This is a genomic window from Chryseobacterium gambrini (assembly GCF_027920505.1).
Classification (GTDB): Bacteria; Bacteroidota; Bacteroidia; order Flavobacteriales; family Weeksellaceae; genus Chryseobacterium; species Chryseobacterium gambrini.
Map to the genome: position 1 here is coordinate 1,557,128 of NZ_CP115857.1, position 115,343 is coordinate 1,672,470.

The window sequence follows — 115,343 nt, forward strand, 5'->3', positions numbered from 1 at the left end:
AACTTTCAGATTTAATGCCCATCCCGTTGTCTATGACCTCAATTAAGACTTTATTTTTAAGAACGCTGGTTTTTACGACAACTTTTGCTTCCTGTCTGTTGGCATAATGAATCGCGTTTGAAATTAAATTAATAAAGACCTGTGAAATCTTCTGTTTGTCTGCCTCCACAAAAATCTGTGGCTGCAAAGTCTGGATCTGCAGACTTGCGTTATGTTTTTCTGCTTCGAGATCAAGAAGATCAAAAATTTCTTTAATTAATAGATTGACATCAAATTTGGAAACGGTAAGGTTAATTTCGCCGGCTTCAAGCCTGTTGATCATATCGAGATCCGTTACAATGGCAATTAAACGCTCTACGGATTTATCTATTCTTTCCAGATATTTATCACGAATCGTAAGATTATCCACTCCGCCGTCGCGCAGCGTTTCTACGTATCCCTGAATGGAAAAAAGAGGTGTTTTCAGTTCGTGGGAAACGTTTCCGATGTATTCTTTCCGGTAGCTTTCCATTTCTTTCATCATATCCAGCTCTGTGATTTTTCTCTGATTGAGATCTGAGAATCTTTCTCCGAGTTCTTTAATGGTGATATTTTCATCATCATCATGAACAATTTCCTGCGGCAAAAGCTGTGAAAGACCACGAACCTGCTTTTTACCATAATAATTGAACAATAGTTCCAATACGATATAATTGATGATAAAAATCAGGACAAGACAAATAATCAGTCCGATTTTAAAAAATGGTGTACTGTAATAGATATCCTTTAGTGAATCGAAAATGATTACTAAAAGAAACATCACCAATGTCAGAAGACAAGAGGCGACGAGGGTAAGTCTGTAAAATTTCAATTTTACAAAATTTTATTGGTTGATGTAAAGGTAAGAAATTGAAATTGAGTATTAAACAATAAGTTTATACCCAATTCCTTTTAATGTCTGAATCGTATTGATTCCTAATTTTTCTCTTAGTCTTCTGATGTGAACGTCGATGGTTCTTTCTCCCACGATTACGTCATTTCCCCAGACTTTTTCCAGAATTTCTTCTCTTTTGAAAACTTTTTCCGTGTTGGAAGCCAATAAATACAAAAGATCGAATTCTTTTTTAGGAAGCAGAAACTGCTGTCCGTTTTTAGAAACCCTGAAGTTGTCTTTATCAATAATTAAATCTCCGATTTCGATTAATTTAGAATTATCAGATACCTGAGAAGTTAACTGCAATAAAGCGTTTACTTTAGAGATCAGAATTTTCGGTTTGATTAATTTAACAATATAGTCGTTTGCACCTGCCTGAAAACCGGCTAATTGTGAAAACTCTTCGCTTCTTGCGGAAAGAAAAACAATTAAAGTTTTTTGCAGTTCTTTAATTTTTCTAAGTTCCTGGCAAGTTTCGATACCGTCTTTTTCGGGCATCATGACATCCAATAAAATCAGATCCGGAACAATTTCCTTTGCTTTGTCGATACCTTCATTTCCATTAGTGGCTGTATAAATGTCGTAGCCTTCCTTTTCCAAGTTGTAAGACAGAATCTCTAAAATATCCAGTTCGTCGTCGATTAAGAGGATTTTCTTTTGGTTCATTTTTAATTTTTACGAGTCAAAGTTAATAATATTTTAATCACTGTTTAACAAAACGGGTATCGTTCACATAAAGTTAACAATTATATTCTTTTCTTAATGTTTAGTTAAGAAAAAATTAAATTTCCCTAAACCATTTCCTCCGTTAATTCTTTATTCCTTTGCACCGAAAGAATATAGTAAAAAAGAAATGAATTTTAGAAAACTGAGTATCGCAGTTTTGTTTTTAACAACATCGGGAACTGTACTTTACGCTCAAGAGACCAAAAACGACACCGTAAAGAAAGAAAAGAAAATCGAAGGTGTAGTCATTAAAGGATCTACTAAAAAAGGAACTGAAGCGAACCTTATCAACTTACAGAAAAAGTCTGTAGAAGTTATAGAACGCGTAGGTTCTGTACAGCTTGCCAAGCAAGGTGTAGGAGATGCTGCAACAGCTGTAACAAAGGCTACCGGAACGACAAAGCAGGAAGGAAGCGGACAGATTTTCGTAAGAGGTCTTGGTGACAGATACAACAGCACTACGTTAAACGGACTGCCGATTCCATCGGACGATCCGGAATATAAAAACATCAATCTTGAGATTTTCAAAACCTCAATGATCGAATATATTTCTTTAGATAAAGTCTATAATCCTAAAATGCTTGGAGATTTCGGCGGAGCGAATGTAAACATTGTTTCTAAGGAGCATACCGGAAAGCCTTATTTTAAGATAGGATTAGGAAGCAGCATTAATCTTCAGACATTCGATAAAAAAGACTTCAAAGTTCAGGACGGAGCACCCGGATTCTTCGGATATAAAGAAACTACTTTCACCAAAGGAAATCCTTATCAGAAATATCCTTTCCAGACGAGCTGGAATTTTAAAAATGCCAGAAATCCTTTTAATACAGATATGAATATTGAAGGTGGGGCGACTTTCGGTAAGCTTTCATTATTTGCTTACGCAGGATTTGAAAATTCTTATGAATACAGCCAAGGACAGGAAGGTTATTATTTCTTCGATAACACGCCAAGTAAAAATTATACAAGCGTAGAGCGTTTTAATTACAAAACAAACACTACTGCATTGGTTAATCTGGGGTATAAAATCAACTCTAATCACAGAATCAGCTTTACCTCCAACTACATTCATTCTTCCGATCAGTCGGCAAAAATTTATCAGGGATATTCTTATGATGTAGACAGAAATGTGATCATTAACAGAGGTGATAATAAAATTACCACAACCTGGGTAAATCAGTTACTGGGTACTCACAAACTGGGTGAAACATGGTCTGCAGACTGGGCTTTAGGATACAATATGCTCAACAGTAAAAGACCAGACCGTCTTCAGAATACTATTGATGCAACAAACTCTCAGCTAATTGCAGGAAGTGCGATCAACAACCACAGATATTTTGATGAACTTAAGGATAATACGGTTTTAGGTCATGCTTATCTTACCAAAACTTTTGAAAAATTCAAAGTAACATTAGGATACGACGGACAGTACAAAGACAGAAGGTTTGAAAATACCACCATCGGTATGAACTTCAGCAATGTGGTACCTGTAGATCCTAACAATATCGACGGATACATTAATGCAGGAAACAATTCTTTATTCTCTTACATTACATTCCAGCCGATTAATAAATTGTTTAATCCTTTTTATTATACTGCAAAGCAGAATATTCAGTCTGGGTTAGCGAATGTTGACATCACACTTTCTGATAAATTCATCATCCAGGTTGGAGGCCGTTTCGATTATATCGATATGCAGATGAAATGGTTGGATCCAATTGCACAGGACGGTAAAAAGAATAAGCAATACAATAAATTCTTACCTGCTTTAAATGCTAAATACAGCGTTAATGACAAGCAGAATTTAAGATTGGCTTTCTCAAAATCATACACATTACCACAGGCAAAAGAAATTATTCCGATTGCTTATTATGATGTAACGACAAATACTTACGGAAACCAGTTCCTGAATCCTTCGGACAATTACAATTTAGATCTTAAATGGGAAATGTTTCCGAAATCGGGAGAGCTTATCTCTGTAACAGCTTTCGGAAAATATATCCAGAACGCGATTGCAAGAACAAGCTATGCGAGTTCTGCACCAAGTGACATGACGTATTTCAACATTTCAGATTGGGGTTATATTGTAGGAGCAGAAGCTGAATTCAGAAAAGACCTGTATTCGTGGAATAATTCTAAAGTGTACACTTTCCTAAATGCTACTTATATGCACTCTGAACAGGAATTTAAATCTGAAAACGAAATTGCTAAAAATAACGGAGGTAAAACAATCGTATTCAACACTCCGAAAGATAAAATTCAGGGAGTTGCAGATTTTATTGCCAACGTAAACGTAGGATATAACTATAAATGGAATAATGTAAACAGCTTAGACTTCGTAGTATCCTATTCTCATATCGGTAAAAGTCTTTATTCTGTAGGAACAGGATTCATCGGAAACTTTTACGAAGTACCGAGAGAAATTCTGGATATGAACTTAAGCTTTACCTTAAATAAAATCGGAATCGGAATTTCTGCAAAGAACTTACTGAATCCTCACTTTAAAATCGAACAGGAAAACACCACTAAAACATTTATCCACAAAGACTACACGAAAGGTCGTCAGTTAGGATTAAATCTATCATATAAATTTTAATAAAAATAAAAATCTATAAAAAGTTATGAAAAAAACAATCTTAAAAGCTGCTCTTTTCTTCTCGTTAACTGCGGCATTCTCATCCGTTGCCGTTTCGTGCAGCAACTCTGATGATGATACTACAGATACAATCTCAACAATCGACCCAAGCAATTTCAAAGGAAATATTGCTGCCGGAACCACTATAACATTAGACCCGTCAAAAGTATATACAATCACCGGTAAGGTAATGGTAGAAAGCGGCGCAAGCCTTATCATTCCTGCAGGAACAAGAATTACGGTAGCGGAAGGTGCAAATTACCTTATCGTAGACAGAGGGGGTAAAATTTTCGTAAACGGAACTTCTTCTAATCCGGTAATTTTTGAAGGTACTACGCACAAACAAGGACATTGGGGAGGAATCGTGATCTTAGGTAACGCTCCTACCAACAGAACTTCTTCAGGTACTTCTACTTCAGAATTGGGAGATTTAACATACGGTGGAACGAATACCGGTGATAATTCAGGTATCATTAAATATCTGGTAATTAAAGACAGTGGTTTCAAATACAATCCTGAAAAAGAATTCAACGGACTTTCTCTTTTCGGAGTAGGTAGCGGAACTACAATTTCTTACGTATACGTTACTACTGGTGCAGATGATGGTGTAGAGTGCTTCGGAGGAAACGTAAATCTGGATCACGTTGTGGTAACCGGTGTTGGAGATGATTCTTTCGACTGGACGGAAGGATACAGAGGAACGGTAAATTATCTGTATGCTGCAAGAATGAAGGCTTACCAGACTGCTGCCGAGCCAGGAAACAGAGGAATTGAAGCCGATACTCAGGATACAAACCCTAACACAACTTTCGGAAACGGAGCTTCTAATCCGGTGATCAACAATGCTACTTTCTTAGGAAACACTGCAGGATCAGAATCGCAAGGGATGAAAGTAAGAGCTGGTTCTAACGGTCAGTTTGACAACATCGTTTTAGCCAACTTTACAACAGGTCTTGATTTTGAAACAGACAGAACTTTAACATGGTTTCAGGGTGGTTCTTACATCAAAAACTTAAGATTTGTAAATGTTACCACAAAATCTAAAGCTAAAAATACAGCGGGAACTGCGGTAGACATCACTTCGATCTTTACAGAAAATAATTCTGCAGTAGGCGCAGGTAACGGTACAGCATTACCAGACTGGGCTAAAGGATGGACAGGGCTTTCTAGCTTTGATACTACAGACGCTATGAATTAATAATTAGTAATTAGTTTCTTCATATTTAATTCAAAAAACGGCATCGGAAAGATTTTTCCGATGCCGTTTTCATGAATAGATACAATTTTATATTCATTAAAATACAATTGGGAAAATAAGAAGAAAAATGGTAATTTGGTCTTTTCAAATAAACAGATCTTTAACAGTCTGTTTAAGAAGTAAAATCTAAAAACATTATGAAAAACCGCTTTCAGCATATTTTAGCAGCTTTTATTATCAGTACATCGCTTGTTGTTCATTCTTGTAATAAAGAAGATGAGGACGTTGCGACTATTCCGGTTGTAGGAATTGCAAAAGATCCAAGTAATTTCAAAGGGGAAGTTACAAGTGGACAGGTTGTAACTCTGGATGCCACAAAAGTATATGTACTTAATGGTGCTGTTACTGTAAAAAACGGAGGAAAACTTGTTATTCCGGCAGGAACGAGAATTGTTGCCACAGCAGGAGCATCTTCTTACCTTTTAGTGGAACAGGGAGGACAGTTGTACGCGAACGGAACCTTTAATTCGCCGGTTTCCTTCAGATCTTCCACAGAAGCTTCGGGAAGTTGGGGCGGTGTTGTTATCTGCGGAAAAGCTCCTGTAAACACTGGTACAACTAACGCTTCGGAAATTTTAAATTCCGCTTACGGGGGAACTTCAGCAACAGATAATTCAGGTTCTCTGACTTATGTGAAAATTGAAAACGCGGGAGTGAGTTTTTCAACCAATGTAAAATTCAACGGACTTTCTCTTTTTGGGGTAGGAAGTGATACGAAAGTTGAGAATATTGCTTTGATTAATGGTGCAGAAGACGGAATCCAGATGTATGGAGGAACGGTAAATCTTTCCAACATCGTCTCCATAGGAAACGAAGATGATGCTTTTGTATGGACAGACGGATGGATCGGAACCGCTACCAATATTTTTACTAAAAGAAAAACAAACGGCTCTGGAAATGCCGCAATAAAAGGACTTAACAATACTTCGAATCCTGCTGCAACTCCAGTTTCCAGCCCTACTGTTAAAAATGTGACGCTCTTAGGCGGAACTTCGGGAGAATCCAAAGCCATCAGATTATATTCCGGAACGTATGCTAGTTTTGAAAATGTAGTGGTTTCTAACTGGACCAACGGATTTTCTATTGAAAGTGATCCGACTGTGACCTATATTAACGGACAAAGTAAAATTAAAGATGCTTTTTTCGATACGAATGTTACGAATAAAGTAACTGCTACCTCAACTTCAGGTTCCAGTGTAACACTCTTAAGCAATACCTACAACGAAAAAACAGATGCAATTGGGGCAGGAAATAAGCTTGGAAATCCGGCTTGGGCAATCGGTTGGTCTTCTTTACAATAAAAATTAATTGTATAAAATAAACAATCGGCTTCAGATAAATCTGAAGCCGATTCTGTTTCAACAAAGGATTGAAAATCATCTATCCTTTAATATTTTTTCAACTAAGAATATTCGAATTTTCTTACTGCTTCCAGCGTCATATCTATTTCTCTGTCTTTAATCGCATCACTGATGAAATAAGTCTCATAACCACTCGGTGGAAGATAAACTCCGTTTTGCAGCATCTGATGGAAGAAATTATTAAACAATGCATGATTGGCTTCCTGAGCTTCATCAAAATTAGAAACCCTGTTAATATGGAAGAATACAGACATCATAGATCCTTTTCTGTTGATTTTGTGGGCAATTCCTTTTTCATTTAAAATTTTGCCAATTTCAAAATCCAAAGTTTCCGTAGTTTTTGCCAGTCTGTTGAAGAATTCCGGATCATTTTTTATCAACTGTAAAGTTTTCAGTCCGGCTCTCATGGCTAAAGGATTTCCGCTTAATGTTCCTGCCTGATAAACGCCTCCTTTTGGAGCCAGATAATCCATAATTTCGTTTCTTCCTGCAAAAGCACCTACCGGAAGTCCGCCTCCGATCACTTTTCCGTATGTTACCAAATCCGCTTTTACGTTGTACAGTTCCTGAGCTCCTCCAAAAGCTAATCTGAAACCTGTCATCACCTCATCAAAGATTAATAAAGCTCCGTTTTCATCGCAGATTGTTCTTAATTTCTGAAGGAATTCATTTTCCGGCAAAACACAGCCCATATTTCCGGCAACCGGCTCAATAATTACCGCTGCAATTTCGCCTTGATTATGTCTGAAAAGATCTTCAACCTGCTCAAAATCATTGTATCTTGCCAGTAAAGTATCTTTTGCCGTTCCAGCCGTTACGCCCGGAGAATTCGGATTTCCGAAAGTCGCTGCACCACTACCCGCTTTTATCAGAAATGAATCTGAATGACCGTGATAGCAGCCTTCAAATTTTATAAACTTATCTCTTCCTGTAAAGCCTCTCGCCAATCTGATCGCGCTCATACAGGCTTCCGTACCCGAAGAAACCATTCTGATCTGATCTACATTCGGAACGTTTTCTGTAATGAATTTTGCGATTTCCGTTTCCAGTTCTGTGGGTGCTCCGAAAGAGAATCCTTTTTCAGCCTGAATTTTCAGTTCTTTCAAAACTTCGGGATGCGTATGTCCTAAAATAGCAGGTCCCCACGAATTGATGTAATCGATGTAGGTATTATCATCCGCATCCGTAAGATAGGCTCCTTTTGCAGATTTCATAAAAACAGGCACTCCTCCTACAGATTTGAATGCTCTCACCGGAGAATTTACGCCTCCCGGAATGTATTTGTAAGCTTCTTCGAATAAAGCTGAACTTCTTTGGTATTTCATATGTCACTGTTGGTTAACAGTTTATAGCTGTTAGTTTTAACCAACAACTATAAACCATCAACGAAAATTAATTTCTGGGTTTTTTATCAATCAAATAAATTACTTGTCCGGCGGAAGGTTTCTGTCCTTCATCCATTCTGTTTTTAGCGTATAATTTATTTAATTTAATTCCGAATTTCTGGGCGATATCATGCATATCTTCGCCTGCTTCGGCTTTGTAAGTTGCAGTAACTCCGTCAGAATTTTTAGATTCGAGGAAAACAATTTCATTTTTCTTCAGAACATCACTTTCGAGTTCATTCCATTTCATGAGTTTGCTTTCACTGATTTTGAATTTTTTGGCAATGAATTCCACGTTGGTATCTTCAGGAATGATGATGTATTTTAATCCGTCATTCGGATGACTTTTAATTAAAATGGTATTAAGAATTTCCGCTTTTGTTTTAATTCTTTCCACTCTTTTCTGTTGCTGAGCGTAAGAAGTCTGTTTGTAAGGAACCTCAACGGTTACAGGTTCTTTTACTTTTTTGGTATATTTTTCCGGTTCCAGCTGAGCCATGAAAGCTCTGTCGTCTTTCAGATCCGGATACAGTTTCAGAACGGCGTATAAAGCTTCTTTTGAGTTGGTATTGTCGAATTCGTACAATTTATACCTTTCAATTTTCCCGATTAATATGGAAGCGTATCGGGGATTTGTTGCATAACCTGCTTTTTTAAGACCTGTTGCCCACGCTTTGTAATCTTTCATATCTAAATTGAAAAGATTGGCGTAATACTTCCTTGTTGATAAAAAGATGGAATGATCTTCATACGACTGTCGCGGATCGTCGTAAACACGGAAACATTCATTCGGAGCGTCATCGGTGTGCTTCATGGTTTTTCCTGTCCAGTCTTCTTTACATTTAATCCCGAAATGGTTTTTCCCTTCCAGAGCTAATCGGCTTTGTCCGCCTCCCGTTTCCAAAAGTCCCTGTGCAAGCGTGATGGAAGCGGGAATTTTATATTTTTCCATTTCCTCCACTGCATATTTTGCAAATTTCTGGATATACTGATCTTCGGTTGCCCAGGTCTGAGCTGAGAATTTTGATAAAACTAAAAGGCTTACGATGGTGAAAAGTCTTTTCATGTTTTTCAATTTAAATTATATAATTAAATTTCTGTTCTGTTTTTCTAAAAGCAAATTGGCTCCTTCAATCCCCTGCAAACCGCCGGTGTGGAAGCACAAAATTTTGCTGTTCTCAGGAAAATAATCTTCATCTATCAATTCGAAAATTTTCTGCATCATCTTTCCTGTATAGACCGGCTCCAGCGGAATTCCGTATTTCTCTTTAAAATCATTAATAAAACGAACATTTTCGTCCTTTATTTTGCCATAACCTCCAAAACCTGAATCTATTAGATCAAAATTTTTCTTAGAAGTTAGTTCAGCGATTTTATTTTCCAGCGAATCATCGTCAACCGCTTTAAATCCTATAACTTTCTGATTTTCTTCACTGAATTTTAAAATTCCGGCAACCGTTCCTCCTGTTCCGACTGCGGTGCAAAGATAATCAAAATCTTTTGTATCGTCATTCAGCATCATTTTTACGCCTTCTACAGCGGCTTCATTGGTTCCTCCTTCCGGTACGATGAGCGCTTCCGGGAATTCTTTTTGTAAAAATTCAGTCAGTTTTTCTTTGTGGCGATATTCTTCCCTCGTTACAAACTTCAGATTCATTCCGTTTCTTCTGGCAAAAAGTAAAGTCGGATTGTCGCGCCATTTGTCTTTCAGCTCCTCTCCTCTTATAATCCCTAAAGTCGGAATATCTGCTAAATTTCCGACTGCAGAAACGGCAGAAATATGGTTTGAAAATGCACCTCCAAAAGTAATGATGTAGGGTTTTTCCGAATTTCCGGACAGATAATTATTAATATTGAAAAAAAGCTTCCAGTATTTATTTCCTGAAATCTGAGGATGAATTAAATCTTCCCTTTTCATGAAAAGTCTCACTTTTTTACCAAGAGGAATTTCCTGAATCGGGATTTTTTCGGATGGAATATTTAATACCATTTAGGCTGAATCTATTTTACAAAAATAGTGTTTTTTAGATGTTTAATTTTGGTTTGAAAATGTGAGGTTTATCATTGAAGGTAAGGATGGGTTAATTTTATTTTTACATATTTGACCACCTCGTCAAAAATTCTTTCGAATTTTTGCCACCCCTCCAGAGGAGGGGAATTTTGTGAGGTGTTATTGGAAATCTAATCCCTGATAACTATTTTCTAATTTTAAAGGTATTTTCTGAAACTCCAGAATTTTCTTTTCCTGAGATAGTTCAAATTATGTTCGTTGGAATAAGCTTCTCTTTCAAAAGAAATTCTTTTATAAGCCTGATAACTGTTCTTCAGTTTAAAAAACCAATAGTAATATTCGATTACATAAAAAATATAGAAGAAAATAATGAGCATTTCCAACTGTTGTCTTAAATGTATTTTTTCATGATTAATCAATATTTTATTTTTCTTATCTTCGGGATTCCTAATGAAGATAAAAGGGAACAGAGCGATGCCGTTGATTTTTAATTTTTTTAAAGGCTTTTGGCATATAATTATCATACTAACAAATATAAAGTTTTTTGACTTAGAGATTTAACCTATGGCACTTTTTGACATCAAAGAAGGTGAAGACTTTTACTACAACGAGCAGGGGTATAAAGTTTTTACGGAAAAGTTTCATCTGAAGAGAGGACATTGCTGTAAAAGTGGCTGTAGACATTGTCCTTACGGATACGATAAAAAGACCGATACATTTATTAAAAACGATAAAAAAAATAAATAAAATGAAGCGATATATCTTCTTACTGTTAGCTTCGGCTACTTTGGGTTTAACGTCTTGCAGTCCTTTCAACGTACGTTCTGACTATGCGGACACGGCAAATTTTAATTCATACAAAACTTATAAATTAAGAATTGATGATTTAAAACTGAATGATATTGATAAAGACAGAGTTTTGAATGAACTGTCGAGACAGCTTCAAAGCAAAGGTCTTCAATCCGGAGAAAATCCTGATCTGATTGTAAATATAAAAGCCAACCATAAAAAAGTAACGGACGTTACCACGACTTCACCTTACGGAGCATGGGGTTGGGGCGGACCTTTCGGATGGGGAATAGGCATGAACAGAACATGGACGAGCAACTATAATGAAGGGGCAATTATTGTGGATCTGGTAGATGCTAAAACCAATAAACTGGTTTGGCAGGGAATCGGAAGCGGAATTTCTGTTGACAGACCTAAAGCGAAACAAAAGCAAATTCCTGAAATTATGGCGGAAATTATGAAGAATTATCCTCCGATGAAATAAGATATAAATCAATCAAATATATAAGAAAGTCAATGCAGTAATTGCATTGACTTTTTTATTGAATTAATGATGTCTCGTTCCTTTATGATGATAGCCGACATTTTGGGGATGAGCTTCATAATTTTTCTGAATTCTATCATTCTGGAAATTCCGGTTTACAGATTTTTCTGATGTTTCAGGGGTTTTGAAATGTACTTCTTTTCCGTTTTTGTACATTTTACCATCTGTGGTTAAATAAGTTTCATCCTTCTTATAGACTTTGCCGTCTTCTCCTGTGAAAATTTCAGGTTCATTCTTTGAGTTTTTCATCTTTCGGCTAAGATAAACCAAAGTCCCGCCGGTAATTAATGCCAGTGCAATTTTTATTTTGTGATTCATAATGGTGATTTTCCAGAATAAGACAAAATATCTGCCAAATGTAATTTTAATACATTCTAAATTTTTATTTTCAATATTACTTAAAACCATTCAAAATCATCTCATTTTCAATAAAAAAACAAAGTTTAATCTTGCATACCATTCTACGCATAATTAAATTTAACAATTCCGTAATTTTTTATTGATAAATTTATAGTAATCTTAAAGTCTAAAATCTTGACATGAAAAAACGATTACTAATGATTGTATTTGCTTCTGTTTTAGCAAATGCTCAGGCTCCTTCGGGATACTACAACTCTGCTAACGGACTTTCCGGCGCTTCCCTGAAAACGGCTTTAAGCACCATTATTACGAATGGACATCTTGACAAAGGCTACAACGGACTTTGGACGGCGTACAAAACAACTGACATCGACAAGAACTATGAGAATGATGGTTCTATTCTGGACATCTACTCAGAAAAACCTGTAGGTACAGATCCTTACAAATTTACACCGGTTACCAACCAATGCGGAACTTATTCGGTGGAAGGAAATTGTTATAACCGTGAACATATTATTCCTCAGAGCTTTTTTAACGAAGCCTCTCCTATGGTTTCAGATATTCATTTTATCAGAGCTACAGACGGAAAAGTAAACGGAATGCGCTCTAATTATCCTTTCGGAAAGGTGGGAACTGCAACGTTTACTTCAAAAAACGGTTCTAAGCTTGGAAATTCTGTTTCTTCAGGTTTCTCGGGAACAGTGTTCGAGCCTATTGATGAATTTAAAGGTGATGTAGCAAGAATGGTATTTTATTTTGTTACGAGATACCAAAGCAAACTCTCCACGTTTACATCCGGAAATATGTTGGGCAGTTCTGCTTTTCCGGGTTTGCAGACTTGGGAACTGAATGTTTTATTGGCTTGGCATAATCAGGATCCCGTTTCTCAGGCGGAAATTAACAGAAACAATGCTTCTTATACTTATCAGGGAAACAGAAATCCTTTTATCGATAATCCTAACTACGTGACCCAAATCTGGGGCTCCGCTTCTGGTTCCGGAGGTACATCTACTCCACCAAGCTCGTCAAGCTGCGGTAACGAAACATTTGAGACCATTCCTTCTGAAAGTTCGGCTTCTTATTTAACAAGAACATGGACAAATAATGGGATTACATGGACAGCAACAGATTCCAGAACAGATCAGACGATCTCCACCAAAGCAATCACCATTAGAGACGGCGCATTAACATCGAGCAGTTCAGCGAATGGAATTGGCTCATTAACGGTAACTACCCAACTGAAATTTACAGGTTCCAATGACACCTTCACCGTTAAAGTAAACGGAACAGCGGTAGGAACCGTACCTTACAATACCTCTGCAACAACAACCACTATAAGCAATATTAATATTTCGGGGAATGTCGTTATAACTTTAGAAAACAATTCTACCACCAACAGAGTTGCTATTGATAATCTGAGCTGGACCTGTTATTCCGGAACGGCAAGACAGGTTCAAAGTATTTCTTCCGAATTAATTTCAGATCAGAATACATTACAGATTTCGCCTAATCCTGTTTCCAATAATGAAATTTTTGTGAAAGGAGAAACGCAGAATATTAAGAAAGCGGAGATCTACAATCTTCATGGAAAAGCAATGCAGACCATTGATCAGCCTTTTAAAAACAGTAAAAATTCTATTAAAATTAAAAATCTGGAGCAGGGAATTTATATTCTAAAATTAGACGCTTCTTCATTGAAGTTTATTGTGAAATAAATTTTCCTTTAAGAAATAATAAAGCCTTCTCTCAATTGAAAGAAGGCTTTTATTTTATATGAATTTCATTAAAAATTAACGATTCTGTAATTTTATATTTATAAATTTTATGGTAATATTACGATCTTAAAAATTTACCATGAAAAAACAACTATTAATGTGGGGATTTGCTTCAGTTTTGGCAAATGCTCAGGCTCCTGCGGGTTATTATAATTCTGCCAACGGACTTTCCGGAGCTTCTCTGAAAACAGCATTGAGTTCAATTATTACGAACGGTCATCAGGACAAAGGCTACAACGCACTATGGACGGGTTTTAAAATAACCGACATCGACAAAAATTATGAAAACGACGGTTCTATTTTAGACATTTATTCTGAAAATCCTACCGGCGCAGATCCTTACAATTTTATTCCTGTAACCAACCAATGCGGAACGTATACAGAAGAAGGAAATTGCTATAACAGAGAACATATTATTCCTCAGAGTTTGTTTAATTCTGCTTCGCCGATGTATTCCGACATCAATTTCATCAGAGCAACAGACGGAAAAGTAAATGCCATGAGGGCAGATTATCCTTTTGGAATCGTAGGAACTGCGACTTCGCTATCGTCTAACGGTTCTAAACTTGGAAGTTCTGCTTCACCCGGATATTCTGGGATTGTTTTTGAACCTGTTAATGAATTTAAAGGGGATGTTGCGCGTATGATTTTTTATTTTGTAACCCGCTATCAGAGTAAGCTTGCTACATTTTCTTCGGGAGATATTTTAGGTAATTCTGCTTTTCCGGGATTGCAGACCTGGGAACTTAATGTTCTGCTGGCTTGGCACAATCAGGATCCTGTATCTCAGGCGGAAATCAACCGGAATAATGCTACCTATGCTTATCAGGGAAACAGAAATCCTTTTATCGATAATCCGAATTATGTAAACCAGATCTGGGCTCCCGCAGATACACAGGCTCCGACAACCGTGACAGGGCTTAGTGTTTCCGGAACTACTTCAAGCAGCATTTCGCTTTCATGGAATGCTTCAACCGATAATGTCGGGGTTACGTCGTATAATGTATATATGAACGGAAATTTACAGGCAACAGTAAGCTCCACTTCTACAACCATTTCCGGATTAAGTCCTTCCACTACTTATCCTTTTTATATTGTAGCAAAAGATGCTGCTGGAAATTCATCTCCGAACAGCTCTATCGTTTCAGGTACAACCAATGCTCCGATCGATACACAGGCTCCTTCCACTGTTACCGGTCTTGCGGTTACGGGAACTTCGCCAAGCAGCATTTCGCTGTCGTGGAATGCTTCGTCAGATAATGTTGGCGTTACTTCGTATGATGTCTACATGAACGGAAGTTTAAAAACATCGGTAAGTGCAACTTCTGCGACTATTTCAGGCTTAAATGCTTCCACAACTTATACCTTTAATGTGATTGCTAAAGATGCTGCAGGAAATTCTTCAGCCAACAGCTCTACAGTTTCGGGAACTACGGATGCGGTTCCTCCTCCGACAAATTGCGTCTATGAAAATTTTGAAAATATTCCTGCAGGTACAACAGGATATTTAACGAGAACATGGACAAACAACGGCATTACGTGGACAGCAACGGATGCAAGAACGGATCAGACGATTTCCAACAAAGCGATTACAATAAGAGACGGCGCGTTAACTTCAAGCAGTTCAGCGAATGGAATTGGATCACTGACTGTAACTACTCAACTGAAATTTACAGGTTCTAACGGAACTTTCACCGTTAAAGTAAACGGAACGGCTGTTGGAACAATTCCTTACAACATCAGTGCGGCAACTACCACAATAAGCAATATTAATATTCCGGGGAATGTGGTGGTAACTTTAGAAAATAATTCTACCACCAACAGAGTTGCTCTTGATGATCTGAGCTGGACCTGTTATTCGGGAATGGCAAAGCAGATTCAAAGTATTTCTTCCGAATTAATTTCAGATCAGAATACATTACAGATTTCGCCTAATCCTGTTTCCAACAATGAAATTTTTGTAAAAGGAGAAACGCAGAATATTAAGAAAGCGGAGATCTATAATCTTCACGGAAAAGTAATGCAGACAATAGATCAGCCTTTTAAAAACAGTAAAAATTCTATTAAAATTAAAAATCTCGAGCAGGGAATTTATATTTTAAAGTTAGATGCTTCTTCATTGAAGTTTATTGTGAAATAAATTTTCCTTTAAGAAATAATAAAGCCTTCTCTCGATTGAAAGAAGGCTTTTATTTTTAAATTAATAAGAAATTACTGTCCCATCAGTTCTCTCATTCTTTCCTGCATCAGTTGCGGGTCTTTCATAGCGTCCCAGCCAAGAGTAGAAATCATGACAACAACGTAAACTACGTATAAAATACTTAATACAATTCCGATGATTGCCATTATTTTTCCGGCATTCAATTGTCCGTAATTTGAATAAGCTGTCGGATTTTTTCTGTAAAGTTCTCCGTCTTTTTTGGCCAGAACCAATGCAATGATCCCTGCAATAAGTCCCGGAAGTCCGTAACAGCAACATCCGATAATTGATACAATTCCTAAGATTAGTACCGCCGTTGCATTAGGTAATTTTTGTTGTTCCATAGTTATAATTTAATTGATTAATGTATAGGTAAGTATAAATGTTTATAAAAATAAGAAGTAACCATAATGACGGCATTGATAATCGCAAGAAAAACTAAAATATTACTGTAATTCCGTTTTCTGTCTACAAAATTGAGGAAAACCGTTCCGAAAAAAAGCAATAAAGTGTAGACTGCAGGAAACATATGAAATGCTTCGCCAAATCTGCCTTCAAAAACCATGACGATAGCTCTCTGCGTTCCGCACCCAAAACAATCGATTCCAAAGAATTTCTTGATGGGACAAGGCAGCATAAAGTCTTCTATTTTCATTGTAATATATGGTTATGATTCTCAAATATATAAAAAAATTATTTAGAAATTTTTGCTCTTAAATACTGATGCGGAAAGAAGCATTCTTCATCCATTTCAAAAGAACCCTGAACTGCGATGTAAGGATTTCTTAAGCTTTCTCTTGCGATAAATATTAAATCTGCCTCTCCTTTCTGCAGAATTTCCTCTGCCTGATTGACTCTCGTAATTAATCCTACAGCTCCTGTTTTTGTTGCTGAATCATTTTTCACCTGTGACGCAAGCGGAACCTGATAGCATTCGTGAACCGGAATTTTTACTCCGTGAATATTTCCTCCACTGGAAACATCAACAAGATCTACCGAATGGTTTTTAAGGATTTTAGCAAGCTCGGCACTGTCTTCTATTTCCCAGCCGTTTTCTGCGTATTCTGTTCCGGAAATTCTTACAAATAAAGCGACATTTTCATTTAATTCTTCATTCACGGCGTCTACAATTTCAATTAAAAACCGTATTCTGTTCTCGAAACTTCCGCCATATTCATCGGTTCTAATGTTGGAAAGCGGTGATAAAAACTGATGGATAAGATAACCGTGTGCCGCGTGAATCTCTATGACATCGAAACCTGCATCTACAGATCTTCTTGCTGCCTGTCTGAAGTTTTCAACCTGTTCTTTAATTTCCTCAATGGTTAAAACATGTGGAATTCTTTCGGTCGGATGATACGGAATCGGACTTGGTGCGATGGTTTCCCAGCCTTCTTCAATAGGGATCTGTACATTGTTCCATGCAGATCCTTTTCTTCCGGCATGCGCAAGCTGAATTCCTATTTTGGTTTCTGAGTTCTGGTGTACAAATTTTACAATTTTCTGGAGTTTTTCTGCCTGTTCGTCGTTCCAGATTCCCATACAGTGATTGGTAATTCTTCCGCGGGGTTCTACTCCCGTTGCTTCAACGATGATTAATCCTGTTCCGCCCTGCGCTCTGCTTCCGTAATGCACAAAATGAAAGTCGTTGGCTAATCCGTTTTCGGAAGAATACATACACATTGGAGACATTACCCAACGGTTTTTCAACTCAACATTTCTGAATCTGATTGGAGTGTATAACATTTTTTGATCTGATTTTTAAAATTTTTAAAGAATGTGATGGTGTTGCCCACCTCATGAAAAAAAAGTAAATTTATCCCCCTTTTTTTAAACCCACAATATATGAAAAAAGAAACTCATATCAGTTACGAATATTTTAACAATAACGCTGAACTGAACGATATAGAAAAAAAATTATTTGCAAAAGCGAAAGAAGCGCGCGAGAATGCTTATGCTCCCTACTCTCATTTTCTGGTTGGCTGTTCTGTGCTTCTGGAAAACGGAGAGATCTACACCGGGAACAATCAGGAGAATGCGGCGTATCCTTCGGGGCTTTGCGCGGAAAGGACTGCTCTTTTCTGGATCGGGGCAAATTTTCCGTCTGAAAAAATAAAGAAAATCTTTATTGTAGGCGGACCGAAGGAGTTTTCTGAGAAAAATCCGCCGATTCCACCATGCGGATCGTGCAGACAGAGCATTATTGAATATGAAACGAAGCAGAATGAAAATATTGAGCTTTATTTTTCTAATCTGAATGATGAGGTGGTGAAGGTACATTCTATTAAGGATCTTCTGCCGTTTTATTTTGACGGTACTTTTTTATAGTTAAAATGTTTAAATAATAGTAAATAAGAATTCAGGTTGGATTTTCGCAAGGGCGCAAAGTTGTTTAAGATAGTATGCTTTAAGGCGCAAGGATTTTATCTGCGATAAAATTTCATCAGCATTATAAAAGAAAATTTTTAATTTTCTCCTTGTGTCTTAAAAGAATAGAAATTTTATCAAACCTTTCACCTTAGCGTTTTTATTTTTATTTTAAAAAGTTTAAACTCCTGGCTGGATTTTTATTTAAGGGAAAGTTTTTTAAGAAGGGACTTTCTTTCATCACATAAGTCACATGAGATTTTGAATGATGCGTATTTAAAATAGAAGAACCCATTAGTTTTTGAAAATCTTTGATTTTCTTCCTTAGTGATGCTTATTTTAAAGTAATTAAAAAACTTGCTTAAACTTTTTTCCACAAAAAATGCAAAAGATTTAAACACTTTAGTTTTTTAAGTTTAATCCTTGAAATGGAAAAAAAAGAGCACATAAGTTAAAAAAAATCAGAGATTTTTTCTCTTTGCAGACTTTTGAAATACTTAAATAAATCCAATAAAGTTTTTTGTCTTTTTTGCGGCTAAATTTAAAATGAATTTAAAGAAACTTAAAGTAAGTTTTTAATACATTTTAAATAATTCTGGCTGAAAATTATTATTTATTTTTCAATAGAATCTGAGTTTTATAAAACTGTTTATTTTCTGCGGTTTTATTTTCCTAGCCCAGATTGAGCGGCATGTCTGAGCTCTTTTTTGGATTCGGCGGCGGCTTTTGCCGCCGCCGAATCCAAAAAAAGCGAGTAGCGAAAGCTGGAAAAAGCTCCTGATCTTGTTTTTTTTTGCAACACAACAAATCATTGTTTTATTAAAAAGATACTTAACGGCTATTTTTTTTGTCAATAAATTAAAAAAGTTATCTTTGCAAAAATTTTGGTTTCCATTAATTTGGAATGAAAAGGGAATTGGGCGAAAATCCCAAACTGTCCCCGCAACTGTAAATCGCATATAAGATTTCTACGATAAACCACTGTGAAAACGGGAAGGTGTAGAAAGCGAAAGTCAGGAGACCTGCCAAAATGTAATCTTAAAAACATTGCTTTCGGAGGAAAAGTAAAATAGGAATGGCATTAAAAAGATCTTTAGTACTGCTTTTTGCATCATACGGTTGTTTTCTTTACGCGCAGGAGAAAGCTATTGACACCGTTTATGTTTTTGACAATCAGATGAATAAGGTGAAACTTTTTCATCCGGTTACTACAATTACTCCCAAAGACATCGAAAAAAATTCCGCCAATCTATCTGAAACGTTACGTTTTCAGTCGGCTGTTTATATTAAGGAAAATGGCCGCGGTGCGGTTTCTTCACCTTCTTTCAGGGGAACAACGGCGCAGCAGACTGCTTTTGTGTGGAATGGAATTAACATCAATTCTGTTCTTTTAGGACAGGGAGATGTTAATAATATCGCGATTTTCGGTTATGATGCGATAGAAGTGAAAGCTGGCGGCGGAAGTGTGGTTTACGGAAGCGGAGCAATAGGAGGAAGTATTCACCTTAACAATGAACTGAAATTTAATGAGGGTTTTCATGCAACTTTACATAGTGAAGTGGCTTCTTATGAGACGTTCCAGAATCATTTTAAAACTTCTTTCAGCAATTCAGATTTCAGTTTTAAGGCATCCGGAAATTATTTCATCAGTCAAAATAATTATGAGGTTCCTGAGAAGCAGTATATCAACCGAAACGGTAAATATTTTAACGGTACAGCGAATATAGGTTTTAGCTATAAAATTGCCCGAAATCAGAAAATCTCGTGGCAAAGTCAGTTGTACGACGCGGAACAGAATTATCCTATTTTCACGGAAAACGGCAATCGTACGAAATATGCAGCGCAGACTTTCCGAAGCCTTCTTACCCACGATGTGAATTCGAAATCGATTTCAAACAGCCTGAAAGCGGCTTACACGGAAGAAAATTTCCAGTATTTCGGAGTTTTTGAGGCTCCTAAAACCAGTGGCGGAACGGGAAAAATCCTGATTTTTAAAGATGATTTCAATTATTTCATCACGCCTAAACTGAATGTTAATCTTATCGGAGAGTTTCAGATCAATAAAGGGGAAGGCTATCAATTCAGAATTGAGGATGTAAAGAGAAATATTTATTCTGTTGCAGGATTGTTGAGATATTTCCCTACCCAAAAGCTGAGACTGGAAGCCGGAATCAAGAAGGATTTTATTGAAAATATAGAATCGCCTTTACTCTATTCTTTTTCTGGTAAATGGAAGGTTTCTGACTGGTACAGTTTAGGGGCAAGTTTTTCAAAGAATTTCAGATTTCCTTCTTTTAATGATCTTTACTGGAATCCGGGCGGAAACTTGGATCTGAAGGCTGAAACGTCTTTGCAGACTGAAATGAGCCACGAATTGACGTTTGGAAAATTCATGTTGAGTATCACGCCTTATTACATGAAAATAGAGGATATGATCCAATGGATTCCTACTTCTATGGGATATTGGTCACCAAGAAACGTAAGAAATGTTGAGTCTTATGGTCTTGAGTCTAAAATTGGGTTTCAGCACAAGTTTTCTAAAGAACATTCTTTAAAAATAAATACGGGATACAGCTATACGAGATCTGTAGATCTTGAGACGAAAAATCAGCTGATGTATGTTCCTCTTCATAAGGTTTTCGGGAATGCAGATTATCAGTACCGATTTATGAATCTGTATGTTCAGGGAATGTTTACGGGTAAGACTTTTACCACTTCTGATGAGAATAACGATTATCTTATAAAACCATATTTCGTCCTGAATGCAGGATTGTCTGCAACTGTTGCCAAAAAGTATACTTTAGGATTGAGGGTAAATAATATTACCGACGAGATTTATGAAACGATGGCTTATTATCCATTACCTAAAAGAAACTACAGTTTTTACATCAACTTAAATTTTTAAAATCAATTATTATATTATGAAATTCAACAGACTTTTTCAGCTTTTACTGGCTTTGATCCTTGTGATTAATGTTTCATGTAGTGATGATGAATATGTAATGCCGTCGCGAGGTGATTATGAAAACGGATATTTTATTGCGAATGAAGGAAACTTCGGAACACCTACAGCGAGTGTTTCTTTTATTTCTAAAGATCTTTCTGTATTGGAAAACGATATTTATAAGAAAAATAACAACGAAAATCTGGGTGATGTTTTACAGACGATCACATTCAGTGATGACAGAGCTTTTTTGCTTCTGAACAATTCTAATAAAGTACAGGTTGTTAACCGTTATAATTTCAAAAAAACCGGAGAAATTACAGCTCAGTTGGATAATCCTAGATATATGACGATCAGCAACGGAAATCTTTATGTTTCTAACGATAAGTATAACGGAGGAAAATATGTGAATGTTTACAAGCTTTCTGATCTTTCTTTTGTGAAGAAAATTCCTTTCGCTTCCACTTCTACAGCGGAAAGAGTGGTAGAAGCAGGAGGAACGGTATTTGTGCAGAATGCTACTTACAGCTACGGAAGTACGCTTACGAGAATCAATACTTCAACCAATGAGATCATCAACACGGTTGCTGTTCCTAACGGTGAGATCGAAAAAACCATCAGTTACAATAACAATGTGTATGTAATTGCTTCAGGAGCATCTAATTCTTACATTTATGAAATTTCTCCTGCAGGAACGATTACAAAAACTACAACTTTAATCGGTATCGCCAATGCAAGAAATCTTGAAATTGATGGTGGAAAATATTACTTCACCTCTGCCAACAAGATTTACACAATGGATATGAATGCAACAACAGCTCCTTCTGCCCCTCTTATCAATTTTGTAGACGGAGGGCAATATTTTACGCTGTACGGCTTTTCTGTAAAAGACGGAAAAATCTTTGCATCTGATGTAAAAGGTTTTACAGCTCCATCAGAAGTTACAGTATATAACACTTCAGGAACAGTTCTGAAAAAATTTGTAACAGGCATCGGATCTAATGCCGCTTATATGAATTAATCTTTTTAAGGTCTTTGCTATAGTAAGAATTGAATGTTTATCATTTCTTTTATACAATACAAAGAAATAAAATTATGATTAAAATACTCAGTTAATAAATTTCCTTAAAATAAGAAGCTGAAGAATACCCACAAACCACCAAACAGGAAACCTGAAATAGGTATAAAGCAATGTAAAATTATCAACAATTGGCTGATCTTTTGTCGCTTTTTCAATTTCAAAATCAACAGATAAAAGCGGAATAACAAATCCAAAAAATAAAAACGCAACCAGATATAAAATCCAGTTGCGTTTTTTAATTATTTTAAATTTCCAGACAACAATGTTAATAAGGAAAATTAATACTAAAATAATATAATCAAATGTCCCGAAAAGCATTTAGGCGAGTGTCAATCCCAGTTTTTCCGCTTCAGCAATCACGAAAGTTCTCGCTTCCTCGCTGTCATTTCCAATTTCGCCTTCCAGAATGGCTTCTTTTACTTTTTCCTTTAAAATTCCGATCTCGCGACCTGGTTTCAGGTTAAACATTGCCATAATTTCTTCTCCTGAAATCGGCGGCTGGAAATTCCTTACCTGATCTTTTTCTTCAACTTCTTTAATCTTAACAGCAACATATTCAAAATTTTTCTTGAATTTCTCCTGCTTTTTAGAATTTTTGGTCGTAATATCGGCTTTACAAAGGGTAAACAGATCTTCCATATTTTCTCCTGCATCAAACAATAATCTTCGCAAAGCAGAATCTGAAGCATCATCGGTAATCAGAGCAATCGGTCGAGACGAAAGTTTTACCATCTTCTGAACATATTTCATGTCCGGACCTAAAGGCAGTTTCAGTCTCTGGAATAATGTTTTTACCATTTTTGAGCCTAAAAACTCGTGCCCGTGGAATGTCCATCCTGTTCCTTCAACGAATTTTTTGGTCGGTGCTTTTCCGATGTCGTGAAGCAATGCAGACCAACGAAGCCACAGATTATCGGTGTTTTCAGAAATATTGTCTACCACTTCCAAAGTATGGTAAAAATTGTCTTTATGGGTTTGTCCTTCCACTTCTTCTACTCCTTTCAGATCAATCAGTTCAGGAATAATTAATTTCATCAGACCCGTCTGTTCCATTAATTTCAGACCAATAGATGGCTTTTTGGAAAGCATGATTTTATTAAATTCCACCATGATTCTTTCCATCGAAACAATTTTTATTCTTTCGGCTTCCTGCTTAATGGCTTCCAAAGAATTTTCTTCGATCTGAAACTGAAGCGTAGAAGCAAAACGGATGGCTCTCATCATCCTCAAAGGATCATCAGAATAGGTTTGTGCAGGTTCCAGAGGCGTTCTTAAAATTCCTTTTTCCAGATCATCTACTCCATTGAAGGGATCGATTAGTTCACCAAAATTATCCTGATTTAACGAAATTGCCATTGCATTCACCGTAAAATCCCTTCTTTTCTGGTCGTCTTCAATGGTTCCGCCTTCCACTTCCGGTTTCCGGCTGTTTTCGGTATAACTTTCTTTTCTTGCGCCTACGAATTCAAGCTCAAGATCTTTGTATTTGATCATCGCTGTACCGTAGGTTTTGAAAACCGAAACTTTCATTTTCGGATCAATTTCTTTTCCTACGTTTTGGGCAAGCTCGATACCGCTTTGTTCGGTCACAAAATCAATATCCGTTGATGCTTTTCTTTTCATCAAAAGATCGCGTACGTAGCCTCCGACGACATACACAGACTGGTTGTTTCGGGCTGCAACCTCCGAAATAATTTTGAAAAGTTTTAAATTTTTATTTTGAGTAAGATTAATTTTCATTTTCTAATACACTAATGCCGTTCATTAATTGTAATGAGCATACATTTTATTAATTTTTCCGTCTTCATTAAAAAACATCACTTCGACCGCATGTTTATCCATAATGGATTTGTAAAATAAGGCCACAGAATCTACTCCTTCCGTAGATTTTATAAGTTCGAAGTGAAAATCAGGATATTTTTCCAATGCTGTCTTCCAATATTCGCGAACAGCAGATTTTCCTTTTAAAGAACTTTCTTTTCCTCCTGTTGCTAATTTTATCATCGGCGTCACGATCTCTATTTCATCCGAATAATGAGATAAAATAATATCCAGATCATGCGAATTCCATGCTTTGATTCATTCTTCAGCAAACTTTTGATGATCCATCGCAATTGTTTTAAAATTGAAGTTCTGCAAAGATAAAACTAAAAAAAGAAATCCTGCCGATGCGGATGAATAAGACTTTAAAATATATGATAAACGCCGATTATTCTCTCAGAACTTTTATTCTGTTGTCACTCCAGACTTTTATTACCGACGAACCCGAATATTTTGAAACTTTTTCGCGGTCTTCTTCTACTGCATAGTCTACAAGATCAATCATTTCAGGAGAAATATCCGAGAATTTTAACGGACTTTTTTCACCGCTGAAATTTGCAGAAGTAGAAACCAAAGGTTTGTTGAGTTTTGTAATCAGTTTTTTGCAGAAGTCGTTTTTTACCAGACGGATTCCGATGCTTCCGTCTTCAGCTAATAATTCTTTTGGCAATCCTCTCGGGTTTTCATAAACAATTGTTACAGGCTTTTCGCTCAGATCAATAATTTCCCAAGCCATTTCCGGAACATCAACCAAATCCTGTAGTCTTTTTTCAGATTCCACCAAGATGATCATGGATTTGTTTTTTTCCCGTTTTTTGATGTCAAAAATTTTATTGACAGCTTCTATATTGGTAGCGTCACAGCCAATTCCCCAAATGGTGTCTGTTGGGTATAAGATTGTTCCGCCGGATTTTAAAATTTCTATTATTTTTTCCATTGTTTTCTGTCATTGCGAGGAGCGAAGCGACGAAGCAATCTCAAAAAGGATTGAGAATATCTTTAATATCTTCTGTCAAATCTCTCCACTCGTGATTAATTGAATTTATTAAATCAATTTTTTTCTGTCTCGAACCTGCTTTAATTTGTTTTTCTCTAAAAATAGCATCTCCTATTTCCTGAAATGATTCCCAATAGACAAGTTTGTCAATATTATATTTAGATGTAAAGCTTAGTTCAAAAATCTTTTCTTTATGCTGATAAATTCTTTTTGGTAAATTTGATGTTACCCCAGTGTAAAGAACCGTATTGTTTTTATTGGTCATAATATAAACAAAGCCTGGTTTCATTTGTGTTCATCTTTAAAATTATGAGATTGCTTCGTCGCTTCGCTCCTCGCAATGACATAAAATTAAAAAACTTTACAACTTTGGCAAATACCTTTCCTCAATAATATTCAGATGATGAATATTATGACCAACAATCAATTTCCCGATGGTTTCGGCAGAAATCTGGTTTCCGTTGGCGGATCCTACATTTTTTAAGGCTTCGGAATTTGAAGTTTCCAAAAGAATCTGAGACGATTTTCTGATCAGTTGATATTCTTCCAATAATGAACTTAGTGTTCTTTCATTCGCGAAAGACTGTTTAGCGTACAATTCCTCATCAAAACCCGGTAATTCATTTTGGTCGCCTCTCGCAAAAGCCAATATTCTGTACTGAAAGATTCTTTCGGTATCGGATAAATGCAGAAGGAGTTCTTTCAGCGTCCATTTTCCTTCGGCGTAGGCAAAAAGAGATTGTTCTTCTGAAAGCTTTGAGTAAATTTCAGCCGTTTTTTCTCCGTATCTTTTCAGTTCTTCCAGCCAGTTTTCTGAGGGAATTAAATCTAAATATCTTTGAACGTATTTTTGAAAATCAGTCATATATAATGAATAATAAGTAATTGGTAATGAGTAATATTTTAGTAACAATTAAGATTTCGTAAACTGTTACACTGGTAAATTGTTACATTATGAAATCTTCCATTCGTAAAAATTCACTTCATCGTAGATTTCGAATCCGCATCTTGGGTAAAGCTTGTTTCCGATATCATTGGATTTTCCGGTTTCCAGAAGAATTCCGGCGGCATCGGTTGATTTTGCAAGTTCTTTGGATGCTTCAATCATTTGTTTTGAAAACCCTTTTCCACGATAATTTTCATTCACGTACAAATCATTCAAAAGCCAGTATCTTTTCATTCTTGTGGAGGAAAATAGCGGATACAACTGAACAAAACCGACTAATTTCCCTTCATTTTCGGCAACAAAAATTTCGGAATCGTTATTTTCAATTCTTTCTGTTAAAAATTTTTCCGCAGCAGGAATATCGGAATCTTTATGATAAAAGATCCTGTACTGATCGAACAGCTCAGCTAAATGCTGTACATCTGCAAGTTGGGCTTTTCTTGTCATAATGGGAGTTTAAAACTTTGTCAAAGCACAAAAAAACTTCATAAAGCTTTGACAAAGTAGATTATAAGTGATGGTCGTAGCTGAGAACGCGCTTCATTTTCCAGTCTTTTCCATCCAGAATCCAGAGAATGGTAAATTTTGCACGGCTTCCCTTGTTCCATTTTCCGTTGTAAAATTCAGCAAAATCATGTTCTCCTTCCTGAATAAAAGCATACAGAACATTATTGTTGTACAAAGGATATACTTTCATGGAATTTGGAATCAATTCGCGTTTCACTTTGTTGGGTCCGCCACAAATATTGTTTTTAATGGAAGCTTTGAAGGCTTCTTTTCCGGAAGTAATTCCGCCTTTGTCGTGGTAGAATTCCAAGTCTTCGCTTACGATAGAATCATAATGAGAAAGATCACATTTATTGAATCCGACATCGAAAATCAGACTGTCTAATTTTTTCGCCGTTTTGTACAGTTCGTCGGTATTTTTAACCTGAGAAAAAGCAATCTGGCTTACCATTAACAGGAATAAAATCTGGATCTTTCTCATTATGTTTTTATTTTAAAATGTTGTTCAACACTCTGTCATTCTGACGTTAGGAAGAATCTTTTTTAATAAATTTTTGAATTTCTATTCCAACGTTTGTCATTCCGCAGGAATCCCGGCTCTAATTTTTTCAAGCAACTTTCTAATACTATCTAAAGATCCTTTCAGGATGACAAACTTTAATTGTATTTTTCAAATACTGAAAGAATTGACTACAACCTTAGCCACGATTGCAACGGCATCCTTTTGTGAAGCAAAGCGTAGCAAAAGATATAGTGGAAAGCGGGAAATAGCTCCAAAAGTTTAAATAAATTCTATTTAGATTCTTTACTCCAATTCGTTCTATACAGAATGACAAAGTGTTATAAATTGTTTTTAAACTAAGAAAAGGCTCTTTCCAGATCTGCGATAAGATCTTCTGCATCTTCGATTCCTACGCTTAAACGAACCAAATCGTCTGTAATTCCCAATTCTGCACGTTTTTCTGCCGGAATGGAAGCATGAGTCATCAAAGCAGGATGATTGGCAAGAGATTCTACTCCACCCAAAGATTCGGCTAAAGTGAATACTTTTACTCTTTCTAAAAATTTGATGGCATATTCTTTTTTACCCGATTTAAAAGTGAAGGAAACCATTCCTCCGAAATCTTTCATCTGAGATTTTGCCAGTTCGTGTTGCGGATGAGATTCTAATCCCGGATAAATTACCTGATCTACAGCAGGATGAGATTCAAGATATTTTGCAACAGCCATTCCGTTTTCAGAATGTCTCTGAACTCTTAAAGCCAGTGTTTTAATTCCTCTCAACACAAGGTAAGAATCGTGAGGTCCCAAAATTCCTCCGCTTGCAAACTGAATGAAGTGAAGTTTTTCTCCCAGTTCTGCATCTTTAGCCACCAAAGCTCCCGCAATAACATCGGAGTGACCTCCTAAGTATTTTGTTGCAGAGTGCATAACGATATCGGCTCCCAAATCAATCGGTCTCTGAAGATAAGGTGTTGCAAAAGTATTATCCACTGCAACCAGAATATCTTTTCCTTTTACCACTTCAACAACTGCTTTAATATCAACCAGTTTCATCAAAGGATTGGTTGGCGTTTCAATCCAGATTAGTTTTGTTTTATCTGTAATAACGTCATTGATTTTAGAAACATCATCAAAATTCACGAAGGTAAATTTCAACTGATATTTTTCGAAAAGTCTGGTGAACATTCTGTACGTTCCTCCGTACAAATCGTCTACTGCAACCACTTCATCTCCCGGATTTAATAATTTTAAAACACAGTCGATTGCAGCCAAACCGGAACCGAAAGCCAGACCTCTCGCTCCGTTTTCGATGCTTGCCAAAGAGTCTTCCAAAGCCTGTCTCGTAGGGTTTGCCGCTCTGGAATATTCGTAACCGGAATGTACTCCCGGACTTTTTTGTGCGAAGGTAGACGTTAAAAATACAGGTACATTCACAGAACCCGTTGCAGATTCGTGATGCTGTCCTCCGTGTATTACTTTTGTATTGAAATTCATTGTTTTATATTTTTGATTTGAAGCGGGATGATGGAAGCTGGATGCCTTTATATACTTCCAACATCAGACTTCCCTCATCCCGCTTTTTTTTACATTTTTATCGCCGATTTTACTGCGAACTCTTCTGCCATCTGCTCCAACCATTGTGCCACATCTTCTTCACCTGTTGCTCTTTGGTAGGTATTTCCCATAGAAACAAGCACCTGATGAATGAACATTTTCATCTGATCCATAAGCATTTCTTTTGTCCAGAGATCAATTCTCAAAGCTTCCATATTTTTTTCGTCCCAAACGGAGATCATGGTTGCCTTTGTTTCTTCTTTTTCAATTCCGCCGTCCTGTGCGTTCCAGGTGATGTTTTCCGGAATGTGGTTTTCATCCAGTTCTACATCTATCGTAATCTGAGTTTTTCTCATAACGTTCTTTTTATTCTACTATATATTGTTTGCCAAATGTTTTACATTCAGCGTATTATTTTACTTTCGGTTTATAGCCCGACTGGTTAAAGATCACCGTTGCATCCAATCCTAAGAAATCCTGAAGTTTGGTTTCTGGTTTCTGTTTCAGATATTCTTTACAGATCTGCCATCCTGTGAATATGGCAATCTGCGGAGAAGATTCGTTATCAATTTCTGTATAAAATTTCGAAAATGGTCCCGGAGCGATAAAACGGTCTTCCAATCTATGATCATCCCCAAATATGATATTATTTTCCACGAAATAGTTCCAGATATTGGCTTCGTTGGAAACTGCCCATTCATACTGCTTCTGGGTGTAGTTCATTTTCAGATATTCCGGATATGTTGGTAAAAAAGCGTCTTTAAGAATCATGATTTTACCGTTGAGAATCATCATATCGATAAATTTCTGATGATCCGGGGATTCTTTCACAAAACCTTCCGCGAAAATCTGTGCGACTTTCGGAACAATATTATTCGGGTTCATGGATTTCTGGAAGTACATTTCCAAACCTTTATAATTGGGATTTCCGTCTCCCATAAAGCCTGTAATATCAATAAAAAGCTGATTTCCCTTCGCATCATAAAAAATAGGATCCTGAATCATCTGCAAAGCCGATGAAAATAAAAATACTTTCGGACTTTTAAAGGAAGGAAAATAAAATTTGATGTGCGAAAACAAATCCTGAAGATCGGTCTGCAGTTTTTTCTGATCTATTTTTGCGGCTGCTTCCTTGTAAATTTTAATTTCTTCAGGATCTGCTCTTCTTTTGGCAAAATCTGCATCGCTTACCGTTCCCTGAAACCAAGGAAATTTAGCTTTAAAGCTTTCCGATGAAACATTCGGATCGTAAAGTTCTTTGGAAATATCTGTAATTTCTACTTTTTCCGCCGGACTTGTAATCTCTACGTTCCATTGATTCCCGGATTCTTTTTTGCAGGAATTCAATCCTAAAATTAATACTAAAGAAAGTGCAGTAATTCTGAAAATCTTCATACTTTTACATGAAATTTAAGTGTACAAAAATACGGATTTAAACATAATGTAATGATGAAAAATAAAATAATTCCGATCCTCATTCTTATTTTCTCTGTATCCTGTTTTTACAGTCAAAGCCTCATTTTTAAAGATAAAAATCTTGAAAAAGCGGTGATTGAAAATTTTGATCTGAACAAAGACGGAAAAATGAATCAGTTTGAAGCCGACAGAATTGAAAATTTATTTTTAGTGAATAAAGGCATTACAAATGCAGAAGATCTTCCCTATTTTAAAAATGCAAAAATGATCGTACTGGATGATAACAGCATTGTAAATCTTTCTCTGAAAAATTTGGATCATCTGCAGCTTTTTTCGTGTACAGGATGTAAAATTTCAAATTTTAAAGCAGAAAATCTAAAAATTCTGGCTTCACTGTATCTCGACAACAACCAGATTGAAAATATTTCGCTGAAAACGACGCCCAGAATTGATCAATTAACCGTATCTTTAAATAAAATAAAGACCATTGATCTAAGCTCGCTTAAATATCTTAAAAAGCTAAATCTTGAGCATAATCAGATTCAAAAACTGGATATTTCCGCAAATATCAATCTGGAAACCTTAAACGTGATGAAAAATCCGATCAAGGAAACAGACATTAAAAAAGGAGCAGCCAATGTAACGGTTTTTGGATTTCAGCAACAGTAATTTTTTATGTATTTAGAAACACAAAGACTTATTCTGAGAAAATTTGAAGAAACAGATGCAGAACGTCTGTTTCTCCTCGACTCCGATCCTGAAGTGATGAAATACATCGGAATGCCTCCTCTTTCCGACATCACCGAATCTGAAAATGTAATTAAAATGATTCAGCAGCAATATCGTGATAACGGTGTCGGAAGACTTGCTGTAATTGAAAAAGAAAGCGGACTGCTGATCGGCTGGAGCGGACTAAAATTAATTACTCAGGAAATAAACGGCTACAACAATATTTACGATCTCGGATATCGTTTCATTCCTGAATACTGGGGAAAATGCTATGCGCTGGAATCGGCAAAAGCTTCGCTTGATTTTGGATTTAACGATCTGAAAGCTGAAACCATTTATGCTCATGCCCATTCTGAAAACGAAGGTTCCAATCATATTTTAAGAAAATTAGGCTTTGAAAAAACCAGCGAATTTACCGAACCGGACGGAATTTGCTTCTGGTATGAACTTCAACATCAAAATTATGATGACTAAAATTATATTATCTATTCTGTTCATAATCAGTTGTGTTAGTTGTAGCAAAACTAATCATCATACATCACAAATTAATGAAAGTATTGTTCCTGCCTTGAATGTTCCATTCGGAACAATTGTTCCTATGGAAGTAAAAATAATTGATGGAGATTCCTATCATATCAAAGCAACTGAAGGAAGTTATTTATTAGAAATAAGCTCAATTAATAACAAGACTTTGAATGAAAAAATAACATTGAACTTTCAAGATGAAAGTGGTAAACTTGCAAGTGATAATTTTGAATTTTATGAGATTCTTTACAATAAAAAAGCAGAAATTATTACTGAAGATACAATAAAAATAATTAAAAACAATTTTGTAGGGAAAACATATAAAATAAATGCATATGAATCAGGCAGTTTCGTTGGAATACCTGATGATTATAATAAATATAGTATTTCACAAGGAACCAAATTCCATTTTCAAAGTTATCTTATCATCTTAAAAGCAGAAGAAAAATAAATATAAACTTATAGAAAAATATAAACAATGCAGACACAAAAAGTTATAGATCATATTGTAAACTGGCTGAAAGATTATGCCGTAAAAGCAAAAGTAAACGGATATGTAATCGGAGTTTCGGGAGGTGTGGATTCGGGTGTCGTTTCTACTCTTTGTGCGATGACAGGGCTTGAAGTTCTTGCGCTGGAAATGCCGATCCGTCAAAAAGCCGATCAGGTAAACAGAGCGCAGGATCATATTGAGGATCTGAAAAAGAAATTTCCAAACGTAAAATCAGAAACCGTTAACTTAACTCCTGTTTTCGAAAGTTTTGAAAATATTGTCAGCGCACATTCAGAAGGAAATCCTAATAACAATCTGGCTCTTGCGAATACAAGATCACGTTTCAGAATGCTTAATTTATATTATTTCGGGCAGCTTCACGGACTTTTGGTGTGCGGAACAGGAAATAAAGTGGAAGATTTCGGAATTGGTTTCTACACTAAATATGGCGACGGCGGTGTGGATGTTTCTCCAATCGCAGATCTTTATAAAACGGAAGTTTACGAATTAGCTAGAGCTTTAAATTTAATTGAAAGCATTCAGAATGCAATTCCTACGGACGGACTTTGGGATGCAGAAAGAACGGACGAAGACCAAATCGGGGCAACTTATCCTGAACTGGAAAAAATTCAGAAAGAATACGGAACAAAAACAGCAGAAGATTACGAAGGCAGAGATAAAGAGGTTTTCCAGATTTTCGACAGAATGCATAAAGCGGCAAAACATAAAATGGTTCCGATTCCGATCTGCGATATTCCGGAAGACTGGAGAGCATAAATTAATGTAACAATTTAAAAGTCTAATAATATAACAATTGATTGCTAAACTGATAGATTGCTACATTAAAGTTGTTTAAACTATTTCAGAATTAACCGCAAAAGTGACAAAAGATGAACTAAACTTTTATTTAAAGTTGATCATTATAAATGAAAAAGTTCACAATAGTTTTTAAAAATCTTTGATTTTTATTCTTTTGAGTGCTTTGATTATTATAGAAATTCACTTTAAGATTGTCTTTTGTGTGACTTTTGCGGTTAAATAAAAGTTCAAACAAACTTATTGTTACATTTTTTAATTTAATACTATGAATGGTAAAATAAGATCTGTCTTTTTCATTTGTTTAGGGCTTCTTTTCGGGATGTCTGTAATGTACGTTTATAATAACTTCATTGCGGATAAAAAGGAAAATTCTTCGAAAGATCCAAGAATTGAATACGGCAGTTCTGAGATTTCGGGTTCAGCATATTCGAATCAGGAATCTATCGATCAGTTGACAGAAGAAAATAAGGTTATTGCTTACGTTAAACAAAATCATCAGCTTCCTGAGTATTACATCACCAAAAATGAAGCAAGAAAGATGGGTTGGAGTCCTTCCAAAGGAAATCTGTGTGAGGTTTTGCCCGGAAAAGCGATTGGCGGAGATAAGTTCAACAACAGGGAAAAAACGTTACCTGAAGGAGAAAAGTATTTTGAAGCCGATGTGAACTATCATTGCGGAAACAGAAATGCAGACCGGATTGTTTTCACGAAAGACGGTGATGTTTATCTCACGAAAAACCATTATAAAAGTTTTGAAAAGCAGTAGTTGTAGGTCATTGCGATGAGCAAAACTAGCCTGTGCTTAGCTTCTCGCAATGACTTACGCTCACTGATTTAAAATTAAAAATAAAGTTATGAGTACAATATATATAGATTTTACGGACATCGGAGATTATGAAGATTTCTATGCCCAACTGAAAGAAAAGATCAAACTTCCTGAACATTTCGGAGATAATCTGGATGCGCTTTCTGATGTGATTACAGGAGAACTGGAAATGCCTCTTCATATTGAATTTGTAAATATGACGGTCGATCAGCTAGAAACTTTTGAAGATCTTCTTCTCACGCTTGAAGACGCCGAAGAAGAAACGGAAGACTTCACGTTCACTTATTTTCTCGAACAGTATGAAGATGATGAAGACGATCTGAACGAAGAGGAAGAATAATATAAACGATAATCTACAACCCGCGGAATAATCTGCGGGTTTTTCATTTATAAAGTTTTTAATATCTAATGAAAATGCTTAAAATACTGCTGATTCATCTCTTAAAATAAGGCATCTGTAAGGCATCTATGTGGTATTAATAAATTTTTAATCCCCCTTTCAAATTGTTAATTTTAAATCAAATTAATAATTAAGGCTTATGATCATTTGTGAAAACCTCCTGTTTTCTCATGGTGCTGAACTGCAACACTATAATTCCGGCGATTATATTTTTAAAGAAGAAAGCACTCCCAAATATTATCTGCAGATAAAAACCGGAACGGTAAAGCTGAGCAGCTTTCTGGAAGACGGCAAAGAATTCATTCACGGGATTCCTTTCGATGGTCATTGTCTTGCCGAAACGTATATTTTCCACAATAAAAAGTATGCTGTAAGCGGAGTTGCGATTACAGATTGTGAAATCATCAGACTTGAAAAAAGCAAATTCTTAAAACTTTTATTAGAAAAACCTGAACTTCTGCTTTCTGTGTATTCTTACACCGCAGACCGTATGCGGTACAGGCACATCACTGCTGCACCATTTTCTTTCAGAGATCCGATTACAAAGCTTACTCTTATTATGTCTCATGTAAAAGCGCATTTTGGTTTTGAAGAACAATTCTCCTTTGTAGTTCCTTATACAAGACAGCAGTTAGCATCGCTCACAGGAATGCGGATAGAAACCGTAATCCGCGCAATTAAAAAAATGGAACAGCAGAATATGGTAAAGATCGACAACAGTAAAATTTATGTTTAAAAACAAAAAAAATCCTTAACTTTTTGGTTAAGGATTTTATCATTTATCTTTAAAGGAAAGTACTATTTTCCAATCACTTCCGTAATCGGATTTCCTACATTTCCGCTTGGAAACTGAATTTTAAGCAATGAAGAAACGGTAGGTGCAATATCTGTCATGAAGTACGCTTTATTGCTTTCACCATGCTGAATTCCCCATCCCATAAATATTAAAGGAATATGCGAGTCGTAAGAATTCCATACACTGTGCGTTGTCCCTGTTTTTGAATACGGAGGAAGCATGGAATCATGTGAAATCAACTGAATATCACCACTTCTCTGTCTGTTGATTCCGTTGATGATTCTTTGTTTAATCGGCTCCGGAATAGAAGATTCTGAAACTTTATTTACCGGAACAGCGTATAAATCTGAAGGATCACTTTCAATTTCTTTTACGGTGAAATCTACAACGTCTTCTAGTTTGATATTATTTTCTTTGAGTAATTTCCTGTCGAAATAAATCTGGTAATTATCCACCGCATTGATCAGTTTATCAACCCCGAATTTTTCTTTTAATTTAAGATTGACGTTTTTATCCATTCCGTCTCCGAAGAAACCTGTCGTGATCTTATGTTCCTGTAAAAAGCCTACAGAATGCGCACCGCCGTGGTCTGCCGAAAGGAAAACCGTGTACTGTCCCTTTCCTACTTTGGAATCCAGATAACTGAAAAACTGGGTTAAATCTTTATCAAGTCGTAAATAAACATCTTCAACTTCTATAGAATTCGGTCCGAATTTATGTCCTGCATAATCCGTTGATGCCAAATTAATCGCTAACATATCCACCACATCGTCTCCTCCTAACTTTTCACCTTCTATTGCGGCTTCCGCTAATTTCAGCGTTAATGTGTTTCCGAATGGCGTGTAACGGATATTGTCTTTTTTAGCCTGATAATCTGCTGCTAAATTACTGTAAGGAAACGTAGGGGTTTTGGCACTTCCCAACAATCCTTCCCATGAAGAATTATCCGGAGAACTTTCTGTATACTGATCGATCGGAAGTAAGGTATTCCAGCCGTTGGCAACCAATTTATCTGGTAAATCCTGAGAATTGAAGGCTTTTACCCACTGCGGAAGATCATTCATGTACCAGGTACTTGTAATAAAGTCTCCGGTAGAATCATCAAACCAGAACGCTCCGTTCGGCGTGTGTCCTGCCGGTAAAATGGAAGCTCTGTCTTTTAAAGAAACGCCGATTACTTTTCCCTGAAAGTTGGTGGCAAGCCTCAGCTCATCCGTAACTGTGGTAGACCAGAGATTTTTCGGAGAATGACTCCCTACTTTAGCATTGGCTGTTCCTACAGGTTTTACACTTTCATCTGTGGTACAGTAGACATTTTGCCCTGTTTCCTTATCCGTCCAGTCGTTTCCTGCGATCCCGTGAATTGCCGGAACAGAACCTGTGTAGATACAAGTGTGTCCTAAAGCTGTAACGGTAGGAACATAGGGAATATGAACATTATTTAAAGAATATCCTGTATTTAAAAGTCTTTTGAAGCCGTCGTTGCCGTATTTGTTATAAAAACGGTATAAATAATCCCACCTCATCTGATCCACAACCAAACCTACTACAAGTTTTGGTCTCTCCAACTGAGAATTTTTGTTCTTCTGCGCATTGATTGTAAGTACGGACAAAAAAGCAGCCGCCGCAACCGAAATTTTCCTAAGCATCCAGTAAAATTTTTATTGACAACAAATTTAAGGGTTTTGAAAGTTTTGATGTGTGAAATTTTATTTAAATTTGATTTCTATTGAGTTCATCTGCATTAAAATTTCAATTAATATCCTTTTTAATGATGATCAAACTTTTCTTTTATCTGGTTTAGCATTATGATTTTTTTTCCGCCATCCTTATTATGCTCGGAAGTGAAAAATATTTTTCTCAGCATTTAAAGGGAATACAAGAAGAAAAATACCTTCTTATTTTGAAAATGAAAGACAAGTAAATCAGATGAAAAGATCATTGGCTTTATGGGAAGGTCGGAAATCCCGGTTCTTTAGCTGTAAAAATAGAACAATACATCGCTTACAGCTTTATCAGTACAGTTCCTAAAGATCTTGACTTTTAAGAATTGAAGTGGATAAAAGCACTTTCCGTTTTTGAATCGATAAACTTAGTCTTACTTTTGGGTGAAAATTTGGTTATAGCTTTTCAAAATTTTTTTTTGAATTTACCGTTATATCAGAAATAAAATTTACCATTATGAAAACCAAATTATTCTTATTTCTGATTTTAAGCGTTTTAAGTTGTAACCTGTTCGCTTATCCGATTTCTCCAATGCCATTAAGAAAATTAATCATTGAATCTGAAAACATTGTATATGGTGAAGTTTTAGATATAAAAAGTAACAAAAAAGTAAAAGAACATGACTGGCTTAAATCTGAAATTGTTGTTTTAAAAATATACGATGTTTTACACGGAAATATTAAGTCCGGTCAAATTATCGAAGTATACACAAGTTCGGAAATATCCTGCCCTGCTCCTGCATACTACGAAAAGGGAAAATTAACATTAGCCTTTTTGTATAAGGAGAAAAAAGAAGACAGATATTCTACCCATTCTTTATCGTATGGCTCAAAAACATTAGAAAAAGAAGAATATTCTGTTTATAAAAAGAGAATTCTTGAGATGCAGAATATTTTGAAAATTAAAAATGAAGAAGAAAAACATGCTAAAACAGTAGATTGGCTTGTAGAATGTGCATTGCAAAAACCCACAAAATGGGAAGGAACTTATGAACTTTCTCCTGAAAGTGATTTTATGTCTTTTTATGATCGCGATAAAGATACTTTTGTAAGAAAATTTGAACTAAACGACAATCAAAAAGAAAAATTAAGACTTTATTTTCTTTCACAAAAAAAATTAGAGTATAGTGATTTAGGATTGCTGGATCTTGTTGCAATGCCAAATGACAAAGAACTATTAAGTTTTCTGATCGGCCGCTTTAAAGAATCTTATAATGACTTTATTTTTGAGGGAAATTTTTTCATGTCAAGAATAGCGGATTTATCCGGCAGAAATGATCTTAAGGAAATATCAGAAAAAAATGAAAAACTTGACATGTTTAGTGAAAATTATGATCAAAAAAACAAAGAAATCCTGACTGAATTTGCAAGCAAGTTATAAATTTAATGAAATATTTTTGATGTAAAAGCTCTGAAATCTAAGGTCAAATACAATTCATTAAAAGGTAAACTTTCTGCCGAAATATGGTCTAAGTACGCGAAAAAATACCATTAATGTCATAATATTACAATCGAATAAGAAACTGAAGAGCTGATTCTGGAAAATATATTGAATGATAAAGCTTTCATACACATTTTGTGAATTTAATGCGATTCTCCGGTTGATTTTTTTTACATTTGGTATTAACACAAAATGTATACATGTTCCAGCAAAAACCCTCATTATTCATGAAAATTATCAGACCTTTTCTTCTTTCGGTATCTCTGTTGTTATTCGGATGGCTGTTTATTAGCAATATCAACCTTATCAACGTTGCAGCAACGCTGAATGAAGCTGAAATCAATTCAGAAGTCGGAAAGGTAAATGCTTTTACCAATATCGATCAGCTTAAGGAATTTACCGTTGAAAAGATCAATTACATGGAAGTGATCCGCGAAAGATTTTCGGAAAATGCCATGATAAGAATTGTTGTGATTTCCGTTCTTGTAATGATACAGATCTTGTTGTACGCCACAAAAAGCCGTTTTCATGCTCAGAATTCTAAATTCTAACTGATGGAAATCCGAAGATTATCTCCATTTACAGAAAATCTCTTTTTAAATCAGGATTTCAAGGGTTATGAAACCGAAAAAATTTTCGTGGTTTCAACCATCGAAACCGGAAATTCTTTTGAATTTACCCTGAGAGAAAAAAATCAATATTATAAAAAGATCTGGGAACGAGACTTTTATGATATTGAGCGTTTAAATTCCATTATTCAGCAAGGTCATTCTTTCGGCGTTTATGTAAAAGAGGAACTGACGGGCTGGATCATCTGCGATTACAGACTGAAAAACAACAGTCTTTTTATTGAAAATATATGGATCAATGAAAAATTCCGGAGGCAGAATCTTGGAAGGTTACTGATCAAAAATATCAACCGAGAAGCCAGAGAACTGCAGTGCAGAATTGTGGAAACTGAAATTTGCAATACCAATTATCCTGCAGTAAAATTTTTCCGGAAGGCAGGATTTCAATTTACGGGAATTAATACAAAACTCTACAATGATTCCACTGAAACGGCTTTGTTTATGAGTTTTGATGTTTTGACGTAGAAAAACAAAACATTATCGACATAAACTATTAAAGATATTTGAAAATTTATTTTGTACCAAATAGTACAATTATATACCTTTGTCTCATCAAAATAAAGAAATGGCAGGAAGACCAAAAATATTCAATGAAGAGGAAGCAATCCTGAAAGCAACCGAAGTCTTTAGAAGTAAAGGTTACGATACAGCTTCTGCAGAAGAATTGCTGGCTGCCATGGGAATAGGAAAAGGCAGTTTTTATCTGGCTTTTAAAGGTGGAAAACAGGAATTATATCTCCGTTCAATTAAACAGTTTGCTGAAAATTTTAATCTGAAAATGACGCAGGCTATTGAAAATTCTGATGACGAGATTGAATTTATAAGACTGTTTTTCTTAAACCTTGCGTATGTGAAAGACTGCGATGCAGAAAGGGGATGTTATTTGGGGAATGCTTTGGTTCAACTGTCGGAAAAAGATCAGGACATTAAGAAATTAACTGCAGAATTACTGAAAGGTTTACAGAAAATCTTTTTCGAAGCAATTAAAAAAGCTCAGGGAAAAGGAAGATTAAAAACTCAGGAAAGTCCGGAAATTCTGGCTTGTCATCTAATTAATCTGTGGAATGGAATTCACGTAACAAGAAGAATGGAACATTCTCCTGAAACTCTTCATTCCCTTATTGAAATGAATCTTAAAATACTACAATAAAAAATTTTATTCTATTTTGTACCAAATAGTACAATAAACAATTTATTATAACTTAAACAACAAATTATTATGAACACAACAGACAACACAATTTTAATTACTGGCGGAGGTTCAGGAATCGGTTTAGAAATCGCAAAAGCATTAAGCCCGGCCAACAGAATCATCATCGTAGGAAGAAACAAAGAAAAATTAGATGCTGCAGCGAAAGATCTGGAGAATGTTTTCACAATTCAGGCGGATATTACAGATGAAAATGATGTCAACAGGTTGTATGAAGAAGTAAAAACCAGTTTCGGAGGATTGAATATTTTAATCAACAATGCAGGAAATGCTTATGTTTACAATATTGCAAATGACGGAGATGCTTACAGTAAAGCTGTAGCAGAATTCACAACCAATTACTTTGCACCGATCAGACTTTCAGAAAAATTCCTTCCTCTGTTGAAACAACAGAATGAAGCAGCTATCGTGAATGTTTCGTCAATTGTAGGATTTGTTCCGGGGGCAAATCTTCCTACATATTCAGATTCAAAAGCTGCCCTTCACTCTCACACAAAATCGTTGAGATACGAACTGGCAAAAGATACTAATGTAAAAGTTTTTGAATTAATGCCACCATTGGTTGCCACAGATTTCTCTGCAGAAATTGGCGGTTTGGAAAATGGAATTCCGGCGTCCGATGTTGCAAATGATTTGGTAAAGGCTCTTAAGGAAGATATTTATGAAATTCGTGTCGGAAATACAGGTTTACTATACGACAATTTCTTTGCCGCTACGGAAGGTGCCTTTGCAGCTTTCAATAATTAAAAATTTCATCGTTCCTGATTGGAATTGATTCCATATATTTTATCTCTCGCGGGTTTTCTTGTGGGAGATTTTTTTTGTTTTAACAATTATGCTTTCACATAAATATTTGAACAGTAATTTCTTAAATTTGATTATTAAAAAATAAAAATGCCCAAAATACTAATAACAGGTAATGGTTTTGATTTACATCATGGATTACCAACTACATATTCAGATTTTATAAAAATTACTGAACATATAACTACAAATATCTACGATTATCAATTTGATTCTATTTACAAAAAAGCTTCTAATTATAAAGCTATAGCTGAAAATTTTAATAAATTTGAATTTGATATTAATATGTTATCAGACATAAGAATCTTAGCCGAAAAAAACTTATTGTTCAATTTTTTTAATAGTGAATATAAATTAGAGACTTGGATAGATTTTGAGATTAAAATCGAATTGATTATAAATTCTTTACTAGAAGGTGCAAATTTAATTAGGGAAAAACTTTTTAATAAAAATTATGGAGTTCAAACAGAACTTCGCACTGCTGACTATAGAACTTTTGACAATAATATCTTCATTATTGACATCTTAACTTTTTTCAACATTATAATTGAATATCCAAGTGATAGAGAATTATTCATAATTAATGAAGATTTTTTAATAAAAAGAAAAGATTATCTAGTTGATATAGATGAAGATAAAATTTCTTCACAAATATATTCGCAGTTAATTGAATTCAAAAAAATTTTTAATCTCTACATATTAACATTCGTTAATCCGTTATTAGATAACATTAAAAAAAATCCAGATACATCTTCTTTATTTCAAGGAATTAATTTCCATTTTACATTTAATTATACCCCAACATTTGAAAAATTGCTTTACAAAAGTGGATCATCAACAAATTTTTTACACGGTAAATGCGATAAAGATAAAGAAAACATTATTTTTGGTATTAATGACATTTCTTCTATTCAAAATAATGGAATAAACTATCTTAAGTTCACAAAATATTATCAAAAATTAAATGGAAATACTGACTATAGTTTCTTGAGTAATATAGATATGAAATCCTATGATAAATATATTTTCTATCTCTGGGGGCATTCTTTAGACAAATCGGATGCTAGTTATATAAATGAAATTTTTGAAGTAATTACAGTTTCAAAAAGTGATTTAAAAAAAATAATTGTAATATATCATAATGAGCATTCAAGATCAAAAATGTTATTAAACTTATTAGCTATAAGAGGAAGGGAAGATATTGAATCAAAAATGCGCGCAAAGGAATTAATATTTGCCAAGCTAGATTCACCAGAACTAAAAAATACTTTCACAATAAGCACTAATCCTATTTCTGTTACAAATTTACTTTAAAAAAAACGACCTCCACAACAAACAAAAATTGAACCCCACAACAAAATCTCTGCTCCAAATAATCCCCAACTTTGTACTATAAAATTTAAATAAAAATGAACGTACAGACAAAAGAAACAGTTTTGGTAACGGGAGGAACGGGATTTTTGGGAATTCATACTGTTCTGCAATTATTACAGCAAGGATATGAAGTGAAAACAACACTTCGTTCATTGTCTAAAAAAGATACCATCATCAAAGCATTGGAAGAATGCGGAATCACAGATTTTTCGCAACTCTCATTTGTAGAGGCAGATCTTACGAGCGATCATAATTGGGATGAAGCCGTGAAAGACTGTGATTATGTTCTTCATGTGGCATCCCCTTTCCCTGCGCAAGATCCGAGAGATGAAAATGAACTTATTATTCCAGCGAGAGACGGAGCTTTACGCGTTTTGAAAGCGTCGCGTGATGCAGGTGTGAAAAGAGTGGTTTTGACTTCTTCTTTTGCGGCAGTCGGTTACAGCAAAGATATTAAAGATCATATTTTCACGGAGGAAGACTGGACGGATGTGAATGCAGAACTTCCGGCTTACATCAAATCGAAAACTGTCGCTGAGAAATCCGCATGGGAATTCATCGAAAAAGAAGGCAATGGTTTGGAATTATCAGTTATCAATCCTGTCGGGATTTTCGGTCCTGCAATTGGCGGAATCACTTCTGCTTCATTGGATATCGCCGTTTCAGGAATTCTGAACGGAACAATGAATCAAACTCCGGTTTTCACAATGGGCGTTGTTGACGTGAGAGATGTTGCGGATATTCATATCAAAGCGATGATTGATCCGAAAGCTGCCGGAGAACGTTTTATCGCTACTTCAAACGATGTGATGAGCTTTTATGATGTTGCCGAATTATTCAAAAAAGAAAGACCGCAGTACGCTGAAAACATTCAGCCTCTGGAACCGATTGATAAAGAATTCTACAAAGAAATGTCTAACGAAAAAGCAAAAACAATCCTTCATTGGAATCCGAGAAACCGTGAAGAAGCTTTGCTGGCAAGTGCCGATAGTTTGATGAAAAAATCATAGATTTATATCTGATTTTAATCGACATAGGAAAATTGAGCGTAAAGAAAAATAATTTAGTGAACGTAAAGAAAATCCCACTGTTTGAGTGCGACATAAATGTTAAATCAAAGAACCAAAATTTAATTCGCACGAGTTTTGGGATTTTTAGAGAACAAAATATTTTTTAGCGAAAGTTTCCAAGTCTTGAATTTTTCGTTCTTTTGTTTCAAGACAAAAGAACATCATAAAAAAAAGAAAAAAATTGAAATTCAATAATATACAATCCTGTCATCTCGGTCCCGAAATATCACCGGAACAGTTTATTCCTGAGCATTTCTTTTTGTTTCTGCTTAAAGGATCAATGGTTTCATATGACGGTTACAGATATTATGATATGAAACCCGGTGATTACTGCATTGCAAGAAAAAATCATCTTGTACGGTACACAAAACATAAAGATAACGGGCAGTTTGAAAAAGTAATCATTACGTTTGATGAAGCTTTTCTGAAAAAGTTTCTGGACCGCCATCCTTATCACACAGAGCCTACTGACAATACTGATTCTTTTTTGTTTATTCAGGAAGATAAGCTGATCCATAATTTTGTACATTCTTTAGAACCATACTACAACGGAACGGAACAGCTTGATGATATTTTTGTAGATATTAAACGTGAAGAACTGTTGATGATCCTGCTGAAGAACCATCCCGGGCTGAAAGATATTTTTTTTAATTTCAATGTTCCGCACAAAATTGATCTGGAATATTTTATGAACCAGCATTTTAAATTCAATATCAGTATGGAACGCTTTGCTTTTATGACGGGACGAAGCTTATCGACCTTTAAAAGAGAATTTAAAGCAATTTTTAATACAAGTCCCGGAAAATGGCTGATGAAAAAACGCTTAGATGAAGCTTATTTCCTTCTGGACAAGGAACACAGAAAACCGACAGATATTTATATTGATCTCGGTTTTGAGGATCTATCCCACTTTTCTTTTGCTTTTAAAAAGAAATTCGGGATTTCGCCTTCGGAGGTTGTAAAATTAAGGGTTTAGAACTGAAAAAAATTTATCAGATAATTTTAAGAGTGGTTTTCCGCTCTTTTTTCCTTAAATACTCTACATTCGTGAAAAAATATGCATCTTTGGTAAATAAAACTAACAGTAATTACCATGACACGGATCTTCTTTTTAATTCTTACAGTAATTTCATTTCAAACATTTATTGCTCAGAAAAAAACATTTAAATGTGAAAAAGTATATGATGCGGTAAAACTTATCGATCAATCCAAATTTGATGAAGGAATTGCAATTTTACAAGAATGTGAAAAAATTGATCCTTCAGAGTACACTTATCCTTACGAAATTGCATACGCGCTTCTTCAGAAAAAAGATTACAAAAACGCGATATCCCAGCTGGAAAAAATAAAAAGCTATCCCGCGATCCAAGCCGATTATTATCAGCTTTTAGGAAATTCGTATGACTATGATAATAACCCCGAAAAAGCCATTGCAACTTATGATGAGGGTCTCAAAAAATTCCCGAATTCAGGGAGATTATATCTGGAAAAAGGAGTAATTTACGAATATGATCAACCTGAAGAAGCCATCAAAATTTATGAGAAAGGAATCAAGGTCGATCCAACGTATCCTTCAAATTACTATAGAGTATCGAATCTGTATTTAAAATCTAATAACAAATTGCCGGGTCTTATTTACGGAGAAATTTTTGTAAATCTGGAAAGAACAACAAAAAGAACTCAGGAAATGAGCAAAAAGCTCTATCAAACTTATAAAGATGCAATTGATATAAAAGATGAAAAATCCAATACGATATCACTGTGTAAAATAATTTCTGTAGACGTTAATTCAATAAATAAAAATAAAGTTCCTTTCTGTATTATGTTTGAAGTAAGCATGATGCTTTCAACTTTAGGACAGAAAGAATTTACTTTTGAAAGCTTTGCCAAAATACGGAGCAATTTTTTAAAAGAATATTCTGCACGTCTGAAAAAAGATCACCCCAATGTTCTTCTGGATTACTTCAGAAAGATGGAAGACCATCAGGTTTTCAACGCCTACAATCATTATGTATTTCAGATTGGTGACGAAAATGCTTTTACAAAATGGCAGGAAAGCAATCAAGCAGAATATCAAAAATTTGTCGAATGGTATACAGCAGACGAAAATGATCTGAAGATCGACAAAACGAATATTTATATTGCAGAATAGTCAATATGTAAAGTTTATTTAAGTTGAAAAAGAATACATCAAGTCAGATATTTACACATTTTATTCTTTGACGTTGTTTAAAATAAGCTTTGCTCTTTTAGTATAGAAATAAGAATAAGTTTATCAATCAATCCTACCGATTGATATCTATAATACAATAAATATTCTAAAGATAGCGTTCTACGGAACGCCGAACCTACTCTTAATATGATTTCTACACAGATAAAACTCCATAGAGTTTTCCAGCATTTTATTTAAGCAGCTTTTTTTTAACTTTAATTCAAATAAAATAAATATTACTCGAATAGGCACTTTAATAAATATCAGTAATTATTTGTCCTGATATTGAATTAAAATCTGTAAAAACATTTATCAACAGCAACGCGTATGATACAGACAATGACATTCTGAATGTTGTAGTGGTTTCGGGATACGACATAGGAATAGCTTAGCAATATAAATCATTCAATTTTTATAAACCTGTCTCCAAATGGAAAAAAATATCAGGCAAGTAGTATGATAAACTATAAAAAATGTGTTCTTGGAGCACGTTTTTCTTTTATCTTTATTAAAATTAATTTCTACGATGATTACAAAAGCTTACATTCAGGAATACGGCAATGGTAAAACAGAACCTGAATTTCTGGAAGTAAAGACCGTTTTGGAATCCAGAGGAATTGATTGCGAATTCTTTACCATAAAAAGATTACAGCGAAATCAAATTCAGATCAATCAGGAAACGTTGATTGTAGGAGATCATTCAACAATGTTGTACGTTTTCAGAAAGATCGGTATCCGTTCATTAACTTTATCTTATCCGGAAAGTTTAAGAAAATATTTAAAAAGAAATATTTGGGAAACAACTGTGAAAAAACTCATGATGCAAAGTCATGAAGAATCCTTAACTATTTTTGTAAAACCAAAATCTAAAGCCAAGCTTTTCACAGGTTTTGTTATTCAGTCGAATTACGATCTTCTCAGGCTGGAATCATTTTCAAAAGATACAGAATTATACTGTTCATCGGTTGTAGAATGGCTTTCTGAATTCCGGGTTTTTGTCAATCAGTCAGAAATTGTCGGAATAAAAAATTACAGTGGAGACAGAAACCTTAAGCTGGATATAGATACGGTAAAAACGGCTATTAAAGATTTTGAAAATTCAGACGAAAAAACCAGTGCTTACGGAATAGATTTCGGAATTCTGAACAACGGAGAAACTGCATTAGTTGAATGGAATGATGGTTTTGCACTGGGTTCTTATGGTTTGGATAAGGAAATTTATACGGATTTGATTCTCAGGAGATGGGAGGGAATTTTCAAAACTCAAAGCTTAAAATAGCATGAATTTTTTAAAATGAAGGTGAAAAATAACATCATTCATTTCTGATTTTTTCGATTAATCACTTACCATAAGGTCATTTTTTTAAGATTTTAAAATAAAAATTTATGAATTTCATCTTTAATCTCATAAATAATTATATCTGAAAGATTCATATTTTTTTATGATACAACTGATAAATTTAATCGTAAAATCGCACATTTTCGGCATTTCCACAAATTCAAAAAATAGTGATTTAACATAATAAAACACACTTTTTTGTGAATTAAACATTTATTTACGAAAAAATAACACATTAACCATATACAAATTATCATTTTATTTATATATTTACAATTATAAAAAAATATGATAATGAAAAACAAATTTATTTCCCTGATAAGTCTGTGTATTATATTTACATGTAATGCACAAGTTGGTATCAGTACAAGCAATCCTGCAAGTACACTCGACATTAAAGGTTCTTTTGCAACCCCTTACAAAGCAGTAACGGCAACCTCCTATTCTTTATTAAATTCAGATCAATATCTCGATTACAGAGGAACGGCTGCTGCTGTATGGACTCTTCCTGCCGCTTTAGCATCTCCGGCAACCTTCGGAGGAAGAATTTATGAAATCAGAAACGGAAGCAATTTTGATATCACGATAAACCCGAGCGGTACTGAAAGAATAGATGTATCCACTACAGCGGTCAATCAGTCAGCCTTTACTATTCCTGCAGGATATTATGCAACCGTGAAAAATACAGGATTAACTTCAGGAATAACGTGGGTTGTAACACTACTCACTACAGGAAATGGAAGTTCTGCCAACTCTGCAGGATTCAGTACCTCAATTTTAGGTTATGTTCCCGTTAAAACATCTCAAAGAGCAGTTCCGGCAACCTTTGGAGGAGTTTCCGTTACTGAAAGAGGATGTAAAAAATGGTCCGGAACAGGAGCAAATGGTCATACATATTGCGCTTATCAGTTAGGAGGTGCAAAAAACTTTTACGACACATTTACTTTTGCAAAACAGGTGGGAGGATATATCTCCACAATTACTTCCAATGCGGAAAGAACATTTATTTACAACAATCTCTTATCAAATACAACAGGTTACTCTCTTAATAACAGCATATGGATCGGCTATAATAAGGTAGCATATCCGGGTAACAGTAATGAGTTTACATGGATAACTGGAGAAGACTGGACAATAGACTGGACGACATCTCCTAATTCAACCCCGCAAAACTTCTTTGCTACCGGCGAGCCTAACAACAGCGGAGGAACCGAAGGTTCATGCCATATTTTTCCAACTTCCGCCAACAGCACCAGACAATGGAATGATCTTACAGGAACTCTTACCGTAAGTGGAGGAGTTGGCTTTGATCAGGTGATTTTAGAATTTAATGAAGACTAAAAAATAAAAAACATAAATAAATTAAACATGAAAAATAAAATTATTACACTAAGTTTTGCATTGTGCATTTTTTCGTTAATGAATAGCCAGGTAGGCATTAATACTACTACTCCCGGAAGCACTTTAGATGTTAAAGGATCTTTTGCTACTCCTTACAAACAAAGCACAGCCACTTCATATAATTTTTTAGCGACCGATGAATATCTGGATTACAGAGGAACCGCTGCAGCAACATGGTCTCTTCCTGCAGCAGTAGCATCACCTGCTACATTTGGTGGCAGAATTTATGAAATAAGAAATGGAAGTGCTTTTGACGTTACTATTACGCCTAATGGCACGGAGAGAATAGATGTTTCCAATGTAGCAACAGCGCAGGCAAGTCTTACGATTCCCGCAGGCTACTATGCCGTGATTAAAAATACAGGAGCAACTTCCGGTACAACTTGGGTAGTATCTCTGCTTACTTCAGGAAACACAGCCTCATCCGGCTCATCAGGTTTCAGTACCTCCATTTTAGGGTATGTACCCGTGAAAACCTCGCAGAGAGCTGTTCCGGCAACATTCGGCGGAGTAAGCGTTTCGGAAAGAGGATGTAAAAAATGGTCCGGAACAGGTTCCAACGGACATACTTACTGTGCTTATCAGCTTGGAGGCGGCAAAAACTTTTATGATACTTTTACTTTTGCAAAGCAAGTAGGCGGATATGTCGTTACCATTACTTCCAATGCGGAAAGAACATTTATCAATAGTAACATTTTAGCAAACACAACAGGTTATAATCTTAATAACAATATCTGGATTGGATATAACAAAGTGGCTTATCCGGGAAACTCCACAGAATTTACATGGATCACGGGTGAAGACTGGACGATTGACTGGACGACTTCTCCAAACTCAACCCCTCAAAGTTTTTTTGCAACGGGAGAGCCCAATAACAGTGGAGGGACAGAGGGATCCTGCCATATTTACAGTACATCAGGTAATGCTTCAAGACAATGGAACGACTTAATAGGAACTTCTACTACATTTAATTTCAGTGCTTTTGATCAGGTTATTTTAGAATTTAATGAAGATTAAAAACTGAAAAATTATGAATTTAAATCTTTATTAAAATCAACAAAAATAAAAGGCTGTCTCAAAACAGAGAACAGCCTTTTTTATATCTAAATGTGAGTTTTTCTTAAAACTTCAAATCTCCATTCACTTCTCTTACTGCATTCGCAGCTTCAGCAAATTTCAATTGCTCTTCCGCAGTAAGCGTTACGTTTACGATTTTTTCCACACCGTTTGCTCCGATAATGGCAGGAACACCAAGGCAGATATCATTTTGTCCGTACTCTCCTTCAAGCATTAAAGAACAAGGGATCATTTTTTTCTGATCGCAAGCAATCGCCTGAACCATTACAGAAACAGCCGCACCCGGAGCATACCAAGCTGAAGTTCCTAATAATTTGGTAAGCGTTGCACCTCCTACTTTAGTTTCTTCAATAACGTATTTCTGCTGTTCAGCATCTAAGAATTCTGTTACAGGAACACCGTTTCTTGTCGCTTTGCTTAATAGAGGAAGCATTCCGGTATCACTGTGAGCAGCAATTACCATTCCGTCTACGTCAGAGATCGGAGCTTCTAAAGCTTCAGCCAATCTGTATTTGAATCTTGCAGAGTCCAATGCACCACCCATTCCGATGATTTTATGCTTAGGAAGACCTGAAGTTTTGTGTACCAGATAAGCCATTGTATCCATTGGGTTAGAAACTACGATGATGATTACTTCCGGAGAATGTTTTACTAAGTTTTCAGTAACTTCTTTTACGATTCCAGCGTTGATTCCGATTAATTCTTCTCTTGTCATTCCCGGCTTTCTTGGAATCCCCGAAGTAATAACCGCTACGTGAGAACCTGCAGTTTTGCTGTAATCTCCTGTTGTTCCGGTAATTTTTGTATCGAATCCGTTAAGCGATGCTGTCTGCATCAAATCCATTGCTTTACCTTCTGCGAAACCTTCTTTAATATCTACTAAAACTACTTCTGAACAGAAGTTTTTCATTGCGATGTATTCTGCACAGCTTGCTCCTACAGCGCCTGCACCTACTACAGTTACTTTCATAATATACTTAATTTATTGTTTTTTAATGGTATTATGGAACTTTACAGTTTCATAATATAACTTTTAAAATTTATTTATTTGAATTGTTTATCCACATTTGGTTTACAAATGAGAACTCCCAAATTTAATAATTCCTGAAAAATTGGGCAATCTTTCAGGAATTTAATTATCTTTAAAAGTGATATTTATGTTTTATACCGTAATTAATGGACGTTCAGAAGAAAGGTATACAGTTTTTTAGCTCCCGATAAAACCTCATCATAATTTTTCTCAGAAACCTCATTATCAAGAACTTCCTTGAAACTCTTCCACATAAAACCTGTATTTTCACGGTAACAGCCGAAGAAATTGAAAGTAACATCATCAAATCCTTCTGTTTTGGAAAGCTGTTTTGCAATAACATTTCCTCCCAGAGTAGAACCCTCGATCACGTACATCGCTCCTAAAGCTTCATTTTCATTGGAAAAACTGAGTTCTCCTGAAACCTTGCGATTTTCCATGTCCAGACTTTTAAGATCCTGCTCAATCAATGGAAGTTTTTTTCTTTCTTCAAGCTGAAGTTTTTCAGAGAATTTTTCAGAAAGCCTGTCGAAAATCTGATCTTCGGAATGAAGCAGCATCAGATAATTTCTGCCAATGATCTTTTTATAATCTTCCAGTGTAAAAGTTCTGTCGAATATTTTTTTAGATTTAAAAAGTTTTTCCGCGGCATCATGAAATTCTGCCGTATTTTGTTTTAGATATTCAGATACCATACCGGAATTTTAAAGTAAATTTTTAATTAAGGTTTTTTAAAGGTGAGGCTAAAAGTAGTGCCGTTTTTACTGCTTTCATAGTCTACATTTCCGCCAAGTCTCTGCATAATTCTGTGTACGATGGATAGTCCTACTCCATTTCCTTTAAACTTCTTCGCATTATCCATCCTGTTGAAAATTTTAAACATTTTATGCTTATTTTCTTCTGGAATTCCGATTCCGTTGTCTGTAATTCTGTAGACTACCGTGTCTTCTTCTTCCGTTCCGCCGATAATTACTTTCGGTTTTTCCTGATGGGAAGAATATTTTATGGCGTTATTGATGATGTTTAAAAATACCTGATGAAGCATTGTTTTATCGGCAAGAACATCGGGACAATCATTAATGACCACTTCGCTTTCTGAAGTATCAAAAGTTATTTTAGCATTTTCGGAGATCTTCGCGATGGTTTGCGCAGTCTGTAACCTTTCGAGTTCTATTTCGCTGTGTTTTGCGCGGCTTAACTGGAGTACATCATGCATCATTTCCGCCATATTGTCGATTTCCTCGATGATGGAATTGATTTTATTTCTGCTTTTGTCTGAACCGTCCGTAAGACTTTTCAAAAGCATTTGGGCGTTCAGTTTCATTACTGTAAGCGGAGTTCCCAGATCGTGTGAAATCGTATAAGAGAAACTGTCCAGCTCCTCATTCACCTTTTTAAGCTCATCATTAAGCCTTTTTATGGTGATGTAATTTTTATGGGAGGTTTCAAGGATCAGATCACGAACTGCCTGTAATGCGGCAACGTTTCTGGAATTCCATCTTTTAGAATTTCCTTTGATGTCCTCGGTAAAGATCTGGAAAGACGTTCTTGGAGAAACCACCTGTGTCTGTTCTCCGTTTTTCACAATCACATCTATTTTCTTTTCAGGATTTCCTGCCCAGTCGATGTGTTCATCAAATTCTTTACGGAACCAGATCAGCAGATTATTTTTAGATTTTTCAATAAAATAAAAAGCCACTCCTGCACATTTTTCGTCGAGACCAATCTCTTTTCCATGATCTTTCAGAAAACTTCTGCTGAGATAGATATTCTCATCTATATTCTGATGAGCCCACTGAGCCAGCTTTTCAATTACATTATAATCCGGAGTTTCACCTTCGGTAACGATTTTTTCGTCGGCGATGATGGCTAATCCGTCTGCTTCCGGAAGATCCTTAATTTCAGATTTATTTTCGATTAAAGAATCAAAAAGATTGTTGTATTTTAAGAATTCCTCTTTTAACCGGGAACATTTTTCATTAAGATACAAACGGTAATCCAGTTCCTTTTTCGATCTGAAGGACGAGTAGGCATTGGACGCCAAAGCCGTAAAAATTCCTGCCTGAACGCGGTCTTCAAGATCAATGTGTTTTGGTTCGGAATTCTGACAGGTAACCAGCCCCCAAAGATAATCATCTATAATAATGGATACACTGAAACTGGAAGAGGCTCCGGAATTTTTGATGTATTGCCCGTGAATAGGCGACATTCCGCGCGATCCCGAATACGTAAGATCTATTGTTTCATCAGATTTACTGAATATAGGAACTGTTTCCGAATGAACGTTGCTGAAAATTCTTTTTCTTTTTTTAAGATAAAGTTCTCTTGCCTGTTTCGGAATGTCGGATTCAGGATAATGAAGACCGAGATAGCTCTCGATATTTTCATCTCTTTTCTCCGCGATTACTTTTCCAGATCCGTCCATCATGAATTTATAAACCATCATTCGGTCATAATTCACGATTTTTGAAAGGGTATTTAAAAGCTGATCCCAAATCTCCTGCTCATCATCAATAATGTAGAAATTATCGTATTTGTTGGAAATTCTTTTGTTGGGATTGAGTAAAACTTTTTCGAACTCAAGAAAAATTTTATCCTTGCTTCTGAAAACAGAAAAATGATATTCTATGCCTCCAATAAAGATTTTATCAAAATATGTTTCGTTTTCTCTTTTGGTAAAGTCAGCTAAAGAATTATAAATATCCGAATCTATAATGCTTTTAAAGCTTTCCGGAAAGTCCGTAAGCTTCTTATCAAAAAGCATATTTGCATTTTCGATATTAAATATATCCTCGATATTCTTACTAAAAAAAGCTATGGAATGAGACTTCGCATCAATGCCAATCAGATAACCAAAACTTTGTATGTAGCCCGGAATATGGATAGGCTCCTCATGACACTCAACAAAATTCATATAATATTTTGACCTATCAAATATACGACTTTTTTTATCTAATCGGATTTTTTCTCTATAAACGCATACCACAAAAAGTTACAATATTTCAGCAAAACATGAGTTTTATAGAATATTTTTCTTTATTCATAGGATATACAGGAAATTCAAAACCAGAATATTTTACACTAAGCCTATTTAAATTTAACCATAAATTGTTATTTTTTTTTCTAACGGTATAATCTTTATTTATCTGCAAATAAAAATCAGAAAGAAGCTATCATTTTTATAAAAAATACAACTTTCAGAATTCCAGTTGATTGAAATGACGAAATTCATCCCTCTCCTATTCTACACCGAAGAAATACAATCCTGTTTTACCCCAACTATAAATGGCAACTGTGGTTACACTTCTTTATCGAAGTACAGCATATAATATTTTCCGTTTTCATCTTCTCCCTGTGCAATTTTCTGTCTGTCGCCGTGGATGTAGATGTGGAAGTTTTTGTCTAATTTGATGATGCTTTTAAAATGTCTCTGCGTTTTCTTTACAGCGGCTTCACTAATCGGGAATTCTTCTGCAATATTAATCTGCATATCCTGTTCGTAATCGGTTTTAAAATTGTTGAAACTTTCGATTACATGTTCGTCGCCCAAAACTTCGGCAGCAAATTCATCCAGCTTAAATTCTTCCTTTTCTTTGAAAAAATTGATTGATTTGTTTAAAAAATCTGCCTGATCGGCTTTGGAAACTTCAAATTCCTGAGGCAATTGCTTGGTAATATAATCTTTATACACCATTAACGCTTCCTGTGTATGAAAATATTCGTCGTCGCGCTGCTTTACTTTTAAAAAATCTTCGAACCAGTAATACATATCCCCGTTTTTGTTGTTATCCACAACAGAAAGTACGTATCCCGTTTCTTTATCGTTATTATAGATTAAAGCCGCTTTATCTATTTTAGACAACCCGATTCCCTGATCTTTTTCGATGTCGAATGTTTCTTCATTAGGAGAAATTTTAAGGAAAGATTCTCTTTTTTCGGTTTTAAAAATTCCGATCTTGTCTACTCTTTCGGTTCCTTCTCTTTCGTCCTCGAAATATACAATGAACAATTCTCCGCCCTGAACTCTTGGGTTTTCAGCGGCTTCGAAAAGATGTTTGGCGATGTTTTCAGATTCCCAGAGGAATTTTGACTTGTCATCAAAAATCTCGGAAACAGAACTGTACACCGGATTATTCACCAGATAAGAATCGCTGTAAAAATGGAAGGTTTCTTCTGATTTAAAGGAACCTAAGAAGTAATTTTCCAGCAGTTCTGCCATTCCTTCTTCCAACTGTAATTCTTCCTGAGAAAGCGTTAAAGATTCTCCGTTGATTTTATTTCCGACTCTGTGTACTACGATTTTTGAAAACATTTCCTGAATATTTTTGGACTGCAAAGATAATTCTTTTTAAAACGAATGCATATTATAAATTAAACTTAAAAGATAGATTAGTAGCATTAAAGGAACAATCCAATTTATTATTCTAATTCCTAACATCCAATTTTCCTGTCTTTTTAATTCCCTATCAGTCTCCACAAAAGAATCCAATATTTTTTTATCAAGATCAGAAACTTTACTTTTATTTTTATTTAAAAATATATCCTTGTAATTATCTATATTAGTTTTAATAATCTTCAAAGCTGATTTTTGATTTTTGATAAAAGAATCCATCATGTATGCAAACAAATCTGAAGAAATAAAAACAAAAATATTTTTTGTATTAAATGGTTCTTTTATTTCAAATGTTGAAAATGCTAAAATTACAGCGGCGGGAATTATTATTAACTTATTTTGTGAATCATTGACAACCGTTCTAATATTTTTTGAAAAGTCTAATACAGCGTTATCTAATTCTGTTTTTACCTTGTTATATGAAAAATCCTTTAAATAATATTCGTAACCGATAATACATCTCTTATAAAATTCTGAAAAATTTAAGAACAAATATTCTAATTTCTCACCTTCGCTCACTTGACTTAAAAAATTTATAAGCTCATCTTGAAAATAACTTTAATTTCCTTTGACGCCTTATCAAAATCTTCATAAAAATTATCAAATAATTTATCCTCTAAAATAAAATGTGTTTTTGAAATTATCTCAAAATTGAAGTTATTAAGCACTTTCAAATATCTATTTTCAGAATAAATTATAGATTTTTCTTGAAAGTTATCATCAGCAATTTTGGTTATAAATTCTCTTATTGAAATTAAATCATTATAATTTTTAATAAAAAAATTTTTTTTATTTTTATCAGTGGAATTAATTTCTAAAATATAGAATTCTACCCCTTTATTTGTAGAGTAAAACCTTATAAAATCTTCACAAGTAGTATAAAAATTATATTTTCTTAACGATGTCCAAGTTAAATCAAATGTAATCATTTCATTAACTTGTAAGTCATCAATAAATATATCTATGTCTTGATTATTTTTTATATTATAAATTTCTAATCCAAATAAATAATCTAATTCTTCCTGTTGTCTGATTGTAAATCTAAATGTATAAGAATTTTTATAAGATATAACTATATTATTTGGTGAAAATAAACTAATTAAAAATTCTAACATAATTATGAATTTTTAATTATCTGTTGTGATAATTCAATTGGAATATCTTCAATTAATAAAGAATTATCTTCTTTATTATATTTTATTTTATTTTATTTCCTAATAAAATATTATCAAACTCTATTAAAAAGTCTTCAGATTTATATTTCGTTTTAGTTAATATCTTAATCACGTTTCTATCAATACTAATAATTGGATTTACAGAATATTTTTCATCACCTGCAAAATGTTCAAAATTTTCAGGATTATCCTCATCAACAATTTTAGATATTTCATTCAATAAAACACCTTTATTTTTTTTGTCCTGATCTAAACAGTAAAAGTACACTTCGTCTAAAATTCTATCCTTATCTTCTTTTGGTAAATTTTTATTATTAAGATATTCTTTTATAGCAGTAACTAATTTTTTTGACCCTGCAGTTTTTGTTGTTCTATTTGCACATCCAATAAAACTTTGAAAATAGTCAGATACATTTTTAAGCCCACCTTTAAAACTTAAATATGTGTCAATATTGTTATCATTTTGTTGCTTATGTTGAGACCATTTTGTAAGATTAATTTGTGAAGCAACATCTATTTTACTTAAATCTATACTTTCAACCTCACTCAGAGTTAAATCCTCATTAAATAAATATGTTTGTTTATTATTAATTGCTAAAACTAATAAATATTTATGATTATTATTAGTGTTTAAATATTCTGAATATACTAAAAACCCTCCTGAAGACATAATTTTACTTTGTAAAATACGGTTGTAGTATAACATTAACTCCTTTGTAAATTCTAAAAAATCTATTTCATTAGCAATATATCTGTCTAACTGGTTTTCAAAAATAGTCGAACTATTTTGTTCTTCAAAAACTCCATAGATTTGCCCCAAGTTCGTGAATGATTTTTTAATATCCGCAATAAAGTAAATCTCTTTTTTTGATATTGGCAATAACTTTTCTGCCATTTTTAAAGAAACAAAATCTTTGCCTGATTCTTTGTTAATTTGGTGAATAACAATATTGTTAATTAGAATATCACTTCCCTTTTGCTTAATCTCTGCCATAGTTATTTTTCAACTAAAATAAAAATTAATAATTATAAAATTCTATGGTTTTCCATAAAAACTTCCATAATGATAAAAGCGTTATCATTTTGATAGGATTTTTAAGGATTTTAAAAATTAAAACAAATCAACAAAATCCTGATAATCAATATTTTAATTTAAATAAAAATTCAAAGGTATAGCATTGGCAACGTCATCCTCAAAACATAAGAATATGGACTTAAAAACTTTGAACAGAATTGATAAGCTGAGAAGATTAAAAAGCAGAGGACCGCAAACCCCGAAGTGGCTGAAACCGTATCATCTTCTGATTGTTGCCTTTTTGGCAGTTTTTACTTTCGGAGCATTCATTAAAATTTTAGAACTTAATCAACAATAATATGAACTATTTAGAAGCCGCACAGGAAATCAAAGAAGTGATTCCCGAGATTGAAAATGAGCTGAAACAAAGCAGAAAACAAAATTCCTACAGCGTCATTCAGACGTTTACAGACAATATTAAAGACAGAATTAAGCAAAATGACCGGAATATTCTGTTTCTATGCCTGAAAAAGATGGATGATATTTACAGAAACGGAGATGCCGTACTTAAAAATGCTGTGGAACATACGTTTATTTATTCACTGGACAATTCTACTGCTTTCTGCAGTGAGGAATACCGAAAAATGATCTTTAGTCATATTTCCAAGGATCTTCAGACGGTCTATTCCAGACAAATCTACAATCACGGCATTTAAGTTCATTACATTTTTTGCAGATTTTATTACAAAAGCACGAAAATTCATAACATACAACCTCATTAAAAATCAACTGTTTATGAAATCTAAAATAAGAAGAATTTCCGACTGGAAAACACTCCAAACCACCACCAACAGACATAATATTGAAATTCTGGCAACGCACATCGCTGTGATCGTAGGAGTTTTTGTTTTCGCAGCAATTCTGTAAACTTTGGTACAGTTTTCGCCGCAATAGAAAGTGTTACGAAAAATATTAATTATGATGAATGTACAGATGCAAACTATTAATCAAAAAATAGCTAGTGAGTATTTAAAATTTTTCTATCCACCCCTTCGCACAGAAATTACCCAATTGTCTTCACAGGATAATTTTGCCGGGATTATGCAGGCAACCATTAATTATCTTAAAAAGCTTCTTCACGAATCTAAAGTAAATATTATTGCCCATCACATCAAACTGATGGAAATGATTTATAAAGGTGGAGATTCTTATGTAAAAGATATGATTGAAAATCTTTTTGTACGGTCTTTTGAAAGCTTTAAAAAGCACGCCAAAATCTCCCACTGGAAACTTCTTTATCAATATATGCCTGTGACTTTTCAGGTGATCTACAACGATCAGCGGAAGCAGGACAAAATCTTTTTTGGGAAGTAAATTAATTTTTAAACGCAGTTCCGGCGAAGCCTTTGGCTTCGCCGGAACTTTTTAATTCTTCTTTAAAAAAGTCTGTTTGACTGTCTGAAGTTCTTTGTCGTTCATCTTTGAAGATTTCTTCAGCTTGGCAACAAAAACATCTACTTCTTCAGTGGTTGACGGACAGCCAAGATTTTCGTTTTTATCGTTGAAAGAATCTGCAAGCACCTCCCCTTTCGGATTCAGAACCAGCCAGAACGGAAGTCCCGCGTCTTTGCCTTTGTATTTTTCCATCAATGCTTCTCCACCGGGATTTTCAAGTTTTTTCTTTTCGCCCATTTCCTGAACATCTACATAAGCGGTAACAAATTTTTTATCAAAAATCGGCTTTGTTTCGGGTAGATTCATATTCTTTTCCATAACGTGGCACCATTTGCACCATGAAGCGTGAAACATCAGCAATACATTTTTATTTTTGGATTTAGCTTCGGTAAGCGCTTTGTTTAAAACAACATCCGCTTTTTCCTGAGCAAAATGTAACTGGAATAATAATAAGCCTAAAAATAAGAGGATTTTAGAAATTTTCATTTTGGATCTGATTTTAAATACTAATCTAAAGATTTTTTTGTTGTTATACTAACACTTTTTAAAAACTATTTCATGAAACTCAGACTTATTTGCATATTTCTTACTATTTCATTTATATCGAATGCTCAGATTTCCAGAAAACTAAAGATAAAGTTGAAATTATTGACAAAAAATTTTTTGATATAATACTTCAAACTTATGATAATAAAGGTTACGAAGAACTTTACACTTTATATTCTGAAATATCTAAAACAGCTACAAATGATGAGCTTTTTTATCTTGCTCTAAATGGAAATACATTTATTCGTCATAATGCAGCTTTTAGTTTGCTCTATAAAAAGGATAAAAGAATCATAGATTTGTACAAATACTATTCTAAATTTCCTATGCAATATGAAATAAAAATGAGCTGCATCATTGCTCAACAAGATATGGCACTAAGTATAAGAGGATATATCCTTGCTGAGTTAAGAAACTACGAGGAGTATAAAATAATATCGAAAAAAAGTAATCAATCCAAAGATTTTTACACAACAGAAGAAATTAATTATTATGAAAAATTAGATATTAATTTTTTTAAAGATTGTATTGATGAGTTCGAAATAATCGATGAAACTTATATTCCGGAGAGATTGGAAATTTATAAAATCATTAATGAGAATTGGAAAGATGGTAAACTTCAATTTCCAAATAATTATTAAAAACAAAAAATATTCTTTAACAAATAACTTAGTTTTTAAATTTATATTATTTTACCATGAAGCTAAGAATATTGCCACTTTAACTTTTTACAATTACCTTTTGTGAAGCGCAGATTTCTAAAAAAGTAAAAATGTTAGCCAGTCCTTTAGATACAATACAGTATGCAGAATCTTCACATATCGGAATAGGTGGTGAAAGAAGTAAAATGTATGATGATTTCAGAAAATTAGCGAAAACTGCTACCAATGATGAGCTTTTTTATCTGGCGAAGAACGGAAGCAATTCTTTAAAATTGTACTCAGGGAAAGAACTTTTTAAAAGAAATGATAAACGATTTCTTGAAATCTATCAATATTATAACGATCATCCTGTAATGATGAAATATGTAAACGGCTGTGTCGGAAAAAAAGATAATATTGCGACGCATTTGATGGATGAAATGTATGCAGCAAAGGAAATTATTTCCATTCGAGATTCTATTTCAAAAGAAAAAACAGATAATTTTACTAAAGCTCAACTGAAAAGTATTGATGATGAAGGGTATAAGAAATTAAAAATAGAAAATGTAAAATATTTTTTAAAGGAAATTAAAAAAATTTATTTCAAAAAATAATTTTCCGGAATCAAAAAAATCCCCAAGCTTTCGCTCGGGGATCTTGCCTGATTTTTCACTCATCAAACATTACACAATTAATAAATTAATTATATGAACAATTACTCTTATTTACAGTAATGCTTTTTCCACTTTGAAACTGTATTTCGACTCAATTTGAAGTAGTTGGCCAGTTGTGTGTTATTCAGATTATTTTCTCTCTGATAGCGAAGAATTTCTAATATAGTATCTACATCATAAGATCTGTGTTTTTGATTAAATGAGTTTACCTCTTTGTTATTATACCCAATAATAAGCTTATTAAGTTCAATAATATCTAATACCGACAACCTTTTTTTCTGCAAAATAGACATACATTTTTCATTCTTTTGCTTCGGATATTTCATTTCGATCATATCCTGATAAATTTTTTTAAAAGCCGGTCGTGTCATTCTATTTTTTATATTTAATAATCCATTTATACAATGTTGTTTTGGGAATTTTATATTCTTCTATAACCTGATGTTTCGTTTTTTCACCATTCTGAATGAGCTCCAATATAAATTCTATAATCTCTTTGGTATATATGTTTTTTCTAAATTGGGGGAGCTTAGTTCTTTCAGGTTTTACAATTTTATTTTCTCTGCATGGAGGCGCATAAAGAATTAAATGCTGTGAATAGAGTCTGAAAAAATCGTATTCCAGAAGTTTACTCCACTTCAAAATAATTTCCGCTCCCAGACTTTTGGATTGATACATTTCCTGAATTTCTTCTTCGGAACAACCTAAGAAATTACAGATACGTATTACTTCTATTTTGCTTTCGGCCGACCTTTTAGCAATGAGATTTCCTATGTGAATATCTTTAAAATTCATATCCTTTTTAAATTTCTATGACGAAATTTGTATTCTTCTCTGTGATAGTAATATTAATATGTCTATCAAAAGAAAAATGTAAATAAATAATTTAAAATTAGTTAAGCCTTTGAACAGTGAAATAGAAATAGATATTGGCAGCATCTCTTGTAGCATGATATGTTAACTGATACCATTCTCCTGTTGAAAAAGTTAACATAGCATTTACATACTCTGTAGTACCACCCGCTCCAGATCCTACGGCAAAAGAATCATCCCCATCAACTCTGTAAGAATATGCGTTTGCAGGCAAAACAGTATTGGCACCTTAAACAAATTGATCATTTGTGGATAAAGCCGATATAGAATATGTAACAGATGTACTATTCGTATTGAACAAAACCGGAGCGACTGCATTTGCACTAAAAGGAGTTTCCATGAAGTCCATTCTTAAACCATTAATAACCAGATATTGAACCTGTTTGGCAGGTGTTTGAAGATCATACGAAACTCTTTCAGAAACATCACTAAGTGAACCCGTTGCATTTGTAGCTCGCTTCCTTGTTCCTGAATTTGTAAAAAAAGTTGCAGCATTAACCGTAACTCCAAAAGATTGTGTCTCTCCGATAGTTAAAGTATTTCCGGCACCTACTACAGCACTACATCCTGAAGCTCCAAATGTATTGGGAATATTAAACGTAGCCGTAGATGGAGAAGATGCACTTGGAGTGCCTGAAACATCATAAATTAACACACCGTCCCCAACAGCTAGTGAACCAGCCCTGAGCCTTGCTGTTAAACCGGTGACTCCGGTTGATAATATTTGACTTCCAATACCGTACGATCCTCCATTACCTCCTGTATAGGCAACAGACATAGTGCCAATATATGGAGAACCGGAAGCATAAGTTTTAGGAGAAAGTACCGCACTAAGGCAGTTTATTGATGATATACTTGGAACCACTAATGAGGAATCTTTTATATTTCTCCATTCTGTTCCATTCCAAAAATAATATCCTTTTTCTAATGTGCTGCCAGAATTAAAAACCAATAATCCTTCAGGCTGATTAGCAACGTTAGTATCTCCATCTCCATTCAAATCTTGTGTGCTTGAAGTTAAATTAACTCTGGGAATAAGAATTCCTTTATCTGAAGATGATAAATCCAGGATGGAATTTGTGTTTGGAGTCTGCGTACCAATACCTATGTTATTATTTGTACCATCAATAACAAAAGTATTGCTATCAAAATTAACACGATCTGTAATCCCAACAGTTCTTCCGGCACCTATTGTACCATTGTTCTCATAAATATTAGTTGCTCCCAGTTTTGCCCAGACACTCCCATTCCAATAATGAAATCCTTTTGTAAAAGTTCCTGCATCTGCTACGAGATATACTAATTGCCCGTTGGTACTTCCGCTTGTAGCAAGTGAATTTACCCTTGGGACTAAAATACCATCGTTTGCATTTACTGTTCCCGGTACTGAACTTCCTGAAGAGCCAGTATCATTCTTTCCTCTGATATCTAATGTTGCCTGTGGCGAAGAAGTATTAATCCCAACATTTCCAACCTGACTAAATGTGTTTATCCCCATAAGAAATAATGATAAAGAAAGTAATTTTAATTTTTTCATTCTTGTTTTTTTTAAGTTTTGTTTTTTTACGAAATTGTTTATAGTTTTATGATCAGAATGCAATAAAAGCTAATAAGTATTTTGTACTTTCTAAGAACTTTTGTAAGATCATTTCCCGACTTCTGTTTTTGCTATATCTTACAAAATGTCAGTAAAACTGATCCAGCTAAATCCCATCTCAAAAAATTTTCAAAGTTAGCTTGTTTAAAAAATGATAAGTTTTGAAAGAACTCGATTTATTTTTGAATAAATATTTACATTATAATTGTTTATATTAATTTTTTTCTGCTCATTTTTTATTTCTTCAACTAATTTAGGATTCTGCATAAATTTTTTCATCGCACTTTTCAGCTCATCTTTGTCGAAATTTACGAGATAAGCCGTCTTTCCATGGCTCAACAATTCACTGATACCTCCTACATTTGTGCTTATAATAGGTTTATTAAGAATAAGTGTTTCCCCTAAAACAATAGGATAAGATTCATAACGTGAAGACTGAATGTAATAATCTGCATTCTTAATATAGGGGTAAGGATTATTTTGGTTGCCTAAAAGAAGAAAGCTTTCTTCAATACTGAAAAATTTTATCTTATTCTTCAAATTTATATTCTCGCTACCATCTCCAATCACAGCTATTATGTGGTCAAAACCTTCATCTAATAGTTCTTTATGTACTTCAATAAGAAAGTCATATCCTTTTTGATACTCTAACCTACCTACTGAAACGAAAATTTTTATTCTTTTATCGACAAACCTATATTTGAAATCTGGAATTTCTAAAAGAGATTTTTCTAAAACATTCTTCTCGTCAAAAGTATTATGAATATGAATCCCATTGTATATTTTCACATCAAGAAAGTTTTCAAATGTCAGTCTCGTATGCAAAGAACCGAATATCGTTAGGTCACACTCCTTCATCATTCTTGCAATCTTTTCACCATATTCTTTAGTATGATGCCAACTGATATCAGTGTGGAACCAATTTACTTTTTTTGAATTTTTGAAAGGACTTCTTAGCAGATCAGGAAGGGAGGAATGTGTTATAGCTATCTCAATATCCGGGGTTTCAAATAATTTTTTCTTAATAAGAGAAGGAAAAATTTTATACATCTGAATTTTTACATTTCTCATAACAAGCTGTATAAAAAGTATAGGTTTTATAAAGCTCATTTCGTGTCTTCCTTTTGCCAAAGCAGTTACTTTTACATCGTCAGGAATATCATCCAGAAGTTCCCCTTGATTAATCTGTAAAAGAACTGAAGGTTCAAATCTCTCCCTATCAAGATTCTTAAGTACATCAATCAGTACTTTTGGAACACCTCCCATTTGCATAGAACGTATTCTGAACATTATCTTCTTTTTCATTATTAACGGATCTCAATATTCAAAGTATGAATAGTTAACTTTTATCAATTCATCTTGATAAAAATGAAGTATAATTAGATAAAGCCCTCTTTGAGTCTTTTTTACTTCATAAATCCATTCATTAGAATGTTTTTTTAATAAATTATATTCCCTGAAGAACTTCACTGCTTCTGATTTGGTTTTGCCAATTAGATTTTCATAATTATTAAGAACATCTTGTACAGGATATTTTTTCTCTCCAATACGAACATTCCATATATGCACATCATCCTGGAAGAACTTGAAAACATTTATAATTTTATCAAAAAAGTTCATAAATTGTGTTATCCTTTTAGTTTCTATCTTATTTTGTTACAAAAACAACTTTTTGCTCCTCTACTTTTCTTTATTTTTACTTTAAATAACTTCTACTTATGCTTTTTAATAAGTTCTTTTAGCTCGTCAATTTGTATTTGCTGTTCTTTTATTGCATTAATTAAGATTGGAATTAAAGAAGAATAACTTACTGAGTAAAACCCATCTTTATCTGTAAATACTGCCTCTGGTAAAACTTTAAGTACTTCTTGTGCTATTACTCCATATTCTTTATGTGGATCGTTAGCATTTTTTTTGAATCTGTAAGAGTATCCATTTAATTGCAAAATTTTAGATAGGTTATTTTCTTCTTTTACAATATCCTGTTTCAATCTAATATCAGAACTTACAGAACCACCAGTACCATTGAAGTTAAAAGATTTACCATTACTAGCAATTGTAAGAGTATTAGACGAGGCATTATCAACCAAAATTTTTGCAGATTGAGTGTTGTCCGGAGAATAGATATCAAAGTCACCCCCATTTCTAAGGGCTATTGCAGTACCACCCGAGTTTGCAATTACCAAACCATTAGCATCAGTTATTTGAGAAAAATCCTGAGTACCAATACCAACTTTACCCCAAGCAATTACATTAGGTTGGGATGCATCTGCACCTCCGGGATTGTCTCGGAAATGAAAAGTATTATCTTTATAGCCAATAAAATCTTCTGAAAAAGCTGGTGCGACACCATCTTTAAAAGTGATGTAACTGTTGTCATCTGCAAATGATGTATCAATTCCAAAAGAGCCGTTACCGAGAGATAATCCGCCATTAATAGACAATTTATGCTGAGGATTTGTTTCATTGACACCTACATTTCCGTTGGATAAAATAGTAAGCCGTTCTGTTGCATTTGTATATAAAGACAAAGACGTACTTTCTAAATTCTGAATTGAGGCGGCTCCTGTGGAAGACACCCCAATCTTTAATCCATCCGTAGCAAGAGAACCTACCTGTCCATTTGTAATCTGCATATAAGAATCTGTAGTATTCAGTCTATGTATTTGTAAAGCATTGTTAACCGCAGCATTTCCTACTCCTATTCCTACATTACCTAAGGTACCTGATGTACTAGCATCAATCCTCATATGCTCATTACCATTAACTCCCAAACGCAAAGATGAATTAGTACCACTACTAGTAGTGATAAAAGCTCCATTATTAAGAGCTGATACTCCTAAAAGAATATTTTGACCAGAATTACCAAATCTGGCAACATTAACGTTTCCTAAACCTGTTCTTACATCCAATTGCGCTCCCGGATTAGTAATACCTATCCCCAAATTCCCAGCATCTGTCATTACAATCTCAGTGCCTGCTGTTCTAGCGGTTGTTCCGTCTGCATTTTTTCCCAACTCTATTCTGGGAGGCGCGGCGGTGCTATTATTTATCCATTCATCGGCTGTTGTATCTGCCATTGCAGGAATCAGTAGAGGAATCCATGCAGCTCCGTTCCAATAATGAAATCCTCCTTTGAAAGGGTTTGCATCTGTTACTAAATATACTAACTGCCCATTAATACTTCCGTTAACGGCAAGAGAATTTACTCTTGGAACCAAGATACCATCATTGGCACTTACGGCTCCCGGTACTGCTACTCCTGAAGAACCTGTATCATTTTTCCCCCTGATATCAAATGTTGTCTGTGGAAAAGAAGTATTAATCCCAATATTTCCAACCTGACTAAACAACTTGATACCAGTAAGCATTAATGATAACAGCAGGACTCTAATTTTTTTCATTTCTTTAAATATTTTAAATGGTTATATTAAAAAGGTTGAGCTTTTTTATCGTAATAAATGTGGTAATGGCGGCATAGAAAGTATTCTAAATATCTAATGATTACTTATAAAACCGGATAATAAAATAATCCGGTTTCACTTTTCATCATTTAGTTAATTATTTAGAATCATATTAGGTTTATCATTTATGTTTTTATAAAAGACAAAGTAATAGATTTAACAAAAAGCCATCAATAATTAATATTGATTGTTTTTTATAACTAATATTAATTAACCCTATATCATTAATAGTAATTACACTATTTTAAATGTTTAAATTTTAGTTTTGTAAAAAAATCATAAAATGAAGATTTTATTATTTGACGATCACACATTATTTGTGCAATCTTTTAAAATCCTTTTAGAGAGTAATTTTTCTGCTCAACATGAAGTATTCGCATGTACAGGCATAGAAGAAGTGAACAACTGCATGGAAAGACAAAAAATTGATTTGATCTTTACAGATTATCTTATACCAGAACTGGACATCTTCCATATCATTAATAAATGGAAGAAAGACAACGAACTTATAAAGATTGTAGTACTCAGCAGTATAAGCAGTTCAAATTTGATCGCAAGATTATTGCTTAATAACGTAGACGGCTTTTTATCCAAATCAGCATCCCAAGCTGAGATTGGGAAATGCATAAATTATATAAATAATAATAAAAAATATGTCTGCAAAAACTTTGAATCGGATGTTATGCAATATTTACTGCTAAAAGAGAATAATATTTTCAGCCAGAGAGAACTGGAAATCATTGAGCTCATTAAACAGGGCAAATCAATCAAAGACAAAGCAAAAATTCTAAGCCTGAGCGAAAATACAGTTATAACACACAGAAGAAATATTATGCAAAAAGCGGGTGTAAAATTTGTCACTGAGCTTTTGGCTAAATTGGGAGATTTCGGTTTGTAATTTAATGTCTATTTTTATGATGAAAAACTATTTTTTTTTCCTTTATCTCTTTTGTTTCGGTCACTTCTTTTCTCAGAATTTTGGATCTGTTGAGGATGTAAAATCTTTTAAACAAAGTGAAAAAATTGATAAAATGACTAGAACCGAATTACTTGAGGTTATTAATCAATTAGAAAAATTTAAAAACAAAGAACAATATAAGTATACTGATAATCTAAATAAAGTTATCATTCTTAGCACCCTTGCAGATTGCTATGATTTTGTACAGAATGAAAAAATGCAAGATAAATATAACCAAGAGATTATATACTTGTACGAAAAAAGCGCAGAACAGATGGTAAATAATAAGACCCATGACTGGGATACCTATTATTCTAATGCTCTTATGCAATATGCTAATTCTTTATGTAAAAAAACGCAAGATTTAAAAAGTGTAAGTACTATTCTTTATAAGCTAAAAAAAGTAGTGATGAAAGACAAAAAAGAAAGCATTATTCTTAATTACTATTCATTAGAGGGCAATATATTCTATCAGGCTAAACTTTTTAAAGAATCTATTAAATCTTATCAAAATGCTATTATTTTTTATAAAAAGTCAAGCTATAAAGGTAAAATTCCAAATTATCACGAAACTATCTTAAATAATATTTCCAATTCAGTATTAGATCTGGTGCTAAATAATGATAATTTAAAAAAAGAAGAAAAACTAAAATACTTAAGCATTATCGATTCTAATACAAAAGAAATAGAAAGTTTACATTACGAAGAAGCTAATATGCTTAGAACTTATTTTATACAAGCCTATTCAGACTATCTAAAAGAGGATTATCAAAATGCCGAAAAATATATTGAACGATCACTAAAACAAAAAAAAGAAGGAAGATTCATTATAACAGAGGATTATGTTTTTGCTAAAATGATAAAAGTAATGATTCTTATTAAACGGAAAAAATACGTTTTAATCCCTAATCTAAAATCTGAAATAGAAGAGTCTAAATCTTTTAAAGAAATTATTTCAGTAGACAGCAACTTTAAAAATAATTTAGCTCAATATTATAAAGTCGTCTCAGAATATGAAAAAGAACGTAATAATTTTCAGGAAGCCTATCGTATAAAAGCAAAAGAGCTAGAGATTATAAAGCAAGACAGAAATGAAAAATTAAACTTACAGTTCAGAGAACTGGAAAAAAAATACAATATCTCTAAAAAGAATGAACAGATCGCAGAATTAAATGTAAAAAAAAAGAGTTTAACCATTACTCTTATTTTCTTGTGGAATCTTATTATGATAAGTGCAGTTTTCATATTTTTCTACATTCGAAAAAAGAAAAGACAATCCCAAAAACTAGCTCAACATCTTAAAAACATCACAGAAAATGAGATTCATAAAATTAATTACGCAAAACAAACGGCAGTTAACGAATTAAAGAAAAAATTTTCTTTGCAATTACATACAGATATTGGCTCTGCATTAATAGCAACCGCTAACTTTCTAAAAGTAAAAAGAAAACTGGAACCTGATGTAAAAGCTCTTGAATTATGGGATTCTCTGCAAAAAGAATTGCAAAAAATTTATACAATCGTCCGTAATGAGAGTCACAAAATCTATGAAAGCAGTTGTGATAGTGATTTTTTAGATGAATTAGAAAAAAATATTCAATTAATTTTTGCAAACTCAAACATTATTAATCTTCAAACTCAATTTGATATTAGTCCTCAAATAGAACTCCTTCCGGAAACAAAAGTTTCTATTTTAATGATGATTAAAGAAGGCTGTACGAATATCATAAAATATTCTACCGCCCACAATGTATTCATCAAAATAAATAATGATGAAAATTTCATCCATGTAGAAATAAAAGACGATGGTAAAAAGATTTTTTTTTCAGACAAGCGCAAACAAGGAATAGGGCTTCAAACATTAAAAGAAACTATTGAAAATCTTAATGGTAAATTTTCAATTTCCAAAACAGAATCTGGGTTCAGCATCAATGCCAATATGCCTTACTCATAAAATTAACTAAAAAACATTAACAGATCCGTTACAAAAATGATTCGGCACATTACAAAAAAAACCGTCTTAAACACTTGTTTAAGACGGTTTTAAATTATTTTTACTATTGTTAATCAATACTTACTTCACTTCTTCAAAAATAACATATACTGCAAATCAATTAATTACATTTATATGGTACAAATAAGGAACAAATAATTCTTTTACTTAGTTTTAATTGTTTGATAAGTTTGCCATTCTTTATTTAATTTAACTATCATCGTGTTATCTAGAAAACTAAGACAAACTTCTTTCAAGATTTAGTTTTATTTTCTCCCAGCTTGGCAATACTTCAGTTAATGTTCTATAAAAATCTTTTGAATGATTGGGATGAATTAAATGACAAAGCTCGTGCAGGATAACATACTCTATACAAGTCTTATTCGCTTTTATCAACTCTGTATTCAAAAGTATATTGCCATTCATTGAGCAACTTCCCCAACGTTTTTTCATAAACCGATGAGTGAGCCTTATGTCATAAGTATTAAACTGAGGAAACTGAGAAAGTAATTGATCTAGCAACTCCTTGAAAATAATATCCGCCTTGCTTTTATAAAATTTTTGGATGATTAATTCTATATTATCATTTTTAGTTGTGATGGTAAACAAACCTTTCCCTAAGTTAATATCTGTTTTATTTTGTTCCGTTTTATTAATCACCAATTTATACTGTCTTCCTAGATAACGATGGGTTTCTCCAGGAATATATAGTCTTTCTTTGGCAAAAGGTCTGAACAATTCAAATGTGCGTTGCTGTTGTAAAATCCATTTAGATTTTGGTTTTACTTTTTCTATAACTTTTTCTATTGACGTATTTTTCGGAACTGTAATCTGGATATTACCTTCTGGAAAAATTCGTAAATCAATCGTCTTTCTGTCGGAATAAATAACTTCTGCTTCGATATTCTTCTTGCCGTACTTATATTCTATCTTCATCACTAATCCATTTGCTTTTTAGCTATTTTTATCACTTCTTCTACAAAGTCATCTAAAATATCAAAAGGAATTTGATGATCCATTTCCAATGATAAGCTATAAAAATAGTCGTCTAATTCACTCCAAATTTGCTTTTCAATTTCTTTGTTCAACTTCCAGTCAACAATAGCTCTATTGTTTTCTGTAGTTATATTTTTTATTAATTCTTGAATTTTTAAAGCAATTTCTGCATTTTGCAATCTATCTCCTAAAAATGTAAATAATTTCGCATTGATAAAATTATAAAATGCTACCGCTATTTTGTTTCCTTCAATTATTGCTGGTACATCGTCTTGTTTTCCCGTTAGGAAGCGTTCTTCAATATCTTTAATTTTATGGAGATATTCTGTTTCATCTATTCGGCTTTGCTTATAATCTAGGATGGTTTCTTTAATCAGCTCAGACAGCTTTTTATAAAATATAGGGTCTTCATCCATTTTTATGGTTATTCCCTTTGAAGTACGTGCTGCTATGTGATCTGCTTTAGCTGCTTTACCTATCAATTTTTCCACTTCATTATCTCGCTCTTGTTTATTAAAAATATCTATAGGCTCGGTTATTTTTAATATTTCTCCATCGGTAGTGATGTGTTTGTCTATTAATTTCTGAACCTGAGCTTCATAGGCTTTATAATCTATCTGGTCAAAATACCTGCGTTTTACATCTATTCTTAATTGAATAAAAAATTTGCTATCTTTTTTGTATTTTTCAATAACCGCATCATTTTTCACATCATTAAACTCAATAGTTGCCATTGCCAAGCTAAACAATCTAATGAATTTGGATAGTTTTTCATAGAAAAGATGACGTTGCTCTTCATCTCCTAAATGTACAGCATAGGCTTCTGTATCGTATTTATTTTTGATAGCAGAAAAAATATCCCAAACTTCGGAATGTACTTGTGGAAGATCTTTGATGATGTCTTTCACATTCGTAACAGAACCTTTTACATCATCAGGATTCATTTCGTCTGAACCTGAATAAATTTCTATGGCTTTATCAAGGTTTTCTAAATTCCCATAATAATCTACAATTAAACCATAATCTTTGCCTTCTGCTAATCTATTGACTCTTGCGATGGCTTGTAACAAAGTATGTTCTTTTAAACTTCTCGTTAAGTATAACACTCTGTTTTTGGGAGCATCAAACCCCGTAAGTAATTTATCTACTACAATAATAATCTCAGGATTTTCTTGATATTTAAAAGCATTGATGATGGATTTTTCATACTTTTCCTGTGTGCCGTATTTGTCCATCATTGATTTGTAGAACGACTGAACCAAGTTTTCATTTTCTTCAAAAGCATCATCATAATTTTCTCTCGTATCCGGAGCAGAAATTATAACTTCAGAAGTGAGCTTTCCTATTTCATTCAGGTATTTTCGGTATAAAATGGCAGTTGTTTTGTTAGGAGCAACCAACTGTGCTTTAAATCCTGTATTTTGGATAAAACCAACAAAATGTTCACTTATGTCCCAAGCTCTGTCATAGACAACTTGATCTGCTTTGTTAATCGCATTTTTGGAACTGTATTTTCTTTTTAGCTCTGCTTTACCATATTTAGTTAATGGTTCTGAAACTTTATCGAAAAAGTTATCTAAAGGTTTCTCGTTTACCGTAATGGAATTGTGCCGTCCTTCATACAACAGCGGCACAACTGCGCCATCTTCCACCGCATCTTTTATGGTGTATTCATCGATTACGCCACCAAATTTATCCGCCGTATTTTTCTCGGATTTCATTAGAGGTGTTCCTGTAAATGCAATAAAACAACCATTTGGAAAAGTCTTTTGCATTTTTACATTGAATGTTTTGTATTGACTACGGTGTCCTTCATCTATCAACACAAAAATCTCTGATGAACTAAAACCTTCAGGCTCTTGATTTACCGCTGCTTTAAATTTATTAATGATGGTGGTAATGACTGCATCCGAATTGTTTTTCAACAATTCTATTAAATGTTTTCCCGTTGCCGCTTCTTCCACAGGAATATTACATTTCTGAAAGGTTTCTGTAATCTGAGTATTGAGATCTACACGGTCGGTTACCAAGATGATTTTAGGATTTTTAATCTTTTTACTCAAAGCGATTTGTTGTGCAAGCATTACCATTGTGAGCGATTTTCCACTTCCTTGGGTGTGCCAAATTACCCCGCCTTTGCGTTTCCCACTATGATCTGTTTTTTCTATTTGTTTGATGGTTTTGGTAATTCCATAATATTGTTGGTATCGGGTTACTTTTTTAATTCCTTCATCGAAAAGAATAAAACGAAACATCAATTCTAACAAGCGTTTTGGATGGCAAATGCTATATAATAATTGGTCTTGTATGGTAACTGCCAATTCTAATTTTCCGAGTTCTTGAAAATATCGGATGGTACTCCAATATCTTGTTTTAAAAACCTCAGTGTGAACATTTTTGGGCAATTCTGCTTGTTTTAGATCATGGAGATTTTGGTAGAAAGCATTTTCTTCTTTAGCATTGGTGAATTTCTCTTTCCAAACCGACCAAAATTTTGCAGGAGTCGCCGTAGTAGCATATTTGGCATCACTTACCGCCAGTGAAAGCAATAAGTTGGAATACACATACAAATCCCGAATTCCGTCTTCCTGTTGGTTTCTCAGGTGTTGCGAAATTCCTTCTTCTACCGGAGATTTTATGGCGTTGGATTTACACTCTATCACCACCATTGGAATCCCATTAATGAACAACACAATATCTGGACGATAGGTGTCTGAACGATGAGAACGGGTAACGGCAAATTCTTCGGAAACATGGAAGGTGTTGTTTTCCGGTTGTTCCCAGTCAATGTATTTGAACGAAAAACTTTTACGGTCGCCAGAAATGGTTTGCTCAAAACTTTTACCGAGTGTAATGAGATCATAAAAATGCTGATTGGCATTAATGAATCCTAAATGCATAGGTAGTTCCTTCAACTCGTTAATCGCCAATTCTACATTGGTATCCGAAAAGTCGTGCGTTTGTCCTTTATACTCAATTTTGTTGATTTTTTGAAGTTGCGTTTTCAAAATATCTCTCAATAAAACATTGGTTTTTCTGCCTTCACGAAGTTGCAAGACTTCGTCTGGTGAAATATAGGTATAGCCAATTTTTATCAGCATTTGCAACGCTGGTAATTGACTGATGTGATCTTCTATGTAGGATGGTGTCATATTAACTAATTGATTTAGTGTTATTTTTACCTTTTATACTTTTGGCTTCTTCTAGAGCTTTAGAAACTCTATTAGTTAAAGTCTCAATTGAATCCTCCTTTTTCAAAGTCGTTACACCACAACAAATAGTTAAATGATGTTTGTTATCTCCAACTGAAAAAATATTGTTACTAATCATTTTTCTCTTACGTTCAGCCGCCTGTAAAGCCTGACCGAGATTGGTTTCTTTAGCAATAACAACAAACTCATCACCTCTTTGAAAGAAACGAAAAGTTTCATCTGTTGCTCTTTTATCACTTCCAAGTAATTCGCCTAACTTCTTTAATATTAAATCGGCTTCTCCATAACCGTACTCTGTATTAAAGGATTTGAAATCATCAATATCAATTAGGATAACACTAATATTATCTTTAAAATTTTTCAGTAAGGATTCTAATAAAATTTTAAATGCTTTATGATTTTTTAAACCAGTTAATTCGTCAATATTATTATCTCTTATTAAATTATCAAGTTTTGACTTATATCTAAAAAGCAAAAAAAGCGAACTAATAATGAATATCCCTAAAGTTATTATAAAATACATAGGCATCGTAACATCAGAAACTAAAAACGTTTTCACGAAAGGAAATAAGCTAATTAAATATGTCGACAATAAACCTCCCACAAAAATCAAAATTGCTTTGAAAATATCATAAAACCCTTTTGATAATAATTCAGATTTAAATTTTTCAAATGATTTTTTAATATTTTTCATAGGTTTATATTTAGTAGTTTATAAATTTCGACCTTGTTTTCATTGTAAACTTCTAATGCACGAATCTCAAGATCTCTAAGTCTTTCAATGTCAGTTTCGTCCATTTCAATGTTTTCTACCTCTGTTCTAAATAATGTATTAAGTCTTAAGTATGCGAAATTATCTGGTTCTTGCCTATCAATACCATTTTTTAATAAGCTTAAAATATTTTCCACTTGTTGAGATTGACCTTGCATAAACAACTCAATAATTCTTTTACGTCTATGATTTATCCAATACCAGATTCCAAACTTATTTTCTCTATTAGGTTCTAAAAATATTCTTTCACCTGTACCAATTGAGAGCAAGTTAATATCAATTAACTCTTTATTAAAAGCTTTTTGAGCTTCAATCAAAGCTATTAAACTTGGATTATTAGCCCAAACTCCACCATCTACTTTATTTTTAAATTGAAGAACATCTCCTTTCATATCTTTATACATATTGCCAGAATATGGGTCAAAATATGTAGGAGCCGATGAAGTTGATAAGGCAGCATCTAGTAATGGAAGATTAGGATCACGAGTAAACCTGTGATGGTAAAGGCTTTTTAGAACAGATGGTTCTCCAATGCTTAAATCGTAAATTGATACCCCAACAGGAACTTTACAGTCTTTGAGTTTAGGAATGGAAATATTATGGTATTTTTTAAATACATCTTCCAATAAGCTTTTAAGATTAGCTCTATCGTGTGAAGAATGGTTGATGCACTTTAGCAATCCTTTTTTATTACCAAATATATTTTTAGCGTTGTTAAAGTAAAGGTCTTTAATTTCTTCTGCAGGAATACCAAGAGATAGAGCTAACGCAAGTATGCCACCTGTAGAAGTACCAAAAATTAAATCCACGTTCTGAAATATTTGCCAGTCCTTAAATCCTTTAGCTTTCAATTCCTTTTCGATTTCGCTCAAAATTACTGCTGGAAAAATACCACGGATACCACCACCATCCAAACTTAGCACTCTAAACTTTTTATCACTCATATTGTTCTTAGTTTACCAGTTAACAATTGCTGCATTAATCCTTTTTTCTGTTGCTGTAAGGCTTTTAATTTTTCTTGATATTGTTTCAGTTCTTGGTGGGCGGTGTTTAATATTTCTGCAATTGAATGCTGTTCTTCCAGAGAAGGAACAGAAATTTCTAACTTCAACAAATCTTTTTTGCTTAAAACCCTATTACGACCAGCACCTCCAGGCGAAATGTTATCCAACATTTGCTTGAAGAATGGCTGCAAAATAATATGTCTAAAAAATTCAACAGAAACTGTTTTTTGATCAATCACATAGGTTGGAAAACGATGAGAAACCAGACCACCTTCATCTTTCTTGCTAATAATGGCAACAGCGTGTTCCCATGCAAAAGTGATATTTACAATGAAATCATTTTCTTTCACTTCGTATAGTTTATCCATTGATATCGCCTTCGGGTCGGAATCTGGTTTATGAAAAATTCCTTTCCCGTGACTTCTAATACCTAATGCAAGATAATTTTCAGCTGGTTTTTCAATTTCTCTTGGTGTAAATGTCAAGAATTTGCTTAATGATTTTTTTCTAGAATTCTTGTTAACTAAATTACCTCTCAAGAACGAAAACGCCAGCGCCTTATTTCTATCTTCTAGTTTTTTTATGATGGCATCAGTATTTTGTATAGCTTTATCCCACGTAGATAATACATCGGCAATCTTTTGTTGTTCTGGTAGTGGAGGAAGTGGGATTAGAATTTTTGAACATATATCTTTATTCAGTTTTGGTTGTGCGGTTCCAGTATTGAATTTATCGTAAGATATACTTTCTAAATACTCAGTGACATATGCTCTATTATAATGTGAATATGGTTTAAGAACATGTGCGTGATTATTTACCCAAATTTTACCTTCAACCATAAATGCTAAGGGTGAACTTCTATTAATAATATTTGCTCCATCTTCTCCAAGTAATATTAATTCATCATCGAAAATGAAATCGTTAACATAGTCTATAATTCCTGATGCTCCATAATACGGATATGATCCTCTCATCTTTGAGCGATCACTATCTTTTATAGGCTTTCTTTTCCCATCTAAAAATTCAACTACTTCCCCCAACTTCTTCACTTCCCAATCTGTGGGAATGAGACCGATGGGTGTTTGTTTATATTGTGTTTTTTGTTTCATTTTCAATAATATCTTTTTTTGTAGCTCCGTGAACTGTTCCGCCACCTAACCAGTCTCCACCTGTAATTAGCCATAATTCATAATGGTATAACCATTCTATTGCCCATATCATAACTGTTTGCGCAATAGATTTAGAGCTATTCCATTCCTTCCAATCTGGGTAGTACAAACACAAACGCTGTTTTTTATGGTCATATACGTGAGGTAAAGAAGTCTTTCCTTTTGCTAATCTTAACGGTGTTGGTTCTAACACAAATACATTAGGGTTTTTTCCCAATTCATAAGTAAGTTTTACTTTATATTCATCTCCAATAGGTGAGGATTTTAAAATCCCTATCCATTGAAGCATTTTACCACCAATAATCTTACTTTCTCCAAAACCAAAGTCTTTTTTGAGACCTGCTAACTGATTGTAAATAGTAAGTTTCTTAGCTTTGTTCATTCCCGTGAAAATTATGATTGCTAACTTTTGCCACATCTGTTAGTCCGGCTACCGCTGCACCAATGACACCTTGTTTTCTGTCTATATAGTTTCCACCAGATTCGGTTAAAACTCTTCGACGGTTTCCTAAATCAGAAAATGTTTTGGTTACAGGAGCTTCCCCGAAAGATTTTATTAAGGATTCGTTTAAATTCATTCTATTAAGATTATTACCTAATCCTCCAAAATCTGCTTTTAGTTTAACTAGCCAATCGTTAAAAAATTGTTCACGTTTCGATCCTTCAATAGCCCATCTGTCAGCAAAATTTTCTGCTTCATTCGTAGGGTTGGAAATCCATTTTACATCTTTTTTTAGTTTATCATCATATCCATCTTTAATATGATCTTCCATTTTATAGATGATGTTTAATAATGCATCGTATATATTATCTTCACCATCATAAGCTTTTGCAGCTAATGTTGTAATGATACAAGAAATTGGTTTTTGCTTTTTATCATCTTCGCTATAATCCTGAAACATTATATCACGGTGTCTTTTGAGTAATTGAACAGCTCTTTGCAATGGCAATCTTTCACTCTGATATTTAGGAGTAGGATTAACGGATTCGTTTAAAGAAAACATTTTTGTTCTTTGTCCTTTAATGTTATCAGCAATATTCATAAACCACTTAGCATAGCCAAAAGGATTACTCTGCAACCATTCTTCAGGTTCTGTAGAAGTTAAATATTCGGGAATTCTCTCATTATCCGTGATACTCAACACCAAATCTTCATAGCTTTGGTCTTTAAGATTTGAATATGCTTTTTCTAAAATAATTGAATATCCCGTTGTGTTTACAGCTGGAAGAATATCCATATGATATCTTTCATTAGGATTTCCATTTTCTCTGTATTTTAAAGTCCAGCATCTTCTCCCTTCATCATCTAGAATAGATTCATATTTTTTATGATTGCGGAGTTGATCACCGACTAGCTCTTTAATATCTTTTTGCGTCCAATCGGGTCTTTTACCGTTTAATTCGCAAACTACATCAAGATCAATGTCATCATCTGGATTAATTGATTGGATTGTAGTACCAATAATAAATGAACCTTGAGGACTAATTACGGGGCTATAACGAGCTAGCTCAGACTCTTCATTAGTAAGCCAATTTCCAACTGCCTTATAACTTTGAACAGCAGCATTATGTTGAGTTTCGGTAATACTTAAGTTTTCACCAAGTATATCTAAAATTTCGTCGATTTCTTGTTTTTGCGTAAAGTTTATCATAATTGTGATTTTGGTATTAATTTATTTTTTTATTTTTTTTATCTCATTATCAAAGTCCGAAATGTAATTCTGGTCTTGTATAGGAGCAAATTTGGCATATTCTGCTTCAGCTAATTTTTTGGCTACTGCCGCCGAAACTTTTCCAGCATCGGTAAGAATATGATATTCATTAAAGCCTAAAAACGCGTCTAGTTTGCTGATCCAATCTTCCATTTTCATAGGTATTTGACGAGAAGCTTGGTTTTCTGCATAATCCAGATACATACTCACAATACGTTCTAATGACTTTAATTCTTCTTCATTCAGATAGTTCTTGGCAACCGACACATCTGTTTTGATGATTTTTCCTTTAGGAGCAGCTTTCCACGTTTGTAAGCCCATATTGGGTAATGTTGCGTTGGCTCTTGTACTAATGAGTTCGGCAGCGGTATGACCAGTAATTGCCCAATGCAATTTGTTTTGCACCGTTTTATAAAAAGTTTGTGTCATAGGTGCATTCGCATCATAATCAATACTGGCTTCTGCATAGAGATCGGTAATTTTCTGATAAAATCTACGTTCAGAAGCACGAATGGAACGAATACGTTCTAGTAATTCATCAAAATAATCTTTTCCAAAATTTTGACCTTGCTTCAAACGTTCATCATCCATCACAAAACCTTTTACAATGAATTCTTTTAAAGTATTGGTTGCCCAAATACGGAATTGTGTAGCATTATAACTATTTACACGATAACCCACTGCAATAATGGCATCAAGATTATAGAAATCAACTTCTCGGGAAACCTCTCTTGCACCTTCGGTTTGAACTATTCGAATTTTTCGAATAGTTGAATTTTCATTTAATTCCCCTGATTTAAAAATTTCTTTTAAGTGGTAGTTGATGGTATGTACTTCTACATCAAAAAGCTCTGCTAACTTCTTCTGTGTAAGCCAAAAAGTTTCCTCCTCAAAGCGTATCTCAACTTTAACATTTCCCTGAGGTGTCGTATATAAAATAATTTCAGACTCTTTCATAAACAAAAAACTAAATAAGGTTTAATTCGTTAAGATACTGTTCCATTTTTGCTTCGGTTTCGGCTAATTGTTTTTTTAGATCCACAATTTCCGTATGTACTTCTTTTATATCCACTTGTTCTTCTTCCTCAAAAGTGTCGATATAACGAGGGATATTCAGGTTATACTCATTATCCTGAATATCTTTTAAGGTAGCACGATAGGAAAATTTCTCCGTCAAAACTTCTCCGCTTTCTGTATCTAAAGCAGGTAAAGACTTGAATTTTTTAAATTCTGCCACTATTTTTTCGATGTGAGCATCTGCCATTTTATTTTGGTTTTTCCCAGATTCGAACTCTGCACTGGCATCTATAAACAAGACATTAGTATTATTGCCTTTTGCTTTATTGAAAATAAGAATAGCCGCAGGAATTCCTGTTCCAAAAAATAAATTGGCTGGTAATCCAACGACCGCTTCCAAAAGGTTTTCGTCAATGAGTTGCTGGCGGATTTTACCTTCGCTACTTCCTCTAAACAAAACACCGTGCGGAACAATAACGCCAACTTTTCCTTTATCTTCAAAAGTAGTTTCTATCATATGGCTAATGAATGCGTAATCTCCTTTAGATTTTGGAGGGATACCTCTGTGAAAGCGGTTAAATTCATCTACTGAAGCCTGTTCTGCCCCCCATTTATCTAAAGAAAAAGGAGGATTAGCAACTACTATATCGAACTTCATTAGTGTATCTTTTTCTTTGAGTTGAGGATTGTTCAGGGTGTCTCCCCACGCAATTTCAGCATTGTCTTCTTCGTGCAAAAACATATTCATACGAGCTAAAGCCCAAGTAGAACCATTATTTTCTTGTCCGTACAGCGCATAATTTTTACCTTCGATTTCTTTTGCCACTTTGATCAGTAAAGAACCAGAACCACAAGCAGGATCGCAAATACGGTCACCAGATTGGGGATTTATCAATTTAGCTAATAAAGTACTGACTTCTGAAGGCGTATAAAATTCACCTGCTTTTTTCCCAGCTTCGCCTGCAAACATCGAAATCAAATATTCGTAACTGTCGCCAATAACATCGTTATTTGCCAAATGCGAAGGCTCTAAATTAAGTTCTGATAAATCTGTTAAAAGATTTTTCAAGATTTGGTTACGTTGTTTAGTTGGACCAAAAGCCGTTTCCGAATTGAATGAAATACTACGAAAAACCATTGCCAGTTTTGAACGGTTTTCATCTTCCAATTTCGTTAAAGCAATGTCTATCAGTTCGCCAATGTTGCTTTCGTTTCGGTTTTCAAATAAAAAATCGAAAGAACTTTGTTCAGGTAAAAAGAAACGCTCCCGTTTTAATTGGCGTTTTACCATATCTTCGTTGCCATCGTACTTTATTCTTAATTCATTGGCTTTCTCTTTCCATACATCCGATAAATATTTAACGAAAAGCAAGGTTAAAATATAATCTTTATAAGAGCCACTTCCCATTACAGGTCTTAGAGAATCACAAGCTTTCCAAACGATTCTATTAATATCTTGTTGTGTTAGTTTTGTTTCCATATTATTTGCTAAAATTATTAATGATTTGATTGAACAATACTTGTTTTTTTTCTTTCAACTGTTCAAGAATTTCTATTTCTTTTTTATGAATTTTATACATGTCTACAATTTTTTTCTGCATTTCCATCGAAGGTATAGGAATTTCAAAATCCAACAACTCTTTCTTTCGAATAGATGGAATGGAACTTCCTGCACTTACCTGATTAAAATAACTGATACTTTTGGAATGGTTTAAGATACACGTCACGTAATCTGGTAAAACTACCGTTGAATCTACTTTTATAATATAGAAAATAGAAGAAGCCACAGCATCTCCCATTTCTTTATCGTATTTAAAAGCAAAAAACTTCATTCCTTTGCTTACAAAAAGAATTTCATCCTGTCTAAGAAGGATATTTTCTGAAATTTCATCGGCATTCACATAAGAATCTACATTATTCAGATACATTCCATTGTCTGAAAAGTTTTTCACTTGCAGATAAGGAATCCCCTTTTTATTAGATGCTTTTATATATTGCCCGAAACTTAAAGCACAAATGTTTTGCAACTTTGTTTTGGTAATTTTAATCATTGTAGAATTTTTCAAATATCATTTTGCAAATATAGAATTATATTTCTGAATTCACAAAATAATTTTTTTGTAGAGTTTTTCAAAAAAAAAACCATTTATAAAAAAACTACTTTAAATAAAGTATACTTCATATTCGCTTTGCATTATAATTTAAAGCAGATTAAATTATTCATCTTATTGAAAATCACCAAATTAAATCGAATACAAAATATTTAAAATGAACAAATTAGATGCAAGTTACAGAAGAATTATTGGAAGTATTACGAAAAATATCAAATGAAAATTTATTGTCTTATTAAAGACGAAAGTCATTTTTTCCAATCATACACATTTTAAAATTATAAATTACCGTAAAAATACGGTGATTCTGTTTTCGGAAATATTACTTACATTTGAAGCATAATTTTAACGAAACAAGCGTAAGTTTCTATCATTAAGGTAACAGAAAACTCGGAATCTTCTATACAACCTGAAAATGATAGGCTTACGCCCGTGCATCTATATGGCGCGGGTTGTAAGTCATATCTGGTTGTAGGGCATCCGAGTGCCTCTGTTACTGATTGGCTTCAACTCCGCGCCTTTCTTTATTATTACACCCAAAGATTTTTTGCAGTCGAAATGCATTTCAATAAACTACGACACGTTCTGACGTTCTGCGAATTTATCTTTGCTGCCAGAAACAAAAAATAATATTTAAGACAAACAAAATGGAAATAAACAACCGATCAAGCTAAAATAATTTGGCTAAATCCAGACCCAAAATATGGGGTTTTTACGGATTGCGAACAACTCACAATTAAAAATATATTAGTAACTTAAAATTTGATATTTACAATGAAAAAAAATTATGTAGGTGCATTTCTACTATGCGTATTCTTGGGTGGTTTTTCTTCTGCTCAGGAAGTGGTCTGGCAGAAAGACATCCGGTCTTCTACACAGGACTTTCTCTCACAGGTCACTACGACCATCGATCAGCAGTATTTAATTACCGGAAGCAGCATCCATCCTTCGACAGGCTCAGGAACCTTACAAAACAACGGCTATGATTTCCATCTGGTAAAACTCAACCAGCAGGGCGAAGAGGTCTGGGAAAAATATTTCTCAGGGAAAAACCATGACTTTTTGTCGGCAACGGTCAACACTCAGGAAGGAGGGTTTCTTCTAGCAGGTTCCAGCTATTCAGGAAAAGGGCTGGATAAAAAGGAGGATTCCAAAGGCGGATCGGATTTTTGGCTTATCAGAATCAATGAATTTGGCGATGAATTATGGCAGAAAACCATAGGCAGTGCTGCGGATGAAGAAGCTAAGGCGGTGATTCAGACGACGGATATGGGGTTCTTTGTAGTAAGCAATGTGCAGAACTCACCGAAAGGCTACGGATCCAAAGATGTTTTGGTAGTAAGACTGGATATAAACGGGAAGGAATTATCCCAATTGGTATTAGGAGGTAAAGGATTGGATGAAGTGGAAAAAATGATCCCCACTAAAGATGGAGGTGTCTTATTAGGGATCTATTCCAAAAGCAACGTGGGCGGTTCAAAAAAGACGGAAAACTATGGCGAGGGGGACTATTATATTGTAAAGCTCAGTAATACAGGACAGATCCAGTGGGAAAAGAATTTCGGAGGAAAAGGCGACGATCATTTAAGAACACTGGCGCTGACTTCAACAGGTTATCTGATCGGAGGAGAATCCAGATCGGAAAGATCGGGAAATAAATCCGTTGGTATTGAAGAGGGTACAGATTTATGGCTCCTGTCTCTTAATGATCGGGGTGAAGAACTCTGGCAGAAATCCTACAACTTCAAGAACCGCGACGTTCTGATGGGGATGAGCGTATTGCATGGTTCTGATGATAAAACTTCCAAAGGGATTCTTTTGGGCGGTTACACACAGGCGGAAGGCAGGATTGAAAATGATGACGAGACTTTCTGGATGCTGTATCTCGACCAAAACGGAAACGAGCAGTGGAGAAAGCACGTGAAGGGAGAATCCCGAAAAAAAGAGGAACGGCTATCTGATATTAAGTTGAACCGTGACGGATCAATTGTACTTGCAGGAACCAGCGCAGAGGAACTGGGGAAAGAAAACTGGAAGATCGTGAAGCTGGGGGATAAACAGGTTGATCAACTGATCGAAAAGCAGGATATTAAGATCTACCCGAACCCGGTAACGGATTATGTGTACGTGGAGCTTGGGTTTGAGGGCTTGAGAGAAGGAGCATTCGAGGCTGAAATTGCGGTGTACGACATGGGCGGAAGAAAGCTTGAAACGGTAAAGACAAAAAATAAGATCACCAAAATCAACACCCAGCCTTTGATTCAGGGGGCATATCTGGTGGTGGTGAAAACCAATGACAAAACGGCGAATGCCAAATTGATTAAAAAATAAATACAAATGAGAAAAATGATAATTCTATCAACATTTTTTACTATTAAAAGTTTGGTAGCTCAACAAAATTATAATCAGTACTATGTAGATAATTTACCAAAACCTCCTTCGATAAAAATGCTTGAGAAATATGGTGCTGTAACAAATTCAGAATACACCGGAAGTAATAGTTTTTCTATTCCTTTGGCAAATATTGAAAGCGGAGATATAAAAATACCTATTGTTTTAAAATATATTTCCGGCAACGGGATAAAAGTAAGAGATGAAGCGTCCAACGTTGGTTTAGGCTGGGGAATTCCATTCGCCAATATTACTCAGGATGTACAAGGTGGTTTGAATGATCTTGAAGCAACAAAAAAGCTGAAATTAACTTTTTTATACGATAGTACCCCTCCTGTTATAAGAAATAGGTTTGCCGTATGTGATAATACATCTATTCCCAGCCAATACTTACTTCAGCCTAACGAAGACAGAAGTACGTTTTTTAAGATTAATTGGAATTTATTACCCGTTGATAACGTTTTTAAAAATTATAATACCAGTGTTACTGATTTTGATACAGCTCCGGATATATTTACCTGTAATCTTTTTGGAGAGAAATTAATTTTTGTCACTTCTAATTTTCAAACGATCAGTGGAACTGGTTTTACTCCCACTTTTAAATGCCTAAATAAAAAAGGATATAAAATAGACTACAATACCTCCGATCTATTTATTATAACGAATCCATTCGGAATAAAATATTATTTTAGCAAAAATGAGACTTATAGTCTTGATGCATCAGATTCTGTTGGGAAGAATTTTGTGATCACAAAGATAGTAGACAAAAACAATAATACGATCAATTTCACATATGATGAATTGTCGAATGTCCGGTTTATCCCTTTTTATTCACAGAATTTAAATTATACCCAGTCATATTCTGGAAATGTTACCTCACTGGATTCCTTCGGACTTAACTGGATTAATCCTTCTACATGTAATCTGGCGTCAGGAGGGCAGGGAGATGAATATAAAATAGGTGATATAAATGCAGCAGTTCCATATTATGGAGGTCAGACCGGAACTTTTGTTGTGCCGCCATCAATGAACGGGGGACAATTTCAAAATAAAATCTTAGCTGTTAAGTCTATCTCGGGCAATTTTGGAACAGTTATGTTTAATTATTCAAATAGGGTGGATTATACTGACAATCGTAAACTTGATGAAATTACGATCAAAAACACTGCACTATTTACAACAAAAAAAATAAATTTCTTATACTCGTATTTTAATTCAAGCAGCAGCATTACCGTAAGAGATAAAATAACGGAGCTCAATATTTTGAATAATTATCCGACCTCAATTACTCAAGATCAATTATCTAAGAGGTTAAAATTAGATGCATTAATTATCAATGATGTTGATCAGTATACATTCACTTATAATACGACCCCTTTAGTAGACAAAGATTCTTTTGCTGTAGATTATTGGGGATTTTATAATGGCGGGATTAATAATTCAACGCTCTTTGCTAATCCAACAGATTTTGTGAATAATCCTATCCCTTTAGGAAGTAAGAATAACAATAAAAAAATTGCAGATATTAACTATACTAAAGCCGGAATATTAGAAAAGGTTATTTATCCTACCAAAGGATATACTACTTTTAATTATGAATTGAATAGCGGACAGAACTTTTTTCTGAATAACGATTTTTCTCCCAACCAAAATACGGGTAACGGATTAAGATTGAGAGAGCAAATAAATTATGATAATACGGGTACTGTTTCGGAAAAGTACCTTTACTCTTATGAAGGGGGACAATCTATAACTCCTTTAGATTTATTTAAAAAATATAAATATAAATACGCTGTTCGTTATAATTCAGGACCAGCGGTTCAGATTTATAACTTCGAGTCCATACTATCTTCCGTTTCTGTTTCAGATAATATATCTTCGCCATTATCCTCAGGCAATTATTTTGGATATTCCACTGTAATTAAAAAAGAAGTTGACGGAAATAATAATTCTAAAGGAAAAACCGTCACAACTTACTACAACAATCAGGATATTCCTTTTCTGTATAAAGATGATAATATTCCGGTATATATCCCTGCATTAACTTCCAAAAATCCGGAGAATGGTTTGGTAAAAAGTGTGGAATTGTATGATAATAACAATACTTTATTAAAAAAGACGGCTAATAATTACAATTATGTATTTTCAGATTTTTTTTATGGCGCTTCTGTTCTTTTTAGTAATACTGCCACCAAAGCAAGTACGTGTTCTTTTCAACAAAATGACTGCCCTCAGAATAGCTTAACCGATCATCCTATTGCTGTTTGTGGATTTTATCCTATTTTCTCCAAAGAAAGTCTTTTAACATCATCCGTAACAACCCAATATATCAATAATAAAGAGTTCATTACTCAGAATAATTATGGCTATAACAGCAATAATAATCTTAGCAGCCAGGTAGCAATCTTTCCTGACGGGAGCTCTGAAAGTTCAACTTTATCTTATGCACAGGAAGCCAATCAGCAAAAGCTTTTAAATGCCAATATGATTTCCGTTCCTTTGTTTAAAACAACTTCAAGAGGCAGCCAGGATTATTCAAGTGCCCTTACCAAATACGATGATCCGGTACACCTTAACCCGACATCTGTAGTTTCAGGAAGCCAGTATTCCGATATGGGTTCAGAAAATAAAACAGAGGTTACCTATGATAAATATGATTCCCGAGGGAATTTACTCCAATACACAACAAAAGAAGGAATCCCGACCACCATCATCTGGGGCTATAACCAAACCCAGCCTATTGCCAGTATCATTGGCATTAAACTGTCGGATATTTCACAGGCATTAATCAACAGCATCGTGACGGCTTCCAATACGGATGCTTCGGCAGCTCCGGGCAATGATGAATCCGCTTTTCTTGCGCTTCTGGATACCTTCAGAAAAGATCCTTCTATGGCAGGGTATCAGGTAACGACTTATACGTATGATCCTTTAATCGGTGTAAGAAGCATCACGCCATCGTCAGGAATCAGGGAAGTGTATCTCTACGATTCTGCCAACAGGCTGAAAGAGATCAGAGAAAATAATCAGACAGGAAATATCCTGAAAGAATTCAAATACAATTATAAAAACTAACGCACGATGAAAAAAATATTAATCCCCATAGGAACACTCTTTTTATCAGGACTGGCTTACAGCCAGAATCAGGCAAGTTTCACAGAAAACTATATCTATAGCAAGACCTACCTGGAAGCTGTTACCACAAGCAGTGCTACAGCGAAACAGACTGAAACCGTCCAGTATTTTGACGGTCTGGGAAGACCAAAGCAGGTGGTGAATGTAAAAGCCTCTCCGAGCGGAAAAGACGTGGTACAACATATCGAATATAACGGCTTCGGAATACAGGTGAAGGATTACCTTCCCGTTCCCCAGCAGGGAACCCAGAACGGAGCGATCTATACTTCTCCTTTGAGCAACGCTACCCAGCCTGCCCTATATGGAGCTGAGAAAATCTATTCTGAAAAGATATTGGAAAACTCACCTCTGGACAGGGTATTACAACAAAAGCAGGTAGGAAATGCATGGGACATTAAACCCGTACAGTTTGGTTATGATTTTAACAGTGACGGAGAGGTGAAAAAATTCACCGTATCAACAACTTGGACAAATAAAACAGCAATAAATTCTATAAGTATCAACGGAACCTATGGAGCAAATAAACTCTATAAGAATACAGTAACGGATGAAGACGGTAATATTACTACAGAATTTAAGAATGGTAAAGGACAGGTAATTTTGATCCGTAAAAATGATGGAAGCCAAAATATCGACACCTATTATGTATATGATACCTATCAGAATCTTGCTTTTGTAATACCTCCTTCAGCATCTGTTGGAAGCACTTTAAATCAGGATATACTCGACAACTTATGTTATCAGTACCGATATGATAATTGGAACCGTCTGGTGGAAAAAAAGCTACCCGGCAAAGGATGGGAATATATGGTGTATGATAAAGCAGACCGTGTGATCATGACTCAGGACACCAATATGAAAAACGGAGCGATCAATTGGGGAACCAACCTATGGGTTTTCATAAAATACGATAAGTTCGGAAGAGTTCTTTATACCGGCATCACCACAGGAGGTGACAGGAATACAGTACAGCAGGCTGTAAATTCGACAGCTTCCAATGCGGCTATCAGCGAAAGCAGGAGTACTTCCCCTTTGGTATACAGCAATATGCAGCTGTACTACAGCAATACTGCCTATCCTACCAATATTGTGAGTATTCTGTCGGTCAATTATTACGATATCTATCCTTCGGGAGCACCAGCTGTTCCGACGCAGGTTTTGGGACAGAATGTTCTTACGCAGGATGCCCTGTCCTCTAATATCAGCACCAAAAGCCTACCCACGGCTTCTTACGTAAAGAATGTGGAGAACGATGGCTGGACGCAGAATTATACCTGGTATGACATTAAAGGAAGAGCCATCGGGACGCATTCTGTTAACCATCTCGGAGGATATACCAAAACGGAAACCCTTCTGGATTTTGCGGGAATTCCGCAGAAAACCAATACCTATCATAAAAGGGATACCAATACAGCGGAAGTTCAGGTAAAGGAAAGATTTGTGTATAATGCCCAGAATATGCTTCTGAAGCATTACCATCAGGTAGACAATAACGCAGAAGAGCTGCTGGCAGAAAACAGTTATAATGAAAAAGGACAGCTGACGAGTAAAAAAGTGGGAAACAATCTTCAGAGAATTGATTACACCTACAATATCCGCGGATGGATGACCGGGATCAATGATCCTGCAAACCTGAACGGAAAACTTTTCGGGTATGATATCCGTTACCAGAATCCTACCGATGCCGAGCTCTCGCTCAAAAGATACAATGGGAATATCTCTGAGGTAAACTGGAAAATAGCTTCCAACCAGATCCTGAAAAGATACGCTTATCAGTATGACGGACTGAACCGCCTTACCAAGGGAATTTTTTTAAATCCGGACAGTGTGGTTCCTCAAAACAACTGGAATAATGAGCAGCTAAGTTATGATCTGAATGGGAATATAAAGACGCTTAAAAGGAATGCGAAGAATCTTTACAGTAATACTGCAGAGCAGATTGATGATCTGGATTACAAATATTTAGGGAATCAGCTTACTCAGATAAGAGATTACAGTAATAATCCTACAGGATATGAAGGTGGTGGAGGCGACATAGAGTATGATGAAAATGGGAATATGAAAACCATGCCGGATAAGCAGATCGACCAGATCGGGTATAACTACCTGAATCTACCTAATGCTTTTAAAATAGAAGGAACTAAGAAGAAAATGATTCACCTTTACCGTACAGATGGAGCCAAGCTTAGAAAGACAATCAACTTTCAAAAGCAGGATGGTTCGGTATATACCACCATTACAGATTATCTGGATGGCTTCCAGTATCTGAGTACAGTAGGAAGTGAACCTAATGAGTTGGATCCTATGGAATTTGCTTATGAACAGGAGGCTTTTATTGATAATGCAACCACAGAGCATCCGGTTCCTGTACTGAGTTTTTTCCCGACTGCAGAAGGATTTTATGATTACGAAAGAAAAGAGTATATTTACCAGTATAAAGATCATTTAGGAAATGTAAGGGTAAGCTATAAAAAAAATGCAGGAGGCTTTGCTGAAATTACCGATCAGAATGATTATTATCCTTTCGGAATGAATATTTTGAGGGAAGAGAAGGCGATTTTTGGGGTAAATAGTTTGTACAATTATAAGTACAACGGGAAGGAATTGCAGGAAAGTGGGATGTATGATTATGGTGCGAGATTTTATATGGCAGATATCGGAAGATGGAGTGTCGTTGATCCGATGGCAGAAAAAATGCGTCGTCATAGTCCTTACAATTATGCGTTTAATAATCCGATTCGATTTATTGATCCCGATGGTAGACAGCCTTGGGAGGGACCGGGAGGTCCTAAAAAAATGACAATCACATATGCTCAGCAAAGTCAGAATATTAGAAAAGTTGTATACCAAACTTCTGTTTCAACATTAGGTCAAAATGGGAAAAAGACTGTTAATGAAACAAATATAACTACTTATTTAACTTCAGAAGGAGCAGTAGGCAATACTTACATAAATAAAAAAACTGTAGTTCTTACACCATATGAAAGTAGCTACACTGATGCTATGGGGAATAAGGCTACATCAACAGAATACACTTCTCAGGTGAAAAATAATACAACGAGATTAGCTACAAATAATGAAATTGAAAAAGCTGATGGAGGTCATTATAAAGCTAAAGTTGATGATATTGCAGGGAAGGTAAATGGTGATGCAGATTTTATTAAAAACGAAGCTAGAGAACAGTTTCATGGGCAAAGTGATTATGATAATGGTGATGATATAGCATCAGCATTTAATAATATAGGTATTCCTTTATCAAAATTAGCAGAAGGATTACCAGATATTACTATAGGACAGGTAACCGCTACATCAGCAAAGGTTATTGATAAAGTAAGCAATAGTCATTCAGGAGAAAATAGCAAATTGATTATTACCAAACCTCAAACAAGATAAGAGTATATGAAAAAAACAATCGCCATAGGTTTTATTTTAGTAATAAGTATTTTTATTATTAATAGTCAGTATTATAAAAAGAAAATTTATATAAATGATTCCTTTTCATTAGGTACTATCAAAATAAAAAAAATTGATGTAAAAATACCTAAAGATATTAAGCAAACAGAAATTATAAAATCAGGAAATTATCTTGATATTAATTATAGAAGTTTAATTGAAGATTATAATTTAAATATAAGATTTAAGAATCCGCAAAACGATACTATATTTAAATTTGGCAACAAGAGCGATTATTATCTTACAAAGAAAGTTGTTTTATTTACCAAATATTATAATGACATATTTAATCCTCATGAAAATTCATTTCAAATAGAATTTAAAAAAAATGAGAATAAACTTTTTCTGAAAGGGGATGTTTATAATAATAAGAATAATAAAATTAATATTTGTGGAGAGATAAAATTACCATAATATTTAGCCAATCCCGCTCTCGCGGATTTTATCCGTGAGCAATAATAAAAAGCCATCGCAATTGCAGTGGCTTTTGTGTTTTAGAAGGCAGCTCCTTTTTTGCAAAAAAAGTTCATGCCTTAAAATTTTCCCAATAACAATTTACGGTATAGTGTCTTCCCTTGCCTCATAACCATCTTTGAACCGTTGAAACTTCTCTGCTTCTTTTGGATATTTTTTCATCCATTTTTGCATGACACTTGTATTGTTATTTAAGATCTTAATTTCATTTTCATCATAAATATTTTGTCCTTTATCAGCTATTTCTTTCATTATTTCCTCCCGAATCTCGCTTTTAGATTTAATACTTTCCCTGTAAAAATTATTAGCAAAATTAACAGTGACAATCATCATTAAAACTGCAAAAATTAAAATTACAATCCCTGCCCAAGCAAATCTTTTCATAATTTTTATTTTCTCTTGAAAACCTTCATAATAATCAATCGTTTCTTGCGATGGAACTGTTTCTATTTTAACAGGTATACTGTTAAGAAATTCCTTTCTTTTGATATTTTCTAATTTAAAAGAGGTTAAGATTTCATCAGATATCAAATTGCTATCTTTCAATCCGAATTGCACTTCATTCAACGATGTCTTAAGATCGTCAATTTCAAATCTTAGTTTAACATTATGTTCTATATTGTCTAAATTTGATTTGATTACCTTTTCTAACAGTTCCATTCCGTTACTGTGTGAGCCTTTATTCTCATTTTCCATATTTTGTTAATTACCGTTTTAATTTTCGCTTCTTTTTCCAAAATTCTTCATCGGCACGAGAAACATAAGTCGGGTTAAGAAGATCATCTAATAATTTATTTGCAATTTCTATCATGCTTTCATTTGCTGTTAAATTCAAATGATTACCTGCATCATAAATTGTATTGCTTTGATTTATTGATCTTACCCAATCAGCAAGATTAGAATCTATTGCAGAAAAAGAAAACCCTATATTTTTCCTGAAAAAAAATCCGTTTTTTTGTTGATTATTATCAATTTTATTTATCCATAAATCCTGAATTTCATTTCTTTGACCGGCTTTAAATTCTCCTTTGTATTGAATTTTCACTGTGTACCCTGCTTTTTGAAGATTTTCCCGAAAACAGTTTAGATTACCAGCATATTTTTGTGCCTCTTTAACAGCTTGTTTCAATTCAAATATATTTTTTATCTCAGAAATTTTTAGCTGACCTGATATTTCGGATAATTTATAGCCAGCTTTGTATTGACGAAGGGTTTCATGGTTTATATCCTTTGTCATCATAATGCGCATTCCCGAAATTCCATCCTTTGCATTTGAAGATAATTGAACTTCAAAACCTTTTTGTTTCATTTTAGAAATGATATCGGCAAAATTATCTTCTGACCTAATAGCCTCAATCAAATTTTCCAGCATATGAGCTTTTTTCTGCATCCCAATCTCTATATCGGTTAATAAACCTTTTTCATTACAAACTTCTCTTACAGCTTCTCCAAATCTTTTTCCAATATTATGAGATTTTACAGTACACTTTCCCGAAATATCAATTCTGTTGACGACAAAATGAATATGCTTATGTTTTGTACTGTTATGTATATCCAGCCGATATTGATTTTTTCCTGTTACGCCTACTTTTGTAAGCGCTTCTATTACAATTTTTCTGAGTTCTTCATCACTTAATTTTCTTCCAATTTCGTCTGGTTGAGAAATATAACCGGTCAGTGCCCATTTCTTTACCTTAGAATTTCGCTCAGCCACTGTCTTCATTTCGTGAAATTGTCCTTCTGCTGTTTCACTCAAAAGACAATTCGAAGCCACCATCTCTGCTGTTCCTTTATCATTACCATTATATTCCAAAGCAATTTTTGTGATTGCTCTCGTAGTCGCAGAATTATTCATCAGTATTTCTTTGTTTCACTTTTGAGTACAAGTATTGCTGGATTAGATCAATTGTAGTTTCGATGTTTAAAAGAATTTCTTTTTTATTCTCAAAAACATTCCATTCCCGATTTCGTAAAAGATTAGTTATTTTTTTGAAATAATTTCCGTATTGTAATAAAATTTCATCAGCTTGAAATTCATTGATCTTAAGTTCTTTTTCTAAATAAACCATTCTTGCGTAGGTTGATAACTTAAGCTTATATTTAATTGCCTTTTTCAGATTATCCTCATATTCAGATTCTGTCACCCGAAATGAAATAACTTTATTGAGATGGAATGATTCTTTTTTCTTCAAACCTCCTTTTCTGCCCAATTCCTGAAAGTGTTTCTTTCTTGCTTCTCGAGCAATTCTTGCCTCATTTTCCTTGGTAATGTTAATTATAAACTCTTCTAAAAAGTCTTTTTCCATTGTGCTAATTTTGTTTTGATTAGTAACCATTTATGACGATAGGAAGAAATCAAAAATTCCAATTTTACAATCAGCGGCAACGCTTATTGTAAACTTTGGGTACTTTTTGCACTAATTACCCACCGTATTTTACCTGTATTATTTTCCATTCATCTTATTATCTTATCATGTATCTAGCGTGTTTTTCATTGGATGGATTTTTGTGAATCAGCCAGTCATTCAGATCTTTAAAATATGAGTACAGAACCCGGCAGTCTTCTGCGTTTTGGTTCTCATTTTTAATTATTTCAACGGCTCTGTTTCCGGCTTTATCATTGTCAAAATACAGCTCAATATTTTCATAGTTTCCGAATGAATTTTTAATCCTAGAAATCATTGCTACCGAATTCAAAATTCAAAATGATATAGTCGGATGGTCTTTTTTCTAAATAGCTTTCTACATTTTTAAAGGAAAGAAAGTCGAAAAAACCTTCGAAAACCCAAATTGAATCTGAACCGTTTTCTATGCTACTGATGTCTTTTTTACCCAGACAGATTTTTGAATATTTATTGCGAATTTCGTAACCGTTTGAATTGTTTTTGAAACCAATTCCGAAAAATCTTTTATTGTTCATTCGATAATGAATCTCTTGTAAAAATTCGGTTTGATTTCCAACTTTTCTACTTTTTAAATAATCTAAAAGCGCCGGATGTTGGATTCCTTTTACTTCAATTATATCATAGTTTTTAACTAGATCTTCTAATTTTGGTTTAGAAAAACTTTGCTTTTGAAAAGAAGAAAAATTGTTATTTTTTGCCCAAACTAAAACTTCACTTGCCGAAGCATTCAGATATTTTTTCATAAAATCAGTATTGTTTCCACCGATTCCTTGTGAATGAAGATACCAGGCGTTAATTCTTTTATCGAGTTTAAAAGAGGCTTGGGATTCGTTGGCAAAGGGATTGAGATACCAGGCTTCTTTTTCATTTTGTTTCGTGGGAAGGTGTCTGAGAGAAAGGAGGACTTCTTCCAACGGTATACTGTTGAATTGTTTGCAGTTCATTGTTGTATTTTTTTAAGATTTGTACTTGTTTTAGAAATAAATCCAAGAAATGCTTACCGGTTCAAGTGAGTGGATTTGATTTTGCAAAATTTTTGATGAACTGATGAGAAATTAATGCATCTTATTAAATATTAAAAAGTTACCCCCTCATCAAAGTCTCATCATCTCATCAAATTTGAAATATTCTCCTCATCAGTTTCTCATCAAAAATTAGGGTTCTAAAATTTGATGAAGGTTTTGATGAGACGTAATTAATTGATTTTATTTTCATTATCAATCAATTCATCATTTCATCAAATTTTTGGAAAACAAAATTTCTATCTACTTTAAAATATCTGCCGGTCTTGTTTTGCTGATAGAAACTTCCGCTGTAATCAATGTCATATTTGATATAAGCCAATGAATTGTTCTGAGGTTCAAGTTTCCAGCTTTCTTTGAGAAGCTTCCGCACATCGTTGACCGTCCAATATTGGTTCCTGAACATCTTACCCAACATATTGAAGATATCCTGCGGGATAAATTGAATTTCCTTATCCTCGGTGCTTTCAAAGAACTCATACAAAAGTTCGATGATTTTTGATTCGAGCTTATTGTTGTTTTTCCAGACCAGTTTTTGTAATGCCTTTGTCCTGATTTGTGAATCTGTGAACCACATACGGGTTTCCCTGGGACTGTGATAAATTCTTTGAATCAGAAAGCGCAGGAAATAGGGAATTTCTTTGATTAAGCCTTGTAGAAAATCAGTGTTCTCTGTCTTGATGGATTTTACTTTGATTATCCAAAACCGGATTTCATTTTCATCGATTTGAATAAAGTTGTCCTCATTAATTGAACAGAGAATGAATTTCCCGAAAAATTCAATTTCTTCCCGGTCTTTTCCTTTGGCTTCTTTCTTGTCCTTATCTGTTGTGGAAAGGTATTTCAGTCGCTCAGTGATCTCTTTTTTGTCAAAAAATACTTCATCAATGGCTACAATAAGCATCGAAGCCCAGTCCGCATTGAACTGACTGCTGAAGGAATCGCCTTTGATGTAGGTCATATTAAGCCCGAAAATAGATTTCAGCCATTTGATGAAGGTTGATTTTCCGGTAGAACGTTCCTTACTGACCAAACAAAGAATTGGAAGCATTTGAGTTGGCTTTTCAAGCAATATTTTGATGTAGTCGAATCCCAATTCCAGCTGTTCTCCGAAAATATGCTCCATAAACCGCAGGGAAAATGGAATTTTGTTTTTTAAAGCTTCAGAGCTGAGTTCTTCATTAATTGGCTGAAAAGGAATTTCATTGTACATATTATAAAATCCCTCAATAATCTTTTGGTACTGCAAATGTGAAGGGATACAGCAAAAGCCATCATACTTCGGGATTTTTGAAACGTAGATTTTACCGTGGTCACTGATAATGGTCTCACGGTTCCATCGTACCAAAATTGATATCTTGTCTCCGGAGATCAATGGTTTTTCTATGGTTTTGTAATAGGTTGTTCCTACTCGTAAATATGGAATTTTGTCTTTTATAGCACTTTCTTTTTATTTAAAAATTGTTGTGCTTCGATTTCAATTTCTGAGGTTGTTTTTCTTTTCCCTTCAGCTATCCATTCCAGAAGTTCCTCTTCAAAAAAGTAGAGTTTTTTGCCGTTTTTATAGCAAGGAATTTTTCTTTGTCTTACGAGCGTATAAATCGTAGGTTTTGCTTTTCCGATAATCCGACTTACATCTTCAATTCCAATAGGAATACCTTTCTCTTTTGGTTCAGAAATTCTCACATTCTGAACCATAGATTTAATTTCGGCGATTTCGGTTGTTAAGTGAGCTACTGCTTTTGGTAGATTTTCAAAAGAAATTTCATTTGCCTCCATAATAATTGGTTTTGATTGTTATGGTGCAATGATAATTGATGTTCTTTTTGTGTTTTTCTGATGATTAAGAATATTTAAATCATACGTAAATAATAATGATTTTCTACTTTATATTAATTTATGACATTTGAAAAATTCCTTTATTTAAGTAAATTTTCTTCGATTTTAATTTTACCTTCATTTTTTCTTGAGGTAAGTTGTTTTTCTATTGTTTGCAATTCCGAACCTTTAAATGTTTGCGGAAACACTTTCTTTAAAAATATAGCAACATCTTTTCGTTCGTTCTTTCCCTTATAATGATTCCACACATTCCATCCGAAATGCTTTAAATCCGTCGTACTAAGAACTGTTATCTTAATTGGTTTTAAATCCCCAATTTTACCATCTTTAAGAAAAACTACCAAATAATCGCAAAACCTATATAAATCTTCATCGGAAATATATAGTGCTAATTTTTCTTGTGTATATTTCACTAAAAAATCTAACTTTTCCTGAATGATTTCTTCCTCTCTCAATCTAGCCTTAGTTCTGATTTTTTCAATATCTGAAAGTGGAAAAACCTTCACATCTTCTGATATTACATTTTGAGTATCAACTTCCAAAATTTGAGTATTTTCATCAGTGTTTTGATTATTACCCGGAACAATATTATTATCTTCTGTAATTTGTATATATGTTTCCAAAGGTTGAATGTTAGCAGCTGAAATTTCTTGCTCTATTGTTACTTTTTGATTCCTTTCAGTTGTAACTTGACTTTTAGTTAATCCAGATTCTTTCTTGTTTAAGAAAAAGTTCATTACCCACTTATATACTATGTCAATAAACAAACTGAGAATTGCGAACATCAAAATTCCAAAACCAATGCAAAACCAAAGGAATACATTAGCAGTATATTCATCTGCCCCTTTTTCAATTAATTTTAACCTTCCAAATATTCCAATTAAAATACATAACAAAAAAACAGATAGGTAAATGGCAATATATTCAAAGTATTTTATCTTCATTCCGATTTGGTCTTTAGAGATTCTAATTGGATGGCTTCAGCTGCCTTATTTTTCTTTTCATCAATCACTTTTGCATAAACCTGAGTTGTTTTTACATTGGTATGTCCCAACATTTTACTTACAGTATAAATATCTGTTCCATTAGATAATTGGAGTGTTGCAAATGTATGACGGAAACAATGAAACGTGATGTTCTTATGAATTTTTGCTTTTGCAACCCAGTTTTTTAATGGGCGATTAATCCAAGCAGAATTAGTTAAATTTTCAAAAACTAATTCGTCTGGTGATTTTGGTTCTCCGCAAATTTCTAAAGCCTGTTGAGAAATCGGCATATATTCCACGCCTTTTGTCTTTTTTTGAGTAAAATTAATTCTCAGCTGATTATTTTCAACACTTATCTCATTCCACTTCAATTTCTGAATATCAGAATGTCGTAAACCTGTTAAAGCAGAAAAAATTGCTGCTCGTTTCAAAACATCATTTTCGCAAGGTGTTCTAACTAAAATATTAAGCTCATCAATCGTTAAATATTCCCTTCTTGATTCTTCACTTGGGATTCCTTTTATTTTGGCGGAAATATCCGCTGTAAAATATCCGTCAATAAAAGCTTGTTTTAAAGCGGCTTTGAAAACAGAAAAATACGTCGAAGCACTATTTTGGGATAAAATTCCTTTTTTATTCCCTCCAAGAGAGGCACTTAACAGAAAAGTTTTAAAATCTTCGCAAAACTTAATGTCAATTTTAAAAAATGGAATTACTTCTCCGGCATAAGAGATTAATAAATCTATTGCTCTTTCCCAGTTTACCTTAATTGATTCTGAATTATTTTTATGACGTCTTTTGATTAATGCATGGAAATACTTAACAAAATTTTCCTGGGATTTTTCTTTCTGTTCTGCCTGAAATTGGTTGAGTTCATTGTAAAGTTCAAGATTATCGTATTCTCTCTGTCTTAACTTTCGTATTGAATCTGCGTACAACATTGTTTCCCGGTCGCTTTCGCTTTTGCAAACAATTATGCCGTTATCATCTCTTTTAGGTTTATAAGAAATTGAATCTAGGGCTGTCTTCGCAGGTCTTCTTTTATCAAACTCCACCGTTGTCACACTCCGATTTAAATACTCGCGAATTCGTTGAGGGTTTTTCTTTCCGGAAACCATCACAGGATAGCTTTCCAAATAGATATACCATTCTTTTCGGAATTCTGACTTTCTAAGCCTTACGGTAACTTTGGTTTTTAATAATTCTTTCATTTGCCGTCAAATATTTCATCAATTCGTTTTTTAGGGACATATACAAAACTTCCGACCTTTTTCTTGGGAATATTATTCTTTCTAATAATACCACTAACAGTTGAAGGATTTGCATTATACTTTTGGGAAACTTCGGAAAGCGTATAACAGTTTCCAACTTCAAATTCATTCTCTTCTTGTATTTTTTCTTTTTGATACGGAACTTTAACTTCAGTAAACATAGCATCCAAATCCGAGCGTTTTACTCTGGTCAATCTTACACCCAAATTAACACTGCTTATTATTCCTCTTTTTATTAATCTATGCAACGTATCTTTTGAAATTCCATACATTACTTTAGCTTCGGCTATTGAAATAAATTCTCGTGTTTGAACTTCAGCAATTTTATTGGAATATTTTTTTAAAAGTGTTTCTTTCTCTTTTTGCTCCTTTTCTAATTTCTTTCGTTCTTTCCCTGCTTTATTAGCACAGGAAACACTACAAAAACGAGTTATAACTGTCTTTGCTTCAAATGGTTTAGAGCAGTGCTCACATACCCTCGGTATTTTTAATTTACTAAATCCCATTCTGAAATAACACCCTGCACATTATCGCTATTTTTTGTTCTAAAATAAAATAAGACGCATAAGGCGCAGATTATATCTAATTAGTTCGCGGTACAAATATGATACAAAAATATAATAAAAAACGATTAAAATCAAACATTACTAAAAATTACTTAAAATAAAAAATCGCTGTAAACATTACATTTACAACGATTTGCTAATTTATATTAATCAATGCTAATCAGCACTTACTTCACTTCTTCGAAGTCTGCATCCTGTACATCTTCTGCACCTCCTGCATTTCCTCCGTTTTGTGCTCCTGCATCAGCTCCCGGCTGTTGACCTGCTGCATACAATTCTTCTGAAGCTGCCATCCAAGCTGCATCTAAAGCTTCTGTTTTAGCTTTTACGTCATCTGCATTTTTAGCTTCGAAAGCTGTTTTCAATTCTCCGTGAGCGGTTTCAATGGCTGCTTTTTTATCAGCAGATAATTTCTCACCAAACTCTTTTAATTGCTTTTCAGTCTGGAAGATCAATCCGTCTGCTTTGTTGAAGATTTCAACTTCTTCTTTTTTCTTAGCATCGGCAGAAGCATTTTCCTGAGCTTCTTTCTTCATTCTTTCGATTTCTTCGTCAGAAAGACCTGAAGAAGCCTGAATTTTAATAGACTGTTCTTTACCGGTTCCTTTATCTTTAGCAGAAACACTTAAGATACCGTTTGCGTCGATATCGAATGTTACTTCGATTTGAGGAACTCCTCTTGGCGCTGGCGGAATATCTGTAAGGTCGAATCTACCGATTTCTTTGTTATCGTTGAACATTGGTCTTTCTCCCTGTCCTACTCTGATGCTTACAGCCGGCTGGTTGTCAGAAGCCGTAGAGAATACCTCAGATTTTTTAGTTGGGATCGTAGTGTTTGCTTCAATTAATTTAGTGAAAACAGAACCCATAGTTTCGATACCTAAAGAAAGTGGCGTAACATCTAATAAAAGAACGTCTTTTACATCACCTGTCAATACCCCCCTGAATCGCAGCACCGATTGCTACAACCTCATCCGGGTTAACTCCTTTAGACGGTTTTTTACCGAAGAATTTCTCAACTTCTTCCTGGATGATCGGGATTCTTGTAGAACCTCCTACCAAGATTACCTCGTCGATATCTGAAGTAGATAAACCTGCATCTTTTAACGCTTTCGCAACCGGCTCCATAGATCTTCTTACCAAATCCGCAGATAACTGCTCGAATTTAGCTTTCGTTAAAGTCTTTACTAAGTGTTTAGGACCTGTAGCAGTAGCTGTAATATATGGAAGGTTAATTTCTGTCTGTGGAGAAGAAGACAACTCGATTTTAGCTTTTTCAGCAGCTTCTTTCAATCTTTGTAATGCGATTGCATCAGATTTTAAATCTACTCCTTCTTCAGATTTGAACTCATCAGCCATCCAGTTGATAATTACATCATCAAAATCATCACCTCCTAAGTGCGTATCTCCGTTTGTAGACAATACTTCGAATACACCATCTCCTAAATCTAGGATAGAGATATCGAAAGTACCACCTCCTAAATCGTATACTGCGATTTTCTGATCTTTATGGTTTTTATCCAAACCGTAAGCCAATGCAGCAGCAGTAGGCTCGTTGATGATTCTTTCTACTTTAAGACCTGCGATTTCACCCGCTTCTTTTGTAGCCTGTCTCTGTGCATCGTTGAAGTACGCAGGAACCGTAATTACCGCTCTTGTTACTTCCTGTCCAAGATAATCTTCAGCCGTTTTCTTCATTTTCTGAAGCGTCATTGCCGAAATTTCCTGTGGAGTATATTCTCTGTCGTCGATTTTTACTTTTACGGTATCGTTTGGTCCTGAAACTACTTCATAAGGTACTCTTGAAATTTCTTTCGCATCCTCTTTAAAGTGAGTTCCGATGAATCTTTTAATTGAATATACTGTTTTCTTTGGATTCGTTACCGCCTGTCTTTTTGCAGGATCTCCTACTTTTCTTTCGCCATCTTCTGTAAACGCAACGATAGACGGCGTTGTTCTTTTACCTTCTGCGTTAGGAATAACAACAGGGTCTTTACCCTCCATTACAGCAACACAAGAGTTGGTTGTTCCTAAGTCAATTCCAATTATTTTACTCATAATATTTTTATATTTTTTCTAATTTTTAATTTTAATTTACATTCAGTATTTCTCAATATTTATACCATTCAAAATTTTGTGACAAATTGACACAAACAATTAAAAACAGGAGTGAAAAATAGTTTTTTTTAATGATCTTTTTTTAGAAATATTGTTTAAAATAAACTCAAACTTTACTTTATGCATGGTTTGAATTTTTGTCACAGCATCTATTATTTTCAGCCACACCATATCAATTTTGTCACTTCTGGGCATTTCTAATTATAAGCTGTTAGAATTTTATACTCACATTTATTAATAAGCCAACTTATCACTATGTCGAAGCTTCAGTTTGTGATTAAATTTTAAATTAGTTTAAACAGATAGTATGATTAATTCCTATTCTTTTAAAAATATCAAATCAGAGCTATAATTTTCCGGATAGTTTTAATAACTTTAATGGATTGCAAAAATCATCCGGTTTCAGAATCTTTTTGGCTCTAAAATTTAATTAAAGCTTAACGCAAAAAGGTTTCAAAGGATACCACGAATTATTATTTTTGATAAATTATAAACTAGAGAATGTCATTACATTTCAATCCGAGAGATATTACCTGGCTTGCCTTCAACGAGAGGGTTTTACAGGAAGCCATGGACGAAAAAGTCCCTTTACATTTAAGAATCCGTTTTTTAGGAATTTTCTCCAACAATTTAGACGAATTTTTCCGGGTGCGGGTTGCAGGTTTAAAACGCGCCATGGATTTCAAAGAAAAAGTAATTGCGGAATCTTTTTATCAGCCGCCTTCCAAAATCCTTCAGAAAATTAATGATATTGTAATGAAGCAGCAACAGGATTTTGATAAAACCTGGAAGAAAATTCTTGCTGAAATGGCAGACCATCATGTTTTTATTAAAACTTCCAAAAATTTATCTCCCAATCAGAAGGAGTTTGTAAGAAAATATTTTGATGAAGTAGTGGAATCCAACGTCATTCCTATTTTGCTTCATGAGAATACACCGATGCCTTATATGAGGGATAAAAGTCTTTATCTGGGTGTTGCGATGAGGAAAAAAGACTGGCAATATTCCAGCAATTATGCCATTATTGAAATTCCTTCAAGGTTTGTAGGAAGATTTGTTTTGCTTCCTTCCGAAGATGTGGAAGAGAAAAATGTAATGCTTCTGGAAGATGTGATTACTTTTAACCTGCCCCATATTTTCTCTTATTTCGGATATGATGAATTTGCAGCCAATGCTTTTAAAGTAACGAAAGATGCCGAACTGGAACTCGATAATGATATCCGGACTAATTTTGCCGAAAAAATTGAAAAAGGCTTAAAAAACAGGCGAAAAGGAAAACCAACCCGTTTCGTTTTCGATAAAGATATGGATAAGGCACTTCTTGAAATGCTGATCCGAAAATTAAACCTGACGAAAAAAGACAGCATTATTCCCGGAGGAAAAATTCATAATTTTAAACATTTCATGGATTTCCCTGATGTTTTTGAGAAGTATGAAAAACCTGTTGAAAGAAGTTCTTTTACCCACCCTGCTTTTGAAAATACAGAAAGAGTAACGGATGTTATTCTGAAACATGATGTTCTTTTAACATTCCCTTATCACAAATACAATCCTGTTATCGATCTTCTACGTGAGGCAGCAATGGATCCCGATGTAAAATCGATCCAGATTACTGCCTATCGTCTGGCAAGCAGTTCGAAAATCATCAATGCTTTAATTTATGCGGCAAGAAATGGTAAAGAGGTTACGGTTATGCTTGAGCTTCAGGCAAGATTTGATGAGGAATCCAACCTTGAATGGAAAGAAATGCTGGAACCGGAAGGCATCACTGTACTTATTGGAATTCCTAATAAAAAAGTTCACGCAAAGCTATGTGTCATTAAAAAAAGATCTCATAATAAAACAATCCAGTACGGTTTCGTAAGTACCGGAAATTTCAATGAGAAAACAGCGAGAATTTATGGAGATCACCTTTTAATGACGGCGGATCGGGGAATTATGGCAGATATTAATAAAGTATTCAATGTTCTGAAAAAACCGAAAGACGATTATCTTCCGATTTTAAAAACCTGTAAAAATCTTCTGGTCTGTCCGCAGTTCATGCGTGAAAAAATCATGCATCATATTGATAAGGAAATTGAAGAAGCCAAAGCGGGAAGACATGCAGAAATGATCGTTAAAGCCAATTCGGTAAGTGACCGTTCCCTGATTGAAAAGCTATATGAAGCTGCACAAGCCGGAGTTGTCATCAGAATGATTGTAAGAGGAATTTACTGTGCTGTGAATCAGAAAGATTTTAAAGAAAAAATAAAAGCAATCAGTATCGTAGACGAATATCTGGAACATGCAAGAGTAATGTATTTTTACAATAAAGGAGCCGAAGATATGTATATTTCTTCCGCAGACTGGATGACGAGAAATTTAGATTACAGAATTGAAGCTGCCGCAAAGATTACGGATAAAAATCTGAAGAAAGAACTGAAAGACATTCTCGACATACAGTTGAAAGATAATGTAAAAGCACGTATTTTAGACAAAAAACTGAGCAACGAATACATTCACAATCCGAAGGAAGAATGCCGTTCTCAGATTGAAACATATCGATATTTAAAAGCCAAAACAAAGAAAAAATGAAGATCGCAGCCATAGACATAGGAAGTAATGCAGCCCGACTTTTGATTAATGAAGTAAAAATTAACAATAAACAACCCGAATTCATCAAACTTAATCTTTTGAGAATACCGCTGAGATTAGGTATGGATGTTTTTACCTTAGGAAAAATCGGTGAAGAAAGGGAAAAAATGGTAATCGATTCCATGAAGATTTTCAGCGATCTGATGAGAATTTATGATGTTGAACATTACCGAGCATGTGCAACGAGTGCAATGCGTGATGCTTCAAACGGACAGAAAATTATTGAAGAGGTTAAAAAGACCTCAGGAATTAATATTGAAATTATTTCCGGTGATGAAGAGGCTACTCTGGTTTTTGAAAATCATGTGGCAGAAGGACTGGATAAGGAATTTGCCTATCTGTACATTGATGTCGGCGGCGGTTCTACGGAACTTACCTTTTACGAAAACGGAAAAATGAAATACGAAAAATCTTTCAATATCGGAACCATCCGTTTGCTGAACAATCTGGTGACGCCCGACAACTGGAAAGACATGAAGGAAGAGATCCGAAAAAATATCAACAGCAAAAAGCCGATTGTTGCCATCGGTTCAGGAGGAAATATCAACAAAGTTTTCTCCATGAGCAAAACGAAAGACGGCAAACCGATGTCGCTTTCTCATCTTAAAAAGGTATATAAGGAGTTTGATGATCTTACGGTTGATGAAAGAATGACAAAATATAATCTCCGCGAAGACAGAGCCGATGTTCTGGTTCATGCGTTACAGATCTTCAATAATGTGATGACATGGTCGGAAATCAACAGGATTTTTGTCCCGAAAATATCTGTTGCAGATGGATTAATCCACAATATTTATACTAAGCTACAGGAGAAAAAGTAAGATTTACTTTAATAAATCGCAGAACCGGTCATTTCCTGACCGGTTTTTTTAGTTTTATTTAAAAAGCTAAAGACAATAAAAAATTCAATCAGGTCGTGTTTATGGAAGGATTTTTCTTTTTTTTGAAGTTTTTTATGGTTTCGGCGTGGCTTCGCCGCGCCGAAACCATAAAAAACTGAAATAGCTAAAACAAAGTACAATCACATTGAAAAATAATCATATTCAGACCTTTCTTTAGTAATTCTCCAGATTTTAGAGACAATTTTCATTAAAGTTTAAAAAAATTGTATACTTTTTGCTACCACATAAAGTAAAAGAGTACTTTAAAACGTCACCAAAAGTAATAACAGGAAAGAAATGAATTCAATAAAAATAATTCTCACAGGAGCAACAGGAATGGTAGGAGAAGGCGTTTTAATGGAATGTCTTGAAAACCCGACCATTTCTGAAATTCTGAGCGTAAGCAGAAAGCCATCCGGCAAAAAGCACGCTAAACTAAAAGAATACATTGTTTCGGATTTTTTAAAAATAGATCTGAATGATGAAAACTTCAAAGGATATGATGCCGTATTTTTCTGCGCGGGAATCAGCAGTGTAGGAATGAGCGAAGAGGAATATACGAAGATTACCTATGATACAACGCTTCATTTCGCAAAAGCCGTTCTCAATCAGAATCCAGATATGGTTTTCAACTATGTTTCAGGAGCGCACACCGACAAAACGGAAAGCGGAAAAATGATGTGGGCAAGAGTAAAAGGCAGAACGGAAAATGCACTTAGAAAATTAGGATTCAGGGCAGCATACAATTTCCGACCGGGATTTATGAAACCTGTTGAAGGTCAGGAAAATGTAAAATGGTTTTTTAAGCCGTTTATTTGGGTTTTTCCTATTTTATTACCCTCAAAATCATTAACTTTACATGAAGTGGGTATTGCAATGATCAATGCCGTATTAAAAGGGTATCCCACCTCAACATTAGAAATTAAGGACATTAAAAATCTTGCGATATGAAGGAAATGTTAAAAAGAATTTTTCTGGTAGCTTTTATTTTATTGGTTCTGACGGCAATTTCAGGATTTTTTTATATGCAGAAACATCCGTTGGAAGGGAATAAGTTTACAGGCAAAAATCTGCGTTTTTCCGGTAAGGTCTCAAAATAAGCTATCATTAGGAATAGTAAATATTAAAAATCGTTTGTCATAAAAACGATTTCCTTATTTCGTGTTTGATTATTTTTATTATTAACTTAAATTTATTCTTATCTCTTATTTATTAATCATTTCTTAAAATTACCTTAAAATCTTTGCAAAGTAGAACCTTCATTTTTGCATAAATTTAAAGTAAGTAAAAAATGATTAACAACTACTTGTTAAAAAGTTCTGTGGTCGCCGCATTCTTTCTTCAGGGAGCGGTTTTCGGGCAGAACGCTCTTATCCACTACTGGAATTTCAACAACAATGCTTCAGCAGCTTCCATCACTACCCCGACTTCCACTTTGTTGGGAGGTTCGATGACTGCCGTAACCAATGGAACTACTGAGGTAGATTTTGCCAATGGAACAGGGCAAAACTTCAACGTTGAAAATTTAAATGCGAGAAACGGAGATGTTTCAGGAACGCATTTACGCTATAATTTCCCGATCAACGGAAATCTTCAGTTCAATTTACCAACAACAGGGTACAATAATGTTGTGGTGAAATTTACGACAAGAAGATCCGGTTCCGGAGCAGGAACACAAACCTGGAAATATTCTGTGGACGGAACAAATTTCGTTACTTTTCAGACGGTTTCGCCTTTAGATGCCAATCCGCAGCTCATTACGTTAGACTTTTCAGGCGTTTCCGGAGTCGCCAACAATCCTAATTTTAAACTTAAAGTTGAGTTCTCACAAGGTTCCGGAGGAACAGTGGGCAACAACCGTTTCGATAATTTTACCGTAGATGCAACCCCAATTAACGCAGCCGATACTACTCCTCCCACCGTAACTTACCTTCCCTCAAACAACACAAATAATGCTTTAACGACTGTAAATCCTACGATTTCTTTTAATGAAAATGTAAGATTAACAGACAATTCCGCGATCAACGATTCTAATGCACAAATGCTTGTCGATTTCCGTCTTGGAAATGTTTCAGGTTCTCAGGTTCCCTTTACAACTGCGTTTTCCAGCAATAAAATTACAGTAATCCCGACTGTAGCTTTAATCCCGAACCAAACGTATTATCTGGCTTTAAAACCCAATATGGTAGAAGACACCAGTGATAATGCGGTTACAGCAGTTACTTCCACCACTTTTACCACCGCAGGAACCTCCGTTTCTCTGGATAAAAATTTTATTAAAGTCAATGAAAATGTTGGGACTTTAGCATTTAAAATAAATGTTACAAATCCGTCAAATTCAACAGTGAATTTGGTGGTGAAACCCGCTCCTTTCAGTACAGCAAACAGCAGCGACTTTACACTCGCAAATCAGACCATTAATCTTACTCCTTCCACAACGAGTTATACCGTAAACATCCCGATTATTGATGATACGCTGGAAGAACAACAGGCTGAATATTTTGTGGTAAGCCTTGAAAATCCGGTCGGAGCAACCATTTCCGGAGACAGCAATGCAACGATTTATATTGTAGATAACGATAAACCGGCTCCGGTTCCGTCCCATCAGATTTCTTTAAATTATATCGGAAGTTTTGATCCTTCGGGAACCAACACCAGTTCCACAGAAATTGTGGTTCATGATCCTGCGACCCAGAGATTATTTACCATCAGTTCCATCACCGATGTTTTTGATATTATCAATTTCAGCAATCCGACTTCGCCAACAGTTGTTAATACCATCAACATGGCTCCTTATGGCGGAATTACAAGCATCGCCGTAAAAAACGGAATTATTGCTGCGGCTTCTCCAAACACAAATCCGCAACAGAACGGTTCTGTAGTTTTCTTTGATATCAACGGAAACTTCCTGAAGCAGGTTACCGTAGGAGCTTTACCGGATATGATTACTTTTTCACCGGACGGAACAAAAGTAATGACTGCCAACGAAGGCGAACCGAACGATGCTTATACCGTAGATCCGGAAGGAACGATCAGTATTATTGATATTTCAGGAGGAATTTCCAATCTTACACAAAGCAATGTTACGACGCTTAATTTTAATGCTTTTGATGCTCAGATTTCTGCTTTATCCGCAACCGGTGTAAGAAAAGTAAGAACAAACAATACACTTTCTCAGGATTTAGAACCGGAATATATTACCATCAGTTCAGACAGCCAGAAAGCATGGGTTGCCCTTCAGGAAAACAATGCGGTTGCCGAAGTTAATTTAGGCACAAAAACCATTACTGGAATTTGGGGATTGGGTAAAAAAGACATGAGTGTTCCCGGAAACGGTTTTGATGCTTCTGATAACAACGGAGAGATCTTAATTGCAAACTGGCCTGTAAAAGCCTATTTTACTCCGGATGGCATTCAGAATTATAAAGTTGGAGGAGCCAATTATATCGTCACTGCTAATGAAGGCGACGAAAAAGACCTTTCAGGATTCAGTGAAAGAACTACAGTTGGTGCGAATGATTATACCTTAGATCCCGCTATTTTTCCACAGGCTTCTGTTTTAAAAGCTTCTTATAATTTAGGAAGATTCAGAGTTTCCAATGCGACCGGAAATACAGACGGAGATGCAGATTTTGAGGAAATTGCAGCTTTGGGAGCGCGTTCATTCTCGATCTTCAATGCAGATACCAAACAGATCGTCTACGACAGCGGCGACCGGTTTGAAAGATATATCGCAGCCAATCATCCGTTGATCTTTAATGCAGATAATGAATCTAATACTGTTAAAAGCAGAAGCCGTGCAAAAGGTCCTGAACCGGAAGGAGTGGCGTTAGGAAATATTAACGGACAAACGTACGCTTTCATCACACTGGAAAGAACCGGCGGCGTGATGGTTTATAATATTACCGATCCTAATAATCCTGCTTTTACGGATTACAAACATTCGAGAATGACTTCTGCTTACGGAGGTGATAATGGACCGGAAGGACTTATCTACATTGCCCCAGAAAATACAACTACCGGAAAAGGATATGTAATTGTTGCCAATGAAATCAGCGGCACGTTATCGATGTATGAAATCGCCAATGCGCCGACTCTGGCTACCGGAGAGGTAAAACCGGAAAAAACAACCTTCAATGTATTCCCGAATCCGGTGACAAAAGGAAATATTCTGTATTTCAACAGAGCGCAGGATTATGAATTGTATGATATGTCCGGAAAACAGATTGGAAAAGAAAAAAATGCTTTAACAATCGACACTTCGAAACTTTCTACAGGAGTATATCTTGTAAAAACTTCCGAAGGACACCTGAAAAGAGTTATTGTAAAGTAGATTATATATTATTTAGTTGATTAAAAATGAGCCTCGAGTTTTCGGGGCTTTTCTGTTTTAAAGAAATTCAGTAGTTTTAAACTTTGAAATACCATGAAAACGCAATTAGAAGAAATCATCCATCAGGTTTACCATACAGAAAAACGAAATCTTTTCACTTTTTTAACGGGAGCAGGAATTTCATCCGACAGCGGAATTCCTACCTATCGCGGAACAGACGGAATCTGGGTAAAAGGAACACAGTTTCATAAGCCTGAAGAATTCGGGACACTGAAATATTTTAAGCAAAATCCTGAAGAAGTTTTGCAATATTCTCTTTTCAGGAAAAAAATGTTTGAACATGCAGCACCCAATGAGAGTCATTTTCATTTAGCCGAAATTGAAAAGATGCTGCAGGATAGGTTTCATCTGATTACTCAAAATATAGATAATCTTCACCGACGCGCCGGAAATCATCGAATTTATGAAATTCATGGAAATAACCGTGAAATTAAATGTTCGAACGGATGTAAGGAAATTGTACATCTTCCGGAAGAAATTAAAGGCAAAAACATTGATGAAGATCTTACAGCAAAAGAGATTGAACTGCTTACCTGCTCTCTTTGCGGACACTGGATGCGCCCAAATATTTTATGGTTTGATGAATATTATGATGAAAAGACCAATAAGAAATTCAGTTCGCTGAAAGTGGCAAAAAACAGCGGAATTCTCTTTATTATCGGAACTTCAGGAGCGACAAATCTTCCTCTTGCCATTGCTGAAACTTCGTTAAAATATGGAGCTTATATTGTTAACATCAACACGGAAGACAATCATTTCACGGAACTGATTAAAAATAAAAAGAATAAACTAATTATTCGGGAAAAGTCTACTGAGATTTTAAAGGTGATTAAAGAGATTGTTGAAAATTTATCTGAAATAATTTAAGATGAATCATTCTGAAGTCAATGTTTTAATCAAAAAAGCGTTCAAGGCTAAATACAAAAGTCATTACTGGAATCAGATTACAAAATTAAGAACATTTGTAAGCAATGAAATGATTTCAAGATGTTTTGAAATGATAGATTCTGATGATGTAAAATTTAAACAAATCGGGATTGATGTTTTATGCCAATTAGGAAATAATCGTGAAAGCTTTGTTGAATCTCTTTTTGATAAAATCTTTAAAATTTTAAGAACCACGTCAGATGAAAATCTTATTTGTACAAGCCTTTTTGCCATCGGTCATAACAACCAATATTTAAAAACAAAGCATTTCAATACTTTAGAACAATTTAAAAATTCAGAATCTAAAGAAATAAGATATGCACTTACTTTTTCTCTACTCGGAGTTGAGAATTATAAAGCCGTAACAATGATGATAAAACTGGCACAGGACAGAAGCCTCAGAGTGAGAGACTGGGCTACTTTTGGTCTCGGAACACAAATCGAATGTGATAATGAAGGTATCAGACATGTTTTGTATAAGAATTGTTTTTCTAAAGACCATCAGATAAGACATGAAGCTATAAAAGGGCTTGCAAACAGAGAAGATAAGAGGGCAAAAGCTGTAATTTTGCAGGAACTTAAAAGCGAAAGCTACGAAAGCATTTTATTTGATACTCTCTTAAATATAAAACGCGGAGAGCAGTATATTCCTGATCTTATGGCTGTCTATGATAAAGTGAGGGATAACAAAAATATTAATCCACAATGGATTGCAGATCTTAAAAACTGCATTGAAATATTAAAAATCAATCAATAATCATGTTTGCATTTTCATTAGATACAGAAGAAAAAGAAAGTAAAATTATTACCTACATTGATGAAGTTAAAAATCTCGAAAGCACTAAGACAAATCTTGGATATAGAGAAATAAGATTAGTCGGTATTGAGAATATCGAAAACTTAAGGGCTGAAATTGAGAAAGCGACAAAGATTTATGATAATCAGGGCTTTTTTCATTTACTGGATAAAGATAAATCTATTGTAACAAGCACTTTTATCAGCGGAATTAAAATAATAAAGTCTAAAAAGAGCAACATCACTGTAAGCGGAACAGTCTGGTTTCATCCAAAAGGATTTCATAAATCCTGGAAAATGTTTCTCAACAATGAAATTACCGAAAGAAATTCCTGGAAAAAACTCGATAAAGATGAATTACAGGGTTGGCTGGTTTTCGCCTTACATCATCTGAAGCCTCAACCTGCAAAAGAAAATCTTATCCTCAGGCTTGATGGAAATGATTTTAATAATTTAGACGAATTTTTTTGCACTTTCGGAGAAGAGGTAAATGGAATTGCCGGATATTTTGGCAGACAACTGTATGCTTTATACGATTGTCTTCGGGGAGATTTCGGAGTAAAATCCATTTCTGAGATCACATGGTACAATCATCATCGAAGTAAAAAACTTCTGAAATCAGACTTTGACAGAATTATACATATCTTTCAAGAATTCAAAATTCATGTTATTCTAAAATAAAAAAAATCGCGGCGAAAGAATTTCGCCGCGACTGATTTTTTAATGCATATCGTCATAGATCCGTACAAGATCCACTACATTTTTTACCTTAAGTTTTTCAAAAATCTTTTTTTTGTAGGTGCTGATCGTCGACATTTTAAGATTAAGACTGTTAGAAATTTCAATATTTCCGTTTCCTTCCGCGAGAAGTTTAAAGATCTGGAATTCCCTTTTCGAGAGTCTTTCTACAGAGTGGATATCGGTAGAATGGGTAACGAGTTTTTTCATCATATCTACCGTGTAATAATATCCTTCTTCCAATATTGATTTTACACTTGCAATAATCTCCTCTTCCGTTGCTCCTTTATTAAGATATCCTGAAGCGCCTTCTTCTATATACTGAATTCCCACATTTTCGTCATACCCGGAAAAGATAAGAATTCTCAAATGTTTCTGTTTCTTCTTCAGTTCCTTCACCATTGCTTTGAAAATACTTTGCGGAATATCAATATCAATAATTAAAAGATCATATACCTTCTGGCAAACTTTTTCTTTGGCTTCAGGATAAGTTTCGGCAAAATCTATGGTACACGGATATCCAAGTTTGGTTTCTAAAATAATTGAGGTTCCCATTCTTACAACATAATGACCGTCAGCAATGAGTATATTTTTCATAGTGTTAGTTTTAAATAAATTTTCTTTACAGAAAATCACTTTTTCGTTCAATTTTACAATTTCAATACAACTTACAGACCAATATTATTTTTTATTGCAATATTCTTTCTCTGATTCGGAGAGTTTTAGAGACACCAACATACTATATAATTCTGAAATTTTCCAAACGTATAATTTTCATTTTTTTATACAGCCGTTAAAAAAACAAGAAACATTTAAAATGTAAGAATAAAAGTATATTACAAGCACACATCCCCATATCGCATTGTAAACAATTTTGTACAAAAATAAGACATATAATATTCACGAACACGTAGAATTAATACTATAAAAATTTCATAATATTATTTAAACTTTTCTTAAAAATAAGAAAGTATAGATTTAAAAACCTGTCTTAAAGCAATATATAGATAATTTAACTTCCTTAAACTATCATACTTTTTTTACAATTTCCTTCTTTCGGGATATTTTCGTGTCAGGATTTACGTTTTTTCTAACAATTCGAACTTCACGAAATTTTTTTTTATAATTATTGAATAATGATGAATTTTATGCAAATAAAAAGACAGACCTTAAAAAGATCTGTCTTATGAAGTATATATTCTGCTCTTCTACTCTACATTCAGTACTTTCTCTATTTCCGGAGCGTACTGTTTAATCGTGTTTTCAACACCTAATTTTAAGGTTGAAAAGTTTAATGAACATCCGGAACAGTTGCCTAAGAGCTTTACATAAACCAGATTGTCCTTCACATCGATAAGCTCGATATCACCGCCATCTTTGTTCAGGAACGGACGGATGCTTTCCAGAGCTTCCAAAACTCTTGTTACGGTATCTTCGTGTGTTATATTTGTTTCCATATTTTTTTCAGTTCTGTTCTGTTTTTCAGATTTGAAAAATCATTATTTTGCTTTTGGTGAGCAACCTGCCATTGTTGTAATCTTTACAGCTTCGGTAGGCGGAAGGTTTTTGTTTCTTTCTACAAGGCTTTCTACCATTTTTCGGGCAGTTGCTGTGTAGATTTCGGCAATTTTAGATCCTTCCTGTAAAGCAGCCGGTCTTCCTACATCTCCTGCTTCTCTGATGCTTTGAATTAAAGGAATTTCTCCCAATACAGGAATTCCAAGATCATCTGCCAAATACTGCGCACCCTGCTGTCCAAAGATATAATATTTATTGTCTGGTAATTCTTCCGGTGTAAAATACGCCATGTTTTCGATTAATCCAAGAACCGGAATATTGATGCTTTCCATCTGGAACATCGCAATTCCTTTTCTTACGTCTGCCAAAGCAACGTGTTGAGGAGTACTTACGATTACGGCTCCCGTTACAGGAACTTCCTGAATGATAGATAAATGAATGTCTCCTGTTCCCGGAGGAAGATCAATAAGTAAGAAATCCAGTTCTCCCCAAGCTGCATCGCGGATCATTTGGTTCAATGCCTTTGAAGCCATCGGACCTCTCCAGACAACTGCCTGATTGGCTCCCGAAAAATATCCTATTGAAAGCATTTTAACGCCATAATTTTCAATAGGCTTCATGAGATTCTTTCCGCCAATTTCTACAGAAATTGGTTTTTCTCCTTCTGTATCGAACATCGTAGGAACTGAAGGACCATAAATATCTGCGTCTAACAATCCTACTTTAAAGCCCATTTTTGCTAATGTTACCGCCATATTCGCTGCAACAGTAGATTTACCAACCCCTCCTTTTCCGGAAGCAATGGCAATAATATTCTGAATTCCCGGAATTTGTTTTCCTTTGATCTGGCTCTGCTGAATTTCACTAGGCTCCGGAGAAACGATCTTTAGTTTCAGATTGATCTCTTCACCAAATTCACTTGCAAAAGCCTGCTTCATTGCTGCTTCAAGCTTCTTTTTTTCGTGCATTGCAGGTGAGTGTGCCGTCATATCAATATATACATCGTTGCCCATGATTTGTAGGTTATTCACCAAATCGTCAACTTCTATCTCTTTAAGGAAATCCTGAACCTTTTCTTTCGTCAACATAAACTAAATAAATTGTTTACAAATTTACGAAAAATTAAGCTATTTAGAATAAGTAAAGAGACTGATAGATATTTTCTTTTGCAAAAGCGAGATTTAGTAAAAACTTAAAAGCTTCTATAAAAAATGAATTATTTCTGATTAATTCAGTATAAAATAGTGTTGTAAGGTTCAACACATTCTGCTAAATCCGTTTATCCTCATTATTAATGAAATTTTGTTAGATTTGTTGAAATCTATATTAAGTAAAAATTACATCACCAAACTAATGAACTCTAAAAAATTCATCTTACTTTTTTTTCTTACTTCCCTTTGTATCAAAGCCCAGAATTATTCGCAGTATGTGAATCCGTTTATAGGAACCGGCGGTCATGGCCACACTTTTCCGGGAGCTATTGTTCCATTCGGGATGGTTCAGCTTTCTCCCGATACAAGAATCGACGGAAGCTGGGACGGCTGCAGCGGCTATCATTATTCCGACTCTGTGATCTACGGATTTTCGCACACCCACCTCAACGGAACCGGGGTTTCGGATTATGGTGATATTATGCTGATGCCTACTATGGGAAAACCGGGTTTAACGCCGAAAGAATATTCATCCAAATTTTCTCATAAAAACGAAAAAGCCACAGCAGGATTTTATTCTGTTAAATTAGACAAACACAATATTGACGTCCGTTTAACGACGACTAAAAGAGTCGGCTACCACGAATACACCTTCAACAATGCAGGAGATGCAAATATCATTTTAGATCTGAATCACAGAGATAAACTGCTGGATGGCGAAGTAAAAATCATTGATGATAAAACGATTGAAGTTTTCCGCAGAAGTGAAGCGTGGGCAACGAACCAGTATATTTATGCAAGAATTGAATTTTCTAAGCCAATGAAAATTTCAAAAGAATTTTTAACCGGTGAAAAAACCGAAGGGATTAGTGAAGGTAAAAAGAAGGTTTCATTTAATGGAAATAAATTAGCTTTAGCTTTTTCAACGCAAGTTAAGAAAGGCGAAAAAATTCTTGTAAAAATTTCAATTTCTCCTACAGGATACGAAGGAGCAGCAAAAAATATGTTGGCTGAAGGAAAATCTAATGACTTTACAGCTATTGAGAAACAGGCTGTTGCAGACTGGAACAAAGAATTATCTAAAATCGAGGTTAAATCTTCCGACAAAAATAAACTTGCAGTTTTCTACACTGCAATGTATCACGTGTTCACACAACCGAACATCAATATGGATGTTGACGGAAAATACAGAGGGCGCGATAACAAATTCTACATGGCAAACGGATTCGATTATTATTCGGTGTTCTCGCTTTGGGATACTTTCAGAGGAGCGCATCCTTTGATGACTTTAATCGACAGAAAAAGAACGGCAGATTTCATCAACACTTTCATTAAACAATATGAACAGGGCGGAAAACTTCCGGTTTGGGAACTGGCTTCCAACGAAACGGAATGCATGATCGGTTACCACGCAGTTTCCGTTATTGCCGATGCGATGGCAAAAGGAATTACAGGTTTCGATTATGAAAAGGCATTTCAGGCATCTAAAAACTCTGCTATGTTGGATATTTTTGGGTTAAATGCTTACAAACAGAATAATTTCATCAGTATTGATGATGAGCACGAAAGTGTTTCCAAAACCGTAGAATATGCTTACGACGACTGGTGTATTGCCCAAATGGCTAAAATTTTAGGCAAAAAAGAAGACTATCAGTATTTCATGAAACGCTCCCAGAACTGGAAAAATCTGTACAATCCAAAGAACGGATTCATGCAGCCAAGAAAAAACGGAAACTGGTACGAACCTTTTGAGCCAAGAGAGGTTAACAATAATTACACCGAAGGAAATTCATGGCATTACTCCTACTCTGTTCAGCAGGATATTCCGGGACTGATCGCGGCGCATGGCGGAAAAGAAAAGTTTGAACAATTTATT

Annotated in this window: 108 protein-coding genes, 1 pseudogene and 1 riboswitch (2 of these 110 running past the window's edge); of the genes and pseudogenes, 50 read left to right on the top strand and 59 right to left on the bottom strand. The window is 34.4% G+C overall.

Features of this window, described 5'->3' with window-relative positions; translation table 11 throughout:
- Both PFY09_RS06910 and PFY09_RS06915 read right to left on the bottom strand, forming a co-directional pair.
- A protein-coding gene (locus PFY09_RS06910) for a sensor histidine kinase (RefSeq protein ID WP_271161916.1) crosses the window boundary here: on the bottom strand, positions 1-850 show its 5' portion. Its footprint begins 182 nt before the window's first position; only the first 850 of its 1,032 coding nucleotides appear in the window; it begins with the start codon at positions 848-850; the stop codon falls past the left edge of the window.
- A gap of 51 nt (positions 851-901) precedes the next feature.
- On the bottom strand, positions 902-1,579 hold the full coding sequence (locus tag PFY09_RS06915) for a response regulator transcription factor (RefSeq protein ID WP_076396546.1): 678 nt from the start codon (positions 1,577-1,579) through the stop codon (positions 902-904).
- A gap of 187 nt (positions 1,580-1,766) precedes the next feature.
- On the opposite strand from PFY09_RS06915, the gene PFY09_RS06920 reads away from it, so the two are divergent.
- From PFY09_RS06920 to PFY09_RS06930, 3 genes are all read left to right on the top strand, one after another.
- On the top strand, positions 1,767-4,235 hold the full coding sequence (locus PFY09_RS06920) for a TonB-dependent receptor domain-containing protein (protein ID WP_076396544.1): 2,469 nt from the start codon (positions 1,767-1,769) through the stop codon (positions 4,233-4,235).
- A gap of 25 nt (positions 4,236-4,260) precedes the next feature.
- Positions 4,261-5,472 carry a hypothetical protein gene (locus PFY09_RS06925; protein WP_271161917.1) on the top strand — a complete coding sequence of 404 codons (1,212 nt, stop codon included), beginning with the start codon at positions 4,261-4,263 and terminating at the stop codon, positions 5,470-5,472.
- Between the two features lie 197 nt (positions 5,473-5,669).
- Positions 5,670-6,833, top strand: a complete 1,164-nt coding sequence (locus tag PFY09_RS06930) for a hypothetical protein (protein WP_271161918.1) — start codon at positions 5,670-5,672, stop codon at positions 6,831-6,833.
- A 101-nt stretch (positions 6,834-6,934) separates the two neighbouring features.
- Here the strand turns inward: PFY09_RS06930 and hemL are convergent, their stop codons facing one another.
- The 4 genes from hemL to PFY09_RS06950 all read right to left on the bottom strand — a co-directional run bounded on the left by hemL (position 6,935) and on the right by PFY09_RS06950 (position 10,813).
- On the bottom strand, positions 6,935-8,218 hold the full coding sequence (hemL, locus tag PFY09_RS06935) for a glutamate-1-semialdehyde 2,1-aminomutase (RefSeq protein ID WP_271161919.1): 1,284 nt from the start codon (positions 8,216-8,218) through the stop codon (positions 6,935-6,937).
- A 67-nt stretch (positions 8,219-8,285) separates the two neighbouring features.
- On the bottom strand, positions 8,286-9,344 hold the full coding sequence (locus tag PFY09_RS06940; protein ID WP_271161920.1) for a glucosaminidase domain-containing protein: 1,059 nt from the start codon (positions 9,342-9,344) through the stop codon (positions 8,286-8,288).
- A gap of 15 nt (positions 9,345-9,359) precedes the next feature.
- Positions 9,360-10,268, bottom strand: coding sequence for a 1-aminocyclopropane-1-carboxylate deaminase/D-cysteine desulfhydrase (locus PFY09_RS06945; protein ID WP_271161921.1), 909 nt, complete (start codon positions 10,266-10,268; stop codon positions 9,360-9,362).
- Positions 10,269-10,486: 218 nt separating this feature from the next.
- Entirely contained in the window at positions 10,487-10,813 is a 327-nt protein-coding gene (locus PFY09_RS06950) for a hypothetical protein (protein WP_076396530.1), read from the bottom strand.
- Between the two features lie 40 nt (positions 10,814-10,853).
- Between PFY09_RS06950 and PFY09_RS06955 the strand changes: the two genes are divergently transcribed.
- Together PFY09_RS06955 and PFY09_RS06960 are read left to right on the top strand one after the other, a co-directional pair.
- Positions 10,854-11,036 (top strand): DUF5522 domain-containing protein, encoded by a 183-nt coding sequence (locus PFY09_RS06955; protein ID WP_029294953.1) that lies wholly within the window; start codon positions 10,854-10,856, stop codon positions 11,034-11,036.
- 1 nt (position 11,037) lies between these two features.
- Positions 11,038-11,562, top strand: coding sequence for a DUF4136 domain-containing protein (locus PFY09_RS06960; protein WP_271161922.1), 525 nt, complete (start codon positions 11,038-11,040; stop codon positions 11,560-11,562).
- Positions 11,563-11,625: 63 nt separating this feature from the next.
- Here the strand turns inward: PFY09_RS06960 and PFY09_RS06965 are convergent, their stop codons facing one another.
- The gene (locus PFY09_RS06965; protein WP_271161923.1) at positions 11,626-11,940 is read right to left on the bottom strand and encodes a hypothetical protein; all 315 of its coding nucleotides are present in this window, start codon (positions 11,938-11,940) and stop codon (positions 11,626-11,628) included.
- A gap of 221 nt (positions 11,941-12,161) precedes the next feature.
- Here PFY09_RS06965 and PFY09_RS06970 point away from each other — a divergent pair, with 221 nt between their 5' ends.
- Both PFY09_RS06970 and PFY09_RS06975 read left to right on the top strand, forming a co-directional pair.
- Positions 12,162-13,697, top strand: a complete 1,536-nt coding sequence (locus PFY09_RS06970) for an endonuclease (protein WP_271161924.1) — start codon at positions 12,162-12,164, stop codon at positions 13,695-13,697.
- Between the two features lie 139 nt (positions 13,698-13,836).
- The gene (locus PFY09_RS06975) at positions 13,837-15,897 is read left to right on the top strand and encodes an endonuclease (RefSeq protein WP_271161925.1); all 2,061 of its coding nucleotides are present in this window, start codon (positions 13,837-13,839) and stop codon (positions 15,895-15,897) included.
- 71 nt (positions 15,898-15,968) lie between these two features.
- On the opposite strand, the gene PFY09_RS06980 is transcribed toward PFY09_RS06975, so the two are convergent.
- From PFY09_RS06980 to PFY09_RS06990, 3 genes are read right to left on the bottom strand one after another with little or no spacing between them, the layout of a single operon-like run.
- On the bottom strand, positions 15,969-16,301 hold the full coding sequence (locus PFY09_RS06980) for a CCC motif membrane protein (RefSeq protein ID WP_076396520.1): 333 nt from the start codon (positions 16,299-16,301) through the stop codon (positions 15,969-15,971).
- Positions 16,302-16,318: 17 nt separating this feature from the next.
- Entirely contained in the window at positions 16,319-16,612 is a 294-nt protein-coding gene (locus PFY09_RS06985) for a DUF2752 domain-containing protein (RefSeq protein ID WP_076396518.1), read from the bottom strand.
- 38 nt (positions 16,613-16,650) lie between these two features.
- A complete protein-coding gene (locus PFY09_RS06990) occupies positions 16,651-17,703 on the bottom strand; it encodes an NADH:flavin oxidoreductase/NADH oxidase (protein ID WP_271161926.1) in 1,053 nt (350 codons plus the stop codon).
- Positions 17,704-17,802: 99 nt separating this feature from the next.
- Here PFY09_RS06990 and cdd point away from each other — a divergent pair, with 99 nt between their 5' ends.
- From cdd to PFY09_RS07005, 3 genes are all read left to right on the top strand, one after another.
- Positions 17,803-18,285 carry a cytidine deaminase gene (gene cdd / locus PFY09_RS06995; protein WP_268054799.1) on the top strand — a complete coding sequence of 161 codons (483 nt, stop codon included), beginning with the start codon at positions 17,803-17,805 and terminating at the stop codon, positions 18,283-18,285.
- A 907-nt stretch (positions 18,286-19,192) separates the two neighbouring features.
- Positions 19,193-19,368, top strand: a riboswitch (cobalamin riboswitch).
- 31 nt (positions 19,369-19,399) lie between these two features.
- Positions 19,400-21,229 carry a TonB-dependent receptor plug domain-containing protein gene (locus tag PFY09_RS07000; protein ID WP_271161927.1) on the top strand — a complete coding sequence of 610 codons (1,830 nt, stop codon included), beginning with the start codon at positions 19,400-19,402 and terminating at the stop codon, positions 21,227-21,229.
- Positions 21,230-21,245: 16 nt separating this feature from the next.
- Complete coding sequence (locus PFY09_RS07005; RefSeq protein WP_271161928.1) at positions 21,246-22,289, top strand: DUF5074 domain-containing protein; 1,044 nt, start codon at positions 21,246-21,248, stop codon at positions 22,287-22,289.
- A 378-nt stretch (positions 22,290-22,667) separates the two neighbouring features.
- Here the strand turns inward: PFY09_RS07005 and PFY09_RS07010 are convergent, their stop codons facing one another.
- The 10 genes from PFY09_RS07010 to gldB form a co-directional block, all read right to left on the bottom strand.
- The gene (locus tag PFY09_RS07010; protein WP_116096160.1) at positions 22,668-24,089 is read right to left on the bottom strand and encodes a CCA tRNA nucleotidyltransferase; all 1,422 of its coding nucleotides are present in this window, start codon (positions 24,087-24,089) and stop codon (positions 22,668-22,670) included.
- Positions 24,090-24,113: 24 nt separating this feature from the next.
- Positions 24,114-24,428: a nuclear transport factor 2 family protein gene (locus PFY09_RS07015; protein ID WP_333781140.1), complete on the bottom strand. Its 315-nt coding sequence runs from the start codon at positions 24,426-24,428 to the stop codon at positions 24,114-24,116.
- Positions 24,429-24,558: 130 nt separating this feature from the next.
- On the bottom strand, positions 24,559-25,107 hold the full coding sequence (locus PFY09_RS07020; protein WP_087709123.1) for an L-threonylcarbamoyladenylate synthase: 549 nt from the start codon (positions 25,105-25,107) through the stop codon (positions 24,559-24,561).
- 40 nt (positions 25,108-25,147) lie between these two features.
- A complete protein-coding gene (locus tag PFY09_RS07025; RefSeq protein ID WP_271161930.1) occupies positions 25,148-25,456 on the bottom strand; it encodes a GIY-YIG nuclease family protein in 309 nt (102 codons plus the stop codon).
- Between the two features lie 72 nt (positions 25,457-25,528).
- Complete coding sequence (locus PFY09_RS07030; RefSeq protein WP_271161931.1) at positions 25,529-26,032, bottom strand: DinB family protein; 504 nt, start codon at positions 26,030-26,032, stop codon at positions 25,529-25,531.
- An 87-nt stretch (positions 26,033-26,119) separates the two neighbouring features.
- Positions 26,120-26,560, bottom strand: coding sequence for a GNAT family N-acetyltransferase (locus tag PFY09_RS07035; protein ID WP_271161932.1), 441 nt, complete (start codon positions 26,558-26,560; stop codon positions 26,120-26,122).
- Positions 26,561-26,621: 61 nt separating this feature from the next.
- Positions 26,622-27,101, bottom strand: a complete 480-nt coding sequence (locus PFY09_RS07040; protein WP_271161933.1) for a nuclear transport factor 2 family protein — start codon at positions 27,099-27,101, stop codon at positions 26,622-26,624.
- Positions 27,102-27,478: 377 nt separating this feature from the next.
- Positions 27,479-28,618 (bottom strand): cystathionine gamma-synthase, encoded by a 1,140-nt coding sequence (locus tag PFY09_RS07045; RefSeq protein ID WP_271161934.1) that lies wholly within the window; start codon positions 28,616-28,618, stop codon positions 27,479-27,481.
- A gap of 89 nt (positions 28,619-28,707) precedes the next feature.
- A complete protein-coding gene (gene gldC / locus PFY09_RS07050) occupies positions 28,708-29,034 on the bottom strand; it encodes a gliding motility protein GldC (protein WP_271161935.1) in 327 nt (108 codons plus the stop codon).
- Between the two features lie 55 nt (positions 29,035-29,089).
- The gene (gene gldB / locus PFY09_RS07055; protein ID WP_271161936.1) at positions 29,090-30,073 is read right to left on the bottom strand and encodes a gliding motility lipoprotein GldB; all 984 of its coding nucleotides are present in this window, start codon (positions 30,071-30,073) and stop codon (positions 29,090-29,092) included.
- A gap of 54 nt (positions 30,074-30,127) precedes the next feature.
- Between gldB and PFY09_RS07060 the strand changes: the two genes are divergently transcribed.
- From PFY09_RS07060 to PFY09_RS07090, 7 genes are all read left to right on the top strand, one after another.
- A complete protein-coding gene (locus PFY09_RS07060) occupies positions 30,128-30,763 on the top strand; it encodes a leucine-rich repeat domain-containing protein (RefSeq protein WP_271161937.1) in 636 nt (211 codons plus the stop codon).
- A 6-nt stretch (positions 30,764-30,769) separates the two neighbouring features.
- Positions 30,770-31,297, top strand: a complete 528-nt coding sequence (locus tag PFY09_RS07065; protein WP_271161938.1) for a GNAT family N-acetyltransferase — start codon at positions 30,770-30,772, stop codon at positions 31,295-31,297.
- A complete protein-coding gene (locus PFY09_RS07070; protein WP_271161939.1) occupies positions 31,287-31,799 on the top strand; it encodes a hypothetical protein in 513 nt (170 codons plus the stop codon). Before PFY09_RS07065 ends, PFY09_RS07070 begins: the two co-directional genes overlap by 11 nt.
- Before the next feature lie 27 nt (positions 31,800-31,826).
- The gene (nadE, locus tag PFY09_RS07075; protein WP_087709132.1) at positions 31,827-32,618 is read left to right on the top strand and encodes an NAD(+) synthase; all 792 of its coding nucleotides are present in this window, start codon (positions 31,827-31,829) and stop codon (positions 32,616-32,618) included.
- Positions 32,619-32,925: 307 nt separating this feature from the next.
- On the top strand, positions 32,926-33,426 hold the full coding sequence (locus PFY09_RS07080; RefSeq protein ID WP_271161940.1) for a ribonuclease domain-containing protein: 501 nt from the start codon (positions 32,926-32,928) through the stop codon (positions 33,424-33,426).
- Between the two features lie 88 nt (positions 33,427-33,514).
- Positions 33,515-33,826 (top strand): barstar family protein, encoded by a 312-nt coding sequence (locus PFY09_RS07085; protein WP_271161941.1) that lies wholly within the window; start codon positions 33,515-33,517, stop codon positions 33,824-33,826.
- A gap of 199 nt (positions 33,827-34,025) precedes the next feature.
- Positions 34,026-34,622 carry a Crp/Fnr family transcriptional regulator gene (locus PFY09_RS07090; protein ID WP_268054820.1) on the top strand — a complete coding sequence of 199 codons (597 nt, stop codon included), beginning with the start codon at positions 34,026-34,028 and terminating at the stop codon, positions 34,620-34,622.
- 62 nt (positions 34,623-34,684) lie between these two features.
- On the opposite strand, the gene pafA is transcribed toward PFY09_RS07090, so the two are convergent.
- Positions 34,685-36,331, bottom strand: coding sequence for an alkaline phosphatase PafA (gene pafA, locus PFY09_RS07095; RefSeq protein WP_271161942.1), 1,647 nt, complete (start codon positions 36,329-36,331; stop codon positions 34,685-34,687).
- Positions 36,332-36,863: 532 nt separating this feature from the next.
- Between pafA and PFY09_RS07100 the strand changes: the two genes are divergently transcribed.
- The 12 genes from PFY09_RS07100 to PFY09_RS07155 all read left to right on the top strand — a co-directional run bounded on the left by PFY09_RS07100 (position 36,864) and on the right by PFY09_RS07155 (position 48,903).
- Entirely contained in the window at positions 36,864-37,787 is a 924-nt protein-coding gene (locus tag PFY09_RS07100) for a hypothetical protein (RefSeq protein ID WP_271161943.1), read from the top strand.
- 287 nt (positions 37,788-38,074) lie between these two features.
- The gene (locus tag PFY09_RS07105; RefSeq protein WP_271161944.1) at positions 38,075-38,398 is read left to right on the top strand and encodes a hypothetical protein; all 324 of its coding nucleotides are present in this window, start codon (positions 38,075-38,077) and stop codon (positions 38,396-38,398) included.
- A 3-nt stretch (positions 38,399-38,401) separates the two neighbouring features.
- The gene (locus PFY09_RS07110) at positions 38,402-38,941 is read left to right on the top strand and encodes a GNAT family N-acetyltransferase (RefSeq protein WP_271161945.1); all 540 of its coding nucleotides are present in this window, start codon (positions 38,402-38,404) and stop codon (positions 38,939-38,941) included.
- Positions 38,942-39,041: 100 nt separating this feature from the next.
- Positions 39,042-39,626, top strand: a complete 585-nt coding sequence (locus PFY09_RS07115; RefSeq protein WP_271161946.1) for a TetR/AcrR family transcriptional regulator — start codon at positions 39,042-39,044, stop codon at positions 39,624-39,626.
- Positions 39,627-39,695: 69 nt separating this feature from the next.
- The gene (locus tag PFY09_RS07120) at positions 39,696-40,433 is read left to right on the top strand and encodes an SDR family oxidoreductase (RefSeq protein WP_271161947.1); all 738 of its coding nucleotides are present in this window, start codon (positions 39,696-39,698) and stop codon (positions 40,431-40,433) included.
- Positions 40,434-40,580: 147 nt separating this feature from the next.
- Positions 40,581-41,804, top strand: coding sequence for an AbiH family protein (locus PFY09_RS07125; protein ID WP_271161948.1), 1,224 nt, complete (start codon positions 40,581-40,583; stop codon positions 41,802-41,804).
- A 95-nt stretch (positions 41,805-41,899) separates the two neighbouring features.
- Complete coding sequence (locus PFY09_RS07130) at positions 41,900-42,874, top strand: SDR family oxidoreductase (RefSeq protein ID WP_271161949.1); 975 nt, start codon at positions 41,900-41,902, stop codon at positions 42,872-42,874.
- 241 nt (positions 42,875-43,115) lie between these two features.
- Positions 43,116-43,910, top strand: coding sequence for a helix-turn-helix domain-containing protein (locus tag PFY09_RS07135; RefSeq protein WP_271161950.1), 795 nt, complete (start codon positions 43,116-43,118; stop codon positions 43,908-43,910).
- Positions 43,911-44,027: 117 nt separating this feature from the next.
- Entirely contained in the window at positions 44,028-45,086 is a 1,059-nt protein-coding gene (locus tag PFY09_RS07140; RefSeq protein WP_271161951.1) for a tetratricopeptide repeat protein, read from the top strand.
- A 586-nt stretch (positions 45,087-45,672) separates the two neighbouring features.
- Positions 45,673-46,425 carry an ATP-grasp domain-containing protein gene (locus PFY09_RS07145; protein WP_271161952.1) on the top strand — a complete coding sequence of 251 codons (753 nt, stop codon included), beginning with the start codon at positions 45,673-45,675 and terminating at the stop codon, positions 46,423-46,425.
- Positions 46,426-46,779: 354 nt separating this feature from the next.
- Positions 46,780-47,826, top strand: coding sequence for a C-type lectin-like domain-containing protein (locus PFY09_RS07150; protein ID WP_108410181.1), 1,047 nt, complete (start codon positions 46,780-46,782; stop codon positions 47,824-47,826).
- 27 nt (positions 47,827-47,853) lie between these two features.
- Positions 47,854-48,903: a C-type lectin domain-containing protein gene (locus PFY09_RS07155; RefSeq protein WP_108410180.1), complete on the top strand. Its 1,050-nt coding sequence runs from the start codon at positions 47,854-47,856 to the stop codon at positions 48,901-48,903.
- 103 nt (positions 48,904-49,006) lie between these two features.
- Here the strand turns inward: PFY09_RS07155 and PFY09_RS07160 are convergent, their stop codons facing one another.
- The 7 genes from PFY09_RS07160 to PFY09_RS07190 form a co-directional block, all read right to left on the bottom strand.
- Positions 49,007-49,933, bottom strand: a complete 927-nt coding sequence (locus tag PFY09_RS07160; protein ID WP_029294870.1) for a malate dehydrogenase — start codon at positions 49,931-49,933, stop codon at positions 49,007-49,009.
- A gap of 203 nt (positions 49,934-50,136) precedes the next feature.
- Positions 50,137-50,688, bottom strand: coding sequence for a biliverdin-producing heme oxygenase (locus PFY09_RS07165; RefSeq protein WP_271161953.1), 552 nt, complete (start codon positions 50,686-50,688; stop codon positions 50,137-50,139).
- Positions 50,689-50,714: 26 nt separating this feature from the next.
- Positions 50,715-52,907: an ATP-binding protein gene (locus PFY09_RS07170; RefSeq protein WP_271161954.1), complete on the bottom strand. Its 2,193-nt coding sequence runs from the start codon at positions 52,905-52,907 to the stop codon at positions 50,715-50,717.
- Positions 52,908-53,291: 384 nt separating this feature from the next.
- Positions 53,292-54,305 (bottom strand): nucleoid-associated protein, encoded by a 1,014-nt coding sequence (locus PFY09_RS07175; protein WP_076396447.1) that lies wholly within the window; start codon positions 54,303-54,305, stop codon positions 53,292-53,294.
- A gap of 36 nt (positions 54,306-54,341) precedes the next feature.
- The gene (locus tag PFY09_RS07180; RefSeq protein WP_271161955.1) at positions 54,342-54,905 is read right to left on the bottom strand and encodes a hypothetical protein; all 564 of its coding nucleotides are present in this window, start codon (positions 54,903-54,905) and stop codon (positions 54,342-54,344) included.
- Positions 54,906-54,919: 14 nt separating this feature from the next.
- Positions 54,920-55,501, bottom strand: coding sequence for a hypothetical protein (locus tag PFY09_RS07185; protein ID WP_271161956.1), 582 nt, complete (start codon positions 55,499-55,501; stop codon positions 54,920-54,922).
- An 82-nt stretch (positions 55,502-55,583) separates the two neighbouring features.
- Positions 55,584-56,555 carry a nucleoid-associated protein gene (locus tag PFY09_RS07190; RefSeq protein ID WP_271161957.1) on the bottom strand — a complete coding sequence of 324 codons (972 nt, stop codon included), beginning with the start codon at positions 56,553-56,555 and terminating at the stop codon, positions 55,584-55,586.
- 214 nt (positions 56,556-56,769) lie between these two features.
- Between PFY09_RS07190 and PFY09_RS07195 the strand changes: the two genes are divergently transcribed.
- From PFY09_RS07195 to PFY09_RS07210, 4 genes are all read left to right on the top strand, one after another.
- Positions 56,770-56,934: a hypothetical protein gene (locus PFY09_RS07195; RefSeq protein WP_165762972.1), complete on the top strand. Its 165-nt coding sequence runs from the start codon at positions 56,770-56,772 to the stop codon at positions 56,932-56,934.
- A 1-nt stretch (position 56,935) separates the two neighbouring features.
- Positions 56,936-57,292, top strand: a complete 357-nt coding sequence (locus tag PFY09_RS07200; protein WP_271161958.1) for a DUF7674 family protein — start codon at positions 56,936-56,938, stop codon at positions 57,290-57,292.
- Positions 57,293-57,371: 79 nt separating this feature from the next.
- Positions 57,372-57,503: a hypothetical protein gene (locus tag PFY09_RS07205; RefSeq protein WP_256041157.1), complete on the top strand. Its 132-nt coding sequence runs from the start codon at positions 57,372-57,374 to the stop codon at positions 57,501-57,503.
- A 51-nt stretch (positions 57,504-57,554) separates the two neighbouring features.
- Entirely contained in the window at positions 57,555-57,950 is a 396-nt protein-coding gene (locus PFY09_RS07210; protein ID WP_271161959.1) for a DUF7674 family protein, read from the top strand.
- Positions 57,951-58,001: 51 nt separating this feature from the next.
- Here PFY09_RS07210 and PFY09_RS07215 read toward each other — a convergent pair whose 3' ends face one another.
- Positions 58,002-58,517 (bottom strand): thioredoxin family protein, encoded by a 516-nt coding sequence (locus tag PFY09_RS07215; protein WP_271161960.1) that lies wholly within the window; start codon positions 58,515-58,517, stop codon positions 58,002-58,004.
- Positions 58,518-58,606: 89 nt separating this feature from the next.
- Between PFY09_RS07215 and PFY09_RS07220 the strand changes: the two genes are divergently transcribed.
- Complete coding sequence (locus tag PFY09_RS07220) at positions 58,607-59,218, top strand: hypothetical protein (protein WP_271161961.1); 612 nt, start codon at positions 58,607-58,609, stop codon at positions 59,216-59,218.
- A gap of 131 nt (positions 59,219-59,349) precedes the next feature.
- The gene (locus PFY09_RS07225) at positions 59,350-59,832 is read left to right on the top strand and encodes a hypothetical protein (protein ID WP_271161962.1); all 483 of its coding nucleotides are present in this window, start codon (positions 59,350-59,352) and stop codon (positions 59,830-59,832) included.
- A gap of 432 nt (positions 59,833-60,264) precedes the next feature.
- Here PFY09_RS07225 and PFY09_RS07235 read toward each other — a convergent pair whose 3' ends face one another.
- The 6 genes from PFY09_RS07235 to PFY09_RS07260 form a co-directional block, all read right to left on the bottom strand.
- A complete protein-coding gene (locus tag PFY09_RS07235; protein WP_271161964.1) occupies positions 60,265-60,687 on the bottom strand; it encodes a transposase in 423 nt (140 codons plus the stop codon).
- A 97-nt stretch (positions 60,688-60,784) separates the two neighbouring features.
- Positions 60,785-60,979 carry a hypothetical protein gene (locus PFY09_RS07240; RefSeq protein ID WP_271161965.1) on the bottom strand — a complete coding sequence of 65 codons (195 nt, stop codon included), beginning with the start codon at positions 60,977-60,979 and terminating at the stop codon, positions 60,785-60,787.
- Positions 60,980-60,994: 15 nt separating this feature from the next.
- Positions 60,995-62,302, bottom strand: coding sequence for a hypothetical protein (locus PFY09_RS07245; protein ID WP_271161966.1), 1,308 nt, complete (start codon positions 62,300-62,302; stop codon positions 60,995-60,997).
- Positions 62,303-62,506: 204 nt separating this feature from the next.
- Positions 62,507-63,667 carry a glycosyltransferase gene (locus tag PFY09_RS07250; RefSeq protein WP_271161967.1) on the bottom strand — a complete coding sequence of 387 codons (1,161 nt, stop codon included), beginning with the start codon at positions 63,665-63,667 and terminating at the stop codon, positions 62,507-62,509.
- A 12-nt stretch (positions 63,668-63,679) separates the two neighbouring features.
- Positions 63,680-63,982 carry a hypothetical protein gene (locus PFY09_RS07255; protein ID WP_271161968.1) on the bottom strand — a complete coding sequence of 101 codons (303 nt, stop codon included), beginning with the start codon at positions 63,980-63,982 and terminating at the stop codon, positions 63,680-63,682.
- A 92-nt stretch (positions 63,983-64,074) separates the two neighbouring features.
- The gene (locus tag PFY09_RS07260) at positions 64,075-65,766 is read right to left on the bottom strand and encodes a tail fiber domain-containing protein (protein WP_271161969.1); all 1,692 of its coding nucleotides are present in this window, start codon (positions 65,764-65,766) and stop codon (positions 64,075-64,077) included.
- Between the two features lie 343 nt (positions 65,767-66,109).
- On the opposite strand from PFY09_RS07260, the gene PFY09_RS07265 reads away from it, so the two are divergent.
- Both PFY09_RS07265 and PFY09_RS07270 read left to right on the top strand, forming a co-directional pair.
- Entirely contained in the window at positions 66,110-66,724 is a 615-nt protein-coding gene (locus PFY09_RS07265; protein ID WP_271161970.1) for a response regulator transcription factor, read from the top strand.
- A 16-nt stretch (positions 66,725-66,740) separates the two neighbouring features.
- Entirely contained in the window at positions 66,741-68,738 is a 1,998-nt protein-coding gene (locus PFY09_RS07270) for a sensor histidine kinase (protein ID WP_271161971.1), read from the top strand.
- A gap of 276 nt (positions 68,739-69,014) precedes the next feature.
- Here the strand turns inward: PFY09_RS07270 and PFY09_RS07275 are convergent, their stop codons facing one another.
- The 10 genes from PFY09_RS07275 to PFY09_RS07320 are packed head-to-tail and all read right to left on the bottom strand — an operon-like array spanning position 69,015 to position 80,710.
- Positions 69,015-69,713, bottom strand: a complete 699-nt coding sequence (locus PFY09_RS07275) for a M48 family metallopeptidase (RefSeq protein ID WP_271161972.1) — start codon at positions 69,711-69,713, stop codon at positions 69,015-69,017.
- Positions 69,714-69,715: 2 nt separating this feature from the next.
- Positions 69,716-72,925 carry a type I restriction endonuclease subunit R gene (locus PFY09_RS07280; RefSeq protein ID WP_271161973.1) on the bottom strand — a complete coding sequence of 1,070 codons (3,210 nt, stop codon included), beginning with the start codon at positions 72,923-72,925 and terminating at the stop codon, positions 69,716-69,718.
- A gap of 1 nt (position 72,926) precedes the next feature.
- Positions 72,927-73,679, bottom strand: a complete 753-nt coding sequence (locus PFY09_RS07285) for a GGDEF domain-containing protein (protein WP_271161974.1) — start codon at positions 73,677-73,679, stop codon at positions 72,927-72,929.
- Complete coding sequence (locus PFY09_RS07290; RefSeq protein WP_271161975.1) at positions 73,676-74,701, bottom strand: CBASS cGAMP-activated phospholipase; 1,026 nt, start codon at positions 74,699-74,701, stop codon at positions 73,676-73,678. The genes PFY09_RS07285 and PFY09_RS07290 overlap by 4 nt, the downstream gene beginning before the upstream one ends.
- The gene (locus PFY09_RS07295) at positions 74,698-75,870 is read right to left on the bottom strand and encodes a restriction endonuclease subunit S (RefSeq protein WP_271161976.1); all 1,173 of its coding nucleotides are present in this window, start codon (positions 75,868-75,870) and stop codon (positions 74,698-74,700) included. Before PFY09_RS07295 ends, PFY09_RS07290 begins: the two co-directional genes overlap by 4 nt.
- The gene (locus PFY09_RS07300; protein WP_271161977.1) at positions 75,848-76,312 is read right to left on the bottom strand and encodes a hypothetical protein; all 465 of its coding nucleotides are present in this window, start codon (positions 76,310-76,312) and stop codon (positions 75,848-75,850) included. The genes PFY09_RS07295 and PFY09_RS07300 overlap by 23 nt, the downstream gene beginning before the upstream one ends.
- Positions 76,299-77,582 (bottom strand): nucleotidyltransferase domain-containing protein, encoded by a 1,284-nt coding sequence (locus PFY09_RS07305; protein WP_271161978.1) that lies wholly within the window; start codon positions 77,580-77,582, stop codon positions 76,299-76,301. Before PFY09_RS07305 ends, PFY09_RS07300 begins: the two co-directional genes overlap by 14 nt.
- Positions 77,583-77,603: 21 nt before the next feature.
- Positions 77,604-78,599 (bottom strand): virulence RhuM family protein, encoded by a 996-nt coding sequence (locus PFY09_RS07310; protein WP_271161979.1) that lies wholly within the window; start codon positions 78,597-78,599, stop codon positions 77,604-77,606.
- A gap of 10 nt (positions 78,600-78,609) precedes the next feature.
- Positions 78,610-80,139 carry a type I restriction-modification system subunit M gene (locus tag PFY09_RS07315; protein WP_271161980.1) on the bottom strand — a complete coding sequence of 510 codons (1,530 nt, stop codon included), beginning with the start codon at positions 80,137-80,139 and terminating at the stop codon, positions 78,610-78,612.
- Position 80,140: 1 nt separating this feature from the next.
- Positions 80,141-80,710 (bottom strand): restriction endonuclease subunit S, encoded by a 570-nt coding sequence (locus PFY09_RS07320; RefSeq protein WP_271161981.1) that lies wholly within the window; start codon positions 80,708-80,710, stop codon positions 80,141-80,143.
- A gap of 834 nt (positions 80,711-81,544) precedes the next feature.
- On the opposite strand from PFY09_RS07320, the gene PFY09_RS07325 reads away from it, so the two are divergent.
- Genes PFY09_RS07325 through PFY09_RS07340 form a run of 4 tightly spaced genes read left to right on the top strand, consistent with a single transcriptional unit; the run spans position 81,545 to position 90,163 of the window.
- Positions 81,545-83,101, top strand: a complete 1,557-nt coding sequence (locus PFY09_RS07325) for a T9SS type A sorting domain-containing protein (RefSeq protein WP_271161982.1) — start codon at positions 81,545-81,547, stop codon at positions 83,099-83,101.
- A gap of 6 nt (positions 83,102-83,107) precedes the next feature.
- A complete protein-coding gene (locus tag PFY09_RS07330; protein WP_271161983.1) occupies positions 83,108-86,236 on the top strand; it encodes an RHS repeat domain-containing protein in 3,129 nt (1,042 codons plus the stop codon).
- A gap of 6 nt (positions 86,237-86,242) precedes the next feature.
- Complete coding sequence (locus PFY09_RS07335; protein ID WP_271161984.1) at positions 86,243-89,689, top strand: DUF6443 domain-containing protein; 3,447 nt, start codon at positions 86,243-86,245, stop codon at positions 89,687-89,689.
- Positions 89,690-89,695: 6 nt separating this feature from the next.
- Positions 89,696-90,163 carry a hypothetical protein gene (locus PFY09_RS07340; RefSeq protein ID WP_271161985.1) on the top strand — a complete coding sequence of 156 codons (468 nt, stop codon included), beginning with the start codon at positions 89,696-89,698 and terminating at the stop codon, positions 90,161-90,163.
- Between the two features lie 141 nt (positions 90,164-90,304).
- Here the strand turns inward: PFY09_RS07340 and PFY09_RS07345 are convergent, their stop codons facing one another.
- The 11 genes and pseudogenes from PFY09_RS07345 to dnaK all read right to left on the bottom strand — a co-directional run bounded on the left by PFY09_RS07345 (position 90,305) and on the right by dnaK (position 100,370).
- Positions 90,305-90,919 (bottom strand): hypothetical protein, encoded by a 615-nt coding sequence (locus PFY09_RS07345; protein WP_271161986.1) that lies wholly within the window; start codon positions 90,917-90,919, stop codon positions 90,305-90,307.
- Positions 90,920-90,929: 10 nt separating this feature from the next.
- The gene (locus PFY09_RS07350) at positions 90,930-92,078 is read right to left on the bottom strand and encodes a relaxase/mobilization nuclease domain-containing protein (protein WP_271161987.1); all 1,149 of its coding nucleotides are present in this window, start codon (positions 92,076-92,078) and stop codon (positions 90,930-90,932) included.
- Positions 92,071-92,529, bottom strand: a complete 459-nt coding sequence (locus tag PFY09_RS07355) for a plasmid mobilization protein (protein ID WP_271161808.1) — start codon at positions 92,527-92,529, stop codon at positions 92,071-92,073. Before PFY09_RS07355 ends, PFY09_RS07350 begins: the two co-directional genes overlap by 8 nt.
- Before the next feature lie 157 nt (positions 92,530-92,686).
- The gene (locus PFY09_RS07360) at positions 92,687-92,905 is read right to left on the bottom strand and encodes a toprim domain-containing protein (RefSeq protein ID WP_271161809.1); all 219 of its coding nucleotides are present in this window, start codon (positions 92,903-92,905) and stop codon (positions 92,687-92,689) included.
- Positions 92,895-93,572: a DNA primase gene (locus PFY09_RS07365; RefSeq protein ID WP_271161988.1), complete on the bottom strand. Its 678-nt coding sequence runs from the start codon at positions 93,570-93,572 to the stop codon at positions 92,895-92,897. The genes PFY09_RS07360 and PFY09_RS07365 overlap by 11 nt, the downstream gene beginning before the upstream one ends.
- A gap of 277 nt (positions 93,573-93,849) precedes the next feature.
- Positions 93,850-95,088: a primase-helicase family protein gene (locus PFY09_RS07370; RefSeq protein ID WP_271162335.1), complete on the bottom strand. Its 1,239-nt coding sequence runs from the start codon at positions 95,086-95,088 to the stop codon at positions 93,850-93,852.
- Positions 95,085-95,429: a helix-turn-helix domain-containing protein gene (locus PFY09_RS07375; RefSeq protein WP_271161989.1), complete on the bottom strand. Its 345-nt coding sequence runs from the start codon at positions 95,427-95,429 to the stop codon at positions 95,085-95,087. Before PFY09_RS07375 ends, PFY09_RS07370 begins: the two co-directional genes overlap by 4 nt.
- Before the next feature lie 140 nt (positions 95,430-95,569).
- Complete coding sequence (locus tag PFY09_RS07380; protein ID WP_271161990.1) at positions 95,570-96,433, bottom strand: hypothetical protein; 864 nt, start codon at positions 96,431-96,433, stop codon at positions 95,570-95,572.
- On the bottom strand, positions 96,430-97,686 hold the full coding sequence (locus PFY09_RS07385) for a site-specific integrase (protein ID WP_271161991.1): 1,257 nt from the start codon (positions 97,684-97,686) through the stop codon (positions 96,430-96,432). The genes PFY09_RS07380 and PFY09_RS07385 overlap by 4 nt, the downstream gene beginning before the upstream one ends.
- A complete protein-coding gene (locus PFY09_RS07390) occupies positions 97,683-98,252 on the bottom strand; it encodes a helix-turn-helix domain-containing protein (RefSeq protein ID WP_271161992.1) in 570 nt (189 codons plus the stop codon). Before PFY09_RS07390 ends, PFY09_RS07385 begins: the two co-directional genes overlap by 4 nt.
- 227 nt (positions 98,253-98,479) lie before the next feature.
- Positions 98,480-100,370: pseudogene (gene dnaK / locus PFY09_RS07395) on the bottom strand (molecular chaperone DnaK).
- A gap of 561 nt (positions 100,371-100,931) precedes the next feature.
- Between dnaK and ppk1 the strand changes: the two are divergent.
- The 8 genes from ppk1 to PFY09_RS07435 all read left to right on the top strand — a co-directional run bounded on the left by ppk1 (position 100,932) and on the right by PFY09_RS07435 (position 110,741).
- Positions 100,932-103,004: a polyphosphate kinase 1 gene (ppk1, locus tag PFY09_RS07400; protein WP_268054850.1), complete on the top strand. Its 2,073-nt coding sequence runs from the start codon at positions 100,932-100,934 to the stop codon at positions 103,002-103,004.
- The gene (locus PFY09_RS07405) at positions 103,001-103,885 is read left to right on the top strand and encodes a Ppx/GppA phosphatase family protein (RefSeq protein ID WP_256040921.1); all 885 of its coding nucleotides are present in this window, start codon (positions 103,001-103,003) and stop codon (positions 103,883-103,885) included. Before ppk1 ends, PFY09_RS07405 begins: the two co-directional genes overlap by 4 nt.
- 357 nt (positions 103,886-104,242) lie before the next feature.
- Entirely contained in the window at positions 104,243-104,896 is a 654-nt protein-coding gene (locus tag PFY09_RS07410; protein WP_271161993.1) for an NAD-dependent epimerase/dehydratase family protein, read from the top strand.
- Entirely contained in the window at positions 104,893-105,045 is a 153-nt protein-coding gene (locus tag PFY09_RS07415; RefSeq protein WP_165762973.1) for a hypothetical protein, read from the top strand. The genes PFY09_RS07410 and PFY09_RS07415 overlap by 4 nt, the downstream gene beginning before the upstream one ends.
- Positions 105,046-105,236: 191 nt before the next feature.
- Positions 105,237-108,278 (top strand): choice-of-anchor I family protein, encoded by a 3,042-nt coding sequence (locus tag PFY09_RS07420; RefSeq protein ID WP_271161994.1) that lies wholly within the window; start codon positions 105,237-105,239, stop codon positions 108,276-108,278.
- Positions 108,279-108,371: 93 nt separating this feature from the next.
- A complete protein-coding gene (locus PFY09_RS07425; protein ID WP_271161995.1) occupies positions 108,372-109,205 on the top strand; it encodes an SIR2 family NAD-dependent protein deacylase in 834 nt (277 codons plus the stop codon).
- Between the two features lies 1 nt (position 109,206).
- Positions 109,207-110,022: a hypothetical protein gene (locus PFY09_RS07430; RefSeq protein ID WP_271161996.1), complete on the top strand. Its 816-nt coding sequence runs from the start codon at positions 109,207-109,209 to the stop codon at positions 110,020-110,022.
- Between the two features lie 2 nt (positions 110,023-110,024).
- Entirely contained in the window at positions 110,025-110,741 is a 717-nt protein-coding gene (locus tag PFY09_RS07435) for a barstar family protein (protein ID WP_271161997.1), read from the top strand.
- A gap of 39 nt (positions 110,742-110,780) precedes the next feature.
- Here PFY09_RS07435 and PFY09_RS07440 read toward each other — a convergent pair whose 3' ends face one another.
- From PFY09_RS07440 to PFY09_RS07450, 3 genes are all read right to left on the bottom strand, one after another.
- Positions 110,781-111,395 (bottom strand): response regulator transcription factor, encoded by a 615-nt coding sequence (locus tag PFY09_RS07440; RefSeq protein WP_271161998.1) that lies wholly within the window; start codon positions 111,393-111,395, stop codon positions 110,781-110,783.
- 611 nt (positions 111,396-112,006) lie between these two features.
- Positions 112,007-112,255: a NifU family protein gene (locus tag PFY09_RS07445; protein WP_076395525.1), complete on the bottom strand. Its 249-nt coding sequence runs from the start codon at positions 112,253-112,255 to the stop codon at positions 112,007-112,009.
- Positions 112,256-112,297: 42 nt separating this feature from the next.
- Positions 112,298-113,404, bottom strand: coding sequence for an Mrp/NBP35 family ATP-binding protein (locus PFY09_RS07450; protein WP_271161999.1), 1,107 nt, complete (start codon positions 113,402-113,404; stop codon positions 112,298-112,300).
- A gap of 265 nt (positions 113,405-113,669) precedes the next feature.
- Between PFY09_RS07450 and PFY09_RS07455 the strand changes: the two genes are divergently transcribed.
- Positions 113,670-115,343 carry the 5' portion of a GH92 family glycosyl hydrolase gene (locus PFY09_RS07455; protein WP_271162000.1) on the top strand. 1,155 nt of this gene lie beyond the right edge of the window, so 1,674 of the gene's 2,829 nt are visible here — the first part of the coding sequence; its start codon is at positions 113,670-113,672; its stop codon lies beyond the right edge, outside the window.

Coding starts and splice junctions, on each gene's coding strand:
- PFY09_RS07030 (WP_271161931.1), bottom strand. CDS start 26,032: ATGACTGATTTTCAAAAATACGTTCAAAGATATTTAGATTTAATTCCC.
- hemL (WP_271161919.1), bottom strand. CDS start 8,218: ATGAAATACCAAAGAAGTTCAGCTTTATTCGAAGAAGCTTACAAATAC.
- ppk1 (WP_268054850.1), top strand. CDS start 100,932: ATGTCATTACATTTCAATCCGAGAGATATTACCTGGCTTGCCTTCAAC.
- PFY09_RS07325 (WP_271161982.1), top strand. CDS start 81,545: ATGAAAAAAAATTATGTAGGTGCATTTCTACTATGCGTATTCTTGGGT.
- PFY09_RS07270 (WP_271161971.1), top strand. CDS start 66,741: ATGATGAAAAACTATTTTTTTTTCCTTTATCTCTTTTGTTTCGGTCAC.
- PFY09_RS07425 (WP_271161995.1), top strand. CDS start 108,372: ATGAAAACGCAATTAGAAGAAATCATCCATCAGGTTTACCATACAGAA.
- PFY09_RS07420 (WP_271161994.1), top strand. CDS start 105,237: ATGATTAACAACTACTTGTTAAAAAGTTCTGTGGTCGCCGCATTCTTT.
- PFY09_RS07360 (WP_271161809.1), bottom strand. CDS start 92,905: ATGATTTCTAGGATTAAAAATTCATTCGGAAACTATGAAAATATTGAG.
- PFY09_RS07165 (WP_271161953.1), bottom strand. CDS start 50,688: ATGGTATCTGAATATCTAAAACAAAATACGGCAGAATTTCATGATGCC.
- PFY09_RS07170 (WP_271161954.1), bottom strand. CDS start 52,907: ATGAATTTTGTTGAGTGTCATGAGGAGCCTATCCATATTCCGGGCTAC.
- PFY09_RS07125 (WP_271161948.1), top strand. CDS start 40,581: ATGCCCAAAATACTAATAACAGGTAATGGTTTTGATTTACATCATGGA.
- PFY09_RS07150 (WP_108410181.1), top strand. CDS start 46,780: ATGAAAAACAAATTTATTTCCCTGATAAGTCTGTGTATTATATTTACA.
- PFY09_RS06990 (WP_271161926.1), bottom strand. CDS start 17,703: ATGTTATACACTCCAATCAGATTCAGAAATGTTGAGTTGAAAAACCGT.
- PFY09_RS07190 (WP_271161957.1), bottom strand. CDS start 56,555: ATGGCAGAGATTAAGCAAAAGGGAAGTGATATTCTAATTAACAATATT.
- cdd (WP_268054799.1), top strand. CDS start 17,803: ATGAAAAAAGAAACTCATATCAGTTACGAATATTTTAACAATAACGCT.
- PFY09_RS07100 (WP_271161943.1), top strand. CDS start 36,864: ATGAAAACCAAATTATTCTTATTTCTGATTTTAAGCGTTTTAAGTTGT.
- PFY09_RS07020 (WP_087709123.1), bottom strand. CDS start 25,107: ATGGAAAAAATAATAGAAATTTTAAAATCCGGCGGAACAATCTTATAC.
- PFY09_RS07245 (WP_271161966.1), bottom strand. CDS start 62,302: ATGAAAAAATTAAAATTACTTTCTTTATCATTATTTCTTATGGGGATA.
- PFY09_RS06920 (WP_076396544.1), top strand. CDS start 1,767: ATGAATTTTAGAAAACTGAGTATCGCAGTTTTGTTTTTAACAACATCG.
- PFY09_RS07235 (WP_271161964.1), bottom strand. CDS start 60,687: ATGAATTTTAAAGATATTCACATAGGAAATCTCATTGCTAAAAGGTCG.
- PFY09_RS07115 (WP_271161946.1), top strand. CDS start 39,042: ATGGCAGGAAGACCAAAAATATTCAATGAAGAGGAAGCAATCCTGAAA.
- PFY09_RS07000 (WP_271161927.1), top strand. CDS start 19,400: ATGGCATTAAAAAGATCTTTAGTACTGCTTTTTGCATCATACGGTTGT.
- PFY09_RS06945 (WP_271161921.1), bottom strand. CDS start 10,268: ATGGTATTAAATATTCCATCCGAAAAAATCCCGATTCAGGAAATTCCT.
- PFY09_RS07335 (WP_271161984.1), top strand. CDS start 86,243: ATGAAAAAAATATTAATCCCCATAGGAACACTCTTTTTATCAGGACTG.
- PFY09_RS07265 (WP_271161970.1), top strand. CDS start 66,110: ATGAAGATTTTATTATTTGACGATCACACATTATTTGTGCAATCTTTT.
- PFY09_RS07140 (WP_271161951.1), top strand. CDS start 44,028: ATGACACGGATCTTCTTTTTAATTCTTACAGTAATTTCATTTCAAACA.
- PFY09_RS07210 (WP_271161959.1), top strand. CDS start 57,555: ATGATGAATGTACAGATGCAAACTATTAATCAAAAAATAGCTAGTGAG.
- PFY09_RS07090 (WP_268054820.1), top strand. CDS start 34,026: ATGATCATTTGTGAAAACCTCCTGTTTTCTCATGGTGCTGAACTGCAA.
- PFY09_RS07440 (WP_271161998.1), bottom strand. CDS start 111,395: ATGAAAAATATACTCATTGCTGACGGTCATTATGTTGTAAGAATGGGA.
- PFY09_RS06975 (WP_271161925.1), top strand. CDS start 13,837: ATGAAAAAACAACTATTAATGTGGGGATTTGCTTCAGTTTTGGCAAAT.
- PFY09_RS07160 (WP_029294870.1), bottom strand. CDS start 49,933: ATGAAAGTAACTGTAGTAGGTGCAGGCGCTGTAGGAGCAAGCTGTGCA.
- PFY09_RS07305 (WP_271161978.1), bottom strand. CDS start 77,582: ATGATAAACTTTACGCAAAAACAAGAAATCGACGAAATTTTAGATATA.
- PFY09_RS07225 (WP_271161962.1), top strand. CDS start 59,350: ATGTTAGCCAGTCCTTTAGATACAATACAGTATGCAGAATCTTCACAT.
- PFY09_RS07450 (WP_271161999.1), bottom strand. CDS start 113,404: ATGTTGACGAAAGAAAAGGTTCAGGATTTCCTTAAAGAGATAGAAGTT.
- PFY09_RS06985 (WP_076396518.1), bottom strand. CDS start 16,612: ATGAAAATAGAAGACTTTATGCTGCCTTGTCCCATCAAGAAATTCTTT.
- PFY09_RS07295 (WP_271161976.1), bottom strand. CDS start 75,870: ATGAAACAAAAAACACAATATAAACAAACACCCATCGGTCTCATTCCC.
- PFY09_RS07410 (WP_271161993.1), top strand. CDS start 104,243: ATGAATTCAATAAAAATAATTCTCACAGGAGCAACAGGAATGGTAGGA.
- PFY09_RS07195 (WP_165762972.1), top strand. CDS start 56,770: ATGGACTTAAAAACTTTGAACAGAATTGATAAGCTGAGAAGATTAAAA.
- PFY09_RS07385 (WP_271161991.1), bottom strand. CDS start 97,686: ATGAAAGAATTATTAAAAACCAAAGTTACCGTAAGGCTTAGAAAGTCA.
- PFY09_RS07315 (WP_271161980.1), bottom strand. CDS start 80,139: ATGGAAACAAAACTAACACAACAAGATATTAATAGAATCGTTTGGAAA.
- PFY09_RS06955 (WP_029294953.1), top strand. CDS start 10,854: ATGGCACTTTTTGACATCAAAGAAGGTGAAGACTTTTACTACAACGAG.
- PFY09_RS07380 (WP_271161990.1), bottom strand. CDS start 96,433: ATGAAGATAAAATACTTTGAATATATTGCCATTTACCTATCTGTTTTT.
- PFY09_RS07375 (WP_271161989.1), bottom strand. CDS start 95,429: ATGGAGGCAAATGAAATTTCTTTTGAAAATCTACCAAAAGCAGTAGCT.
- PFY09_RS07120 (WP_271161947.1), top strand. CDS start 39,696: ATGAACACAACAGACAACACAATTTTAATTACTGGCGGAGGTTCAGGA.
- PFY09_RS07130 (WP_271161949.1), top strand. CDS start 41,900: ATGAACGTACAGACAAAAGAAACAGTTTTGGTAACGGGAGGAACGGGA.
- PFY09_RS07365 (WP_271161988.1), bottom strand. CDS start 93,572: ATGAACTGCAAACAATTCAACAGTATACCGTTGGAAGAAGTCCTCCTT.
- PFY09_RS07175 (WP_076396447.1), bottom strand. CDS start 54,305: ATGTTTTCAAAAATCGTAGTACACAGAGTCGGAAATAAAATCAACGGA.
- PFY09_RS07185 (WP_271161956.1), bottom strand. CDS start 55,501: ATGTTAGAATTTTTAATTAGTTTATTTTCACCAAATAATATAGTTATA.
- PFY09_RS06950 (WP_076396530.1), bottom strand. CDS start 10,813: ATGATAATTATATGCCAAAAGCCTTTAAAAAAATTAAAAATCAACGGC.
- PFY09_RS07390 (WP_271161992.1), bottom strand. CDS start 98,252: ATGGGATTTAGTAAATTAAAAATACCGAGGGTATGTGAGCACTGCTCT.
- PFY09_RS07280 (WP_271161973.1), bottom strand. CDS start 72,925: ATGACACCATCCTACATAGAAGATCACATCAGTCAATTACCAGCGTTG.
- PFY09_RS07330 (WP_271161983.1), top strand. CDS start 83,108: ATGAGAAAAATGATAATTCTATCAACATTTTTTACTATTAAAAGTTTG.
- PFY09_RS07060 (WP_271161937.1), top strand. CDS start 30,128: ATGAAAAATAAAATAATTCCGATCCTCATTCTTATTTTCTCTGTATCC.
- PFY09_RS07045 (WP_271161934.1), bottom strand. CDS start 28,618: ATGAATTTCAATACAAAAGTAATACACGGAGGACAGCATCACGAATCT.
- PFY09_RS07155 (WP_108410180.1), top strand. CDS start 47,854: ATGAAAAATAAAATTATTACACTAAGTTTTGCATTGTGCATTTTTTCG.
- PFY09_RS06930 (WP_271161918.1), top strand. CDS start 5,670: ATGAAAAACCGCTTTCAGCATATTTTAGCAGCTTTTATTATCAGTACA.
- PFY09_RS06965 (WP_271161923.1), bottom strand. CDS start 11,940: ATGAATCACAAAATAAAAATTGCACTGGCATTAATTACCGGCGGGACT.
- PFY09_RS06970 (WP_271161924.1), top strand. CDS start 12,162: ATGAAAAAACGATTACTAATGATTGTATTTGCTTCTGTTTTAGCAAAT.
- PFY09_RS07310 (WP_271161979.1), bottom strand. CDS start 78,599: ATGAAAGAGTCTGAAATTATTTTATATACGACACCTCAGGGAAATGTT.
- PFY09_RS07275 (WP_271161972.1), bottom strand. CDS start 69,713: ATGAAGATAGAATATAAGTACGGCAAGAAGAATATCGAAGCAGAAGTT.
- PFY09_RS07040 (WP_271161933.1), bottom strand. CDS start 27,101: ATGAGAAAGATCCAGATTTTATTCCTGTTAATGGTAAGCCAGATTGCT.
- PFY09_RS07435 (WP_271161997.1), top strand. CDS start 110,025: ATGTTTGCATTTTCATTAGATACAGAAGAAAAAGAAAGTAAAATTATT.
- PFY09_RS07255 (WP_271161968.1), bottom strand. CDS start 63,982: ATGAACTTTTTTGATAAAATTATAAATGTTTTCAAGTTCTTCCAGGAT.
- PFY09_RS07340 (WP_271161985.1), top strand. CDS start 89,696: ATGAAAAAAACAATCGCCATAGGTTTTATTTTAGTAATAAGTATTTTT.
- PFY09_RS07065 (WP_271161938.1), top strand. CDS start 30,770: ATGTATTTAGAAACACAAAGACTTATTCTGAGAAAATTTGAAGAAACA.
- PFY09_RS07025 (WP_271161930.1), bottom strand. CDS start 25,456: ATGAAACCAGGCTTTGTTTATATTATGACCAATAAAAACAATACGGTT.
- PFY09_RS07010 (WP_116096160.1), bottom strand. CDS start 24,089: ATGAAAATTAATCTTACTCAAAATAAAAATTTAAAACTTTTCAAAATT.
- gldC (WP_271161935.1), bottom strand. CDS start 29,034: ATGAGAAAAACTCAGATTACGATAGATGTAGAACTGGATGAAAACCAC.
- PFY09_RS07215 (WP_271161960.1), bottom strand. CDS start 58,517: ATGAAAATTTCTAAAATCCTCTTATTTTTAGGCTTATTATTATTCCAG.
- PFY09_RS07300 (WP_271161977.1), bottom strand. CDS start 76,312: ATGAACAAAGCTAAGAAACTTACTATTTACAATCAGTTAGCAGGTCTC.
- pafA (WP_271161942.1), bottom strand. CDS start 36,331: ATGCTTAGGAAAATTTCGGTTGCGGCGGCTGCTTTTTTGTCCGTACTT.
- PFY09_RS07405 (WP_256040921.1), top strand. CDS start 103,001: ATGAAGATCGCAGCCATAGACATAGGAAGTAATGCAGCCCGACTTTTG.
- PFY09_RS06940 (WP_271161920.1), bottom strand. CDS start 9,344: ATGAAAAGACTTTTCACCATCGTAAGCCTTTTAGTTTTATCAAAATTC.
- PFY09_RS06980 (WP_076396520.1), bottom strand. CDS start 16,301: ATGGAACAACAAAAATTACCTAATGCAACGGCGGTACTAATCTTAGGA.
- PFY09_RS06925 (WP_271161917.1), top strand. CDS start 4,261: ATGAAAAAAACAATCTTAAAAGCTGCTCTTTTCTTCTCGTTAACTGCG.
- PFY09_RS07350 (WP_271161987.1), bottom strand. CDS start 92,078: ATGAATAATTCTGCGACTACGAGAGCAATCACAAAAATTGCTTTGGAA.
- PFY09_RS07445 (WP_076395525.1), bottom strand. CDS start 112,255: ATGGAAACAAATATAACACACGAAGATACCGTAACAAGAGTTTTGGAA.
- gldB (WP_271161936.1), bottom strand. CDS start 30,073: ATGAAGATTTTCAGAATTACTGCACTTTCTTTAGTATTAATTTTAGGA.
- PFY09_RS07415 (WP_165762973.1), top strand. CDS start 104,893: ATGAAGGAAATGTTAAAAAGAATTTTTCTGGTAGCTTTTATTTTATTG.
- PFY09_RS07145 (WP_271161952.1), top strand. CDS start 45,673: ATGATTACAAAAGCTTACATTCAGGAATACGGCAATGGTAAAACAGAA.
- PFY09_RS06960 (WP_271161922.1), top strand. CDS start 11,038: ATGAAGCGATATATCTTCTTACTGTTAGCTTCGGCTACTTTGGGTTTA.
- PFY09_RS07205 (WP_256041157.1), top strand. CDS start 57,372: ATGAAATCTAAAATAAGAAGAATTTCCGACTGGAAAACACTCCAAACC.
- PFY09_RS07290 (WP_271161975.1), bottom strand. CDS start 74,701: ATGAGTGATAAAAAGTTTAGAGTGCTAAGTTTGGATGGTGGTGGTATC.
- PFY09_RS07105 (WP_271161944.1), top strand. CDS start 38,075: ATGAAAATTATCAGACCTTTTCTTCTTTCGGTATCTCTGTTGTTATTC.
- PFY09_RS07260 (WP_271161969.1), bottom strand. CDS start 65,766: ATGAAAAAAATTAGAGTCCTGCTGTTATCATTAATGCTTACTGGTATC.
- PFY09_RS07085 (WP_271161941.1), top strand. CDS start 33,515: ATGAGTACAATATATATAGATTTTACGGACATCGGAGATTATGAAGAT.
- PFY09_RS07320 (WP_271161981.1), bottom strand. CDS start 80,710: ATGATTAAAATTACCAAAACAAAGTTGCAAAACATTTGTGCTTTAAGT.
- PFY09_RS07200 (WP_271161958.1), top strand. CDS start 56,936: ATGAACTATTTAGAAGCCGCACAGGAAATCAAAGAAGTGATTCCCGAG.
- PFY09_RS07035 (WP_271161932.1), bottom strand. CDS start 26,560: ATGACAAGAAAAGCCCAACTTGCAGATGTACAGCATTTAGCTGAGCTG.
- PFY09_RS07285 (WP_271161974.1), bottom strand. CDS start 73,679: ATGAAAAATATTAAAAAATCATTTGAAAAATTTAAATCTGAATTATTA.
- PFY09_RS07355 (WP_271161808.1), bottom strand. CDS start 92,529: ATGGAAAAAGACTTTTTAGAAGAGTTTATAATTAACATTACCAAGGAA.
- nadE (WP_087709132.1), top strand. CDS start 31,827: ATGCAGACACAAAAAGTTATAGATCATATTGTAAACTGGCTGAAAGAT.
- PFY09_RS06915 (WP_076396546.1), bottom strand. CDS start 1,579: ATGAACCAAAAGAAAATCCTCTTAATCGACGACGAACTGGATATTTTA.
- PFY09_RS07110 (WP_271161945.1), top strand. CDS start 38,402: ATGGAAATCCGAAGATTATCTCCATTTACAGAAAATCTCTTTTTAAAT.
- PFY09_RS07430 (WP_271161996.1), top strand. CDS start 109,207: ATGAATCATTCTGAAGTCAATGTTTTAATCAAAAAAGCGTTCAAGGCT.
- PFY09_RS07070 (WP_271161939.1), top strand. CDS start 31,287: ATGATGACTAAAATTATATTATCTATTCTGTTCATAATCAGTTGTGTT.
- PFY09_RS07250 (WP_271161967.1), bottom strand. CDS start 63,667: ATGAAAAAGAAGATAATGTTCAGAATACGTTCTATGCAAATGGGAGGT.
- PFY09_RS07080 (WP_271161940.1), top strand. CDS start 32,926: ATGAATGGTAAAATAAGATCTGTCTTTTTCATTTGTTTAGGGCTTCTT.
- PFY09_RS07005 (WP_271161928.1), top strand. CDS start 21,246: ATGAAATTCAACAGACTTTTTCAGCTTTTACTGGCTTTGATCCTTGTG.
- PFY09_RS07345 (WP_271161986.1), bottom strand. CDS start 90,919: ATGGAAAATGAGAATAAAGGCTCACACAGTAACGGAATGGAACTGTTA.